The sequence below is a fragment of the Archangium minus genome (assembly GCF_044360475.1).
In the GTDB taxonomy this organism is placed as follows: Bacteria; Myxococcota; Myxococcia; order Myxococcales; family Myxococcaceae; genus Archangium; species Archangium minus.
In genome coordinates this window covers 7,461,323-7,575,927 of the sequence record NZ_CP043494.1, presented here as the reverse complement: position 1 = coordinate 7,575,927, position 114,605 = coordinate 7,461,323, and the positions used below count along the sequence as shown (strand labels likewise).

Sequence of the window (114,605 nt, the reverse complement as noted above, 5' to 3'; positions counted from 1 at the left end):
CAGGCCCGTGAGGCGCGCCGCCACCGCGCTGCCACCGAACTTGCCCAGGCATGCGATGAGGATGATGAGGCCGCACATCAGCCACGTCTCGCCGCTGTTGAGCAGCCCGATCTGCGTGCGCAGGCCGCTGAAGGCGAAGAAGAGCGGCAGCAGCAGCACCACCGCCACGTCCTCCAGCTTCTCCGCCAGCGACTCGGCCAGCCCGCCCTCCTTGGGGATGACCGCTCCCATCATGAAGGCGCCGAAGAGGGCATGGATGCCGATGAGCTCCGTGGCCCACGCGGACGCCAGCAGCATCATCAGCGTGAGGGCCACCACGTTCTGCGTGAGCCCATCCTTGCTCGCCACGCGCGCGCCCAGCCGCGCCAGGAAGGGCCGCACCAGCAACAGCATGAAGGCGATGTAGAGCATCGCCAGGACGGTGGTGAGCCCCGCCTCCATCAGGCTCGTGGCGCGCACAATGGAGACCACGAAGGCGAGCAGGCACCACGCCGTCACGTCGTCCACCGCCGCGCAGGTGATGGCGATGGCACCTACCTTGGACTGCAGCAGCCGCCGCTCCGTGAGGATGCGTGCGAGCACCGGGAAGGCGGTGATGCTCATCGACACGCCCATGAAGAGCACGAAGGAGGAGAACGGCACCGACGGATCGCTCAGCTTCGGATAGAGCCACAGCGCCGCCGCCGCTCCCAGAATGAAGGGCACGATGATGCTGGTGTGGCTGATGACCACCGAGGAGTGGCCCTTGCCCTTGAGCAGCCTCGGGTCCAGCTCCAGCCCGATGAGGAACATGAAGAGGATGAGCCCTACCTGGCTCAGCATCTTCAGCACCGGCATGGAGCTATTGGGGAACAGCCACTCCATGGCACCCGGAGCCACCCACCCGAGCAGGGAGGGGCCCAGCAGGATGCCCGCGAGAACCTCGGCGATGACCAGAGGCTGCCCCAGCCACCGGGCACCTCGCCCGATCAGCCGCGACAACCCCATAATCACCAGGAATTGCACGATGAGCAGGGTTAGCGCGTTATGAGCCAGTGCGTGCATTCAGCCTCCTGGGCGGGGTGGGTGTCGTTAAGCGTTAAGGGGGCACTTATCAATTGACGTGGCGCGGCGTCAACCCGGCGGCTGTGCGACGGAGGCTCGGTCGGCACGAAAATTCTCTCAACGTTTTCAAGAACTTGGAGTTCTCGCGGGTAGTGGAACGGGGCGCGGAAACGTTTCTGGAGGTGGTGCGTAAGTGAGCCAGCGGATGGGGAGTCCCTCGGACGAAGAGCTCATGGAACGGTTCTGCGATGGTGAACACGAGGCGTTTGAGGCCCTCTTCGCCCGGCATTCGGGGCGGGTGCAGGGCTTTCTGACGCGCATGGTGCGGGACGGTCCACTCGCGGAGGACTTGCTGCAGACGACCTTCCTGTCCGTCATCCGGTCCCGGGGCCGGTACGAGCCGGGCACTCGCTTCGCTCCCTGGTTGCTGACGATCGCCGCGAACGCCGCGCGGGATGCCCTGCGCCGCCGCCAGCACGTTGAGGCGTACTCCCAGACGGGTGATGCCACGCCCTCGTCGGTCGCGCCCGGTGTGGGTGACCCCGGAATGCGCAGGCGCCTCCAGGATGCCTTGCAGCAGCTCCCCCCGGACCAGCGCGAGGCCGTCATCCTCAACAAGGTCGAGGGGTGGTCATTCGAGGAGATTGCCTCCATGCGAGGCATCAGCGTGGTGGCGGCGCGCGTCCGTGCCCACCGTGGCTACGAGAAGCTCCGGCTGTTGCTGGGTGAGTTGGAGGAGGCCTGATGCGCTCGCCTCTGGAGACTTTGCTCGCGGAAGAGTTGCGGAGCGACAGCGCCGCCGCCGAGCGGGCCCTGCGGGTCGCTCGCGAGGAGCTGGCCCGGAAGCGCCCGGTGCGGAGCTGGCGCACCCAGGCCGCCTGGATGTTCGCCGCCTCGGCGCTCCTGACGACTGTGGTGGCCGGAGTGATGTGGGGGGTGGGAGCGTCGTCTGGCGCCGTCCTGCTCGGTCGTGCACCCCTGCTGGCGCTGCTGTGGGCCACCAGCGCGGTGTGTGCCTGGGGGGCGCTCTCTCCGCGCAGAGGGCGGCTCCCGCTCTGGGGCATCGGCATGGCGATGGTGAGCGCCACCGTGCTCGTCCTGGCCCGGAGCGGCGTCCATGCGGAATCCACCCTCCCGGAGTGGGTCTGCACAGCCAGCCATGTCGGGCTGGGGCTCATCCCCTTGGTCGTGGCGGTGGTGCTCCTGCGCAGCGCTGCCTTTCGTCCCTTGCGTGCCGTCCTGGCGGGCCTGTCCGTGGGTACGACGGGGGCCTTCGTGGGCGAGCTCGCCTGTGCCCAGGGCTGGCGGCATGTCCTGGGCTACCACTTGTCGGCGTGGGTGCTCATCGCCGTCGCAACGTTCGCTGTCTCTCGCTCCCTTCTCCCCAGGTCATTTGCACCATGATTCAGGATCCTTCACTCATCGTGGTCGAGAACGTGGACGGCGCCCCCGTGCGCATCGGCGAGACGGTGAAGCTCGTGAACGCTTCGTCAGATGGCTCGGTGAATCGGCGGTTCCTGGGCCGCACCGGTGTCGTGGTCGCGCTGGTGTTCGACGAGCCCAGCCGTCAGTACCCGCATGATCCGCTCATCCAGGTCCGAGTCGATGACATTGGAGAGGATCTGTTCTTCCCGGAGGAGCTGGAGCTCATCCCGGAGTGGGCACGGCGCCGGCTGTCTGAGTCGCGGAGAGCTCTGTGACCGTGCGCCCGTTCAACGCACTCGCCATCCCAGCCGCTCCGCGAGTTGCCGCGCGGTGAGGATGCCGAAGGGCAGACCTTGGCGGTCGGCGAGGGACAACAACCGCTTGTCCTTGCTGACCAGCCAGGTGGCTTGTACGCGCGCGGCGAGGACGAGGAACTTCTGGTCGGACCGATCGCGGCAGCGGGGCAGGGGCGGCAGGGGTGTCTCCGGGTTGACCTCGGCCATGCGCACGAGGTTGCGGTAGCGCGCAGAGGCGTCGCGCTGGGCCGCTTCACTCAACTGGAAGGTGGGGTAGGCGAGGACGTACTCCAGCTCTGCCAGCGTCTCCTCATCCGCCCATGCAGTGACCTCGCCCGCCGTGAGGGCCTGGCCCAGGGGGCGCACCGCGGGGTCGTCGAACACCAGCATGTCCAGGACCACGTTGGTGTCGAGGACCAGCGGCAGTGGCGTGGGGTGGGAATCGGAGGGCGCTTGAGACATGGCGGGCGAGTCGACCTCAGGCCCTGGCGGATGATGGCCGAGTCACGCGCCAGAGCCACGCTCCGCCCACGGCGGCCAGGAGGGTGGCGAGCAGGGCACGCAGCCGCACCTGGGGGTGGGGCACGAAGCTGTAGGCATTTGCCAGCGTGAAGGGGCCCTCCCAGGCCAGCATCCGGATGCAGCGGTAGTAGGGCTCGTGGGTGGCCGGCGTGTTGGGCGTCACGCATTCGCCTCGCGAGGTCATGGCGGTGTGGATGATCTCGTTGGAGCGGAAGATGCTCGCCACGTGCGGGAGCGTCACGGCGATGAGCACGAGGGTGAGCACCCCGGCGCGCACACGGGTGGCCACGAGGGGCCGGATGAGGGACTCGGCGGCTTCGGCGTAGGCGTAGAGGGCCACCAGCAGCACGGCCGGCATCCACGGGAGGATGAGCCGCGAGCCCCAGGCCCACCACCCGAAGGGGGCCCACCACCGTGCGAGGAAGACGGTGAGCAGGACGATCATCACGCCCAGCCCCCCGAGAGGCTCCCAGCCCACGGTGGCCCCCTCGCGACGCTGTTTCCAGACGGCCACGGGCAACGCCACCAGCATCAACACCAGAAGCGGCCAGAAGAAGAGCAGGCCCGCGTTGGGCGCCAGCCACAGCGCCACGGAGTTCTCCAGTTGGAACGCGAGCGAAGGGCCCCAGCTCGCCTCCTGGAAATAGGTGATGTTGTAGGGCAACCCGTAGCGGAAGAAGTTGGCGGCCACGAACAGGGCCAGCCCCAACACCGTTCCCAGCGCCGCTCCGAGCAGGCGGTTGCGCTCCGCACGCAAGAGGGCAAGCCAGGACGTCCCCGGAGCGCGGTGCACCGCGGCGCACGTCACGCCGATGAGCCCGATGAAGGGGAAGGCCGTCTCCTTGGTGAGGCTCGTCAGGAAGGCCAGCACCGCCACGAGCCCCGCGCCTCGGCGCCGCAGCCAGGCCGCCGCGAGCGCTGCGGAGAGGAAGGCCGACACCATCTCTCCGAAGGAGCGGTTGGAGTAGTGGATGAACAGTCCGCTGCAGAGCACGAGCTCGGCCATGACCGCCACGGGTCGCGAGCGCGGTGCGAGTGTTCGCCAACTGACGACCAGCAGCGCCACGAAGGCCGCGAGGCTGAAGTAGCTCAGGACGCGACCGATGCCCTCGAGCGACATGCCGAGCCACCGCAGGGGCAAGGCCGGCAGGTATTGGAAGAGGGGCCACTTGCCCGCGTTGGTGCAGTGCACCCACCGTCCCTCGGAGAAGCAACCCAGGATGCCATCGAGGGACCCCAGCAACTGCTCCGTGTCCGCCTCGCGGTAGACGTACCGCGCGAGCGCTCCGAGCATGAGTACCCCACACAACACCCCGAGCCACCCGGGCCACCACGTTCGCTCGTGCTTCTTACCGGGGGGAGACACGGGGGGATTCGGGGTCGAGAGAGGAGGAGATGCCTCGCCCTGAGAGGCGTGGGGGGCAGTCATGGCCGGCGCAGTCTGGAGGAGGCGTCAGTCATCGTCCAGCAAAGGCATTATCCGAATTATCGCAGATGGCCGGACCCGCCGTTGAACGGGACGGATCGCCTGGCGGATGCTTGAGCGCATCATCACTTCGACTGGGGGGAAGACGATGAGCCAGGGCCCACGCGCGCGGTTCGTGGAGCGGTTAGATGGCTTTCTATCGGAGTCTTTGCGCCAGGCCTCTCCCCTGGAGCTCGGCCGAGCGAGGATGCTCGTCGGGGTGTGTTGGGGTCTGCTCGCGTGCGACGCGCTGGTGTTGCTCCAGGCGGTGCTCAATCCCGTTCCACTGAGCATCGTCATGGTGGCTGTGGCGTGCGTGGCGGGGTTTGGCGGCGCGCTGGTGCTGCTGCGCTGGTCTTCCTCGACTCGGCCTCTGGCGCTGCTGCTGTGCTCCCTGGTGACCGCGGGGCTGATCACCAACATCCTCACCATGAAGGAGCTGGCGGTGGCCACGCACGCTTCGATCATGCTTGTCCCCGTGGTGTCGGTCTATCTGCTGGGCTGGCGCCTGGGCCTGCTCTTCTCCGCGCTCATCTGCGTGAGCGTGGGGCTCGTCTTCCCGCTCCACACCTGGGGCTCGCTGGAAGGTCCTGGGCCCGTGCTGTGCAGCTTCGCGGCCGTCTACGTGCTGTGCGCCTGGTCCATGAGCTGGCTGTTCGTCTCCTCTCGGGACGAGACGTACGCCATGGTCGAGCAGATGGTGCGGACGCTTCGCGAGAGCGAGGGCCAGCTCGTCAGCCTCATCGAGAGCACCGATGACCTGGTTCTCTCCCTGGACGCGGAGGGGCGGGTGATCACCGCGAATCACTCGGCCAAGCAGCTCTTCCGGCGGATCGCGGGTCGAGAGCTTCGCAAGGGCGAGCCCGCCTTCGGCGAGTTCCCGTCGGAGGAGCGGGCCCGGTGGAACGGGTTCATGGCCCGTGCGCTGAAAGGGGAGCGAGTGAAGGAGGAGATGCTCCTTCCGCCGAAGGAGCGGTTGATCACGTTGGAGCTGACCGTCAGCCCTGTTCGCGGGGACGGGGGGCGCGTGGTGGGGACAACGCTCTTCGGACGGGACATCACCGCGCGCAAGGAGGCCGAGGCCCGGCTGAGCGAGATGCACCGCAACCTGCTGGACGTGTCGCGGCAGGCGGGCATGGCGGAGATCGCCACGGGTGTGCTCCACAACGTGGGCAACGCGCTCAACAGCGTGAATGTCTCGGCGGGCGTTGTGACGGAGCGCCTGCACGGTCTGCGCGTGCCTGCCATGAGCCGGGCCGCGGAGCTGCTGGAGGAGCACGCGGCGGACCTGGGCTCCTTCGTCACCACGGATCCCCGAGGACGGCAGTTCCCCGTTTATCTCAAGGCGCTGGCTCGGCGGCTCGTGGAAGAGCGCGACGCGGTGTTGGAGGAGATGCGCACGCTCTGCCAGAACCTGGATCACATCAAGGCGGTGGTGAGCATGCAGCAGGCTCATGCGAGCTCCTCGGGGATGGTGGAGCTGCTCCCCATCCCAGAGCTCCTCGATGATGCGCTGCGCCTGCATGCCCTGTCCTTCGAGACGGTGGGGATTCAGGTGCGGCGTGAGTACGCCCAGGTGCCGCCGCTCTGGGTGGACCGGCACAAGCTGCTGCAAATCCTGCTCAACCTGGTGAGCAACGCACGTCACGCACTGCTGGAGACCGGGCGCGAGGACAAGCAGCTCACGCTCCGGGTAGGGCCAGGGACCGGAGGGCGGTTGCGCATCGAGGTGGAGGACAACGGGGTGGGCGTTACCCCGGAGAACCTGCCGCGCCTCTTTACCCAGGGCTTCACCACGAAGCGGGACGGGCATGGGTTTGGGCTGCACATCAGCGCCCTGGCGGCCGAGGAGATGCGGGGCTCGCTCTTCTGCACCAGTGCCGGGCAGAACCGGGGGGCCACCTTCACGCTCGAGTTGCCCACCCGGGACGCGTCACTCGTGGAGCCCGCAAGGTCTCGGCACTCGTCCGGCATGATCGAGGCCGCGGTGGCGCGGTGAACGTTCTCAACACGAGGGGCCCGGTACCCTCACCCTGGCCCTCTCCCGGCGGGAGAGGGGAGGTGGGAACACCGGGCCCCGGTTTGAGTCCTTCGTGCTCGCGGACTACTTGACCACCTTGTCCAGCGGCTTCGCCTCGGTGGTGGCCTGGTCCTTCGTCCAGTCGATCACCGGCGTCTGCCACGACATGCCCGTCTCGCCCGGCTCCGGATCCAGCTTCTCGAACTCGAAGCCGTCACCCCCGAAGTAGAGGTACTCGACCGTCGCGACCTTGTACTGCTTCTTCGGATCCAGCGGCTTGCCCTTGGCGTCCTTGAACTTGCCCTTGCCCGCCGCCGTGAAGCCCGAGAACACCGCCTCCGGGTTCGCCAACTGGCGCGCCAGATCCTCGCCCTTCACCTCCACCACCATCAGCGAGTTCTCGAACGGCATCACCGAGTACACCGAGCCCTTGGTGACCTGGCCCGCCGGCAGGCCCTCGCGGAAGCCCTTGCGGTTGAGCACCACCGCGTCCGTGTTGAGCTGCGCCTGGATGGCGCGCGTCACCCACGTCCCCAGCTCCTTCGAGTCCTTCTCGAAGGCCTTCTTCGTGAAGCCGATCTGCTCGCCCAGGGCCGTGTCCAGCCGGGTCTTGTAGTCGGAGATCAGCTTGGCCAGCTCGGCGTCCGGAGCCGGAGCGCCCTCGCCGCTCGTCACGTCCACCTGCGACGTCTCCACCGCCGTCACCTGCTCACCCTCGGGCTTCGAGGCATCGTAGGTGTAGGCCGTGCGCAGGTACTTGTCGAAGCCCCGGCCCAGGGACACGTAGGTGGTGTTGCCCTCCTTCGTGTTCACCGGCTCCGGGCAGCGGCCACCGGCCACCACCGACACCTTCCACTCGGGGTGCTTGCCCACGATCGGCTGCAGATCGCTGGGGCACTCGTCCGCCAGCACCACCACGGTGTCCGCCCCGGCCTTCTGGGCCTCGGCCACCGCGTTCGTCAGCGCCTGCTCGTCGGGAATCACTTCCAGGCCCTCGGCGCGTCCGGCCATCGCCGTGTTCACCGTCTTGGGCGACGTCAGGCCCACCACGCCAATCTTCAGGCCCTGGCGCTCGAACACCTTGAAGCCCGGCAGATCCCAGCCCTTGGCCAGCGCCGCGTCCTTCACCTGCAGGTTGGCCGCGAGGAAGGGGAAGCCGCCCGCCTGGTGGTTCTTCTGGAACTGCTCCAGCCCATAGTCCAGCTCGTGGTTGCCCAGAGCGGACGCGGCGAAGCCCATGCGGCCCATCACCGCGGCGGTGGGCTCACCGTAGAAGAAGGAGGAGATGGCGGGGCCGTTCCACGCATCGCCGATGGTCAGCGCCAGTGTGGTGGCGTCCTTACAGGCCGCCTGGCCGTCCTTCACCTGGCCGGCACAGTGCTTCTCCTTGGCCGTCCACCAGCCGAGCAGCTCGGCGGCGCCGATCGTCGGCGTCCCACCCTCGGGGGTGGTCGGCAGCAGCTGACCGTTGGCGCTGCCGGTGATGAGCACCGTCACCGTGGTTGGCTTGGGGGCGGGCTTCGCCGCGGGGGCCTGCGCCGGCTGGGCCGTCGCCGCGGGCTTGTTCTCCTGAGAGGAATTCTTGTCGCAGCCGGTGAGCGCGCCCAGGAGGGCGAAGGCCACCACACCGGAAGCGCGGCGCCACGGGGTCTTCTCACCCGTCGCCGGCCTGGATTCGGACTCTTGATGCATGAGGGCTCCGACTTTGTTGGCGGTACGTCTGCGCGAATAGCACACCTCCCCCCCGGGGTCGTCAAAAAGGGGGCCTCCCCGGGGCCTCCCGCCTTGCTCGCTCCCTCGTGCTAGCGTCATGCCCGTGCAGAGTTACCAGAAGGAGACCCTTCCTCCTCCGAGCCGGGAGCAGGGTGGGGGGAACCCTGAGCCCGAGCCCGCCTCCGCCTACGAGCAGAAGTTCCGGCAGGTGTGGGCGGACGTGCGTCAGGGCGCGGAGCACTTCCACCAACGGAGTGTTCCGTTGCCAGTGAACCGGCTGGGACAGTTCATCCACGGCCTGTGCTTGCCGTTCCACCTGGCCCGAGTCCTGCTAGCGGACAGGGAGACCCGGTGGCGTTACCTGAAAGTGACATTCGTCCAGGTGGCGGTCGTCGTGGCGTTGGGGGTGGTGTTCACTCGCCCGGGCGAGGAGGTCGTGGAGTCTGTCGGACTCGAGGAGTGGTCCGAAGAGGTGGAGGAGGCCCAGGGGCAGGCGGAAGCGGTTCGGGTGGAGGTGGAACAGGTAGAGCAGGATGAGGAGCTCGCGCAGGTAGCGCAGGGCGTGGCGACGCTCGCTGCGAAGGCGGGAGCGGACCAGGAGACGGTTCGGGTCGCCGTGCAGAATGCCCTGGATGAGGCGAAGAAGGCCGAGGAGGAACGGCGTGCGGCGCAGGAGCTTGAGCGCCCACGCAAGCGCACCGTGCACCGGCTCGTGTACTGGGCAGCGCTCCTGTCCTCGCTGCACCTCGCCCAGTGGATCGTCATCGCCCTGTCGCGCGACTACCACACGGCGCTCTCGCGCGAGGTGAGCCTGCGCACCGGGCTCGCACCCGAGGACGAGCCACTCACCCCCCGAGTCCGGCTCAACCTGCCATGGATGCGCAACAAGCTGAAGCGCCGCTGGAGGGCCTTCGTGGTGTTCGCCGCCGGGGTGCCCCTGCTGTGGTTCATCTCCAAGTTCCTTCCCTTTGGGAAGGAGTTCCTGACGGTGATGCTGTCCGTGTGGGGCGCCTGGTGGTTCGTGGTCTTCTCCGCGGGCAAGAGCGCCCTGGCCTGGAACGAGTCGGAGCCCCGCGAGCCCTGGTTCCTGCGCGGCTGGAAGCGGCTCACCACCTCTCGCACCGTGTCGAGCGTCGCGCCCCTGCGCGGGGTGATGGGCGCTTACGACTCGAAGTGGACGTCCTTGACGCGCCCGGTGTTCTCCCCGATTGCCAGCGTGGAGCGGCAGCCCTGGAGCCTCGGCGGGCTCGCGGTGGCGCGGGCGTTGGCGACGCTCCCGGTGGTGAAGTGCTTCCTGCGCCCCTTCATCCCCGTGGCCGCCGGCCACCTGCTCGTCGCGGGCGGGGCCGGCCAGGGGGCGGGGACGGCTAGCCCGCGGCCTTCCGCTCCGGAGGCGGGGGCGGCTCCTCCTCCTGCTGCTTCTGCTGGTGATGCCCCATCTCCAGCAGCTCCCCGGCCTGCCGCGTCTCCGAAGCCTGGATGACGGCGCGCAGCTGCTGGCTCACCGCGCGGAAGAAGCCCGTGAGCAGCTCCGGGCGGTCCGCCAGCAGATCGAGGAAGTCGCGCCGGTCGATGACGAGCACCCGCGTGTCCTCCACCGCCACGACATCGTTGGGGCGGGGGGCACCATCCAGCAGGCTCAGGTCGCCGAAGGTCTCCTTGGCCCGCATCCGCAACACGTGCTCGCCGTTGCTGATGGCGTCCACCGCGCCCTCGACGATGACGTAGAGCGCGTCACCCGGATCTCCCTCGCTGTAGACGCGCTCGCCCGCGCGGAAGCGCGCCTCGCGGGCGATGGCCGCCACCGCCGCCACGTCGTCCACGTCGTTCTGCGAGAAGACGTGCACCTCCTCCAGGAGGAACAGCTTCTGAACCGTCGCCTGACTCATATCTCCTTCCTGTGACGGCGGCAGATCCATGCCGATCCGGCCCGCCACGTAGCGCGCGCATCCGCGCAGCACCACATCCTCGCTGCGGCACAGCCACGCGAGGTGCGCCTCCAACCGGCCCGGCGTGCCCGGAGGCAGATCCCGGTGGTGGAGCTCCACCTGCTCGCGCACCAGCTCCCGATCCTGCTCGTCCGTGAGCGTCTCCAGCAGCTCCAGCGCGTACGCCCGCCGCCGCGCGTCCTGTCCCGCCACCTGCTGGTGCACGCGCCGCATCACCTGGGGCGGGTGCAGGAGGCCCAGCAGGAAGAAGGACAGCTCCAGCGCCTGATCCAGCCGATCCCCCACCATGCGCGTGAGCAGCGAGTGGTCTCCCAGCTCCGCGCGCAAGTCGCGGAAGGGCTCCACCAGGGCGCGGTACACGTCGCGTCGTCGCCCCAGGGCCTCGCGCACGCGATCCACGTCCACCGGGTGCTCGGGGTGCTCGTCGCGCAGGCGCGAGAGCTCCGCGCCGATGCGGAAGTGCAGCCGGGCATCATCGCGCACGTTGGAGAAGAGCAGGGCGTGCAGCGCCGCCGGCGTGCCGATGTGGCGCAGCACGCGGGGGATCTGCAGCCGCATGGCCAGCGGCGCGGACAGATCGTTGAGCGTCGCCTCCAGCAGCGGCGTCACCTCGTCACCCAGCGCGGCCAGGGCCTCGCGCGCCTCGCGCCGCTCCTCGCGCCAGGTGAGGAAGGTCAGCAACCGGGGCGCCAGCTTCACGTAGCCGCCCTCGCCCACGGAGCGCACCGCCACGCGCCGCACCGTGCTGTCCGGATCGCCCAGGAAGGACGTCAGCATGGGCGTGTAGCTCGTGTCCTTCAGCCGACCGAACAGCCGAGCCACCTCGCGGCGATCCGCCACCGGGGCCTGTGCACCCCGGGCGGCCAGCGCCCCCAGGGACACGAGCGCCGCCGCGCGCCACTTCGTGGTCAGCAGTGCGCCAATGGCCGCGCAGCGCAGCCCAATGTCCGGGCTCTGGAGCAGCGGCGGCAGCAGCACCTCTGCCCGATCCGGCGCCAGCTTCGCCAACGCCCACACCGCGCTGTCTCTCGCGCGGCGCGGGCCCAGCGTCACCAGCTGCTCTAGCAGCGGCGTTGTCTCGGTGGCCTGGAGCTCCAACGCCAGGGTCACCGCCCGCTCCTGCACCCGCTCGTGCGTGTGGCGCAGCAGCACGGACAGGTGAGGCCGCAGCGGCAACCCCTCCTGCGTCAGCAGCTCCATCGCGTTCAGCACGCGATCCGGCGCGCTCGAGCCCAGCGCTTCCACCAGCAGCCGGCGATCCTCGCGGCCCAGCTCCTCGTCCTCGGGGGTGGCGCCCACCTGCTCGCCCAGCGCCTCCACGTACGCTGGCCTCAGCCGCAGCAGCAGCACGCCGAGCAACCCGCACAGGCCCACCACCGCCAACGCCATGGAGACACCGTTGGCCGCGCGGCCCGCGCCAATCAGCAGCACGCCTGCCAGCACCGTCCCGCCCTTGCGCAGCAGGCCCTCCACCGCGCCGCGCAGTGCCTCGCGCTCCTCATCCGGCACCGCCGAGTACAACAGCTGCACGCCCACCGGCAGCAGCGAGTAGTTCACCGCGTTCTCCAGCAGCCGCAGCAGGTGCACCGGCCACAGGTCCGTCGTCACCAGCGAGGCCACCGCCAGCGGCGCCATCGCCCCGGGCAGCAGCGCCAGGTAGCGCATCAGCCCGAGCCGCTTGAGCAGCCGCTCGGCCACCAGCAGCTGGAAGACGACGCACACCAGGCCGATCCACAGCTGCAGCGAGCCGAAGAGCGCCGCCAGCCCGTCCTCGCTCAGCGTGTTCTCCACGCGCAGGCGGAAGAGGTAGTCGACGAAGGACGACAGCACCGCGAAGCTCACGCCCAGCGCCGCCAGCACCCGGGCATAGCTGCTGGTGGAGAGGTACTCCCAGGCCGCCACGGACGGCGCGAGGTTGCGGGTGCGCGAGGGGTGCTGCGACTCGCCCTTGTGGAAGTGGAAGGCCACTCCCGCGGCGTAGAGCGACAGCGCCCCGCCCACGATGATGGAGGCGGTGCCGAGCCGCTCGGCGAGCCCCTGGACGAGCAAGCCGCCCAGCATGCCTCCCGCCATGCCCACCCCGTTGAGCGCGGTGAAGGCCCGCCGGGCCTCGCGTGCGTCGAAGGTCGACGCCATCTGCCCCCAGAAGCGCAGGGAGATGAACGTGGTGAAGGCATCCACGAAGAGGTACAGCACCAGCGCTGGAATCCTCTGGCCCACGGACACGCCCGCGGCCAGCCCCAGCACCACCAACCCGCCCACGCCGGTGAGCACGCTGAGGGACTCGCTGGGCGCATTTTGCTCCTTGCGCGGCAGCAGCGTCAGTGTCGCCACGAGCAGCGCGCCCACCAGGTACAGGTAGGGCATCGTGTGCGACTCGAAGCGCGACAACACAAGTGCGTTGGCAGCCGTCTTCAGCTGCGTCACGCCAGCGATGAGGGCGAACTGGAATGTCGCCGCGGGCCACAGGCGGTGGCCCCAGGACTGCGACTCTTGGACTGCCACGGGGAGTGCACTCTACCTGTCGAAAACCGGAATTTCCAGAAGGAAGCTCGCTCTCGAATGGAGGGGAGGCGGGCAGACACCGCTCGCGGCTCTCCCTCTCGCGGGGATGTCCGGTGCAGGACCTGTGGTGACAGCGGGTGCACAACGCGTCCCAGGCGCGGAAGGGCGCTGGGGTTTCGTGTTTCTGCCATTGAAAGCGTGTCAGTGCTGGCCACCGTTCATGAGGTGAACTCATGGTGGCCCACCCCCGTGGGTCGGTTTGTGTATGAGGCGCGTTGGTCCTACGCTTGAGGGCACCATGATCACCGCCGTAATTCTTGCCCTTCTTTGTTCGGCTCCGGACGCAGCTGGCACGACCCTGCCCGCCGAAGCGCTGGGTGCACCTCCCCAGGTGAACGAGGCGCCCACGGCTTGGGCGTGCACCGTGGAGACGCTGAGATCGGGCCGTGAGTGTGTTTTCGAGGCTGAAGTGACGTCCTCCACGGACGTGCAGTCGCAGGCGGCGGGCAACATCCGCACGCTCAAGGAGATTGGACACGCGCTGTGCTTGCAGGCCGCGAAGCCGCCCTCGGGCGTCGCCGCGGACAAGAACCTCGTGGCGACGTGCGAGCGCAAGTACGCCGATGCCGCGGAGGATGCGTGTGGCCTGGACGGGAAGGTGCCCGTCATCGACGCGAAGGGCCGCTTCGCGCCGGCCGCTCGCGCCTGCTACCGCCAGCTGTCCACGGTACTGCAGGACACCGCGATGATGGCGACGGTGGCCTCCGCGTGCTGCCAGTGTGCCGAGAAGCGTGGCTGCCCGGGCGCGGGTGCGCGGTGCCACGAGAATGTGTCCCACCAGGAACTGGGCGCCACCGCGCTCGCGTGCCTGTCCAACCAGTGCGGCGAGGCGTGCTCCCTGATGATGCCGGTCTCCCAACCTTCGTCCGGGGACTGGCGGCCGGTGAAGCGGGTGCGCCAGCCGTCCCACGCGACGGGGTCGCTGTAGTGGCAACCGGCGGGATGGAGCGAGGAATCATGTCTGCCTTCCAGAAGATGTCGAAAGGGGTCGCCCGCTCGGGTGCGGCCCTGTTGTGCGCAGTGGCAGTGGTGGGGTGTGGCTCGTCGAGGCACTCCCACTCGGTGGATGCACAGGAGTCCCAGCGGCGCTCGATGGAGGAGCGCTCCGCCCTCGTGGACAGGGGAGAGCCTGCCCCGAGGCCCTCGAGGCCCTCGGAGAAGGCGTTCGGCGCCCGCTACGCAACGCCCGCGCAGTGCGAGGTGGCGGCGCGAAAGCTGCTGCCCACGTCTCAGGACGAGGCCTGGGTCGCGCTGAGGTCGTGCGTGCAGTACTCCCACTTCACGTTGCTGGGCGCGCTGCTGAGCGACGCGTGGGCTGAGGAACTGCGGGTCCGGCCGGACGCCGCGCAGATGATCGCCCAGGTGGTGGCCAAGCGCGGCGGCAGCGTGGATGGCGAGCTGAAGCTGCTGCACGAGCGCAAGGTGCCCATCTTCGGGCTGGCGGCCGCCATCGCGCAGCCGGACATCTACAAGGGCCGCTACGTGCTGCTGCGCGCCCAGGTCGCGGACGTGCGCAGCGAGGGTGACAAGCCCACCGTGTGGCTCGTGGAGCAGGAGCTGGGCTCCGTCGAGAGTGAGCAGCCCGTGGGCTACGCGACACGCAAGGACTCGGTGTCTGTGCACTCCGGCGCGGTCGGTGGGGATGTGGGGCTGCTCGGCCGGTCCAACCTGGGCGGGCAGATCTCCACCAGCGAGCGTGAGCAGAACGCGTCCACCGTGCGTCGCTTCGACAACGTCTCGGGCGAGACGGGGCTCGAGGCCCTCGGCCGCCTGCCGAACGCGGATCCCTTCTTCGCGCCGGGCAAGGACTTCGTCGTGCTCGCGCGCTTCGACGGGCTGCGCACCACCTCGGGTGGCAGCGAGGACGACGACGATGCCCCCAAGCTGCCGGTGCTCACCGTGGTGGGCTACTACGAGCCGCACCCGCTCGTCGTGTACTGAGGAGCAGTCGATAAATCGAGAAGAGAGGCCGGGGGAGGGCGCAGCACGGCCCTCGTCGGCCGACACGGGGACGGGAGAGGAAACATAGTTCTCCAAGCCGTAGTGCTGCTTGAGCTGTGCGTTGACGTTCTCCACCAGACTGGCCCTACCCCGGTACAGCGCCTGGGCTTCTGGTTGCGTGCCCCTGTCTCGTTTGACGGTGCTCTCTCCTGGAGGGGCAGGGGAGGATCAGACTTCCTCGTCGGGCAGGAGCGTGCGAAGCAACTCGTCGTCAGGGCCGAGAGGCCGCCAGCCGGGCGGTGGCGGCGTAGCAAGGAGGGCATCGCTGGCCTTATCGGCACGAGCCCTATGGGTTTCAGGGGTGTCGGCAAACCACGAGCCGAGCGCCTTGGCAACCTTGAAGCGATTGGCGTCATCGAGCATGGCCGGCCAGCCGTCTGGAAGACACTCGGACAGCTCGCGCACGAGCACATCGCGGACGAAGCGCGTGACCTGCTTGCGTTGCTCAGCCTCGGCGAGCAACCCACTCAACACTTGTGCCCCGACGACATCCTCCTCGCCAAGTTCCTCAGCCAGCGCCACCAGCGAGGCGGTGGGGCGGGCGTTCGCGAAGGCAGTGAGCGAATCGTAGCCGCGCTTACGGACCCGCTCGTACAGGCGGACCCGCCAGTTGCCCCGCCAAGCCTGTCCGCCGTTCATTGCCCTCTCCCGCGAGTGAACTCCATCGGGACACCATAGCGCCTCATGCGATACGCGACGATGTCCAGCACCTCGTTTCGCGTCAGCATCCGGCCCACCTTGGCTTCGGCTTGATAGAGCGCATCCATGATCATCCGGTTCCACTCGCCGGCCCATGTGCGCCCCAGCTTCCAGTCGCCACCACCGTGAATGGCCTCGTGGTGAGCCTGCTCCAGCTTGACGCAGAACTGGTCGATGTCCATCTCGCCGGTGAAGCCGCGCTTCTCGAACCACTCGCGGAACTCTTTGGGCATGACGTGGTGCTCCGGGGGCTCGGCCATGCCCGCCCCCGCTTTGCCCGTCACGCGCATGGCTCGCACTTCGGGCCCGTCGCCGAGCGCCTCGCGCACGCCCCTGGGCAGCTCGCCATGCGCCTGCGCCATCAATACCTGGCCGGCCTGAATCCGCACGGCGGCGCTGACGGCTGGCACGGAGAGGACGCCCGCCCGCACCAGCCGGTTCATCATCTCCACCCACTCGGCGGAGACGACACGCCAGCGCCTTCTTGAGGACTTCCGCCCCCTTGCGTATGGCCTCACGGAGTGCGGCGAACTCGCCGGTGAGGTGGCCTACCAGGGCGGGGACGTCTCGCGCCGCTGCCTCCACCTGCGCTGGTTCCAACGAGGAGAGCGCCGTCATGGCGGGCTCCATCATCTTCTGCCAGCGGTCCATGTTCACGAACAGCGTCTCCACGCCATGGAGGTGCCGTGAGAGCGCGGCGTCGGTGAGGTTGAGGAAGTCAACCCATACGGCCAGCAGAATGGAGCCCATCATGGCGGCCTCCAGCCGTGGGCCGGCCAGGCGCAGCAAGGCAAGCTGCATGTCCGGGTCCTCCACCTCCGAGGCGGCGGTGGCCAGCCGAGTGGCGGCGGCGAGCTCGGCGTCAATCCACCGCAACTGACGTTCGCCATATTCGACGTAGCGGACGAAGATGCCGTTGCCCGCGCCAGCGATGCCCACGTAGCTGGCCTTGAGCGTGGAGAGCTCGCTGGAGATGCGGCGCGAGGAGGTGGACACCTCGTCCACGGCACCGAGAAACGCTACCTGGGCCGCGAGGGCGCTCAGCCACGCATTCCCCTCAACCCTGCCAGGGCCCGCCGCCGTCACGGCCTCCCGCGAGTCCCGGCGCCGGTGCAGCCGCTCCGGTGCCTCGGGCTCGGGGGGCGGGGAGGCGCGGGCGAGCGGAGACTCCTCGCCCAGCCGTCCGGCCACCGCGGGCCCCGTGGCCTCGCGCGGCGTGTAGTGCAGGCTCATCCCCTGGCCGGGCGGAGGCCTCAGCGACGCACAGGCGTTGGACAGCAGGGCCAGGACGAGCAACAGCCCTGTCCTCCTGGCCCCTGGCGAGTCAGCGCGCATTGTCCACCCCCAGGCCACTCTATCGGGCGCCTCCGACAAATCAGGACAACCGAGGAAAGCAGAACTGGTAGTCCGGGCCTGTGCAGATCCTGTGGGCATACGACTGCGCAGGGCCATGTCTGCTGAGCGACGAGTTCGGGGGATGTCCGCCTCCCAACGCCAGGCGGGTACGCACGTTCACGGCGCGACGTCCCCCAACACCTTCGCCGGATTCGAGTCGGCCCCCTGTGCTGCAATCCTCCGCGTCTGCTGGAAGGGGAGTGGCCGTGCCCGTGCGCTTCGCCTCGCGGTTGATGCTCGTCCTCGCCCTGGTGGGCGTGGTGCCTGTGTTGCTGCTCGGCGGGCTGGCCTTCCGGGCCAACCGGGATGAGCTGCACCGTCTGGTAGGTGGGCTTCAGACCCAGGCCGCCACGGACCTCGCGCGTGCCTGCAGCCAGCTCGTCCTCGTGGGCGTGGACAACCTGCGCATGGCCGCTGGGTACCTCCCACTCGAGAACCTCGAGGCCCAGGACGCCTCCGCGGTGTTGAGCATCCCCCTGCGCCAGCTGGGCTCTCTCAACCTGCTCGTGCTGGTGGATGCGCAGGGCCGCGCCCTTGCCCCCGCGGTGTTCTCCTCGACGGGCGAGGGCAGCCGGCAGCGCGTCACCGATGACTCCCTGGCCCTCTTCTCGCGTCAGGCCCCCGTGCAGGACGCCTTGTCCACCGGCGCGGCCATTGGTCTTCCGTACCGCACGCCCGGGTCCTCTGGGGGGCGCGTGGCGCTCGCGGTGCGCACGGGCGAGAGCGCCTCTCGCCTCCTGCTGGCGGAGCTGTCGCTCGCGGACATGGGAAAGCGCGTGGAGGAGCTGGCCCTCGATGGTGGGCTGGCCTTCATCGTGGATGCCCAGGGCGTCCCGGTGGCCTCCAACTCCGGGCGCGAGCTGAGCGAGGAGGAGCGCGCGCTGGTGTCCGAGGGGTTGTCGCGGGGCGGGCCTGTGGTGCGTACCGTGCTCGGCGTGGACGGCGTCGAGTACCTTGCCGCCTTCGCTCCCGTGCCCAACCTCGGCTGGGGTGCGGTGGTGGGACGCAAGGCGAGCATGGCCTTCGCTCCGGCCGAGCACGTGCGGCGCTCGACCTTCTTCTGGGCGCTGATGGCGTTGGCGGCCACCGGGGTGCTTGGCGTTGTGCTCGCCCGGGGCGTGAGTCAGCCTGTTGCTCGGCTCTCCGAAGGCGTGGCCGCGCTCGCCGGGGGCCGCTATGACCGGCGCGTTCCCCAGGAGGGCCGCGACGAGCTTGGACTGCTCGCCCGCTCCTTCAACCACATGGCCGATGAGCTGCAACGGCGCGACGCCGAGCTGCGGCGCTGGAGCGAGGAACTCCAGAAGCGCGTGGACGAGCGGACCCGGCAGCTGCGCGAGGTGCAGGATCAGATCGCCCGGACCCGACGGATGGCGGCGCTCGGCTCGCTCAGTGCGGGAATCGCTCATGAGCTCAACAACCCGCTCACGGGGATCATCGGCCTGCTGTCGTTGGCGTGTGATGAGGTTTCCGCGCAGTCCAGCGTGGGTCAGAGTCTGGCGATGGCGCTCGAGCAGGCCCGCCGCATGGCCCGCATCATCCGGGAGCTGAGCCAGATGGCGGAGCAGGAGCGGGCAGGGGCGGGCCGTCCGCTGGATCCAAGCCAGCCGGTACGGGCCGCGCTTCACGAGCTGCGCGACGACTTCCAATCTCGCGGTGTCACGCTGTCCTGTGCGCTGAGCGAGCCGATGCCGCGGGTGCTGGGGCACGCGGATCAGCTCCAGAAGGTCGTGACGAACCTGCTGCGCAACGCGATCACCGCCATGCCGGCGGGAGGCACGCTCTCGGTGGGGCTCGCGGCGGTGGAGGGAGATGCGGTCTGTCTGTCGGTCAAGGACACCGGCAAGGGCATTCCCGAGTCGATGCGCGAGCGCATCTTTGATCCCTTCTTCACCACCAAGGATGAGCCCGATCGGGTGGGGCTGGGGCTGTCCGTGGCGCACCGCATCGTTGAGGCCCACCACGGACGCATCCGGGTGGAGAGCGCCGAAGGACTGGGAACCACCATCACCGTCATCCTTCCCGCGGCCGGAGGAGAGGCGCACCTGACATGAGGAACTCATCACGGGATTCGTTTGGCCGGGTCTTGGTGCTGGGGTTGGCCCTGGTGTCCCTGATCGCGCTGGGTGGCTGGTTCGTCTTCGAGCGCTTCGGGAGCACCGAGCCGCCCCGCGTGGCCGTTGCTGACACGCCCGCGGGCTCTCGAGCCGTTCCGGCCCAGGTGCCAGCGGTGCGTGCCACGGTCGCGGAGGTGGTGGGCCTGGTGGAGTGGACCCATGGTGCGCAGTGGAAGGCGCTGAGCGTGGGGGATGAGCTCGCCCCCGACGACTCCGTCCGTACCAGCCCCGGTGCTCGAGTGGACCTCTGGGTGGGAGACGAGGCGTCGCGGCTGTCCATTTCCGAGCGCTCCGAGGTGCAGGTGGGCGAGGTGACGAGCTCCGTCCACTCCATCCGGTTGGCGCGTGGCCGTGTCGATGTGGACTACCGCGGAAAGGAGGGCCGGGTGCTGCGTGTGCAAAGTGAGAACGGCACGGTGGCCGAGACGCGGGAGGCGCGCTTCACCATGCTCCGCCATGGGGCCGTGGTGGCGGTGGCCATGCGGGGAGGCTCAGTGAACCTGTCCTCCGCGGGAGTCACCGTCCAGGTCGGCGCGGGGCAACAGTCGGTGGTGTTTGATGGCGCGAAGCCACTCGCCCCGGAGCCCATCCCGTTGGAGGTGCTGCTGAAGGTCGCGGCGAAGGCCTCCGCGAATGAAGCCCTGTGCGTGTCCCTCACGGGGAAGGTGCGCGTGGGGACGGAGGTGTTCGTGGAAGGCGAGCCCACGGAGGTCGCCCAGGACGGCTCCTTCCGAAAGGACGTTCCGCGTCTCGAGGGCCTCTCCCAGGTGAAGGTGGTGGCGCGGGAGCCGAGTGGGGAGATCAGCGAGATGATGCTGGCATGCCGTCCCCGTGTGAGCATCCGGCCGCCTCGGACAGAAACGGTGAAGTTCCGCTGGAAAGAGGCTCCCTGACACCATGTGTTTGCGCCCGGTGCCGATGCTGCTCCTCCTCGTGGTGTTGTGGGTGGGGGGGACCGCCCGCGCGGCCGGGCCCATCGCTGCCCGCGGCTCCACGGGAAGAGGCATCCGCATCCGGTGCACGCCCGAGTACGTGCTGCTCGGTGCGGATCGCGAGGCAGAGGTGCGCATCGAGCTGGACCCGGAGGCCTCCGGTGTCGAGCTGTTCGCCAGCCGGGGCGAGCTCGGGCCGCTGTCTCAGGTAGAGCCGGGCGTCTTCCGGGCCACCTACGTGCCTCCGCGGCAGAGCCTTCCCCTGGAGGTCATCCTCGTCGCGCTGGCGCAAGGGCCTCAAGGGCCGCTCGAGGGTTGGTCGGTGCTCCCGCTCTGGGGTCAGGGCCAGGCCGAGGTGCGCACCCGACCCGGAGCGCCTGTCACGCTCCAAGTCGGGGAGCGGACCTTCGGGCCTGTCCAGGCGAGTGCGAAAGGCCTCGCGCGCATCCCCGTGGCGGTGCCGCCTGGGGTGAGCGAGGCCTTCTTCGGGCGCAAGCGCATTGATCTCGGGTTGCCTCCGCGCTCGTTGCTTCACGCCGTGGTGGGGCGCCGGGAGGTGCGTGTCGATCGCGAGGAGGTGGTGGACATCCGCCTCTACGCCTCGAACCGGGAGAGCACACCTCCGGCGCTGGGCACCTTCTCCTTCTCCGTGTCGCGTGGACAGGTGAGCGCGCCGTCCGAGCTGGAGCCCGGCGTGTTCTTCCTGCGGTGGACCGTGCCCCCGGGGCCCGTTGGGGAGGTGGCGCTGAAGGGCTCAGTGCCTAGAGACAAGCGATGGTCCGTGAGCGTGAAGCTGGCCGCGGTGCCCGGTCCAGCGCGGCATTTCGAGATGAAGGTGGACCGGGAGGAGCTCGTGGCCTCCGAGGAGGCTCGGGTGGCGGTGGCGGTCTCCGTCCGGGACGCGGTGGGCAATCCGACGCGTGCCGGGCTGCGGCTCGAGTCTGACTTCGGAGGCGACGGAGGGCTCACCGAGCGCCAATTGGGAGAGTACGCCGGGGAGTTTGGCATCAAGCCCCGCTTCGGGGGTCGAGAGCGGCTGGAGCTGCGGCTGTTGGCGGAGGGGTTCTCCGCTCCGGTGGGGACGAAGACGCTGGTGCTGCGCGCTGCCGCTCCCTCTCGGGTGGAGGTGGTGTCGCGACATTCGATGCTGGTGACGGATGGCCAGACCGAGGCGACGTGGCGCATCTTCGTCGAGGACCGCTTCGGCAACCCGGTACGAGAGCCCCTGCCCGAGGCGACACGCGTGGAAGGCTCGGCAAGCACGCTCGTGCCGAAGGCGCCGGGACGATACGAGCTGCGGTACGTGCCGCACGAGGCGCGCGAGGATCACGTCTCCGCGCTGGAGGTGCAGGTGGGGGAGGTGCGCGGGCGGGGAGAGCTTCCGCTGTTGCGCCGCCGGCCCATGCTGCTGGTGTCGCCGCGCGCGGGCGTGGTGACGAACTTCGCGGAGGTGCTGGCACCGTCCGTGGGGCTCCGGGTGGAGGTGTGGCCAGTGGTTCAGTGGCCCACCGTGGGGTTGCTGCTCGACACCGGTCATCTGCGGTTCTCGTTCGCGGGCGGAGAGAGCGTGCCCGGCTTCATGGGCCGCAACTCGCTGTCCGAAATCACTGTGGCGCTGGGGCTGCGCACCTTGCGAGAGCAGGGGCTCCAAGGTTGGGTGGCGGCGGGTCCTTCGGTGGCCTGGGTGCGCGGACGCGTGTCGTTGGGCGGAGGGCCCGCGCTGGAGCAAGGCGCCTGGGTGCTCGGGGCGCAGGCCCTGGTGGGAGCGGGACTCCAGCTCGGACCGGGACAGCCTTTCCTCGAGGCCCGTTTCAATTGGTTCGACGATCCCTCCCTGCACGTGCTGCGCGGCACGCTGCGAGGAGGCGGTCTGCATGGGGGGTATCGCCTTGCGCTCTTCTGATCATGGCCTTCCTCGGTGGCTCGTGGTGCTCTCACTGTGCGCCTTCGGGGCTGCGTGTGCCTCGTCGGGGTCCGAGCCCGAGCCGCGTCCCCTGCACGTGGTGCCGGGCTGGGGGCTGAACACGGAGCCCGTGTCCGCGGTCATCGAAGGAGAAAACTTCCTGGAGGTTCCCACTCAGCACATCGGCGGCGAGGAGCTGGTGACGGTGGATGCGCGCTTCAAGGCCTTCCTCGGCGTGGTGGCCTTGGAGGACGTCACCCGGGTGGATGATCACTCCCTGAAGGCCAGGATTCCCGAGGGGCTTCTGCCCGGCTGGCACTCACTGGTGGTGGTGGGGCCCCTGGGGCAGCGCGTGGAGCTGCCACGGGCGTATTACTCCTCGGACCTGGTGCTTGCGCGGCTGGACGCGCGGGCCAGGCTGCAGCGGGACAAGGTGTCGGTGGGGGAGCGGATGCAGCTGCTGCTGGATGTGGAGAACACGGGCGGCACGGTGGCGAGTGCCGTCACTCCGGTGCTGCACTTCGTGGGTGAGGGGCAGGTGGAGGTCCTCTCTGCGCCCGAGCCCGTTGACATCGCCCCGGGCGGGAGAGAGACCTTTGCCTGGGAGCTCGAGGCCACCGTACCGGGAGACCTGCGCTTCATGTTGGAGGTGGGGGGACGCGAGTCCAAGGTGGGCCTGGAGCTCCAGGCTCCTGTTGCGGAGGCGGGGCCGCTTCAGATCCGAGACCGTGCGGTGCTCACCTCCACGCTCACGGTCTCGCCACAGGGGGTGACCACGGGCCAGAAGGTGATGCTCTCTCTGCGAGTGACGAATCCGGGGGAGATCGCGGTGCGGGGGGTGAGGCCCAGCGAGCCGAAGGTGTTGTCGGTGGTGTTGGAAAGCCCTGCGGTGCTCGCCTCTGGGCCGGAGCCGGCGAGCGCGGACATCAACGCGGGCGAGAGCCGCGATTTCAAATGGACGTATACCGTTGGCTCCGCGGGCACCCTGGCCTTCCAGGCGGACGCGGTGGGTCGCGATGCCCACAGCGGCGTCGAGGTGCGCACGCTGCAGGCCCGCTCGGAAGATGTCGTCGTGCAGATGCCTCAGGGGCTGGTGGCGCGCTTCTACCCGTTTGCCGCGCCCGTCATCCTGGGGCAGGAGTTCGACGTCCAGCTGGAGGTGTACAACCCGAGGGACTCTCCGGTGCTCCAGGTGGGAGTGAAGAACGCGAGCACCAGTGTCGGGGGGATTGTGTCGCTCATCCTCTGGCCGCCGTCGGAGCAGGTGAAGGACATTCCCGCCAAGGGGCGCGTGGTCTTCACCGCGCGCCTCAGGGCCCTGGCCGAGGGCTCGTGCACCTTCAGCGCGGAAGCCAGCGGGATGGATCAGGCAGATGGCTCCGTGGTGTCAGCTCCGCGCGTCACCTCATCCCTCCTGATCGTGCGGAGACTCCGCGGGCTCTCCACCCCCTCCTCGCCCCCCGCTGGGGACGAGGACTGAGCCGCCTCACGAGGCGGCTGCGGCGCTCACCGGCTCCAGGGGGCTGGCGGCGCGGGAGGCGCTCGCATGCGGGGGCATGGTGAGTCGGAACGTGGTGCCCTCTCCCGGACGGCTCTCCGCGGTGATGGTGCCGCCGAAGGACTCGAGGATGGACTTGCAGATGAAGAGGCCCAGCCCCGTGCCCTCGCCCTCGCTCTTGGTGGTGAAGAAGGGCTCGAAGAGGTTCGCCATGTTCTCCGGCGGGATGCCCAGGCCGGTGTCGCCCACCTCGGCACAGGCCTCGCCATTGGGGCCCGTCCACAGCCGGACGCGGATCTCATGCTCGGCCCCATCCTCGGGGATGGCCTGGGCCGCGTTGACCACCAGGTTGAGGAAGACCTGCGCCAGGCGAGGCTCGTTGGCCATCACCATGGGCACCTCCTGGTAGTCGCGCACCACGCGGGCCCGGTAGCGGATGTGCACCAGCGCCATCTTCAGGGCCGCCTCGAGCACCTCGCGCAGGTCCACCAGCATGCTCGCGTCGCCTGGATCCCTCGCGAAGGCCCTCACGTCGCGCGCGATGTGGCGCACGCGCTCGGCGCCCTCGCGGATGTCGCGCAGGGTGGACTCCACCGCCTCCAGGCGCTCGGCGATGGCGCGCTGCTCTGTGCCCTGACGCTCGAGCCCCTTGCGCAGGGACGGCAGCTCCTCGTCGAGCCAGTCCAGGTTGGAGAGGATATAGGCCAGGGGCGTGTTCACCTCGTGCACCACGCCCGCGGCGAGCAGCCCGAGCGAGGCCAGCCGATCCGCCTGGATGAGCATGGCCTGCATGCGCTCGCGCTCCTGCCGCATGCGGTACTGCTCCAAGGCCAGCTTGATCCGGTGCGCGAGCGCGTCCACCTCGAAGGGCTTGAGCAGGTAGTCGAAGGCGCCCAGGCGCAGGGCCTCCACGGCGCTGTCTACGTTGCCGTAGGCCGTGACGATGAGGGCGTTGCACCCGGGCTGCACCGAGCGCAGCCACTTCAGGAAGTCCAGGCCGTTCTCGCCCGGCAGGTTCTTGTCGATGAGCGCGCAGGCGAAGGTGTGCTTCGCGGCGAGCTGGCGCGCGGTGGTCGCGTCCGGAGCCTGCACGGGAATGGCTCCCGTGCGCTGCACGATGAAGGACATGATGGCGCGCAGGGACGGCTCGTCATCCACGACCAGCACGGACTCGGGAGCGGGGTTGGCACTCGTTCTCATCCGCGTGACCTCCGGTGACAGTCTCCCTCTGTGTGCGCCCGGCCCTGGGGGGAGGGGTGGACGTCACCCGCTCCTTGAGCGTCTTCTCAGAGGGTGCGGGAAAGTGTTGTCGTCCTGCCCTGCGCGCAAGGGAACAGGCGCGATCAAACCTTCACCGCATTCACGGAAAGGCCCGACTCGTTGACTGGTGGATGGATGGGTGCCCCCGAGGGCTGCGTCTATAGGGTCGGCTTATAGGGAGAAACCCACCAGGTGTAGGTCCCCGAGTCCATCATCGAAGCGACGGGCGTACTGGTAGAAAAGGGAGACACCCACTGATTGTCCGAAGGTGGTGTGGAGGAAGACGGCGCCCCCCGCGGCCCGGTGGTTGTCTCGCAGGTCCGTGCGCGCAAAGGAGCCGAAGGCCTCCAGATCCAACTGGCTGATGAAGAAGGAGGGCCCCAGCCAGAGGAAGGACGTCCAACCGTAATCGAAGATGATGCGGTAGCGGTAACGCGCGGAAGCGATGAGGGCGTTGCGCGCGCTGAGGGCGAAGTCCTCGTAGCCGCGGAGGGACTCGGAGAAGGAGGTGCCCGGCTGCAGGCGGAGCGGGAGGGTGCGCGTGTCCTCAGGGCCCTCGCGGCGCAGGACGAAGGGAGAGCCGAAGGCGATGCCGCCCACTTGGAGGAGCCCCTCGGGAGCGTTCGGCAGGTAGCGGGCGGTGGCGGTGAGCTGGAGGTTGTCGCGCTTGAGCAGGGGCAGTCCCGGCAGGTACGCGGTGGCCTCGGCGCGCAGATCCGCGAAGGGCTCGGTGTTGGCGAAGGCGAGCGGGTACACCCCGGCGCCCAGCGACAAGCCCAGGCCGCGTTGCGTGCCACCATAGGAGGTGCCCTCGCTCGCGAGGTAGGAGACGGAGGCCTCCGGTCCGATGAGCGAGGTGTGCACGTTGGGGTGTCTGGAGGTGGAGTACCAGTCGCGGCGCAGCGCCAGCAGGCTGAAGCTCACGGGCGTGTTCCAGAAGACGCGGGACGTGGACAGCGCGGCCTGGAGATCCCTCCGGTCCGCTTGCGCGATGCGCACCGCGGACAGGGACGTGTACCAGGGGGCGGTGAGGGCAGTGCCGTAGCTGAAGGAGAGGCTGGGCTCACGCAGCTTCGTGTCGGCCTCGACGAGCAGCGCGTACTGATGGAAGCCCAGCCGATCCTGTCCCGCGAGGGCCACTCCGGCGTAGCCGACGAGCCTGTTGGTGTCGTCCGCGTCCGGCAGCGCGTAGACGTACGGGGCGCGCAGCTCCGGGAGGAAGAAGCGCTCCAGCGGCGAGTACGGCACGTCGGAGAGGATGTTCAGCTCATGCCCCTGGTACGGCGCGGAGGCCTTCGAGGTGGCCACGGCCGGTGCCGGAGCGGGGGAGGGCGCCTGGGCGACGGCCTCGGGAGCGGCCACAGGGGTGAGGGGGGCGCGATCCAGGGAGAAGTCGAAGCCGTCGCGGTTGAGGAAGACCACGTCCGAGCCGCTGAGCGGGGCCACGTCCATGACGAGGTGCGGGGCGTCGGTGATGCGTGAGAGCTCGCTGCTGGCCAGGTCGAGGAGGTGGGCCTGCCATCGGCCTTCGTGCTCGCGGAGGAAGACGATCCGGCCCGCGTCCAGCCAGCGGGGGGCGTAGTTGTAGTGCACATCCTCGGTGAGCGCGCGGACGGAGCCATCGGTCTCGAGCAGCGCGAGGTTCCAGCCGTGCTCCGTCAGCCGGGAGAAGACGATGCGCCCGTCCGAGGACACCGCGGGCGGGCCGAGCGACAGGCGCCCCTCGAAGTGCGTGAGCGGCGTGCGCTCTCCGGTGGCGAGGTCCAACCGGTGGAGGTTGGAGGTGTCCCCCGCGACGTGGACGAAGACATAGGCGCGACCATCCGGGGTGACGCCGCCGCCCAGGCCCTCGATGCCTTCCCAGGTCTTCACCACCTCGCCGGTGCGCGCGTCCGCCTGCCATACGCGCGAGACGTTGTTGCCCAGGGAGTCGATGTCCGAGACCGTGAGGAACAGGAAGCGCCCGTCGGCGGTGAAGGACAGGCCGCTCATGTTGAGCGGGTGGGTGGAGAGCCACCGGCGCGCGGGGAGGAACTGGGTGAGGGAGCGGCTGAAGCGGAGGGAGCCGTCACGCTCGCGCACGGTGAGGCGGGAGACCTCCTCGCGGCCCACGTCCACGGTGGCGATGGCGCCGTCCGCGGGCGAGGCCGCGAGCCGGGCGAAGTAACCCACCTGGGGGGCGAGTACCTGCTGGGTGCCGGGGCGCTCGCGCCGCTGCTGCTTCGCCGCGAGCTCCTGGCTGAACTGGTCGAAGAGCTGGCCGATGGTGCGGCCGAACACGCTGTTGAAGCGCAGCGTCACCGCCACCGGGGGGATGAGGGTCTCTCCCTGCTTCTCCACCAACCGCCACAGCCTGTCCTCGCCATAGCGCTCCGCGAGCCACGCCACGAAGTAGCTGCCAGTGAGGTAGTTGCCGCCGAACGGATCCATCCGCCGGTGCTCGGGGGAGAGATAGCCGCCGTGGAAGTCACCCCCGAGCGCCGCGTTGGAGGCCTCGAAGAAGCCGCGCCACACGGGGCTGTGCGGCCGTCCCTGGGATTTGCCCAGACGCCCCTCGTAGTAGGTGGCCAGTCCCTCCAGGAACCAGGACTCGGTGAGGGAGTTGGGCTGGAAGAGGCCCCCGGTAATGGTGTTCACCACCCCCCAGAGGCCATCCGTCTGCTGCATCTGCACGTAGTGCACGGCCTCGTGGCAGCCCACCTCGCCGAGCTCCGCCGGGCCGAAGCCCAGCAGGTTGAAGAGCTCCAGCGACATATGCGACGGCAGCACCATCTGCTGGGGGATGCTGGAGTAGTCCGGCGTCACATAGGCGTTGTTGAAGTCCGCGCCCGTCAGGTAGGCGAGCACGCGAGGGCGCTTCCGAGGGCTCTTGGTGAGGAGGCGCAGCCGCTCGACACAGTCCTCCACGCGGGCGGCGATCCGCAGGGCCGAGGGGCGCAGACGGGCCGGGTAGTAGAGCTCCAGCGTGGGCGTGGAGAGCTTGCGCATGTCCTCCCGGGCGAAATCCGCCTGGATGTTCTGGGGGAAACGGGGTGTGACGAAGGCGCACCCGGCGAGGGAGAGCAGGAGCAGCAGGAGGGGGGGTAGGCGGCGCGGCATACGCCCTCATCCTAGGTGTGGTCACAAATCGTGGCGATGAACTTGGTTTTCAGGGTAAGGGGGTCGTCCGTTTCGTCACGGTCGAGTACCCGGAACAGGATCCGTCAATGGCTCATCCCGCCCCTCCGCATGTTCAATCCGCCCAGGCTCAGGTTGCCGCCGCCCTCCAGCAGGTCGAGGGCAAGCCGGTGGATCTTCTCAAGGCCCCCTGGACGGAGGTGGAAGCATCCGTCCCCAAGCTGCTCGGTGGCGCCTTCCAGGTGAACAACCCGAACCACCAGGTGCTGGCGCTGGGTCTGGCCGGTGCCTTCGCCGAGCGTCTGGCCGGTGAGCACAACGCCTTCTGGTTCCTCAACCGGGAGTCTCCGGAGGGAGCCTCGGTGGGCTTCCCGGACGCGCTCATGGTGATCTCGCCGTTCAACGAGGTCATGAACGCGCTGGCCCAGGGCAAGCTGGCGAGGCTGGACGAGATCGCCGCGAGCATCCGCCGCCGGCTGGGCGAGGTGCGCTTTGGCGCCGCGGGTGGCGGGCAGAAGCTGAGCCCCATGGACTACCAGCGGCTGATCGACCCGGGCTTCATGCAGTTCCTGGTGATGGATCCGGCCAAGGTGCAGAAGGCCTTCGATTCGAAGCCGGACGCGCTGATGCGGGAGGTGCGTGACGCGCTGGGCCGTACGCAGCTGCCGGCGGAGGTGCGCCAGCAGTTCGAGGGCCAGGTGCTCTCGGTGCTGCCGCAGATGGATCCGAACAAGTCGATCGCGGATCAGGTGGAGATGGCGCCGCGCATCGTGGAGCTGATGGCCCACCTGTTTGGCACGGTGTCGAGCACGGGGGCGGCGCAGAACGAGTTCTGGGGTCAGCTGATCCTTCCGCTGCTCTTCATCGGCGCGCCGCAGAGCTTCCCGCCGGTGGACGAGGAGGAGCTCGAGGCGTTCAACCAGGGCGCGGCGCCGCTGGAGCTGTTCGTGGACGTGGTGCCGCACTCGGTGCAGGCGCCGGAGGAGGGGCTGCTGGGCGCCTTTGAGCGTTCCGAGGTGAGCCCGATCCACAAGACGTTCGAGCGTTCGCGGGCGCCGCTGCACCTGCTGAAGCTGGACACGACGCGCATCAAGCCGCTGCTGGAGCGCTTCGACGCGAACCAGATGGTGGACTCGGTGCGTCGGTTCACGAAGTACATGGAGGAGAAGGCGGGGAAGGGCGCGCCGCCGAATCCGCAGAACGAGGAGATGCTGAAGGCGGCGTCGGTGCTGCTGACGGATCTCAAGAAGGTGGTGACGGAGGGCAAGGGCGAGCTGTGCCTGCGGCAGATGACCGAGGGCGACGCCATGTCCGAGCAGGTGATGGCGGTGGTGCGTCAGGCGCTGAACGCGCCGCGGATCATCCTGGCCTGAGCCAAAACTCCCTCTCCCTCCGGGAGAGGGTGGGGGTGAGGGTATCCGTATCCGTCCCTCGCCCCCCGTCATTCACGAGCGGTAGCAGTGTCGGCGCCGTGCCTTTCACGGGGTGCCATGAGTCCGGCTCCTCGGGTGGCTGTACTAGACTTCGCGCATGGCGGATCTCGAAGCGGCGCTGGACGCATTCTACGCGGGCGATGCCGAGGGCCTCGAACGGTTGCTGCGCGCCGAACCGGCTCTGGTGCATGCGCGTGTGACCTCGGCCGAGGGTCACTATTGCGGCTACTTCCACGAGGCGACGTTGCTGCACCATGTCGCCGGCAACCCGTTCATCCGGCCGCTGCCGACAGCGACGACGGAGTTGGCCCGGCTCCTCCTCGAGCTCGGCGCCGAGGTTGACGCCGCCACGCGGTCAGGGCCGGCGCAGCCCGACGACATCGGGTGGAGCACGCTCGGCCTGGTGGCAACCAGTAACACCGCCCACCGTGCTGGCCACCAGCAGCCCCTGCTCGAGCTGCTGCTCGCGCGTGGCGCCAACATCGACTTCCGCAACGGCGGGCCACTCGTGGGGGCGCTCTACTACGGCGAAGTCGAGGCGGCGCGCTTCCTTGTCGAGCGCGGCGCGCGGTACGACCTCGTGACTGCGGCGGGGCTCGGCCGCATCGATCTGATGGCCCGGTTCGTGCGCGACGATGGGACGCTCACGCCGGACGCTCATGCCCTGGTCCACTACAGCCTGGTGCGCGAGCGCCCCGCATCGCGCGCCGAAATCCTGGGCCTCGCGCTGGTCTTCGCGAGCATGGGCGGCAACCGCGATGCCGTGGCGTGGCTCCTCGACCGCGGTACCAGTGTGCACGTGCGACCGCCGTTCGATCACGCCGCGACGCCACTCCACTGGGCTGCGCTGCGCGGGCACGCCGAGGTCGCGTCGCTCCTTCTCGAGCGCGGCGCGGACCGCACGGTGCGCGATACGTCGTTCGGTGCCACGCCCCAGGGCTGGGCCGAGCACGCGGGACATCAGTCCGTGGCGGCGCTTCTGGCGCTCTAGTGGAGTGTCCGACACGTTTTTCAACAGTACCCTGCCGAGCGGCGGCCGCACTCGGCAGCCCTGGAGCACCCCATGCTTCGCATCCTCAGCAGCGTACTGGTTGTCCTCACCCTGAGCGGATGTGCGGCGGCGCCTCCTCGCCAACCCGCCACCACCCCGTCCACAGGAGCCGCACCCATGCACCTCGGCAACTTTTCCGTCAGCCTCGCCGTCAAGGACATTGCCGTCTCCCGCGCGTTCTACGAGAAGCTCGGCTTCCGTGTCATCGGCGGTGACCAGGCCCAGAACTGGCTCATCATGCAGAACGAGACCAGCACCATCGGCCTCTTCCAAGGCATGTTCGACAAGAACATTCTGACTTTCAATCCCGGCTGGGACCGGAACGCCAATCCGCTCGCCGACTTCGACGACGTCCGCGAGCTCCAGCGGACCCTTCAGGCTCGCGGCATCACCCCCGTCTCCGCCGCCGACGAGTCCTCCACTGGCCCCGCGAGCCTCATGCTCATCGACCCCGATGGGAACCCCATCCTGATTGATCAGCACGTCCCGAAGCCGAAGCGCTGAGGACGCGCTCACGGCCCATTGCAAAAGAGACACATGAGCACGCGTCCGCCGGGAGGAACGCGGACGGGTAGGGCTTTCCCATGTATGGGTTTGGTTGGGTGGGGGCTGGCCTATCCTCGGGGTCGTTTCACCTGACGGAAAGGCCAGCGTCATGGCGAAGGAGTACCGGAGTCCTGGGGTGGGTGAGGGCGTCGGTCAGCAGGTCGAGGCTCGGAGGGAGAGTACGTGGGGCGCGCCGCGGTGGGCGCCCGTGGGGGCCATTGGGCTCATCCTTCTCTTCCTCCATGCGGCGTGCGTCACGCACGCGCCCATGGGCAGCCAGCTCACAGGAGGAACCCGTGGGCGGCCGCCATCGGCGAAAGAAGCTCGGGCGACGGCGTCCACGCTCGAACCGGTGGTCGTCGTCGACGCGGACCTTCTTGAGGGGCGTGGCAACACCCGGGTGGTGGCCCTCACACAGGCTGAGTACCAGCACGCTGTGCGGCAACTCGGTCACCGCTTCCAGGTGACGGGGACGCCGCAGGAGGCCGCCCAGCGGCTGCTCCAGGCCATGCCGGAGGAGGAGTTGCTTGCAGAGGTGTACCGCGACAGGGCACTCACGCTGGTGCCACTCAACGACAGAGGGCCTCTCGTCCCCGAGGCCGAGGCGGCACTGAAGGAGAAGTACCTACGATGGTGCGAGAGCCGCGGCGGTGGTGACTGCCAGGGCCTCTTCACGGATGGGCCCTACCTGCGCACGGATGACCGGCGCACCCTGGCGCTTGCCCTGGCTTTCGGCACGGTATTGGACGAGACGCGGATGGCCCTGGGGCGGGAGCTGAGTCCGCAGGCGATTCTCTCCTCGCTGGTGTGGGCTGCGGGACTCTATCTGGCGCTTTGGCTGGTGCCCGAGCCATCCACCAAGGGATTGGCCGCGAGCCTATCCGTACTCCTCGTGGCCTGGCTGGGAGTGGATGCGGTGTGGGGCCTGCTGGACGGATGGGCAAGCATGGCGCACCGGGCCCACGAGGCGACCACGTTCGCGGAGTTGCGCGAAGCGGGCGAGGAGTTCGGGCGGCGCATTGGGACGGACGCAGCTCGGGCCCTCGTTCTGGCGGTGGCTACCCTTACTGGGCGGACGCTCGGCGATGTGGCGACGCACCTGCGCTCCCTGCCGAGGTTCAATCAGGTGCAGGCGCAGTGGACGGCTCAGGGCCTCGAGGGCTCGATGGCGGTGGCCATGGAGGAGGTCGTCGCGGTGGAAGTGGTGGTGGAGGAGGAGCGCCGAGCACTCGCGGTCCTCACGTCGACTCTGGCTCCCGTGGCGGTGAACGTTCTGGCGCGGGGCGGAGGTGCTGGAACTGCTGGCGGGCACTCGGGCACCGTCGCGATTCAGCACCGCGGTGGTAACAAGCAAGTGGTCCTCGGAAACGGTCAGCGATGGCACCTCCCACGGGGGAAGAGCTACAGGGACATACCGGCGGAGGACAGGCTGGGCGACGAGCTACAGGCGGCCGCGAAGGATCTGGCGGCGAAGTGGTCTCCGGGAGAACTGTCGGAGCCGGAGCGCGCAGCCATCAACAAGATGCGGGCTCGCGGATTGGAGTATCGCGCGAACTTGCTGGAGCGACAGGCTCGAGGCCGTTGGGTTGAGGTGCGCCTGAAGAGGTTGTTTCCGAAGCTGTCCTGGAACGAGCGAGGCGTCGACATCACTGGCCCATCGGGGCAGATCTTTCACTACGAGATCCTGTCTGGTACGGAGTCCAACTTCGCTCTGCACGGGCGCCGGATGCCGAGCACCTTCTTCCGCATGATTTTCTTCTGAGGTCCGAATGACTCCCAACATCCATTACGAGAATCGAGAGATGGAAGGCGAGCGGCTGGAGCTACCTAAGGGTGCCATCTACTGGCTCGGCCCGAACGTCACGTTTCGCCGCTGTACCCTGGTCATCAGCGTCGCGTCGCGGTGGCTCACACTCATGTCGGGCAACATGATCGACTGCACCATCCAGGCGAAGAGCGCGCTGAACACCTTGCGCTGGGCGACGATGAATTTGAAGGGGTGCCGTTTCAAGGGCCGGTTTACCGGCAACGACTTTGGCTTCCGTGAGGACCCCATCGACAAATGGAAGATCGGTGGGATTGAGGACTGCGACTTCTCCGAGGCTCGGCTCCATGGGTGCCGGTTTTTCAACTGCGACATGAATACGGTGCGGCTGCCGCGCTGGCCGTGCTTCACCTTCATGGACCCGTGCAGGCACGCGACGGAGTTGGGCCGCCGGGAGTGGCCGGGGCTCTTCGGTCAAGTCGTGATACAGGGGCTCGCCAAGGATCTCGATGGCGTAGTGGCCGTGTCATGGTACGCGCCTACCATCGCGGAGCAGTTGGATACGACCGCCGAGGAACTCCGCACGCTCCTGGAAAGGGAGCCGTGCGTCGTCATGTAGAGCGAAGGACCCTCACTTGAGGAGCTTCGCCAGGGCGGCACGGGCCTCGGGCGTGAGCCGCTGCTTCCCCACGAGCTCCAGGCCGCGCCGCGAGAGGGGCCGGTAGACCGCCTTCGCCTCGGGAGGAAGCGCGGCGAGATGTGCCGCCACCACTCCCGAGTCACCTCGGGCAATGGGTCCGGTATACCCAGCCGCCAGTCCCCGTGCCTCCACGCCGCGTAGCGCCGAGCGCGTCAGGGGCAGCAGCGCGGCAAGCGCGTCCTCCTCGGAGATACCGGCGGCGCGGAAGGCCTCCACCGCCGCGGAGAGGGCCGCCACCACACCTCCCGCGCTCAGCACAGCCCCGGCATGGTAGGCGGCGCGCTTCTTCTCCGGCACCTGGAGGGCGCGCAGGCCCACGTCCTTCGCCATCCGCTCCAGCACCTCGCGCAGCCAGCGGGAGCGGGTGCTGATCGCCACCGAGTTCCCCGCCAACGAGTCACGCGGATCCGACACAGCGACCAGCGGATGGAAGGAGCCCAGGACCCGCCCGCGCGCAGGGCCCAGGGCCTCCAGCGAGAGCGCGCCCGCGCAGTGCACCAGGGCCGCACCGCGCGCCAGTCGGGGCTTCAGTTCCTCGGCTACCGGCGACACGGCCTTGTCCGGCACGCACAGCAGGCATACCCGGGCCTGGGCCACATCCGCCTCCGTGGCGGGCTTCAGTCCCAGCTCACGCGCTCGACGCTGGCTCTCCTCGGAGCGCGCCAGCACACGCACGGGCCAACGCTTCGCGACGAGCGCGAGGGCCAGCGCACCGCCCAGCCGGCCCGTACCCACCACCACCACCTTCGGGCGACTGGGACGCGGGGGGCTCACGGGCTCAACGGTTCTCGCGCAGGAACTGTAGCTCTTCGCCCTGGACGGTCACACGCACCCGGTCGCCCGCCATGAACTCGCCCGCGAGGATCCGCTCGGCCAGAGGCGCCTCCACCAGCCGCTGCACCACCTGGCGCATGGGCCGCGCGCCCAGCTTCGGGTCGAACCCGCCCGACTTCATCAGCAGCGCCACCACGTCCGCGTCGGCCACGTACTCGATGCCCTTCTCCGTGGCGAGCCGCCGGCTGCTCGCCTCCAGCAACAGCGTGGCGATGCGCGCCACCTGCTCCTCGGCCAGGGGCCGGAAGGGGAGGCGCTCGTCGATGCGGTTCCACAGCTCGGGTGGCAGGGCCTGGCGCGCGGCGTTGCTGGCCGCGTCCGTGTCGTTCGCGCTCTGGCTCTCCGAGGCTCCAAAGCCCATCGCGCGGCTGGTGCGGTGGAAGGCCTCCGCGCCCAGGTTCGTCGTCAGGATGATGACGGTGTTGGAGAAGTCGATGTGCCGGCCCTTGCCGTCGGTGAGGCGGCCCTCCTCCAGCACCTGGAGCAGGAGCAGCTGCACCTCGCGGTGGGCCTTCTCGATCTCATCCAGCACCACCACGCACGAGGGGCGGCGGCGCACCGGCTCGGTGAGCTGGCCACCATCGCCGTAGCCCACGTAGCCCGCGGGCGAGCCGATGAGGCGGGACACGCCGTGGCTCTCGGACATCTCGCTCATGTCCAGGCGCACCAGCAGGTCCTTGCTGCCGAAGAGCACCTCGGCCAGCGCGCGCGCCATCTCCGTCTTGCCCACGCCCGTGGGGCCCAGGAAAAGAAAGGAGCCCATGGGCCGGCGCGAGGCGAAGCCCGCGTAGTTGCGGCGGATGACGCGGGCAATGCGGCTGATGGCCTCCTCGTGGCCGATGACGCGCTCGCCCAGGTCCGCCTCCAGCCGGAGCAGCCGCGCCGAGTCCGTCATCAGCAGGCGCTCCTCGGGGATGCCGGCGATCTTCGCCACCACGCGCGCCACGTCCGAGGCCTCCACCAGCTCCTTCCCCTCGCGGCGGCTGCGCGAGCCGGCCAGGTCCACCACGGAGATGGCCTTGTCCGGCATGAAGCGGTCCGTCACGTAGCGCGAGGCCAGGGATGCGGCGGCCTCGAGTGCCTCGGGGGCATAGCGCAGGCCGTGGTGGTCCTCGTAGCGGCCGATGATGCCCTGGAGGATCTCCACCGTCTCGGGCACCGACGGCTCGTGCACCACCACCGGGGTGAAGCGTCGCTCCAGCGCGGGGTCCTGCGAGATGAACTTGCGGTACTCGTCGTGCGTGGTGGCGCCGATGCAGGGGAACTCGCCGCGCGCCATGGCCGTCTTCAGCTCGTTGGCGGCGTCCTGGGGCCCCTCGCCGGTGGAGCCCGCGCCCACCAGCGTGTGGATCTCATCGATAAAGACGACCACGCGCCCATCCGCGCGCCGCACCTCGTCCTTGAGGGCGTTGAGCTTCTCGGAGAACGCGCCGCGCAGCTGCGTGCCAGCCACCAGCGTGGCCATGTCCAGCTCGAGGAGAATCTTCTCGGACAGGGAGCCGCGCAGCTCCAGCAGGCGCTGGGCCACGCCCTCCACCACGGCCGTCTTGCCCACGCCCGCCTCGCCTAGCAGGCACGGGTTGTTGGTCCGCCGCTTGCCAAGGACATCGATGACCTCCTCGATCTCCTTGGCGCGGCCCACCACGGGATCCAGCTTTCCCTCCTGAGCGAGCCGGCTCAGGTTGCGGCCCAGCGAGGTGAGCAGGGGGAAGCGCTTCTCGTCGAGCACCAACGAGGGCACGGCACGGGCCGGCGTGGCCGGACGCGGTGCCGGCGTGGGAGCGGGCAGGGCGGGCGAGGGGGCCGGAGCCGCCACGGGCGCGGCCGGGGCCAGTGAGGCGGGGGCGGGCGGCGGGGTGCGCGCCGGCAGCGGAGGCACCGGCTTGGGCTCGGCGGCCGGGGCCACGTCCTCGTGCTCCTCGTCGATGAGGTCGCGAGGGGAGAGCGCGGGGCGGGACGGCGCCCGGGGCGGGGCGGAGGCGGGACGGAGCGCGCTCAGCGCGAGTGCGGACGCGGGTGGAGCCGAGGGTGGGGCACCCAGAGGCCGGCTCGCACGGGGCTTGCTCACGGTCATCGAGGAATCTCGGCCCGGCTGGAGCCTCCGAGGCGTGCTTCCACTGACGCAGTAGGACAAGGCCGTGGTGCCCAGGCTTGTCAGGTGCGGGACCGTCTTGGCCAGCAACTCGTTCGCGGCGCAGCGCACCCGGGTGATGGCCACCAGCAGGTGCATGCAGTCCGTCTCGCGCGCGCCGGTACTCTGGGCGATCTCCCGGGCCCGCATGCACAACTCGCGCACGAGTCCGTCCTGCTCCGAGGGGTGCGAGGTCATCCTCTCCAGGAGGGTGTCCTCGTCGATGCCCTTCTCCTTCAAGAGCAGCTGCGCCCGGTTCTCCACCGTGAAGAGGGCCAACAGCACGTGCGCCGAGGTAGGCTTCTGTGCCACGCTCTGAGCGATGTCATGGGCTTCGTGGAGTACCTGAGCGAGATCCGAGCTGTCGACCATTCGTGCTCCGGCAAGCGGGCAGGCGAGCAAATACACCCTTCGGATCCGCCCGGCAAAATTTCCGCTACAGGGCGCTACACCTCCTACCTTTTTCGAGCGAGAGAACGGGGAATGGGCCGCTTGCCAGCCTGTTGGGCGTCTAGTGTCGCCCGGCTTGCAATAGGGAGCGCTCCTGGGCGTACATCCCGATTGCCCGACACCTCCCATATGAGCTCACTCGTCCAACCCACCCGCGTGCTCGTCGACCCGCTCGACGCGACAGGCGCGGCTATCGAGGCCCGGCGCTGGTTCTGGCCCCTCCTGATCCTCGTCGTGTGCGTGTCCGCTTCCGGGACCGCCTTTTCCCTCCGCTGGGAAGCTGGCCCCGCGGTGGTGCAGCAGCTGCAGATGACCGGCAAGCTCGATCGGATGACGGAGAGTGAGGTCACCGAGGAGATCCAGACCGCCTCGCGCAAGGCGCTGGTGGCGGGGATCGCCAAGGGCGTCTTCGTGATGCCGCTGTTGACGCTGGTGCTGGCGGCGGCGCTGTGGGTGTGCGCGTGGCTGTTCGACAGGACCGCGCCCTTCGGCCGGTTCATGTCGGCGGCGGCGCTGGCGATGCTGCCCATCGCGCTCTACCACGCCATCTTCGCCGTCTGTGCGCTGGCACAGCACTCCCTCACCGAGGCGCGCGTGGAGCACCTGGTGCCCTCGAGCCTGGCCATGCTGGACGGGCTGTCCCCCAAGCTGCAGCGAGTGCTCAAGGGGGTGGACTTCTTCAACCTGTGGAGCGTGGGGCTGATGGGGCTGGGCTTCTCCTCGGCCACGGGGATGAGCAAGGGCCGGGCGGTGCTGCTCTGTGTCGTCCTCTATGTGCTGTTCGTTGGGGTGTTCTTCATCGGCCTGCCCGCGATGGCGGCCGGAGGGCCTGGGGGTCCTCCGCGCGGTCCTCCGGGAGGTGGACGATGAACGCGCTCGTGCTCGCCGCGGTGCTCGCCGCCAACCCCACGCCCATCACCCTGGAGGATGCACGCGTCCGGAGCCGGGAGAACACCCAGGCGCTGACCGCCGTGTTGCAGGCCTCCAGCGCCGAGCAGGATGTGCGCGTGGCCCGCTCGTCGCTGCTGCCCCAGGTCGGGTTCAGGGCGGGCGCCTCCGTCAACTATGTGGGCCCTCAGCGCTCCTACAGCATCGTGCCCGTGCCAGGTGGCGGCTTCGAGCAGTTGCCCATCGACACCCCGGAGGCGACGATCCCCGGCATCAGTCTGGGCGTCTCCGTCTCGCAGCTCATCTATGACCGGGCCGTCTGGGCACGGCTGGAGCAGAGCGGGGCGCAGCTGGAGGCGACACGGGGCCAGGCACTCGAGCAGCGGGACACCTCCGAGTTGGAGGGCATCCAGCGCTTCTTCGCGCTCTTCCGCACCCAGGCCACCATCCAGGTGCTGGAGGCGAACGTGCGGCGCAGCGAGCAGCAGCTCGAGCGCGCCCAGGCGCTCTTTCAGGCGGGACGGGTAGGGAAGGCCGAGGAGCTGTCCGCGCAGGTGAACCTGGGCAATGACCGCATCGCCGTGGTGACGCGCCAGTCGCAGCTGGCGACGGACCAGGTGCGGCTGGTCACGTGGCTGGCCATGCCGGGCGCGGAGGCCGCGGTGGCGGTGGATCCGGGCGTGTTGAACCAGCCGCCTGCACCGGCGCCGTCTTTGGACATGGCACTGCAGGAGGCAAGGTCCCGCCGGCCGCTGCTGCGGGTGCTGCGCCAGCAGCTGCGCGCGGCGGAGTTGCAGGAGAGCATCGCCAGGGCAGGGTACCTGCCGCGCCTCTCCCTCTCGGGCAACTTCCAGCATGCGGGTCCGGATCCGGAGATCTTCTTCACGCGGCCGGACCGGCAGAACTCGGTGTCCGGCGGTATCACGCTGTCGTGGGATCTCTTCAACGGCTTCACCACCCAGGCGCAGACGCGTCGGGCGCAGTACCAGAGCCGAATCTCCGAGCTGAACCTGCAACAGTCAGAGCGCGAGCTGGAGGGCGCGGTGCGTCAGGCGCACGAGGCGCTGATGACGCAGCTGGCCGCCACGGAGCTGGCCGAGGCCAACCGCAAGGCGGCCGCCGATGCGCTGACGCTCGCGGAGGAGCGCTTCAACGCGGGAGTCAGCTCGACGCTGGAGGTGCGCGACGCGCAACTCAAGCTCACGCAGTCCGAGCTGACGCTGCTGGAGAACAGGATTGATGTGGAGATCGCCCGCTTCGCGCTGATGCGGGCCATGGGAACGCTGGCACCGGGAGAAGCGAAATGAAGTGGTGGAAGGCAGTCATCGCAGGGGGGTTGTTCCTCGGAGCCGCGGCCATCACCGTCGGAGGGTTGAAGGATCGCCCCCCGCCCACCGTCGAGGCGCAGGTGACGAAGGCCCGCAAGGGCAGCATCACCCGCACCATCACCGGTGCCGGCAAGGTGCAGGCAGCCACCACGGTGAAGATCTCCTCCAGCCTCTCCGGCGACCTGACGGAGCTGCTGGTGAAGGAGGGGGAGCGGGTCTCGAAGGGGCAGGTGCTGGGCCGCGTCGATCGCAAGCGCTACGAGGCGACGGTGAAGCAGATGCTGGCGGCGCAGAACGCCGCGCGCTCGGACGCACAGGTGACCCAGGTGGAAGCCGATCGCACGGCGGCCGAGTTCGCCCGTGTGGAGGAGCTGGGCAAGAAGGGGCTGGCCTCGGCGGCCGAGGTGGATCAGGCGCGAGCGGCGCGGGACTCGGCGATGGGGCGGTTGGTCGCGGCCCAGCAGCGCCTGGCCCAGGCCTCCGCCGTTTACGAGGAGGCGCAGAACAACCTCGCCAAGACGACGCTGCTCTCGCCCATCGACGGCAACGTCATCGAGCTGTCGCGCGAGGTGGGTGAGCGGGTGCGTGGCTCGGACCTCTCCGAGGACGTGGTGATGACCATCGCCGCGCTCAACCTCATGGAGGTGAAGTTCGAGGTGGGTGAGCACGAGGTGGTGCACCTCAAGCCTGGCCAGCCCGCGGAGATCTCCGTGGACGCGCTGGAGGGCGAGTCCTACCAGGGCTCGGTGGTGGAGATCGCCCAGAAGGCGCTCATCAAGAACCCGGGCACGGAGGCGGAGGTCACCTCCTTCCCGGTGACGGTGGCGCTGAACACGCGGCCGGCGCGGGTGCTGCCGGGCATGAGCGCCGAGGTGCGCATCTCCGCGGAGACGCATGACGACACGGTGCTCGTCCCCATCCAGTCGGTGACGGTGCGTCCGGAGCGGAGCCTGCCGGACTACAAGCCACCGGTGGAGGGCGGGGGCCTCACGGCGGCTCGCCGCGCGGAGACGCTGGCCAAGGTGGTCTTCGTGGTGGACAAGGACAACAAGGCGCAGCTGCGCCGGGTGCGCACGGGCATTGCCTCCGATACGGACCTGGAGATCCTCGAGGGGCTCGAGCCGGACGAGCGGGTGGTGGAGGGCCCCTACCGCACGCTGTCCAAGGAGCTGAAGCCCGGCGACACGGTGCGCGAGCCGCAGCAGGGTGGTCCGGGTGGCGGCCGGGGTGGGCAGAAGTCGTGAGCGAGTCCAACGGCGCCGGGCCCTCCCGGCTCATCGATGTGCAGGACGTCACCCGTGTCTTCCACGTGGGCGGCGAGGAGGTACGCGCGCTGCGCGGCGTCTCCTTTGGTATCAGCCGCGGCGAGTGGGTGGCCATCATCGGCCAGTCCGGCTCGGGCAAGAGCACGCTGATGAACGTGCTGGGGTGCCTGGATACGCCCAGCAGCGGCCGCTACCTGCTCAACCACAAGGACGTGTCGCGCATGACGGACGACGAGCTCGCCGTGGTGCGCAACGAGGAGATCGGCTTCATCTTCCAGACGTTCCAGCTGCTGCCGCGCGAGACGGCGCTGGCCAATGTGGAGCTGCCGCTGGTCTACCGGGGCATTCGAGCCAAGGAGCGGCGCGAGCGGGCCAAGGCCGCACTGGCGAAGGTGCACCTGGAGCACCGCATGCACCACAGGCCCAACGAGCTGTCCGGTGGTCAGCGTCAGCGCGTGGCCATCGCCCGGGCGCTGGTGGCTGAGCCCTCCATGCTGCTCGCGGACGAGCCCACGGGAAACCTGGACTCGGCCACGGGCGAGGAGATCGTCCGGCTGTTCGAGGAGCTGCACCGCGCGGGCAATACGCTGGTGCTCGTCACGCACGAGCCGAAGCTGGCGGCGCGCTGCCCACGGGCCATCCGGCTCAGTGACGGGCAGATTGTCGCGGACGGTCCTGGACGTCAGGTGGCCCTGGGCGACGTGCCCCAGGCACAGGCCGCGGGGGGCGCATGAGCAAGGCGGTGCGCGTGGATGTGCTCGAGGGGGCGCGCATCGCGCTCTTCTCGCTGGGGGCCAACCGGATGCGCACGGTGCTCACCACGGTGGGCATTGGCATCGGCGTGGCCACGCTGCTGGCCATCATCGGCATCATCCAGGGGCTCAACGCCTCTTTCGACAAGCAGCTGGCCTCCATCGGCTCCAACACCCTCTACGTCTCCAAGTTCCCCTGGATGATCAAGGGGGACTGGTGGATGTACCGCAACCGGAAGAACTTCACCCTGTCGCAGGTGGAGCAGATCCGCGCGCAGTCGACGTACATCTCCGCCATCTCGCCCTACGTGAACCGCACTGGAGACGTGGCCTTCGGGGGCGAGCAGCTCTCCATGGTGGACATTGGCGGGGTGAGGCAGGAGTACTTCTCCGTCGGCTCCTTCCAGGTGGTGTCCGGCCGTCCTCTCACGGAGGCGGATGACGCCACCACTCGGCCCGTGGTTGTCATCGGGGCCTCGGTGGCGGAGGGGCTCTTTCCCGGGCTCGATCCCGTGGGCCGCTCCGTTCGCATCGATGGTCGGCCCTTCCAGGTCGTGGGGACGCTGTCGCGCAAGGGCAAGCTCCTGGATCAAGACCAGGACCTGATCGTGCTGATGCCCTTCAGGACGTTCTACTCCACCTTCGGCAAGAGCCGTCCCTTCAGCATTGCCATCGCCGTGGAGCGCGTGGAGGACGTGCGCAAGGCGGAGGATCAGCTCATTGGCATCCTGCGGCGCGTGCGGAGTACGCCCCCGGGGGCCCCGGACGACTTCTCCATCAACCGTCCGGAGCAGCTGGCGCAGACGTACGAGCAGCTCACCGGTGCGCTCTACGGTGTGGCTCTGGGCGTGGGCCTCATCACCATGCTGGTGGGCGGCATCGGCATCATGAACATCATGCTCGTGTCCGTGCGCGAGCGGACGCGGGAGATCGGCATCCGGCGCGCGCTCGGGGCTCGCAAGCGCACCATCGTGGTGCAGTTCCTCATGGAGGCCTCCGCCGTGTCCGGGGTGGGCGGCCTGCTGGGCACGGTGGTGGGGCTGGGGACAGCCAAGCTGGTGTCCCTCATCTCCCCGCTGGCGGCGGACGTGCAGTGGCTCACCATCGTGGGCGGCGTGGGCTTCGCCGCGTTGGTGGGGCTGCTGTTCGGCATCTGGCCGGCGGCGCGGGCCGCGAACCTGGATCCCGTGGAAGCCCTCCGCTACGAGTGAGCACGACATGTACCGACGCATCGAGGCCAACCTGTTGGCGATGGGCGACAACCTGCGGCTGGCCCTGGGGACGTTCCTGGGCAACCCGCTGCGTTCGCTGCTCACGCTGCTGGGCATCGTCATCGGCGTGACGACGGTCATCACCATGATGGCCCTCATCGAGGGCCTGCGCCTCAAGGTGAACAACGACCTGTCGCAGCTGGGCGCCAACAGCTTCCAGGTGAGCAAGTGGCCCTCGGGCTTCGGCCGGGTGAACTGGCGGATGTACGCCAAGCGCAAGGATCTGACGCTGGAGGACGTGCGCGCCATCCAGGAGTTCTGTCCCTCGGTGGGCGTGGTGTCCGCGTCGGACACCGAGGGCGCCCAGAAGATCTCCACCTCGAGCATCGAGACGCGTCCCTCGGTGCGCGTCACGGGCGCGACGGCCGAGTACATCGACACCAGCGGCATCTCCATCGCCGCGGGGCGCTTCTTCGGCCAGGTGGAGGCCGTGGACGGGCGTCAGGTCGCGGTGCTGGGGTTGGATGTGGTGGAGACGCTCTTTCCGGGCATGGAGCCGCTTGGCCAGGAGATCCGCATCAAGGGACGCCCCTTCACCGTCGTGGGGGTGCTTCAGCGGCGCGGCAGCTTCCTGGGCATGATGAGCATGGACAACGTGGTCCTCGTGCCGCTGCGCGCCTATGAGACGCTCTATGGCACGGTGAACTCGGTGGGCCTGGCGGTGCAGGCTCAGTCGCCGGAGCTGCTCACCAAGGCGCAGGAAGAGGTGACGAACCTGCTGCGCCGCCGGCGCGAGGTGGCTCCGCTGGATCCCAACGACTTCGAGGTGCGCACCAACGAGTCGATGACCGAGACCTTCAACAGCCTGTCCCAGGTGATCACCATCGCCAGCTTCGGCGTGTGCCTGCTGTCGCTGGTGGTGGGCGGCATCGGCATCCTCAACATCATGCTGGTGTCGGTGACGGAGCGGACCAAGGAGATTGGTGTCCGCAAGGCGCTGGGGGCGCGCAAGGGGCGCATCCTCGGCCAGTTCGCCACCGAGGCGGTGATGATGTCGCTGATGGGGGGAGCCATCGGCGTGGGGCTCGGCTATGGGCTGGCCTTCCTCGCGCGGTGGATGCTGGGCTTCAACACCGTGGTGCCTGGTTGGGCCGTGGCGCTCTCGCTGGGGATGAGCTCGGGCGTGGGGCTCGTGTTCGGCATCTACCCCGCGGCGCGTGCCGCGAGGCTGGATCCGGTGGAGGCCATGCGCTCGGAGTAGGGCGCAGGGCCCCGGTCGCCGCTACGTCGCGGCGGCCACACCCACGGGGCAGCTCACCCCTGTGCCCCCGAGGCCGCAGTACCCGTTCGGGTTCTTCGCCAGGTACTGCTGGTGGTAGTCCTCGGCGTAATAGAACTCGGGCGCCGGGCGCAGCTCCGTGGTGATGGCGTCGTAGCCCGCGTTCGCGAGCACCTTCTGGTAGGCGTCGCGCGAGGCCTCGGCCGCCTTCCGCTGCGCGTCCGTGTGCCAGTAGATGGCCGAGCGGTACTGGGTGCCCACGTCGTTGCCCTGGCGCATGCCCTGGGTGGGATCGTGGCTCTCCCAGAAGACCTTGAGGAGCGTCTCAAGGGAGACCTGCTTCGGGTCGTACACCACGCGCACCACCTCGGTGTGGCCGGTGCGGCCGGAGCACACCTCTTCATAGGTGGGGTTGGGCGTCAGGCCACCCTGATAGCCCACGGCGGTGGAGTACACGCCGGGCGTCTGCCAGAACTTGCGCTCCGCGCCCCAGAAGCAGCCCAGACCGAGGTCGATCTGCTCCAGGCCCTCTGGGAAGGGCGGCTCCAACGGCGCGCCGTTGACGTAGTGCTTCTTGGGAACCGCCATCCGGGTGGAACGGCCCGGCAGGGCCTCCTCCGGCGTCGGTAGCTTCAGCTTGTTGGGATTGAGGATCCGCCACATGCCGCGAAATTAACGCGGCGTACGGGCTTGCGCCGGAAATGTGAGGGGTCCGTGAGGGAAGGGAGCAGGTTGGCGACCGCTCCCTTGGGGAGGTCGAAACCGATGCTCAACCCACGAACACGATGTGGCGACCCGTCACTTCTTCCATCGCGCGCGAGGACACCAGCTTCGCGGCGGCCTTCGTCTCGCCGGCCACATCCATGGCCGCGGCGATCAAATCACCCAGCGTCACCTGCACCTTGCGCACGGGCCTGGCCGCCGTCGCCACCGCCCGCCCCGCCGTGCCCTTTACCTGCCGCGCCATCCGCTTCATCACCTGTCCACCGCGCTGGGTCTTCGCCATGGTCCGCCCCTCGAGTCCGGGTTGTTCATCCAGTTGCCAACGCCCCACGCCGCCGCCCGCCACGCCCTATTCCTTAAGCAACCCGTGGGCCAATGCATAAGTCCTTGAAAACACGAGTGTCCTACAACCGGGCAAGCAAAAGGCCCCGTGCCTCGGACTGTCATTTTTTCCGAGGGGTGGTTCTCCCACTGGAACAAAAGGACATCGCTCAGCCCGCGTGGGCCAGGTCCCGCTGGCGATCCTCGCGGGTGCTGAGGAGCTGCCGGTAGGGCACCACGCGCAGCAGCTCCGTCAGCGTGGTGTGGCCGGCGGCGATCTTGTCCAGCGCATCCTCGACGAGCGTGCGGAAGCCGTGCGCGCGCGCGTGACGGCGCAGCTGGACGCCATGGGCGCCGCTGGCGATGAGGTCCTGCATCTCCGAGTCCACCACCAGCAACTCGTAGATGCCCACGCGCCCGCGGTAGCCGGTGTGACGGCACTCCTCGCAGCCCTGGCCCACCTGGAGCGGGATGCCGTCCAGCAGCGGACCGAGCAGCTCCCGCTGCTCCTGTGTGGGCGAGGTGGGCGTCGTGCACTTCGCGCAGATGCGGCGCACGAGCCGCTGGGCCAGCACCGCGAGCAGCGAGTCCGCGATGTCGGAGCTCTCCAGCTCCAGGCCTCGGAGCCGGCCCACGGCACCCACGGCGTCGGCGGTGTGGAGCGTCCCGAGCACGACGTGGCCGGTGGCCGCGGCGTTGAGCGCCATGCTGCCCGTCTCCAGGTCGCGGATCTCCCCCACGAGCATCACGTTCGGATCCTGTCGCAGCAGGGCGCGCAGCAGCACCGCGTGCGACATCTGCGGGGAGACCTCCTTCTGATTCACCTTGGGGACGTAGTACTCGATGGGGTCCTCCGCGGTGATGATCTTCTTGCGCCCGTCGTTGAGCTGCGCGAGCGCCCCGTAGAGGGTCGTCGTCTTGCCGCTGCCAGTGGGGCCCGTGACGAGGATGAGGCCCTCGGGGTTGGACAGGAGCTGGAGGAACAGCCGCTCCATCGTCGGGTTCATTCCCAGCTTGCTCACGGGGACGAGCCCCACGCTTGAGTCGAGCACGCGGATGACGACGTCCTCGCCGCCGGGGCTCGGGGCCACGCTCACCCGGTAGTCGATGACCTTCTGCTCTTCGCTCCGAGCGATGACTGCGCGGATGCGGCCGTCCTGGGGCCGGCGCCGCTCGGTGATGTCCATTCCGGCGAGGACCTTGATGCGGCTGACCACCTCCTGCACGGACTCGGGATCCATGTCTGTGTGGGACTGGTGGAGGATGCCGTCGATGCGGTAGCGCAGGTCCACGTCCTCGAGATAGCTCTCGATGTGGATGTCCGAGGCCCTGCGCTCGATGGCGCCTGCGAGGATGTCGTCCACGAGCTCGACAGGAGTGGGCTGGCGGTTGGAGGCGGGGCGCTTGCGGATGACCAGGTCCGCCTTCGTCTGGGCTCCGACGCCGAAGCCTGCCTCCAGGGCCTTCTCAATCTCATAGCGGTTCAGCTTCACCGCGTGGATGGGGCGCTGCAGGTAGTCGGCGAGCTCCAGTCGCAGGGATTGGTCATCGGGATCCAACATGCCGATGGTGACGGGCGCATCAGGCGTCTTCGCGTCGACCCGGCCCAGCACCACCACCACGTTGCGGCGGCAGAACGGCTCCGGGAGCCGTCGGATGGAGTGGCGATCGAGGGTGTACTGAGAGAGCTCGGTAAAGGAATCGGAACCCTGGGCCATGGCTCGGGCATAACACGCTCGCGCGAGGCACCCATAGGGGAGGGGAGCTGTGCTCCGGGGGCTCGTTCCTCCGGAGCACCGAGGCGGGAGCGAGCGCTACGGAACGGGCTGGCAGCCGCAGCCGCAGTCATCGAAGAACGGCTCCTTGCCGGTCTCGCAGACGAAGCGGATGGCCGCGCACTTGTCGGGATCCTTCGAGACGTAGGTCCGGTTCGGATCGTCGCAGTTGGGCTTCTTCTCCTGCTGGCAGATGCCTCCGCAGTCGGCGCCGCTGTTGTTGGGATCGCAGTCATCCGACGGGTCGTCCACACAGGCGAAGCCCTCGGGGCAGGGGACGCCGGCGATGCCACCGCAGAAGGACCCGCCCTCCTTGACCTGCTCCTCTTGGCTGGCGGGCGACCCCTGCGCCTTGGCCGAGCTGCGGCACCCCGTCCCGAGGAGCGCTGCACCGACGATGAGTGCGCCACAAGAAATCAGCCGGATGGACATGAACCCCTCCTTGAGTGGGGATGAAATCGGGTGTGGAACGACATTTCGCTAGCTGAGAAGCAGGGAGGCAGGGCCTCTTATGGCGGCTCGGGCTGCTTGGCGAGGAGATGAAATTTCCTCCTGCGGAACTTCGATGTAGATGTGATGCCTACATGGCCAGTCGGACGATGAAGCTGAAGCAGAGCACCACCGGGAAGTCGAAGCAGGCGACCACGGGCAAGGCGAGCCAGGTGGGGAAGGCGAAGGGGAAGAAGGCCCCCTCGCGTGCGAGCGGTGGACTTCTGGGCCGGTTGCTGCTGGTGGCGTTCCTGGGGCTCGTGGTGTTCGCGTCCTACGAGTACGCGAGCCTTCCGGACGCGGCGCCCCTCCTGAAGCAGAATCCGAAGACGACGGCGCTCATCGAGCAGCGGGCGGAGGAAGCCCGAGAGGAGGGCCACAAGCCTCGGCGCCGGCAGTCCTGGGTGGGGCTGTCGAGCGTGTCGAAGCACGCGATCGACGCGGTGCTGCTCTCGGAGGACGCGAGCTTCTACCTGCACGAGGGCGTGGACACGAAGGAGCTGGAGAACGCGCTGGAAGACGCCATCCGCCAGGGGAAGCTGGGGCGGGGCGCCTCGACGATCACCCAGCAGCTCGCGAAGAACCTGTGGCTGTCGACGGACCGCAGCCTGCTGCGCAAGGGCAAGGAGCTGATCCTGGCGCACCGGCTGGAGGAGTCCCTGCCGAAGAACCGGATCCTCACGATCTACCTGAACGTGGTGGAGTGGGGGAACGGCGTGTACGGCATCGAGGCGGGGGCTCGGGAGCACTTCGGCGTCCCGGCCTCTCAGTTGACGGCGGCGCAGGGAGCGCTCCTCGCGTCGATGCTGCCCGCTCCGCGCAAGCGCTCACTGACCTCGGGCTCGAAGGCGCTGAAGAAGCGGGCGCATTGGATCATCGATCAGATGCAAGCGGTGAGGCGGCTCGATGCCGGACAGGCCCAGGCCGCTCACGCGGAGATTGATCGGATCCTCAGCGGGAAGCCGGCGGAAGAGCCCGAGTACGAAGAACCGGCGGCGGACAGCCCGTCTCCCGTTTGAGTCCTGCTCCCTCTCCCTCTGGGAGAGGGCTGGGGGTGAGGGTCGTCGCCCTTAGGGCCCCTCGACGCCGAAGCACTCGTCCACGCAGTCCTCGTACGTCTCCGAGCACACGCGTGTATTGACGCACTCCGAGCACTCGGCGACCCGATCCTGGTGCTCCCTGCTTGCGTCGGAGGCGTCTACGCACCGCTCCACGCACCGGTCCACGTTGATGTCCGCGTCGATGCACTCGTAGTACCGATCGCAGTAGATGCTGCAGTCACTGGAGCAGCCCGTCAGACCCACCAGGGCCAGGGCCGCCACGAGCACTCCAGAAAACACGTTCTTCATCTCGTTCCTCCGTGCCCGGGATGCGCTCCCTTGGGCGCGGCGTAGATACCCGATCCCTCACCGGGAGTTCCACGAGAAGCACAGCCCGTGTGCGGAGGAGGACTACGGCTCCGCCAGACCCGTGGCGAGCAACGCGAGCCGGGGGACGATCTGCTCTTCCGTGAGCGGGACGAGCGTGCTGATCGAATAGAGCAGGTTGATGCGGACGCCGTTGTTCCGCATCCAGCCGACGAGGTCCTCGACGGAGACGTCATCGTTCTTGATGATGAACTTCTCGTCGATGGGAACCCGAGACAGGTACAGCGCCTGGAGGGATTCCAGGGCGCTCTCGGAGTAGACGGGGTAGATGTATTTGAACCAGGGCTCGAGGTCCTCCAGGAGCCACTGGACCCGAGAGCTCTTGAAGCGCTCGATCTTCAAGAACTCCTCGAGGTGATGGCGCTCCAAGAGGATGCCATCGTCGCCCGCGCGCCACGCCTCCAGGCAGAGATGGTGGGCCAGGATGCGATGCTGGCGTTTGCAATGATCGCGGTAGGGATCAGTGACCATGTCTGCCTCGGGGGGCTACGGTTGTACGGACACCCAGGAGGTGTCGCTCCCGGTCATCATCTGGTTGATCCAGTCGATGAGCACCACACCCTGCGAGTTCTGGGCCGTCGGCTTCGACAGCATCGTGTGACCCGAGCCGGTGGTGACGAAGTACCGGGTGTTCGGCAGGGGCGCGAGCACCGTGGACGTGAGATCCTGAAGGGCGGTCTGGAACGTGGTGCCGTTCATCCCGAGGAAGGAGCGAATCACGAAGTCCTGCTGTGAGGACAGGAGCGCCATCCGGTCATTGGGGTACTTCTTGGCGAGCGCCGGGTAGAGCTGCGCGAAGTCCTCCTTCACGGCCGGATCCAGCGCCTCCATGGGGGCGTCGTAGTTCCAGGCCTTGGCCCAGGCGGCGCGGAGCTCCGCGGACATGGCGCTGCTCTTGAACAGCGGCCCGGAGTCGTCGAGCAGGTAGACCTTCGCGTTGGGGAACTGGGAGCGGATGAGATCGTAGTTGAGCGCCGCGCCGAAGCCGCCCGCGCTCACGCCGGTGACGACCACCTGCTCGGGGTTGGGGACCGTGGCGGCGATGCGGGCCAGGAAGGCCTCCGTGTTCGCCCGTCCCTTGTGGTGGAACGTCTGGGTGGCGGAGTCGGTGGTGTAGACGACCTCCGCGTTGCCGATGTGCAGGTCCCCGGTGCAGTACGGGATGAAGAACAGGTTCCAGTCCTTGAACGGGTTGTTCGCGAGCTCCCGGTCGAGGATGGAGCCCGACAACTTCGAGGCCAGCGTGTCGAACTGGGTCTTGGTGAAGGGCCCGTGCGAGGACTGGTTGTTCACCAGGCAGGTGGTGGCGTCCCAGCAGGCTCCACCGCCGTTGAAGTAGATGAGCAGGTTCTTGTTTTCGCGGAGGTTGACACCCAGGCCCGTGGGAGTCCCCTCGTCACAGGTGGAGTTGGAGAAGTCGATCCAGCTCCAGGTGTTCTCCGGAGTGGTGATGGGCTTTTCATCTGGCGTGTTGTCACACCCAGTCCACATCACCGTTACAGCGGTGAGGACAGCCCACATGCCTCGTGCCACGTTCGGGGTATGCATCGTGCGCTCTATACGTGCGTTCGCGAGGGTTGAGAAGCACGGGCCGTCCTACCTGGCTCCTGGCGCGCTGTGTTATGGAAACGCCGCTGCTTGTCACCGAGTGAGGCTCTTTATGTCCCAGTTCAGACCCCTGGCTTTCATCTTGTTAGGCGTTACCTTGGGGGCGGTCGTACTGGAAGTGCTGGCCTACAAGTTCATTTTCAAACGCGAGTACGGCTGGCGTTCCGCCCTGGCCTCCGTCGCCGTGAGCGTGGGACGCAATGTCACCCGGCTTCTTCCCGTCGCGGTCTCCCTCCCGGGCGCGTACTGGCTCTACGAGCACCGCCTCTTCAGCGTCCCGCAGCAGGGGGTCTGGTACTGGGTGTGCCTGTTCCTCGGGATCGAGTTCTTCTACTACTGGTATCACCGGCTCGGTCACCGGGTGCGCTGGTTCTGGCTGTCGCACGCGGTGCATCACTCGTCGAATGAGATCAACCTGCTCGCCGCGGGTCGGCTCGCCTGGACGTCACAGATCACGGGCGCCTACGTCATCTTCGTTCCGCTGGCCGCGTTCGGCTTTACCCCTGAGTCCATCCTCGCCGGGTACGCCCTGAACCTGAGCTACCAGTTCTGGATTCACGCGGACTGGATGCCGAAGCTCGGGCCGCTCGAGGGAATCCTCAACACGCCGTCCGCACATCGCGTCCACCATGCGGCCAACCTCGACTACCTGGATGCCAACTACGGCGGCGTGATCGTCATCTTCGATCGCCTCTTCGGCACCTATGTCCCCGAGCGCGACGAGCTACCCTGCCGGTATGGGTTGGTACACCCGTTGAAGACAAACAATCCTTTCAAGATTGTCTTCCACCAGTTCGGCCCGTTCCTGCGCGATGTGATGAGCGCACGCAGCCTGCGCGAGGTGGCGGGGTACTTCTTCGCGCCCCCGGGCTGGCGGCCGGATGGCAACAGCGAGACCACCGAGGACATGCGGCGCAAGGCCGCCGCCGAGAAGCAGGCCGCGGCTTCGACCCCGGCCCACGAGGCAGGGCAAGCAGTTGCTGTTTAGGGCTTCGTAGAAGGTTCCCTGATGACGGCGGCCCGGGCCAGGAGTCCGGGCCGCTCTCAGGGCATGAGAGACCCCGCACCGCTTGAAAAATACGAGCCGGGTGCAGCAGGCTGTCGACCGTTCCTTTCTCGACAGGACCCGCCCCGCGATGCTGCCCGTACTCCTGGCCGTGCTGCTGACCCAGGCCCCGACCGCCAATCCCCGCCAGCAGGGTGTCCCCATCGGAAAGGGCAAGACGCTGCCCACCGTGCGCCTCATGGCTCCTTCGGGCGGCTGGACCGTGGACCGGATGCTGCTCGTGGAGGGCACCGTCAGCGACACCACCATTGATCCGGTGGTCCTCTCCATCAACGGCGACCGCTACCTGATGCGCACCTTCAGTGGGCGCTTCAAGCGCAAGTTCCCCGCCGCCAGTGGCAAGAACGTCGTCACCGTGATGGCCACCAACCAGGCCGGCACCGCGCGCACCCAGGCCACCAGCTACGCGCAGATTCCCCCCGTACCGCTCAAGACCATCCTCACCAGCGACACCGAGGGCGTCTACACCGACCTCCACATCTACGAGCCCACCCAGGACAGCGTCTCCGCGGCCAAGGACGGATCGGGCCAGGTGCTCAATGTGAAGAAGATGGCCCACGTCTACTGGGCCAACACCGAGAGCCCCAGCGGCGGCACCTTCTACCTCAACGAGCAGGGCGGCGATTTCGACGACCCCGCCTACGGCCCGTACCTCTACGTCCACCGCGCGCCTCCCAAGGGCGTCTATTTGATCGCCACCAACTACTGGCCCAGCGGCGACAAGGCCCACACCGTGGCTACCCTCAACGTGGTTCTCTACGAGGGCACCCCGCAGGAGGTGCGCCGTATGGTGCGCATCCCGCTCGCCACGCCTGGCACCACGCGCGTGCTCGCGTGGATCAACGTGCTCGGTGATGGCAAGGCCGAGGTGTACGTGCCCTCGCAGGACCCGGCCCCCAAGGACGCCTCGTGGCCCCGCGACCTGGACGCCGCCGTCAAGGCGCTCACCAGCGGCGGCGGCATGGACTCGGACTACTGAGGCGCCCGGTAGGCCATGCGCGTCCTGCTCCTGCTCCTGTCTCTCCAGGCGGCATCGCCCGCTCCTCCCGAGTCCCTCGGGCTCTTGTTGCGGCGTGAGGTCGCCCAGGGCGCGCTCGCCCAGGTGCGCCGGATGGATCCGGCCTGGCACCCGGATCAGCGCGACTGCGCGGGCCTCGTGCGCTTCGTCTTCCGCGGTGCGTACCGGCGCTTCCAGCCCGAGCGGCTCGCCACACCCCTGTGGCGCGATGATCGGGGTCGGCCCGCCGACTTCGCCGACGCCGAGACGCTGCTGACGCACAGCTTCGTCCCGCTCGGCCGCGACGAGGCCACGCGCGAGTCGCTGCGCACCGGAGACCTGGTGGCCTTCCGTCAGGAGCGGGACTCGGGCCCCATCTTCCACCTGATGCTCGTGGTGCGCCCCGAGGACAAGGCGCATGCCCCCACGCGCGTCGTCTACCACCCGGGTGACAAGGGGGCCGCGGTGCGCACCGGCGTCCTCCAGTCGCTCGTCACCGACGCCCCCGTGGAGTGGCGCCCGGTGCCCCAGAACACCGCCTTCCTCGGCTTCTTCCGTTTCAAGGAGTGGATGTGATGAACCCTCCCTCGTCTCCGCCAGGCGCGACTCCGCCGCCGGCACCACCTCCCCGGAGTGGACCTCCCCGGGCCGTCCTCATCGGCGCGGGTGTCGCCGTGCTCGTCGCGGTGGGCGCGGGCGCCTTCTTCCTCGGTCGTCGCTCCTCGGGTCCCTCGGGCCCGGGCGCGTCGGGTCCCTCCTCGGGCCCCGTTGGAACGCCCTCCAACTCCGGCCTCGTCCTCCAGGCCCTGCCTCCCGCGCCCGAGAAGCCGCAGCAGATGGAGGTGCCCTCCGAGCCCGTGCGCCCCGCCATCTGGGCGGATGTCTACTCGCCGGCCAAGGTGCGCGAGGCGCTCGCCGGCAACGCGTGGGTGAAGGAGCAGCTCCAGAAGCCGCTCGGCAAGGGCTTCGTGGGCGGGTGGGCCGCGTTCCTCGACACCCGCGCCGAGGACCTGGGCGCCCAGTTCAAGGGCGCCGTGTTCGACGTGATGGCCGGGCAGTTCCTGGCCGCGCCCTTCCGCGTGGTGTGGTTCTCGGGTGACAACCGCGCGGGCACGCCCGCCATCATCGTCCCCGAGCCGGGCAATGCCGCCATGGCCGCCTTCGACTCGATGAATGGCGTGGTGCGCCGCAACGAGATGGTGGCCCAGTCCTGCCCGGGTGGGGAGGGCGAGGTTCCCTCGGAAGGCTTCAAGCTGGAGCGCTGGCTCGTGGCCGAGCAGGCGCTGTGGGCCGCGCGCACGGACGAGCGGATCGTGTTCGGCCGGCATCCGTTGGTGGTGCTCCAGGGACTGTGCGAGCCCCACCTGGATATCGAGGCCCCGCGGAACGTGGACGTGGAGCTGGGCTTCGCCGCCGAGCCGCTCGGCCGCGAGGCGCAGCTGCTCACGCACGTGATGGGCCTGGGCAATGGCGTCCGGTTGCAGTTCGCCGTCGAGGGCAACCGGCTCGTGGGACGCGGCATCGCTGGACGGCTCGGAGATGAGCCCCGGCTGGACAGCGCGCCCCTCTCGGATGACCTGTTGAGGCTCGTCCCCGAGGAGACGCCGGTGCTGCTCGCGCTCCAGCTCAAGCTGCCCGAGCAGTTGGATCGCGACACCCTCAAGGCCTTCTGGTCCGGCAAGCACTACACGGGCGCCGTGCGCACGCGTCAGGTGGCGATGGTGTGGACGCCCCGGGGCTCGCAGGAGCTGCCCACCGAGGTGGCCCTGCTCTGGGGCCGGCCCGAGGACGCCCAGGCGCTCGGGCAGATCTTCTCCGGGTCCAACAAGATGGAGACCGCAACGCTCTGCGGACACCACGTGATGGCCTCTACTCCGGTCATGCTCGCGCGGCTGCGCAGGGCGTGCGAGGGGAAGACGCCCAACCTGCTCAGCGCCGCGGGCCCTGTGGTCCAGGGGCTCCGCGCGCCGGGCTCGGTGTCGTTCGGCGTCAACACGGGGCGGCTGCTCGGCATGTTGATGGCGGATGGGTATTGGTCGCAGGTGCCGGCGGATCCGAAGAAGTCGCAACAGCGCACGGCCCCGCCGGAGATCGAGGCGGCGCGACGTGACTTGGAGACGCTGCCCTACATCGGCCTGCGTGGCACGGTGGATGGCGGCAGGCTGGTTCCGGGAGGGTTTGGCTCATGAGGTGCTTCGCTCGCATCGCGGTACTGGCCGCGCTGGTGTGTGCTGGCGTGGCTGCGGCCAAGCCGCTCTACGTCACCGTTCCCCGTGCCTACGGCAGCAGTGAGCCGGTGGCCGTGGACGTCGCCTTCGAGAGCAAGGGGCCCGTCGAGCTGCGGGTGCTCAAGCCCGCGGACGTCGGCGCCTTCATCCGCGCGCAGGGGGACATCCGGCGCGCCTACCAGACGCCTCCCACGATGGCGAACCCCGGCCACGCGCTCAGCCGCGGACTCAACGCCACGCGCTCGCCGGGCAGCTTCCTGCTGTTCTCCCTGAACGAGGACTTCCGCAAGGCCGTAGCGCCGGGGCTGCCCTCGCGTCCGCCGCCTCCTCCGGGCCAACCCATGGCCCGCGTGTCCGAGGGGCCAGAGAAGCTCGTGGGCGTGCCTGCCGGTTTCTCCGTGGTGCGCAGCCAGTGGTTGAACATGGACCTCGGTGGCTCCGAGCGCGAGTTCAGCGTCCCGGGCTTCGACACCTCGTCCTACTACGGCGGCTACGAGGAGCGGCGCGTGACGCTCGCGCCGTTGCCGGCCGGCACGTACATCCTCCAGCTCGTCCAGGGGCTCGTGGAGGGGCAGGTGGTGCTCGTCGTCACCGATCTCACCGTGCAACTCAAGCAGACGGATGGACAGGTGCTGGTGCGCGTGGCGGGGAGGGATCAGAAGCCGCGCGCGGGTGCCCAGGTGCAGGTGTATCTGCCCTCGGGCAAGGGACCCGCGGGCATCACGGACGACAAGGGCGAGGTGACCCTGGCCGTCAAGGAACCGCGCATCATCGCCACGGCGACGGTGGGCGGGGACACCGCCATCGTGGACACGGACTTCTACTCGGCGCTGGCGGTGGCGCCGGACGTGTTCATCTACAGCGACAGGCCCATCTACAAGCCGGGTGACGAGGTGAAGTTCCGCGGCCTGGTGCGCCAGCCGGACAGCTTCCTCGCGCGACTCTTCACGCCGCGCCGGCGCGAGGTGGCGGTGAAGCTCGTCTCGGCCGAGGGCCGCGAGGTGCAGACGCGCGCGAAGGTGGACGAGTTCGGCGCCTTCAACGGCACCGTGTCCGTGCCCGCGGATCTGGGCACCGGCGTGCTGCGGGTGACGGCCGAGCTGGACTCGCAGCCGCATCAGGGCGAGGCGCGCGTGCAGGACTACGTGAAGCCCACCTTCTACCTGGAGCTGCAGCCGGAGAAGGAGACGATCGTGCCGGGCCAGACGGTGCGGGCCACGGTGCGGGCACGGCGGTACGCGGGTGGAGTGCCCCCGGGCGCGAAGTACGAGGTGTTCCTCTACCGCACGCTGCTGGATGCACCGGCCTGGGTGGATGACGCGGGCCTGGGCGGGCAGGGGAGCGCGGTGACGTACGGGAGCGCCTCCAGCACGGAGGGCAAGCTGAGCGTCCCCGAGCGCCTGTTCTCCACGGTGGCCCAGCGCGGCGTCGAGGAGGACCCCTGGGCGAGCGCCGCGACGTTCGACGCCGAGGGCAACGCGGAGATCGAGATTCCCGTGCCCGCGCTCAAGCCGGGCGAGGAGCGCCTGCCGTACCGCTACTCGCTCACCGTGCGCGCGCGGGATGATCAGCAGACGTTCGCCAACGCGAGCGCCTCCTTCTTCCTCTCCAAGGTGGAGGTGCTGGGGTCCACGCGCTACTCGGCCGCGGTGGCGCGCAAGGGTTCCGAGGCCACGCTGGGCATCCGTGCCACCACGCTGGGCGGCAAACCCTATGGCGCCACGTCGGGCGAAGTGGAGTTCGTGCTGCGCAAGGCCGATGGGAGCGAGAAGAGCCTGGGGAAGAAGGCCTTCACCACGGCCGCGGATGGCTCGTACCGCGAGAAGGTGCCCACCTCGAACGTGGGCGCGGTGGTGGCCCGCGTCACGGTGAAGGACAAGGGTGGCGAGGCCTGGACGGGCGAGGACCAGATGCTCGTCATCGGTGAGGCCAACGAGCCGGTGGCGCAGGTGCCCAACATGACGCTGGCGTCGCTCTCGGGCACGCTGGAGCCGGGTGACTCGGCGCAGCTCGTGGCGCTGTTGCCGGACGGCTGGGGCCCGGGTGGCTCGGACGAGGGCCCGGTGTGGGTGACGCTCACGGGCGCGGGGGTGTACAGCACGCAGCTCGTGGAGCAGAAGGGCCGCACGCTGGTGCACTCCTTCGACGTGGAGAAGCGCTTCGGCAGCGCGGTGTATGCCTCGGTGGCGTACCCGACGGCCTCGGGCCGCTGGGAGGAGCGCACGGTGGGCTTCCGCATCATCCCCGCCGAGCGCACCCTCAACGTGTCGCTGCAGCCCCGGCGCGCGGAGGCCACGCCCCTCACGGAGCAGGTCATCGACATCCGGGTGACGGACCACGAGGGCCAGGGCGTGGTGGCGCAGCTCTCGGTGGGCGTGGTGGACAAGGCCGTCTACGCCATCCAGAACGAGTTCCGTCCGAAGGTGCTCGACTTCTTCTACCCGGTGGGCCGCAACAACGTGGCCACCTTCTTCTCCGCCGAGTTCCAGGGCTACGGCTATGGCGAGGCGCTCGCGCGGAAGATGGCGGGGCTGCCGGACCATGCCTTCGCCTCCATCAAGCCGCCCACGCGCCAGGCGAAGGATCTGGACAGGGACACGGCGTACTGGAGCCCCACGATCGTCACGGATCGGGACGGGCGCGCCACGGTGCGCTTCAAGCTGCCGTCCAACCAGACGCTGTGGGTGGTGACGGGCGTGGCGGCGGACACCTCGGGTCGCTTCGGCGAGTCCACGTCCGAGTTCGCCACGCGCGGTGGGCTCATCCTGTACGCCGCGCTGCCGCAGTTCCTCCGCCAGGGAGACGAGGCGCTCGCGTCGGTGCGTCTGTCGGCGGGTGAGGCCTCCAAGGGCAGCCAGTTGCTGGACGTGCGGCTCGCGGCGGCCGGGGTGCTCGAGTCCGCCGAGTTGAAGCAGAAGGTGGAGCTGGCGCAGGGGGGCGAGCAGGTGCTGCCCCTGACCCTGAAGGCGAACGGCTCGGGCACGGCCGAGCTGGCGGTGGAGGTGGCGGGCGGCAAGGAGCCGCTGCGTGACCGGCGCACGGTGGCGGTGCGGCCCGCGGTGCTGGACGAGCCGGTGAAGGTGTCGCAGTGGGGCGGCGGTGAGCTGTCCCTGCCCGCGGCCCCCAGCGCGACGGTTTCAGCGGTGGAGCTGGTGCTTCAGCCGTCGCTGGTGGACGCGGCGCTCTCCAACGTGCGCGAGCTGCTCACCTATCCGTATGGGTGCGTGGAGCAGCTCGTGTCCACCACGGTGCCCAACGTGGCGCTGTACCAGACGCTGAAGAAGGCGGGCTCGCTGGAGTCGCTCGACACGGACAGCCAGGCGCTGCTCGCCGAGGCCCGCAGCCGCGCGGTGCAGGGCACGGCCCGCATCCTGGACGCGTCCGTCCGGGGCGGTGGCTTCACCTGGTTCAGTGGCTACAGCGAGGCGGATCTGCCCATGACGCTCATCGCCCTGGACGGGCTGGCGTATGCGGTGGAGGCGGGGCTCGTGGATCGCAATGATCCGCGCATCACCGAGAGCATGCGCTGGCTGGAGACCCAGGAGGGGCTGCCCGTCGAGTGGGATGCCACGCGGGCCTGGGTGTTGGCGCGGCTGGATGGAGAGCGGCAGGCGGCTCGGGTGCGCGCGCTGGTGCAGGCCGCGCAGCCGGGAGACCTGTACCCGCTCGCGCTGGCGGTGCTGGCCGCGGAGAAGGCGGGCGTGATGAAGGAGCCCGAGCTCCAGGGCCGCATCGACGAGCTGGTGGCCGCGAGCACCCAGGGCTTCGTCACGTTGGCCAACATGCCCGCGCCGAGCGAGGCCCTGTGGCGCTACCCGCTGCGCCGGGTGGGCCTCACCGCGGTCCTGGGTCACGCGGCGTCCTTCGGGAAGATGGACGTGAGCAAGGCGCGTCGGCGGCTGCTGGAGGCGCTGTCGGAGCCGGGGCTGTCCACCTTTGATCGGAGCACGGCGCTGCTGCACTCGATGTGGCTCATCGAGCGCGATGCGAAGGAGTTCCGCAAGCTCTCGCCGCCCGAGGTGAAGGGGACGAAGGGCAAGGTGCGCTTCACGCCTCGGGGCATGGGGCTGGTGGCGACGCTCGAGCCGGGGACCCGCGCGGTGGAGGTGGCGGGCTTCGAGGGCGTGGCGACCTTGCGAGGCTCGGCGGCCACGCCGCTGGCGGACGTGAAGCCCGTGGCCGAGGGCATGAGCCTCCAGCGCGCGTACTACGTGCTGCGCGAGGGCGGCAAGGTGCGGCTCGCGCCGGGCGACAGCCTCAGCCAGGGCGAGGAGGTGTACGTGGAGCTGACGCTGGACGCACACGGCGACAACCGCAACCGCTCGGCGTACTACGTGGTGGAGGACGCGGTGCCCGCGGGCTTCGTGCCGCTGGTGGAGGACAAGGAGTTCCGCGGTCCTCCGCACGAGCTGCCGCTGGCGCCCGAGGCCCTCAAGCGGCGCTCGCTCAGCCCCGAGCGCGCCACGTTCTTCTTCGAGGAGCCGGCGTGGTGGAGCGACAGTCCGCGCACGGTGGGGTACGTGATGCGGGCGCAGTTCGCGGGCACCTTCTCCGCGCCGCCGGCCTTCATCGAGGACATGTACGTCACGAGCATCCGTGGGCGCACGGGCTCGGACGTGCTGAAGGTGACGCCGTCCCAGCGCAGCGCGGGCGACGTGAGCCAGGGCGGGTGGTGAGGTCGTGATGGGGTGGGCCGCCGTGACGGTCGCCTTGCTGGCGGCCACCCCTGTCTTCCTGACTCGGGGAGACGTGACGCCCGAAGCGGAGCTGCGCGCGGAGGCCGAGGCCACGTGGAAGGCGCTGGAGGCGCGCTACGTGGCCGAAGCAGGTGGTGCGCCTGGCCGGGCTCCGGGAACCCTCTCCCTGCAACGGGGCGAGGCGCTGTTGCCCTCGCGCAACGGGCAGGGACGGCCGGGCGTGGTGGAGCTGCGGCAGGGCACGCCCGGCGTGCTGGATGCGCGGTTGCGCGTGGCGCTCCGGCACGAGCTGGCCCATCAGCTCCTGTGGTGGGCGTGTCCGGCCTCGGCGGAAGATCGGTTGTTCCATGAGGCCTTCGCGCTGTCGGTGAGCGGGGAGTTGGTCGAGTGGCGGGAGGCTCCCTACCAGTCACTGACGAACGCTTCGGCGGAGCTGGCGCGCAACCCGGACGTGGACACGCCACGCGCTCGGCGGGCCTTGGCGCGCGTGCTGAACGAGGACTCGGGGTTTCCGAAGGCCCTGACGCGCCGGTTGAAGCAGTGCCATGACGGGGCGCGCTGGACGGTGCCGCTGTCCGTGGACGAGCTGGTGGGCGTGGCGGTGCAGGCGGTGGCCAGTGCCACGGTGGTGCTCAGTCGCCACTCGGGTGAGGTGTTGCTGGCCGAGGGCGACATCCGGACGGCGATGCCATACGGCTCGACGCTGAAGCCCTTCGTGGTGGCTGGGAGCTCCGAGCCTCCGCCGGTGCTCGCCGCGCGAGCGGAGGTCACGGAGTGGCTCTGTGGTGAGCGGCTCCCCGCGAAGGTGGACGTGAAGACGGCACTGCTGCGCTCGTGCAACGGGTACTTCCTGGACTGGGAGGCGAGGGGGAGCGCGCCGAGGAACTTTGGCCCGTGGGGGGCGGTGTTGGCTGCGGTGGGTTTGTCCAGCATGCCCCTGGATATGGCGGACGCCATCGGTCTGCGCTCGACGCTGCGCCTCTCGCCGTGGGGGTTGGCCCAGGCGTACCGGTTGCTGGCCGAGGCGAGGCCAGACCTGATGGCGGTGCTGGCTGATAACGCCGCGCGCGGGACGCTATCCGAGTTGCCAGCCTCGAAGGCCTACGCGGGCGTGGCGACGAAGACGGGCACGGTGCGGGACGCGGATAGCCGGCCGAGGCTCGGGTGGATTGTCGCGGTGGACGAGGACCTGGTGGCGGTGGTGGCGAGGCCAGGGGTCATGCCGCGCGCCTTCGCGGACGAGGTACCCGAGGTGCTGGCCAAGGTCCGGAAGAAGCGGAGCGGACTGGAGTCCGCGCGGGTGCAGGTGCTGGGGTTGGTGCCGCCAGGAGAGATTGAGGCGCGGTGCCGGGGCTCGGGCTTCTCCCTGGAAGACGGCTCGCCGCGCGCCATCCCCGAGGAGTTCTCGAAGCTGGAGGCGCTCGTGTCGAAGGGCGCGGCGGTGTGCCTCGGGAGTCCCTGGCAGGTGCGCTTCCCGGACGCGCCCGCCGGCCGTGACTACGCCGGTATCTTCACGGGCTCGCCGCCGCCGCCCTACAAACCGCCCGCGGGAGTCCCCACCAGCCCGAAGGAACTCAAGGCAAGACGGGGCTCGGACTTCCTCTTCCGCACCACGCGCCTGCAATACACGGCGGGGGTGGTGGCGGCGGAGGACTCGGCGTTGAAGGGAGAGGCGAGGGTGGCGCTGGCGCGTGTGGTGGCCCACAACGAACGGCATGCGGGCAGTCGCCACCCGGGCCGACCCATCTGCGACACGACGCACTGTCAGGCCTTCCTCGGAACCGTGCGGGTGCAGCCCGAGGAGGAGCGGGCTCTCAACGCGCCTGCACTCCGTTGGCGCGAGTGGCTGCCGTTCTCACAGGGAGGACAGGCGCCTTGGCGGGAGACACGCCCGCGCGGCCAGGTGGAGTCACTGTTGGGCAGTGGAGCGGTGTCGGTGCGTTTCGCGGACGGGCGCGTGCACTACCTGCGCACGAAGCGCGAGGGCGGTGCTGTGTTCGATGTCTCTGAATCGCGGCCCTGCGAGTGGGTGCGCTCGGCGCTGAAGCTCCCTGCCTGTCCTCGTTCCGTTGTCTTTGAGGACAAGAAGGTGGTCTTCGAGGGGCGAGGCCAGGGCCACGGAGAGGGACTCGATGTGGAGGCGGCGAAGGCGAGCGGCCTCAACGCGGAGCGGATCCTCGAGAGGGCTTACGGTTCCACCTCTGTTCGCATGCCCCCTCTCCCTCTGGGAGAGGGCGGGGGGTGAGGGTAGTCGTCACCGCGTTCGCGGACGGTGCTCCCTTCGAGGAGCCCTCGTGTCCCTCCGTTCCCCTTTCGGGTCACACAGGGAAAACCACACAGGGTGGCATACCCTCACCCTAGCCCTCTCCCAGAGGGAGAGGGGACATCCACGGGTCCTCGTCAGGCGTTGAGGGTCACCTTGAACGTGCCGGGTCGAGACTCCGCGGCCTGACGCACGGACTGCTCGAACTCCTCCCGGTTCCTGAACGTCTGGATGCCGCCCAGCTTGAGGCTGGCCAGCGACACCCCCATCAGCACGACCTTCGAGCCGAACAGCACGCTGAGCGAGTTGATCTTCGGCCCCATCGGGACCGCTCGCTCCGTCATGATGGTCCTCGCCTCGGTCGCGTAGAGCTCCATCTCCTCCCAGTCATGGAAGATGTCCATCTTCGCCTGGGACGAGATGATGCCCTCGATGGTCGTCATCGCGAGGTGCGCCAGGTGGGCGTCGTACATGGCCCCCTGGAAGCGCGTGACGATGACGTGTGGAGCCGGCTGCCACAGCCGCAGCTCCCCGTTCGGGGTGGTCCAGGTCCTGGTTCCATTCACGACCGAATGAGCGAGCATGGCGGGCGAGTTATGGCAGCCGGAAATCGGAAGCAAGAGACAGCTTCCCGGACTGTGCCGTACGCAAGGCAAGGGTGGAGGCGAGAAGCATACGTCATCGGTGCCAGCACGGGGGCTCCGTCGTTCGAGGAAGAGGTCGTCCCGTAGCTGGGAGGGGTTGCGAGCGGGCGAGCCCACCACGTCGGCCATTCAGACTTCCGGCTTCCCGGGGAAATCCTGCTCGAGGCGCGCACCTCCCTCCGCATTCGGATACAGAGAATGTGCCGTGCTCGCTGTAGGGTTGACGCCCCATGAGCCCTTCTGAAGCCTCGGCCTGGACGCTCCCCTGGCGGGGACTGGGCCTCAGCAGCAACCTCGACGCGGCGGATCAACCCCACCCCTACCGGTTGCTCGCCGGATTTCCTGGCCTCTTCGATTTCGTGGAGTACAGCGCGCCGCTGTCGCTCGACGAGACGCGGGAGCACGCCTCGCTCTTCCCCCGGATGTGGGAGCGTCGCCAGGACGTGCCGGTGCTCTTCCACCCCGTGCACCTCAACCTCTACGGGCCCGAGCTCGAGTCCGTGAAGGCGCTCGAGGACCTGGATGCGCACGCGCGCGCCGTGGGCAGCGCCTGGGTGGGCAACGACATTGGCTGGTGGCACTCGGGAGGGCAGCCGTTCCCGGGCTACCTCTACTTCACGCCGCCCTTCACCGAGGCCGGCATCCGGGACTGCGTGGCGCACGCGCTCCATGTCCAGTCGCACCTGTCCGTCCCGCTCGCGCTGGAGAACCCCGCCGCCTTCGCGAAGCGCGGCGAGCTGCACGTGCTCGACTTCATGGCCCGTGTGCACGAGCGCACCGGTCTGCCGATGCTGATCGATCTGGGGCACCTGTTCAGCTACCAGCTCGCCGCCGGGCTCCCGCTGGATGCGGGGCTGGAGGGCTTCCCGTGGGACAAGGTCATCGAGCTCCACATCGCCGGAGGTGTCATCACCCGGCGGAGCGGGCGGGGCTACTACGTGGATGATCACACCCAGCCCGTGCGCGAGGAGCTCTTCGGGCTGTTGGAGTCGCTGCTGCCACGCTGCACCTCGCTGCGCGCCGTCACCTTCGAGGGAGACGGACACCCAGACGAGGTGGCCCTCCTCACGCTGCGCCGTCTGCGCCAGCTGGTGCCCGCGACGCCCCGGCCTCCGCTCACGCTCACTCCCGTGACGCGCGACGCGCCAGCCCTCACCCGCGAGAGCGAGCCCTGGGCCCTCTTCGAGACGGGGTATGGCGCGAAGCAGGAGTCCGGTGGGGACGTGGAGGGCGCCCGAGCGGAGACAGACTTCCGCCTCGCGGTGGTGGCCGAGGCGCTGGATCGGGACTGGCCCATCTCCCGGCTGCTGCTCGCGGGCACGCGGGAGGACCTACGCGCCTTCACGGCCTCGAAGGAGTTTCGTGAGCTCTTCGAGGGCCTGGGCCGCTCTCCGGGGCACGCCTTCGCGGCCTGGACCCGACGCCGTCTGCGCGAGCATCCAGACGAAGGCCTGGCGGCGGCGGTCACGTTCGAGACGTTCCTGCCCAACAGCTTCATGATGCGGCCACCTCCCGCGCCTGGGCCCGGTCAGGTGGGGCTGTCCGAGGACGTGCGTGTGGGCACCTTCCCGGTGGAGCTCACCGAGCTCGTTTTCGCCGCGAAGTCCCTGCGCCGCCACCTCACGGGGCGCGCCTGGGCGTGCGAGGTGCTGGACGTGAGTGGCCTGGAGGCGCTCGCGCAGGTGGCTCGGCGTCCGGCTCCGGGCCCGTGGAACTTCGTCGTGCGGCGCAAGGGTCGGGGGTTGGAGGTCCTGACGGTCTCCCCGTCGGTGCTGGAGCTGCTGCGCTCGCTCGCGAAGGGGCCCCGGGTCGTCGAGGAGGTCCCCGCTCCGGTGCTAGCCGAGGGACGGGCACTCGGCCTGCTCCGGCGAGGCTGAGTCAACGCGAGGAGCAGGTGCCGCAGTCCCTGGCGCAGCTGTCGGCCGTGGTGCCCCTGCCGGGCTTCTCGGTGAACTGGCACACGCCGTCTCCGCAGGTGTAGATGTCCGCGGCGCGCAGCCGCGTGGTGATGACCGGGTACGTGATGCCGTTGTAGGTGCAGGACACGTAGAACGTCCGCGAGGCATCCAGGGTGCAGAACTTCGCGCAGTCCCGTTTGACGCGGACGAGCGGCAGGCACTCCTGGTTCTTCCCGTTCCCGTGGGAGGAGAGGGCGCAGGCGCGCGCGGTGCTCTCCGCGTTGTTGAGCGGGCGCCCATCGTTGCCGACGAAAATGCCCTCGTCGGTGAAGAGGTTGCCGAAGAAGCAGGCCTCCTTCTCCGGGAACTGCTGGAGCTCCTCGGGGGTAACCGGGATGGGGGTTCCCGTGGCGCGCAGTCCCAGCACGGAGAGGGGGATGTGGACGTCGTGGTACTTCGAGGCGTGGGCCCCCAGGCAGGCCGAGACGAGCCGTTGCTCGGTCAGGGTCGCGGGCTCGCCGTTGGTCCAATCCGGCGCGAGGCCCAGGTTGCCCTTCCACACATACGTCACCCCCGTGGAGGAGGACGTATAGGTCCGGCTCACGCCGGAGGGCGCGGCGCAGGCGACGACGTACTTCATGACCATGTCGCCGAGCTCCGGGTCCGTCTGGAACCAGGCGTCGAACTCAGGGCTGGAGAGGCCGTCGAGGGACAGGCCGTTGAGGGACAAGCCGTTGAGGGACAAGCCGTTGAGCGACAGGCCGTTGAGCGACAGGCCATTGAGCGACAGGCCCAGGCGGGCGATGTCGCCGTCCACCACCAACTCCTGAGCCTGGACGAATGCGGCCTCGGACTCGAAGGGGCCTTCCGCCGGACCGCAGGCGCTGGCCGCCACCAGCAGGAGCATGACACCCACATGCCCCACATGGAGAACCTGACGACGAGAGACCTCGATCGAGCCGGTTTTCATGTCTTCCCCCCTGCGAATGAGGTGGCGACCGGGCGCGCATGGGGTGCGCGGCCCCGGGGAGCCTCATGGGTGGGCGGGCGAGGAAGATCTGCTCCAACTGCAGATTAACCGTTTGACTGTAAGTGAAAATGGCAGCTCATACGGTTTGTGCTGAAGTTGTCGGGGGAGCAACACGAGAACCGTGAACTACTCAATGGAGCAGCTGTTCCTCAGGGGCAGGAGCCGCAGTCCGCGCAGTTGTTCGGGGTGGTGCCCGTGCCGCACGACTCGGTGCTCTGACACACGCCGTCGCCACACACGAAGATGTCCTCCCGGCTGATCCGTGTGGTGACAGGTCGGTAGGAGATGCCGTTGTAGGTGCACCGCACGTAGAACGTCCGGGTCGCGTCCTTCTCGCAGAACCGGTCGCACAAGGGGTCGACACGGACGATGGGCAGGCAGGGCTGGCTCTCCTTGTCGAGGGGGCTCGAGAGGGCGCAGGCACGCGTGCTGCTTTCCGTTCTATGGAGAGGCCGCCCATCGCTGCCGACGAAGACGCCCTCGTCGGTGAAGAGGTTGCCGAAGAAGCAGCCCTCCTTCTCGGGGAAGCTCGCGAGCTCCTCAGCGGAGTAGGGAATGTGCGTTCCCGAAGCGGTCGGCCCCAGCACGGAGAGGGGGACATGGAGGCCGTACTTGTTGGTGTGGGCCGCCAGGCACGCGGAGATGAGCTGTTGTTCCTCCAGCGAGGCCGGCGCGCCCTTGGCCCAGCCCGGCGCCAGTCCCAGGTTCCCTGTCCAGGTGTGGGTGAGGCCCGTGTCCGGCTCGGTGTAGCTGCGCGTCTGCCCCGCGGGAACAGCGCACTGCACGAGGTACTTCATGACCATGTCGCCGAGCTCCGGATCCGTCTGGAACCAGGAGGAGAACTCGGCGGAGGTCAGGCCATTGAAGGCCAGGCCGTTGAAGGCGAGCCCGTTGAAGGCCAGGCCATTGAAGGCGAGCCCATTGAAGGCCAGGCCGTTGGGGGACGAGAGGAATGCATCGAGCTCGTGCTGCTGGGCTTGGGCTTGGGCTGCCGGCTTCTGGGCCTCCGAGGGTGACTCCACCGAGCCGCAGGCGCTCGCGAAGGAGAGCAGGAGGAGTGCGCTCAGGAGCGGGGGGGCAGCCTGAAGGCATTTCATGAGAGGGAGTTTGCTGGCCATTCGGTGTTGCATGGATGTTCCTTGTCTAGGGGGGACCAGGTCCGCACTCGCTGGTGGACCCGGGGCTCTAGGTGAATTCAGTTAACCCAGCTGTAACTGGAAGGGTGGAAGAACCGGGAAGCGAATGAGGTGTCTCGGAGTTGACGGAGGAAGCGTGGCTCGGTGGACATTCCGGAGCTGCCACGCCCTCAAGTGGACGCTTTTCTGGGTTGCACCCGGCCCACTGCCCTCGAGGGCTCTTGCGGCCCGGCGGTCGGGGTAGGGAGCAGTTTTCAGGCACTGTCGGGTTTTAGACGGAGCCTTGCGCGCGCCTCACCACTTGCGGTAGTTCGCGCACATGTCGTCACCCCTCGTCGTTGGCATCGCCGGTGGTACCGCCTCCGGCAAGACGACGGTCGCCCGAAAGGTCCGCGATGCGCTCGCCGACTGTCGCGTGGCCTTCGTCGACCAGGACTCCTACTACTCGGACCTGTCGGACCTGCCGCTCGCTGAGCGCCGCGAGGTCAACTTCGATCACCCGGACGCCTTCGACACGGAGCTGCTCATCGAGCACCTGCGTGAGCTGAAGGCGGGCCGGCCCATCCAGAAGCCGGTCTACGACTTCGTCACCTGCACCCGGCAGAAGCACACGGTGCGCGTGGATCCCGGGGACATGATCCTCATCGAGGGCATCCTCGTGCTGCACATGAAGGCCGTGCGTGACGAGATGAACGTGCGCATCTACGTGGACACCGATGACGATCTGCGGATCCTCCGCCGGCTCGAGCGCGACATCCACGAGCGCGGGTTCGACTTCGATCGGGTGGTCAGCCAGTACCTGCGCCACGTGCGCCCCATGCACATGGGCTTCGTTGAGCCCTCCAAGCACCACGCCGACATCATCGTCCCCCACGGCGGCAACAACGACATCGCCATCGGCATGATCGTGGGGGCCCTGCGCGCCAGGTTGCACCCGTCCAACATGCAGCGGTGATTCAGCCCCGGCGGCGCAGGAAGTCCCGCAGGGGGCCGTGCAGCCGCCTTGACTGCGTCAGCAGGCCCGAGTGACCGCAGGAGGGGAGCTCGTGGTAGTGGGTGCGCACGCCCGCCGCGCTGAGCAGGTGATACGTGTCCCGTACCCGCGAAGGCGGCGCCAGCGAGTCATTCGCGCCCGCCACCAGCAACACGGGGGCTCGGATCTTCGACAGGCTCTCGGTGACGTCTCCTCCCACGTAGGCCGTGCACAGCAGCGCCCAGGCGTTCGCGTCGAAGGTCTCCGCGAAGGCGTCGGCCTCGGCCTCCAGCGCCTGCTCGGCGGCGCCGGGTTCCGGGTGCGCGGTGCTCAAGACCTCGGGGCCGTGCACCAGCCGCAGGTACTCCAGGTACTGCTTGCGCAGCGTGCGCCGGGGGCCCTGGCCCGGAGCGTAGTGGCCCTCGCGAAAGTCTGGATCCAACCGCAGCAGGTGCCGCGTGAGGCCCAGCCGCTCGCGCAGGGTCTCTGGCAGGGCCCTCGCCGCGCCCAGCACCGCCACCGCCGACACCTGCTCCGGAAAGAGCGCCGCGAGCTGGAGTGCCACCAGCCCTCCGAGCCCCACGCCCACCAGCGCCCTCGTGTGCTCCACCTTCATCCCGCGCAGCATCGCCGCCACCGCGCGCGCCATGTCCATCACCGTCACCGTGGGCAGCGCCGCGCCGTAGGGCCGCCCCGCCCGCGCATCCATCGTCACCGGTGACGTTGAGCCAAAGGGGCTGCCCAGCAGGTTGGGCACCACCACATGCAGCGTGGTCGTGTCCAACGGCCGGCCCTCGCCGATGAGCTCCGTGCCCCAACCCGAGGGTCGGAAAGCGGACGCCTCTTCGGGCCCTAACGCGTGGTGCGACGACGCGAGGTCGTGCAGCAGCACCGCAACATTGTCGTCTGAGCGCTCACCGTATGCACACCAGGCAACCTGGGCACCGCCCAGAAGGCCGCCCTCCTCCAGAGGGAGTGCAACCGGTAACGTGTGGCTGCCAGTGGTCTGGTACACGCGAAGGAGGTCTCATATCACTACAGCCGTCATTCCTAGAGAGAGGAGCATCTCCGCGTGAAGCGTTATTTCGGACTCATCGTTGTCATCGCCGGCATCTTCTTCGCCGCGGTGACGACCTACCGCGCTGCGAGCGCCCGGGCGCAGGAGGCCCAGCGTGAGGCGGACTTCACGCGCATCCAGAAGGACTACCTGGAGCGCGTGGGGTGGATTCGCACCAACCCTGACGAGGCCGCATACCGGCAGGAGCTCCCCTCCTTCTTCAGGACGTACTTCGAGCAGGTCACCTCGCACCGCAACCGCTACAACCTGGGCAAGGAGTTCGACGAGTACCTGGCCGAGCTGGAGAAGCGCGGCGACAAGGAAGAGCGGGCCCAGGACAAGAAGGCCTTCTACGAGTACACGCGCAAGGTGTTCGACCAGATGCGCGAGGGCACCTACAAGCCGCAGTGGAGCGCCACGGACAAGGGCATGCGCCTGGACGTGCTCTCCTCGGACGTGGTGACGGTGCTCAACAAGCCGCAGGTTCGCCTGCAGCTCGTGCTCTGGGGCGCCCAGCGCGAGGAGCGCTCGGACGGCAAGGTGAAGAAGATGGTCACCAGTGCCTCCTTCAAGACGAAGTGGAAGCTCACCGACGAGCGCGGAAAGCTCATCGGCGAGATGGACGGTGACGATCCGTCCATGAAGGTCGACTTCCCCGAGCGCTTCATCGCCGAGTTCCCCCCGCAGATGGTTCTGGGCCACTACGACATGGACCTGGTGCCCAGCGAGGTGAAGAAGATGGAGATCACCTTCAACGTGAACTCGCGCACGAACTCGGGCAGCGACGTGGCCGCCACCTACGTGTGGAAGCTGGACGTGCCCTCCGAGTGGCGGCTCGGCGAGGGCCAGACGTGGGAGGGCGCCGAGGTCACCGAGCGCTCCGAGGAGGAGATTGATCCCTCGAAGGCGGAGAAGAAGTAGGCGACCGCGGGGTGGGCTCAGCCGCCCACCACCGCGAAGTGGGAGCCGAGCCGGTATGCCGAGAGCGTGCCGAGCTCGTCCAGGAAGTAGAGGTTGAGCTGGGCATCGGCCTGCATCGCCATGAGGCCCGCGCCCGCTCGCACCTCCGCGAGCACGTGGCCGCTGTGGGGATCCACCGCGCGCACGCGCTCGCCCGGCACCAACACCACGCCGCGCGAGATGATGGGCTGAAGGGCTCGGGAGAGCTGCTCGCCCGCCGCGCCCACGCGCCAATCCACCTCGCCGTCCTCGTTCAGCCGCGCGGCCGCGCCCAGCGCTGATGTCACCAGCACCGCGCCGGGCAGTCGCGCCAGTGCGAACGGACCAGGTCCCAGGTGCAGTACGCGCTGCCACCGCGTCTGTCCGCTCGAGTCGATGCACAGCAGCACGCCTTCGCCCTCGAGCTCCCCGGCGATGTACAGCCGCTTCCCGCTCGGCAGAGGGACCGAGGGCAGCGCGAGCGACATCTCGAACGTCCAGGCGGACTCCCCGGTGTGCGCGTCCGACAGCAGCAGCGCGAAGTGCGAGCCTTGGCCCAGCGTGGCCACGAAGCGCCGACCCCAAGGCACCGGAGGACCCAGGAAGGGCAGGGTCGCGCTCACCCGGAAGCGCACCTGTCCGTCTGTCAGGTCCAACCCGTAGAGGTAGCCCGAGTCCGTCGCCAGCAGGGCGCGGTGGGCCTGGAGGGCCAGGTGGCTGCGCCGCGTGCGCGGAGGTGCCAGGCGCCACATCTCCCGGCCCGTCACCTCGTTGAAGGCGAGGGCCGTCCGGTCATCGGACAGGGTGAGCAGGAGGCCGTCTTGCCTCAGCAGCGTCGGGCCGATGCGCAGGCCGTCATGGTCGTGCAGCCAGCGGGCTCCGGCGCCCTTTCCCTGGAAGCCGCAGACGCGCACGGCGCTCGCCGCGAGGCTGTAGCCGTCCACCGAGGCCGCCACCCCATGCGTCGCTGCCCTCCGCCAGAGCTGCTTGCCCGTCTTACGATCGAAGGCGCAGGCCATCTGCGGTGACGAGTACACCAGCGACTGGCGCCCCATCATGAGCCGGCCCTCATCCGCGGCCGCCAGCTTGCGCTGCTCCCACAGGTTCTCGAAGCGCAGGCGCCGCAGACGTCCCGGCACCTTCAACGGGCGCGAGGCTCCAGACGACAGCGCCGTCCTCGCCGGCACCACGGCCGCGCCCTGCTCGGGGGGCTGCACCGCCCCGCGCAGGTGCGAGAGTCCCTCCCGGCAGCGCTCCGTCAGCTCCACCAGGTAGGGGTTGCTCGCCAGGGAGCGCTCGCGCTCAGACAGGGCCACCGCCAGGGCCTGGCCCAGGTGGTACATGGCCGCCACCAGCGCCTCTCCCTGGAGGGGGAGGGTGGTCCCGCCCAGTCGCGCCTCGCCCGCCTTCAGGTCCAGCGACACCTCCGGACGGATCCCTGCGGGCTCGAAGCTGTAGCGCGGCTCGCCCAGCTCCACGGCCCGTGCGAGGTCCGCCGCCTGCCGGGCCAGCTCCAGCGCGGTGAGGAAGGGCGGCCCCGGTGCACGCCAGGCCACAGGGCGCTCCGGCAGCGCCAGCCACACCTCTCCCGGGCACAGCAGCGACGCCAGCGCCGGCCCCTTCTCCCTCGCCGAGCGACGCAGCACGTCGTCCGTGTCGTCCAGCGCGAAGCCGAAGCCGGGCAGGGCAGGGGGCGCCACCCGCCGGGTAAAGGGCTCGGGACGCAGCTCTTCCCGGTAGTGGGCGGGCTCCTCCAGTTGCTCCAGCGCCCGCTCGAGCACCTGCCGGTAGGGCTCAGTCAGCCTGCGAGGGGCCACGCGGGCCACGTCCTCCCGGAAGGCTCGGCCGCACTCCAGGGCCGCCTCCGCGAGCTCCTCGCTGTCCAGCCGAAGCGGTGGGCGCAGCAGTCGGGCCGGCCGAGAGAGGCTCGCGACCTGGAGCTCGATGTCCGCTCCTGAACGTCGCAGCACCAGCTCCAGGTGCGCCTCCGGCAGCGACACCTGGGCCAGGCGCCGTCCGCCCGAGTGCAATGCGGCCACGGCCTCCACCAGCGCCGGCACCGTCTCCACGAGCGATTCTTCCACCGCGCCCGGCAGCAGATTCACCCCGTCCAGTTCCAGTGCGACGGAATCGTGCGGTGGGTCCGCGGGTTCGCGCTTCCACCGATGTCCGATGCGAAAGCGGATCATCCCTTCCCCATTCGTTGACAAGCCAGAATAGCGATGGCTAGCATCCGCCGCCTATACGGACCTACATTTTTGTAACCGTTTGAATTTGTTGGGGAATCGCCGATGACTTTTTATGAGGCCGCTCTCCGTGTGCTGGAGAGCGAAGGTCGTCCCCTCACCTTCCTCGAGATCACCGAGAAGTCGATCGCCCAGAACCTGCTGTCCCACGTGGGTAAGACGCCCGAGCTGACGATGTTGTCGCGGCTCGCGGCGATGGCCCGCCGGACGCGCGATCGCAAGGTGGTTGTCACCGCCAAGGATACCTTCGCTCTCGCCGATTGGGCGTTGCCGGAGGATGCCGAGGCGTTGGCGCTGACGGGGGTGATGGAGGCGCATCCAGAGGAGAGTTTGCCACCCCTGCGGCCGGCCGAGCGTCACCCGGATCCGCGCACGGACAACGTGCGAGTGGCCGGTCGTGGCAGTGAGCGCAAGCGCCGCCGCGAGGACGAGGAGGAGGCAGGCCGTGGAGGTCGCCGTCGCCGCTTCCCGCCCATGCCGGAGGTGGTGTTCGAGATTCTCAGCGAGACCGAGCAGTCGCTGCGTCCGGATCAGATCCTCGAGCATGCGCGCTCCAAGGAGCTGGCGGCCGAGGACACCACGGTGGAGCTGCTGCTCACCGCGCTGCTGGAGGACAACCAGCGCCGCATCGACGCGGGCCGCCGTCCGCAGTTCTCCTTCTCGCGAGAGACGGGGGCGGTGTCGCTGGAGCGCGCCGGTTCGCCGAGCGAGGCGCCGCCGCTGGAGCTGCAGGCCGCGTTCGCCGCCGCGCTGGGGATTCCGCTGGAGGACGGACGTCCGGTGCTGCCGAGGACGGGCGCCGCTGTCGCCGCGACTCCCGAGGCCCAGGCCGATGCCGCGCTGCTGACGACGGCTCGCGCAGCGGTGAAGGACGCGCGCAAGGCCGTGGCGCGGGCGCTGCGCAAGCGCCTGGGCGAGCTGGACGTGGGCACCTTCGAGAAGTCCGTCGTGAAGATGATGCACGCGCTGGGCTTCCGCGAGCTGAAGGTGGCCAAGCGCTCCAAGGAAGGCCCGCTGCTCACCGCCCGCAAGCGCGAGGGCAGCGTGGAGCTGCGCTACGCCATCCGCATGCTCAAGGGCACGCCGTCGTTGGATCGCAAGACGGTGCAGGAGCTGCGCAAGGACCTCGGCCACTACTCGGCCCAGGTGGGCTTGCTGGCGTGCGCCGGGGACGTGCGGGGCGATGCGCGCACCGAAGCCCAGGCGACCGGCTCGCTGGTGATGCTGTGGTGCGGTGACGCGCTCGGCGAGAAGTTCCTCGAGGCCAAGGCCGCGGTGAGCGTCACCACGGTGGAGCTGTACGACGTGGACGAGCGCTTCTTCGAGGTGGCGAAGCTCGAGGCCGAGGAGGCCCAGAAGCGCCGCGAGGAGCGCCAGCGCGAGAAGCAGGCCCGCTCCGAGGAGGGTGAGGAGGCTGGCGAGGAGACGGAGTCTCCGCGTGCCGCCGCGCCCGCCGAGGAGAGTGAAGAGGACGCCCAGAAGCGTCAGCGACGCGAGGAGCGCCGCGAGGAGCGCCAGCGCGAGCGGGAGCAGCGTCGTGAGGAGCGCCGCCGCGAGAGGCAGGAGCGGCAGGCCGCTCAGAGCGCACAGCCGGGTGAGGCCGCCGCCGGGGAGCCCGGAGCGGTCGCCGTCGCGCCCACCGAGGCCATCGCGCCCGCGGCGCTGTCCGAGGACGAGCAGGGCGAGGAGGGTGACGACGAGGGCGAGGACGACGATCTGGAGGCCGCGAGCGCCTTCGTCGGCGGCCAGGCCGAGGGGGGTGCTCCGGGTGAGGGCGCTGCCGCGGGTGAGCGCAAGCGCCGCCGCCGTCGCCGCCGGGGCCGTCGCGGTCGGGGTGGCCGGGGTGCCGAGGGCGCTCCAGGCACGCCAGGTGAGGCCGGTGGGGCTGCCGAGGGGGCCATCACTGCCGCCGCGGTGACGTCCGCCGAGGTGTCCGTCACCACCACAGAGGAGTCTGTGACCCAAGCCGAGGTGACCGTCACCAGCGCCGAGGGGTCTCCTCCGACGGCTGAGGCCACCCCCGCCGGGACCTCCGTGCCCGCCGAGTCCGCTCCGGTTGCCGAGGCTGCGCCCTCCGAGGGGCTCGCCACTCCAGGCGAGACGACCCGGACGGCCGCCGAGTGGCAGACGCCTTTCCCGAGTGTTGAGAGCGCCGCTCCGGCCGAGGCCCAGCGCACCGCCGCGGAGGAGTATGCCCGGGCGGCCGCCCAGCACGCCGAGTCCGCCGCCGAGGGGGCCCGTACTCCCTCGGAGCCGGAGTCGGGAGCCTCCAGTGGGCCTGCTCCCTCAGGGGGCGGCTCGCCGGAAGGCGGGACGACCTGACGTCCTCGCGCTCTCCATGGGTGAGGGGAGCGCGAGACTGGGTTAGGGTAGGCCGGTATGAAGCCCGGCCTGCTCGTGACCCTTGTGGCATTGATGCTCGGCGCCTGCCGCTCGCGGGAGCCGCGCTTCCCGGTGGAGCAGGTCTCGCTGAAGGGCGCGACGGTGGTCGACAACGGCCTGCTCGGCTGGGCTCCGTCGGACGTCCAGGCACTCTTCGCCGACACCCTGCGCGCTCGCCGCCACTTCGACTTGCTCGAGGAGGACGACAAGGCGAAGCGCGTGAAGGGCTCCTGGTCCTTCACGCTCGAGCTGCCCTTTACCCGCGAGGCACTCCGGGACGGCAGCTCGTACTCCTTCGCCGAGGTGGGCGCCACCTTGGCGCTGGAGCGGCGGGGCGCGGAAGGTGACCAGCGCTACCAGGTGGTGGGCCTGGGCGAGGTGCGGGTGGAGGCGAAGGACGCCGAGGCACGGCGCAAGGCCCTGCGCGAGGCCCTGCGGCGGGCGCTCGCCCAGGTGGCTGAGGCCGCCGAGCTCCAGATGATGGCGGCGGACCGGGAGGACGCGGCGCTGCTCCAGGATTTGCAGTCTCAAGATGAGCGGATCCGCGAGTTCGCGCTGCGCGTGCTCGCCGAGCGGCGCAATCCCGCGGCGGCGCCGCTGCTCATCCGCCAGCTCCAGGACGAGGATCCCCAGGTGGTGCGCCAGGCCATGGGGGCGCTGGTGGAGATGAAGGCACGGGGCGCCGTTCCCGCGCTCATCGAGCTGGTGAAGGACCGGGAGATTGGCTTCGTGCAGGAGGTTGTCTTCGCCATCGGGGAGCTCGGTGGGACTGAGGCCGAGGCGTACCTCTTCACCGTGGCGCAGGGGCACGATCAACCCGACGTCCAGGCCGCCGCCCAGCAGGCGCTCGACACGCTCTACGCAGCACACAAGCTCGCCAGTCCGGAGGCGCGCGGCAAGGACCGCGCGGAACACTGAAAACATGAAGCTTTCGTCTGTTGTCGTTCGCGTGGGCCTTGGGGCCGCGCTGGTGATGGAGCTGGCCGCATGTGCGGGTCGGCAGCAGGTGGCCGCCGAGTCCGAGTCTCGCCCCTCCACGTCCCTGGCCGCGTACTACCCGCTGGCGGTGGGCAACCGGTGGACGTACCGAGTCAACGGCCGCGCGGACAAGACCGTGGACGTGGAGGTGCTCAAGGAAGAGGACGGGTACTTCCATGACAACCAGGGAGGCCAGCTGTCTGTAGACGGCTTCGGCATTCGCGATCGCAAGCGCTACCTGCTGCGCGGGCCGCTCGCTGCGGGCAACGAGTGGACGAACGTGGTGTCCGTCTCCTCCACCGAGCGCTACCGCATCCTCCAGTCGGGAGTGCCCTGCGAGGCACCCGCCGGCTCCTTCGCGCACTGCGTGCGGGTGGAGGCGCGCAACCGTGTGGACGCGACCACCACGCTGGTGAACGCGCTCACCTTCGCCGAGGGCGTGGGGCTGGTGCGCGTGGAGGTGTCCGCCGAAAAGAGCAACGGCGAGCGCGTGCCGCAGACGTGGCTGGAGCTGGCATCCTATAAGCTTCAGGACTCGGGCACCTGACGACGGGCAAGGGGACACATGAAGGAGATCGGCATCGCGCTGTTGGGGCTGGGGAACGTGGGGCTGGGGACGTATCGCATCCTCAGCAACCACGCGAAGGACATTGAACGGCGCCTGGGGGCGCGGGTGCGTGTGCGCCACGTGCTGGTGCGCAACGCAGGCAAGTCCCGTCCCGAGGACGTGCCCGCTTCGATCATCACCCACGACATGAAGGCCATCCTCGAGGATCCGGAGGTGTCCGTCGTTGTGGAGGTGATGGGCGGGCTGAGTCCGTCGCGCGAGTACCTCGAGCAGGCCATCGCCTCGGGCCGCCACGTGGTGACGGCGAACAAGGCGCTGCTGTCCACGCATGGCGAGGCGCTGTTCTCGCGGGCGTTGGCGCGTGGGGTGGACGTGCACTTCGAGGGTGCCGTCTGCGGCGGTATCCCCATCATCCGCACGCTGCGCGAGGCGCTCGCCTCGGATCGGGTGGAGTCGCTCACGGGCATCGTCAACGGCACCACCAACTTCATCCTCTCGGCCATGGCGGGCGAGGGGGCCTCATACGCGGACGCGCTCCGGCGGGCGCAGGAGCTCGGCTACGCGGAGGCGGATCCCACGTTGGACGTGAGTGGCATGGACGCGGCGCAGAAGCTGTGTCTGCTGGCCTCGCTGGCCTTCTCCGCGCGCGTGTCTCCCGAGTCCATCCTCGTGGAGGGAATCACGAGCCTCACCCCCACGGACATCTCCCACGGGCGCGAGGCGGGCTATGTCCTCAAGCTGCTCGCCCAGGCGCGCCGGGCCTCCGATGGACTGGATGTGCGTGTGCACCCGGCCTTCATCCCCGCCGCCAGTCCCCTGGCGGACGTGAGCAGCGCCTTCAACGCGGTGCTGCTCCAGTCCGCGGCGCTGGGGGCCTCGCTCTACTCGGGCCGGGGCGCCGGCGACCTGCCCACGGGCAGTGCGGTGGTGTCCGACATCATCGACACCTGCCGCAACCTCCTGGCCGGGGTGTCCGGGCGGCTGCCCCTGCCGGTCGGGCCGAACGTGCAGGACGTGCCCCTGTTGTCCTCTGGGGAGCGTCGCGGGCCTGTCTACCTGCGCTTCTCCGTCAGCGACGAGCCCGGCGTGCTGGGGCGTATTGCCGGCGTGCTGGGTGAGAAGGGGGTGAGCATCAACTCGGTGCTCCAACGTCCTCCTCGCCCCGAGGACACCCACGCCACCATCGTCGTCTTCACCCACGCGACGCGTGAGGCGGACGTCGTCGCCGCGGTCCGGTGGATTGACTCGCTGAGCAGCACACGTGCACCCACCCAGCTCATCCGCATTGAAGAGGGCCCGGGGGTGTTGCTCGCCAGTCGGTAGGAGGGCAGGCGAGCACTCAACCGATAGCCTCTCGCCCGGCGGGGCTGTTGAAAGCCGGGTCGCCGATCCCTACCCTGGGAGCCCTTTTTCCAGGGAGGTTCGCGGAATGGGTGTAACCGAGAACGCCGAGCAGACACAGCAAGAGCTCATCCTCGGCTTCCTGGCGGACGGGCGTGACGAGTACACCTCGGGAGAGGCGCTCTCCGCCAAGCTAGGCCTGTCGCGCACCGCGGTGTGGAAGCACGTGCAGTCGCTGCGCGGCAAGGGCTACCGAATTGATGCCGTGCCTGCTCGGGGCTATCGGCTGGTGGACGTACCGGATCGACTGTCGCCCTTGGAGCTGACGCCGCTGTTGTCCACGCACCACGTTGGGCAGGCCATCCACTTTCACCCGTCGCTGCCGTCCACCAACGAGGCCGCCTTCCGGCTGGCCGCGGACGGCGCAGAGCACGGTGAGGTGGTCATCACCGAGCAGCAGACGGCGGGCAAGGGTCGCCGGGGTCGCACGTGGGTGTCGCCGACCGGGCTCAACCTGTACTTCTCCGTCATCCTTCGGCCGGAGCTGCCGCCCCAGCGAGCCCCTGAGCTGACCTTGGTGGCCGCGGTGGCGCTCGCCGAGGCGCTGCGCGAAACCGACGCCGACGCGCGCATCAAGTGGCCCAACGACGTGCAGCTGGGCGGCCGCAAGGTGGCGGGCATCCTCACCGAGCTGTCCGCGGAGCCGGAGCGGGTGCACTTCGTGGTGCTCGGCATCGGCGTGAACCTCAACGCGGGCCCCGAGGACTTCCCACCCGAGGTGGCCGCCACGGCTACGTCGCTCTCCCAGGTCCTGGGGCGGCGCGTCAACCGGGCCCTCTTTACTGCTACCCTCTGGGGGCGCTTGGAGGAGTGGTTGGACCTGCACCACGAGGTCGGGTTCGATCCGGTGCGCCAGCGCTGGAAGGAGCTCTCTTCCACGCTCGGTCAAGAGGTGCTGGTGCGTACCGACCGGTCGGAATTGCGTGGTGTTGCTGAAGACATCGACGGGTCCGGTGCACTCCTGGTGCGGACGGCGGAGGGCTCGTTGGAAAGGGTGCTCGCAGGGGATGTGGAGCAACTCCGGCCCCGCTAGACTGCGTGGCGAGCCATGCTTCTCGCCATCGACGTCGGCAACACCAACACCGTTCTTGGGGTGTACGACGGCAAGCGCCTCCTGGACCACTGGCGCCTGGAGACGAGCGCCCGCCGCACCTCGGATGAGTACGGCATCCTGCTGCGCCAGCTCTTCCTCTCGAGTGGCATCAACCCAGACCAGGTAGACGCGGTGGCTGTCTCCAGCGTGGTGCCGCCGCTGCAGTCCAACCTGGAGCGGATGAGCGAGCGCTACTTCAAGACGCGCCCCATGTTCGTTGGGCCCGGTGTGAAGACGGGCATGCCCATCCTCTACGACAACCCGCGCGAGGTGGGCGCCGACCGGATCGTCAACGCGGTGGCCGCCTATGACAGGCACCGCAGCGGCCTCATCGTCGTGGACTTCGGTACCGCCACCACCCTGGACGCTGTGACGCCGAAAGGGGAGTACCTCGGCGGCGCCATCTGCCCTGGCATTGGCATCTCCATGGAGGCGCTTTTCCAGAATGCCTCCAAGCTGCCCCGAGTGGAGCTCGCCCGACCTCCGCACGTGGTGGGCCGCAACACCGTCCACTCCATCCAGTCCGGCCTCTTCTACGGCTACGTGGGCATGGTGGACGGCATCTGCGCCCGCATCCAGGCGGAGCTCGGCTTCGAGGTGCGGGTGGTGGCCACGGGCGGCCTGGCGCCCCTGGTGGCCAGCGAGTCGAAGATCATCCACGAAGTCGACGAGTTCCTCACGCTCGAGGGCCTGCGCATCATTTACGGAAGGAATCACGCGTCATGAGCACTGCTCCCCAGACCACTCCCGCGGCCCCCGGTGGCTGTCCCATCTCCGCCGAAATCCTCCCTCCCAACATGCGCAAGCATGTGGATCCGGCCGCGCCTGCGCCGCTGCGGATGATGGCCGCCAAGGCCCTGGTGCCACTGGCGCCCGCGGACATGCTCGGTGCGCTCTTCATGCTTACGTTCGACCCGGACGCAGGCGTGCGAGAGACGGCCGCCAAGACGGCCGCTGCACTCCCGGATCGCTTCTCCGCGGGCCTGCGTGACGAGAACGTCTCGCCTCCCGTGTTGGGCTGGTTCCTGTCGCTGCTGCGCGCCAAGGACGTCTACGCGGAGATGCTCGTGCTCAACCCCTCCACGCCCGACGAGGCCGTGGCCGAGGTGGCGCGCGACTGCAGCGCGAAGATCTGCGAGATCATCGGGCACAACCAGCTGCGCGTGCTGCGCCACGAGAACATCCTGCGCGGGCTCTGCTCCAACCCCAACGCCAGCCCAGCACTGCTCGACAACGTCTGCGACTTCGCGGTGCGCAGCGGCACGGCGATCGCGGACGTGCCCCAGGTGCAGGCTGCTCGCGTCCGCCTGTTCGGGCCCCAGGCCGCTGCGGCTCCGCCGGATCCCGGCCCCACCGCCGAGGAGATCCTCAAGGAGTTTGGGGATGACCTGGTCAAGGAGAAGGAGGAGGCGGAGGAGACCGCCGCCCCCATGCCGGAGGGCAAGAAGCTCAGCCTCACCCAACGCGTCATGAAGATGAGCATCGCCCAGAAGATCAAGCTCGCGACGCTGGGCAACAAGGAGGCGCGTGGCCTCCTCATCCGTGACACCAACAAGCTCGTCTGCACCGCCGTCATCCGCAGCCCCCGCATCACCGATGGCGAGGTCCTCAACTGCGCCACCAACAAGGCCGTCAACGAGGAGGTGCTGCGCATCATCTACAGCAGCCGCGAGTTCACGAAGAACTACAAGATCAAGATGGCGCTGCTGAAGAACCCCAAGCTGCCGCTCTCCGTGGGCATGAAGTTCCTCAGCACCCTGCGCGAGAACGACATCAAGGAGCTCAGCCGGGACAAGAACGTCCCGTCCGCGCTCCAGGGCATGGCCAAGAAGATGATGGAGAAGAAGAACGAGCCCAAGAAGGACGAGAAGTAGGGCTCGTGGAGGGGGAGGGGGGCAGCGGAATCAGGCGACGGCTTCCTCGTCGTCGTCGATCGCCGGCTGCTCCTCCAGGAGCTGCGTGGCGATGGCCAGCGCCTTCTTCGTCTTCTCGCGCAGCTTCTCGTCGGACTTGATGCGCGTGTAGAGCCGCGCCACCCGGTCCTCGTTGCGCGCCACCGACTCTTCCATCTCGGCGATGCGCTTGCGCAGCTCGTCGGCCTCCTGGCCCGACTGCGCCCGCACCGCCTCCATCTCTTCGCGCAGGCTGTCCGCCTCGCTGCGCGCCACCGCCAGCTCCGCGTCGAGCTGATCCGCGCGAGCCCGCAGCTCCTCCAACTCGCCCGCCTGCGCCTGGTACTGCTCCACCTCGGCCTGCAGCGCCGTCAGGCGGGCCGTGGCGCCACGCGCCTCTTCCTTGGCCGCCGTGAGCTGCTGCTCCATCCGCCGGCGCTCCGTCATGAGCTGGTCGGCCTTCGTCTGCAGCGTCTTGAGCTGCGCGTCCCGCCGGGCGATCTCCTCCGAGGAGCCGTTGGCCTGCTGCTCCAGCGCGAGCGTGCGATCCTGCAGCTCGACGATCTCCTGCTCCTTCTGGTTCAGCTCGGTCTTCAGCCGGAGGATCTCCCGATCCTTCCGGTTGGAGGCCTCACGCAGCGCCAGGGTGGCCGAGTCGTTCTTGCCAGCGGAGGCCTTCGCCGTCTCCAGCTCCGTCGTCTTGGTTTCGAGCTCGGACTCCAGCTCCTGCACCCGCGTCTCCGCGGTGCTGGCCTGGCTGCGCGCATCCTCGAGGGCACCTTCCAGCTCGGCCACGCGGGCGCGCAGGTTGCGCAGCTCAGCCGCATCCGCCGCGGACATGGCCGGGGCCGCGGGCGTGCTCACCGCGGGACGGGCAGGAGCCGCCGGGGTGGGGCGGGCCGCCGGCGGAGTGGCCACGGGCACGGACGCGGGCCGGGTCACCGCCGGAGCGGGAGTGGGGGCGGGGCGGGCCACGGGAGCCGGCGTGAGCGCGGGCGCGGGCGTGGGAGCCGGGGGCATGTAGCCCACCACCGTCTTCTCGTTGTCCAGGCCCAGCGCATCCAGCGAGTTGTCGTCCTCGCCGCTGCCGTCCAGGCCATCCAGCCCGGAGAAGTCGTCCTCCGGCGAGCTCAGCTCCGGCGGGGCCTCCACGGGCTCCTCGAGGCTGCCCGTCACGGGCTGATCCAGGCTGTCGCCGAAGGGGTTGTCGAGCAGCGCCAGCTCTTCCCCGTGGCTCTCCAGCGGCTCGCCCTCGATGGCGAGCTCCTCGCCCTGCACCGGCTCATCGCCGAGCCCATCCAGCCCACCCATCGACAGCCCGTCATCGCCGAACTCACCCGAGGGCAGCTCCGGGAAGCCGATCAGTCCACCCACGCGCTCCACCAGCTCGTCGGCGTCCACCGGCTTGGCCACGTAGTCATCCGCGTGCGCCTTCAGCTTGCGGTGCTGCGCGAAGCCATCCGGGTTACCGATGATGATGATGGGGACGGTCTTGAGCTCGTCGTCCTTCTTCAGCTTGCCGCAGATGAGGTAGCCGTTCTGGCCCGCCGACAGATCCACCGCGAGCACCACCAGCTCCGGCCGATCGCGACGGATCTGCTCAACGCTGCCCTTGCCGTCGGTGGTCTCCTGCACCGCGAAGCCCCGGGCCTCCAGGGCCTGGCGCAGCGTCGCGGAGAGGGCGGTGTCACTTTCGACGATCAGGATGTTCTTGGACATGGAGGGGATGCCAGACCGGAAGGGCGTGCGCGTCCCGCGTTGGTACGAGGGAACGGCGGCTCTGGAAAAGTCGCTCGGGGAGGCTATCGGTGCCTACCCGGACCGTCAATCTTCGGTCCAGTCGGATTTCCAGGCAGTCCCGCTCGTGGGCGAGCAGGCAGCCCCGGCGCGCGAGCCGCGCGTCTTCAGGGCTGCAGGGAGACGGGCCGAGCGGCCACGTCCGGGGTCACCGGGCGAGAGGGCGCGGCCTTGGCCTTCGCGGCCCCCTGCTCGGCGAGCATGCGGCGAATGTCCGATTCGTCGAGATCGCTCACCAGCTCGTAGACGATCTCCCCCTCGCGCCACACGGCCACGTTGTAGCCGAGGCTGGAGCCCACCTGCACGGAGGGCAGGGGAGGAGCCTCCACCTCGCGTCGGGCGTCGTCGAAGACGAAGAGGCCAATGCGCTTGGACGGCTTGCCTTCGTTGTCTGGGTGACGCTCGTAGCTGATGTACGCGGCGGGACGATCCGTCACGTTGGAGATACGCGCGCCGGACAGCTTCACATCCGGCAGTCGGGGCACGGAGACGCGGTGATCCAACTTCCCATCGAACCAGGCCTCCACGTTCTCGTGCGAGGCGCCGGAGATCTCCGCGGGTAGCAGCTTGGCGTGCCGCCGCGCGGCGTCCTCCAGGAAGCGCTGGTGCCGCATGGGCTGCAGCGCCATCCACGTACCGCCCACCATCACTACCACCACGGCGGCCGCGGCGCTCGCGCGCAACCACCAGACTCGCGTGACACGGCGCTGCTCCTGGTGGACGCCCAGCTGGATTCGTGAGCGCAGGGCGTCTGGAGCCCGGGTGCTCTCCACGGCGTGCCGCGCGGCCCGGCGCAGCGACTGCCGCAGCCGGGCCTCCTCGTTGACCCGCTGGCGGCACTCGGCACAGCCAGTGAGGTGTGCTTCCACTTCCAACCGCTCCTCGGCTTGGAACTCACCGTCGAGGTACGGGTAGAGGATCGAATCGAGTTCCTGGCAGGTCATAGCGCTCAGGGGAGGGGGCAATGGTGAAGGGCCCTTGAGGAAATATCGTGAAGAAATATTTCCGGGCCCAACAACCTCGATCTACCCCACCTTCTTCCTGCGGCGATATTCATCGAGGCTCGTGGGGGAGTCCACGTTGGCAGCTCCATTGGCACCCGCGCCCTCGACATCGCCCTCTTGACGCAGCACGCCAGTGCCCTCGGCGTACTCGCGCAGCGTCTTCTGCAGCAGCTTGCGTCCGCGGAAGAGCCGGCTCATCACCGTTCCCACGGGGCACTCGAGGATCTCCGCGATCTCCTTGTAGGAGAACTCCTGCAGGTCCGCGAGGATGACCACCAGCCGGAAGTCGATGGGCAGCGCGTCAATGGCGCGCAGCACGTCATCCGACAGGAGGCGATCAAAGAAGTACTGCTCGGGGTTGGCCGCGAAGTCCGTGGCGTCCCGGCTCACGAAGCGCTCGTGCACCGCCTCACGCTCCACACCCTCCACCACACTGCGCTCCTTCACCTTACGCCTGTAGCGGTTGATGAAGGTGTTGGTGAGAATTTTGAAGAGCCAGGCCTTGATGTTGGTGCCGCGCTCGAACTTGTCGAAGAAGCGGTAGGCCCGCATGCAGGTGTCCTGCACCAAGTCCTCGGCATCCCGCTCGTTCTTCGTCAGCCTCAGGGCCGCGGAGTACAGGGGGTCGAGATGGGCCAGTGCCAGCTCCTCGAATTCCGCTTTCGTCCGGTTGTTCTGCCTGAAGTCCAGCATGCTCCCGCCTTCCAGAGGCCCGAAATCACAGGCAATTGAGTCGTTACCTACCCGGCAATGTATGCACGGGAACAGACTGGGCAACAACACAAAGCCCACCGGGCGCCGTTTGCACGGCTGCCCCGGCGGGCGGGAGACGTCTGGCGGAGGGATTTATTCCTCCATTTCCGGAGGATAAGTCCTCCGGCTGCATGTCGCAGTGTTGACTACCGACCACCCTTGGCGCCGATGGCGTCGAAGATGGAGACGTAGTTGTAGCCGAGGTCCTTGGCGACAGCCTCGTAGGTGACCTGGCCGTTGTAGGTGTTGAGACCACGGGCCAGGGCCTTGTCAGCCTTGATGGCCTCGACGAGGCCCATGTCGGCGATCTTCCGGGAGTAGGGCCGGGTGGTGTTGGTGAGAGCGTAGGTGGACGTCTGGGGCACCGCGCCCGGCATGTTGGCCACGCAGTAGTGGACGACGCCGTGCTTCACGAAGGTGGGGTTGTCGTGGGTGGTGGGCACGCACGTCTCGATGCAGCCGCCTTGATCCACCGCCACGTCCACCACCACGGAGCCGGGGCTCATCTCGGCGACGAGCGCCTCGGAGACGAGCTTGGGCGCGGCCGCGCCGGGGATGAGCACGCCGCCGACGACGAGGTCCGCCTCGCGCACGCTCTTGGCGATGCTCTCGGTGTCCGAGGCCAGGGTGGCCACGCGGCCGAGGAACACGTCGTCCAGGTAGGTGAGCCGCTCCAGGTTGATGTCGATGATGGTGACCTCGGCGCCCATGCCCACGGCGACCTTGGCCGCGCAGGTGCCCACCACGCCACCGCCGATGATGGTCACGCGACCGCGGCGCACGCCGGGCACGCCGCCCAGGAGGATGCCCTTGCCCCCGTGCGCCTTCTCCAGGCACGCGGCGCCGACCTGGATGGCCATCTTGCCGGCCACCTCGGACATCGGCTTGAGCAGCGGCAGCGAGCCGTCATCCAGCTGGATCGTCTCGTAAGCCACGGCCGACGCCTTCTTCTTCAGAAGGGTGCGGGTCAGCTCGGGGTCCACGCCGGCCAGGTGGAAGTACGTGTAGATGATCTGCCCGTCCTGGATGCGCTCGTACTCGGGCGCGATGGGCTCCTTCACCTTCACGATCATCTCGGAGCGCTTCCAGACCTCGTCCGCGCTCTGGACGATCTGCGCACCGACGCGCTGGTACTCCGAGTCGGGGATGCCGGAGCCGACGCCGGCGTTCGTCTCGACCAGAACCGTATGGCCCGCGCTGGTCAGGGCACGGACACCCGCCGGAACCATGCCGACACGGTACTCGCGGGTCTTGATCTCCTTGGGAACACCGACAATCACTTGAGGAACCTCCGAAATGTCCGCGATAAGGGACGAAAAAGCGGGCGGACCCTAGGCAGGGGCCTGGGGCGAGTCAAGACGCGCTCCGGCAAGGAGCCATACGGCTCGTGAATGCGCGTTGCGTCGAATGGGCCGCCCGGCAGTGATAGTTAACGAGGTCATGACTTTGGCACCGAAGCTGTTGTTCGCCGACCCCAAGGGGCGGGTGATGGAGCACCCCTACCTGCTGGCAACCCTGCGCAGCGGGGAAGAGCTCGTTCCCCCGCAGGACAAGCCCATTCCGCTGCCGTCCGCTGGCCGGCTCGTCCATCTGCCGGGCCGCCTGCCCGTGGGCATCCACCCCGAGACGGGCGAGCTGGAGCTGGTGCGCGAGATGAAGGTGAGTGGGAAGACCTTCGTGCCCAGCGCGGTGGGTGCGCTGCTCCCGCCGGGCTACACCCGCACCTTCCTCCCCGGCGAGGTGAAGGCGGACGGTCCCGTGCTCCCGCAGTGGGCGTACACCGCCGCGGCGTGGGGCGAGGACGGGCCCGTGGCCTGGGCCATCCACACCGACAAGCGCTCGCACTGGGATCCGGAGAACTACTCCACGCCCGAGCTGAAGAAGATCGTGGACGCGCACCTGGCGCGCTTTCCGGACAACCGCGTCCTCAAGCAGCTCACCACGTGCGCGCTGCTGTACCGGTGCTTCACCTCGCAGAACATCTTCTACGTGCGTGACGAGGGCGCCATCCCCGCCTCGGTGATGTGCAACGCGCGCTGCGTGGGCTGCATCTCGGATCAGCCGGCGGACGGGCCCCCTGCCTCGCACGAGCGCATGAACGACGGGCCCACCGCCGAGGAGATGGGGCAGATTGGCCTGTACCACCTGGAGAACGCCCCCGGCCGCACCATGGTCAGCTTCGGCCAGGGCTGCGAGGGCGAGCCGCTCACCCGGTGGAAGTTCATTGCCGAGGCCATCCGCTACATGCGCGCGCGCACCTCGCGCGGCTCCATCAACATCAACACCAACGCGAGCCTCACGAAGGGACTCGAGGCGCTCTTCGACGCGGGGCTGGATGCCATCCGCGTGTCGCTCAACTCGGCGTCGAAGGAGCTCTACGAGGCCTACTACAAGCCGGTGAAGTACGGCTGGGAGGACGTGGAGGCCTCCATCGCCCTGGCGCGTGAGCGTGGCGCGTACCTCGCGCTCAACCTGCTGCTCTTCCCGGGGGTCACGGACCGCGAGGGCGAGGTGAAGGCGCTGGAGCGGCTGGTGAAGAAGTACAAGGTGGACCAGGTGCAGACGCGCTCGCTGTGCATTGATCCCATCCAGTACCTGGAGGTCGCGCGAGACAAGGGCGCCGGAGGAGAGCCCGTCGGCATCCGCGAGCTGCTGCGTCGGCTCAAGGCCGCTCGGCCAGGGTTGGTCATCGGAAACTTCGCGCGCGGGCTGGAGGAGCGGCAAAACGCAGCCAGCGCCAGGCGGTAAAATGATGGCCTTCTCCTCGGGGGGCCATCATGCAAGAGCTCGTCTTCCTTCCTGCGCACCGGCTGGCAAGGCTGGTGCGTGCACGTGAAGTGTCAGCCATTGAACTGCTGGAGGCCCACCTCGAGCAGGTGGCCCGGCACAACGTGCGGCTCAACGCGCTGGTGACGGTGGACGGCTCACGGGCTCGCGCCCGGGCCCGCGAGGCGGACGCGGCGCTGGCTCGTGGCGAGGTGTGGGGCCCGCTGCATGGCGTCCCTGTGACGGTGAAGGACTCCTTCGAGACGGCGGGGCTGCGCACGACGAGCGGCTTCGACAGACTGGCGCGCTACGTGCCCCGGCAGGACGCGACAGTGGTGGCGCGGCTGAAGGCGGCGGGTGCCGTGCTGGTGGGCAAGACGAACCTGCCGACGCTCGCGCTGGACACGCAGACGCACAACCCCATCTTCGGCCGGACGAACAACCCCTGGGACATGGAGCGCACCTCCGGAGGTAGCACGGGAGGTGGGGCCGCGGCGGTGGCCTCGGGGATGAGCCCGCTCGAGGTGGGCAGTGACATTGGCGGCTCCGTTCGCATCCCCTCGCACTTCTGCGGAGTGTTCGGCCTCAAGCCGAGCGAGGGCCTCATCCCCCTGTCCGGCCACATTCCCGGAATGCCCGGAGCGCCGCGCGGCGTACGCCACCAGGGGGTGGCCGGCCCCGTGGCACGCACGGTGGAGGATCTGCGGCTCGCGCTGCGGCTGCTGATGGGGCCGGATGGCCGGGACTCCGAGGTGACTCCGGTGTCGATGCGAGAAGTGTCCCGGCGGGAGCTGCGCACGTACCGCTTCGCGTGGACGGACAGCTTGGGGGGCTTGCCCGTGTCCGCGGAGACGCGCTCGGCGTTGGATGCCCTCGCGCGCGAGTTGCTCCGGGCGGGCTGCACGGTGGAGCACTGCGCACCGGACCTCGACTTCGAGGAGGTCTGGGATACGTGGGGCCGGCTGTTGGGAGGAGAGATCGGCTCGGAGATGACGACGATGCCTCGCCTGCTGACCGCCTTTCAGTTCGGTTCCATGAAGGGCACCTCCACGCTGAACCGCGCCATCCTCCGCGGTCTGCAGGGAAGGATGGCGGACTACGCGGAGGCGCTCACGACGAGGGATCGGCTGATGGGGAAGCTGGAGTCCTTCCTGTCCGAGTGGGATGCGTGGCTGTGCCCGGTGACGGTGGGCACGGCCTTTACGCACCGCCCCTCCGGCGAGTGGCTGGAGGTGGATGAGCAGCGCGTGCAGTACCTCTCCGGCACGGTCGGCCACACGAGCCTCTTCAACGTGACGGGGCACCCGGTGGTCGTGGTGCCGCTCCCCCGAGCGCGGACAGGGGCCCTGCCGCTCGGCGTCCAGGTGGTGGGCCGGCGCTGGCAGGACGAGGCGCTGCTGTCCGTCGCCGAGGCGCTGACGGACGTGACGGGCCCCTTCCGGCGCCCGCCGGACGTGTGAGCCCCGACGCTACTCGTTGCCGGTGGCGGAGGGGTTGAGCTCCTTCGCCACCAGGTGGCCCAGCACGGCGTCCTTCGGCACGTAGCCGTCGGCACCCGCCTCGCGGCAGATGCGCTGCAGCTCCTCCACGTTCTCACCGGAGCACAGCAGCACCTTGATGCCCTTGAAGAGGCTGTTGCTCTTGATGAACCGGCAGAACTGCTCGCCGTTCACGTTGGGCATCCGCACGTCCAGCAGCACCAGATCCGGACGCGTCTGCTTCTTCAGGATGATCTTCGTCGCCTTGTCCGCGGAGTCGGCGATGTGCACCTCGAAGCCCTTGGTCACCAGGTCCGCTTCGATGATGCGCGCCGTCATCTCGCTGTCATCGACGATGAGGATGCGAGGCTTCCTGCCGGCCGCTGCCGCCATCTTCGCGGCGGACGGGAAGCCACCCGGTGCGGCCGGAGCGGCTGGTGCAGCGGGAGTGGGCGTGGCAGCAGGGGAGGGGGCCGCTGGAGCTGGCGCCTGGGCGGGAGCGGCCGTCGGGCTCTGTGCGGGAGTGGCCGCATGGGCCGTGGCCGCTGGAGCCGGGTGAGCCGCCGGAGCTGTATGGGCGGTTGGTGCAGGGTGTGCCGTCGGAGCCGGGTGAGCCGCTGGAGCCGAGGGATGCGCCGCCGCTGGGGCCACGGGCCGCGTCGGAGTCTGCGCCGCCGGATGAGCGGTATGCGCCGTGGCCGTTGGAGCGGGCGCACGAGGCGCCGCCGGAGTCGTCGCCGGATGAGCGCCCGGTGTTGGCACCTGCGCGGCAGGACGGGGCATGGCCACCTGTCCCGCGACGGGCGCACGAGGCGCCGCCGGAGTCGTCGCCGGATGAGCGCCCGGCGTTGGCGCCTGTGCGGCCGGACGGGGCGTGGCCACCTGTCCCGCGACGGGCGCACGAGGCGCTCCTGGCGCTGGAGGAGCCCCCATCGCCGGAGTCCCCGCGGGACCCTGCGCCACCGGACGCGGCGCGGCCCCTTGTCCTGCAACGGGAACACGAGGGCCGGGAATCGCCTGCGCCTGGGTCGCCGGGGCGACGCGCGGCGGAGCGACATTCGCCTGAGGTGCTCCAGGAGCGACAGGCCGGGGTGCGCCCACCGCAGAGGGCGGACGAGTCGCCGGAGCCACGGCAGGCGGGCGAGGAGCCGCGGCGGTGCCCGTCGGGCGGGCAGTCGGAACAGCAGGAGAAGCCACGGGCCGTGCGGGCGCTGCTCCACTCGCAGTAGGGGCTCCGAGGATCCTCATGATGCCGCCGATGACCGCCTCGAGACCCCCGCCCTTGAGGATGTAGGCATCCGCGCCCGAGTTGCGGGTCTTCGCCGCCAGCTCCTCCTCGGAGATGTCCGAGTAGAGGACCAGCTTGGACGTGACCTTCTTCTGCGTCCGGAGGTACTCGACGACGTCGTCGCCGAACATCTCGGGCATGTTCACGTCCATGAGGATGAGCGCGAACGGCCCCTCGGTGAGCTTCTGGTCGAGGCTCGCCAGGTCGGTGGCCCCGGTTGCCTGGTAGCCAGCCGAGGCCAAGGCCCGGACGGTGAGTTCCACCAGCATTGGGCTATCATCGATGACCAGTACGCGAGACATCTGCCTCCCCAGGAATACGACAGTCACCCTACACCGTTGAGCCGGCCCGGACCATGTGATTCGGTCCACCCTTGACCCACTTCGCTCGCCTCCGGATACTTTGGCGCCTTGACCAATACTCCCCTTCAGCGTGCGCTTCGAATGGCGCCCGACCGAGCCATTGCAGGCCAGGCTCGGCCGGAGCAGGAATTCTTCTGTTTCCGCGCGGGTGAGCTTCGCCTCGCGGTTCCCAGCGAGAACGTCCTCGAGGTTATCCGTACGGGGCTCCTCACGCCCCTACCTCGAACCCCGTCCTTCCTCCTGGGTGTTACCGGCCACCGCGGCGAGGTACTCCCGGTGATGGATCTCCTGCGCTTCCTTGGCAAGGGGGAGGCCCGAGTCGGCCCCAGGACCCGGCTGTTCATCGGCATTAGCGGCAACTACCGCGTCGGCGTGGTGGCGGACGCGGTGCTCGGTCTGCGGCGGATCCCCCTGGCCAACATCCTTCCTCCTCCCCTGGGAGGAGACGCGGCCGTCGAGCACCTGCTCGGTGTGGCCGAGGGTGCCACGAACCAGGAGTCGATCGCGCTGATCAACTTCACCAAGCTGCTGCAGAGCGCCCGGCAGCGGGCGGTGGTGCGATGATCTACGGCGATGATCAGTCGCCCGAGCTCAACGAAGTTGACGTCCTCTTCTTCGAGGTCGGCGACATCGTCTACGGCACGGACGCCTCGCAGGTGGTACGCATCGATCGCTCAGCCCCGGAGGATCTCGAGGTGCCGGAGCTCGGCCCCCTCAAGCGCGGCAACCGCGCGATCGTCTTCGAGACTCCCGAAGGGGAGGGGCACCTCAAGGTGGACGTCATTCGTGGCGTGCGCCCCGTTCCCATCATGGACTTGCGGCGGCTGCCCCAAGTGGCTGGCGCCGCTCCCTACGCAGTGGGTGTGTTCCTGGATCAGGAACGCCCCGTGATGCTCATCGATCTTGTTGAAACCTTGAATGCTCAAGGAAGGCACTGACGGCAATGTCCCCCGCTGACACGAAGAACGAAGTTGTCCCGACGGAGGGCTCTGCCCCTCGTGCGAAGAAGGCCGGCTCCCTCAAGCCCCTCACCGACACCGTGATCGCGGTGCTGGCGGGTAACCTCGAGGCGCGCGTGCCCAAGAACGCCGTCGACGACGATGCCGCCGATCTCGCCAACCTCTTCAACCAGCTGCTGGATCGTCACGCCGCCGCCGAGCGCCGCAAGCAGGTGGCCGCGCAGGAGATCGACCAGGCCATCGACGCGCTCATCACCCTGGTGCGCGAGGGCGACCTGGCCCAGTGGAATACCTCCACCGAAGACCCCCAGCTTGGGCCTCTGCTCGAGGGCTTTGGCAAGGTGATTGAGACGCTGCGCACCTTCGTGCGGGAGATCAACGAGGCGGCCCTGCGCCTGTCCTCGTCCGCCAACCAGGTGCTCGCCGCCTCCACGCAGCACGAGACGAGCTCCACCGAGCAGGCCGCGGCCATCCACGAGACCACGGCCACGATGGAAGAGCTCAAGCACGCCTCGGCGCAGATCGCCGAGAACGCCGGCAGCGTGGCGCGCGTGGCCGAGGAGACCCTGGGTGCCGCTCGCGCGGGCCGGGGCGCCATCGGCGAGTTCATCCAGGCCATGCAGCAGATCCGCAGCGACGGTGTCGCCGTGGCTGACTCCATCGCCAAGCTGTCCAAGCGCGTGGAGCGCATTGGCACCGTGGTTGAGGTGATCGACGAGATCGCCGACCGCTCCGACCTGCTCGCGCTCAACGCGGCTCTCGAGGGCAGCCGCGCCGGTGAGGCGGGCAAGGGCTTCTCCATCGTCGCGGCCGAAATGCGCCGCCTGGCGGAGAACGTCATGGAGTCCACCAAGGAGATCAAGAACCTCATCACCGAGATCCGCGAGGCCACGGCCGCCGCCGGCACCGCCGCGGATGCCTCCAAGGAGGCCACGGAGTCCGGTGAGAAGCTGGGCGCGGTGGCTGCGCAGGCCGTCGAGGGCATCCTCGCCGGTGTTCAGGAGACGAGCGACGCCGCCCGCGTCATCAACCTCGCCACCCAGCAGCAGCGCACCGCCACCGAGCAGGTGGTGGCCTCCATGGCGGAGATCGAGGATGTGACGCGTCAGACCACCCAGGCCTCCAAGCAGGCCACGGGTGCCGCCGCCGAACTCACGCAGCTCGCCGGTCGTCTGGCCGAGCTCATCAAGCGCTTCAAGGCCGACTGACAACAGGAGAGGGAGGGGCTCGGGGCGGTATTCCGTCCTGACGCCCTCCGGGCATGGACACCGAGTCCCTCAAGAGATCCCTCCTGCAGAAGTTCCAGGAGGTCAGCGCAGACCGTCTCCAGAAGATCCAGTTGGGCGTGCTCGATCTCGAGAAGCCCACCGCGGATCAAGCGGCGGACGAGGTCGCGCGCGAGCTGCATACGATGAAGGGCGAGGCCCGTATGTTGGGCCTGGCCGCCATCGGTCAGCTCGCGCACGCGGCTGAGGACGTACTCCGCGCCGAACGCGACGGGAGGGCCGCCACCGAAGTGGCGACGGACCTCCTGTTGCGCGCGTGCGACATCATCTCGGACCTCCTGGAGGACACCGAAGGCGCCCAGACGGGCACCCCGGCCTCACAGGAGATGGTCGAGGCGCTCGCCGCTGCTTCCGGGCATGCGATACCGCCTATCGGGGGCATCAAGTCGCCCTCGCAAACGGCCATTCCGGTGGTGCCTGCCGCGAACGTGATCGTGGAGCACGCCGAGCCTGCTTTCATGCCTCCTCCGGCTCCGCCCCCCGCCGCTGTGGCGCCTCCCGCGCCGCAGCCCCGGGCCGCCAAGGCCGAGCACGGCCACGAGGAGACGCACACCACCAAGGCGCTCGCCGATCGCAGCATCCGCGTGAACGTCGAGGTGCTCGACTCACTCGGCCTGCTCGCCGGTGACCTGTTGGTGGAGAGCGCGCGCGGACGCCTGCGCGCCTCTGAGATCGAGGCCCTGCTCAACCGCTTCTCGCGCCTGGGCGACCGCTTCCTCAAGCTGGCCGAGAAGCTGGACGTCCCCAACGTGCTGCGCAACGACCTCGAGCGCATCGAGGGCGACCTGCACATGCTGCGCGACGACGCGTTCCGCTTCGTCCGCAACAACGGCGACGGCATCGAGACGCTGCACGGCAACCTGGCGATGATGGCGGACCATGTGGCCGAGGCTCGCCTCGTGCCGCTGTCCACCGTCTTTGACGCCTTCCCGAGGGCCGTGCGCGACATCGCGCGCGCTCAGTCCAAGGAAGTGGACTTCATCGTCGAGAACGCCGACCTCGGCGTGGATCGCTCGATGTTGGCCGACGTGCGCGACGCCCTGGTGCACTTGCTGCGCAACGGCGTGGACCACGGCATCGAGTCACCCGACGAGCGCCGCATGCTCGGCAAGCCCGCCGCGGGCCGCCTGCGCATCCGCGTGCGTGCCGACGGTGACATGCTCAGCATCGAGCTGGACGACGATGGCCGCGGCATGGATCCGCAGAAGCTGCGGGCCGTTGCCGTCCGCAAGGGCCTGCTGACCGAGTCCCAGGCCGCCGCCCTCTCCGAGCGAGAGGCCATCGAGCTCGTCTTCCGGGCTGGCTTCTCCACCCGCGAGGAGATCACCGACATCTCCGGTCGCGGCGTGGGCATGGACGTCGTCAAGAAGAAGGTGGAGTCGCTGGGTGGCTCGGTGGGCATTGTCAGCCGCCTGGGCCGTGGCTCCACCATCACCCTGCGCCTGCCTCAGTCGCTGGCGTTGATGAAGGTGCTGCTGGTGCGCCTGGGTGACGATGTCTACGGCATGCCCGCCGCCGACGTGGTGGCGGTGATGCGCGTGAAGCCGGACGACCGCATGGAGGTCTTCGGCACCCTGGCGGTGAAGCACCGGGGCAAGCCCATCGCGCTGGTGGGCCTGGGGCCGCTGCTGGGCGTCAACGGAGGCAATCGCTTCGACAAGCCGCCCGCCGTGGTGGTGCGTCATGGCGACGACCTGGCCGCCCTGGTGGTGGACGGCTTCGTGGACGAGCGCGAGGTGGCGGTGAAGCCTTGCGGCGGCGAGTTCCTCAAGGGCGCCGCCTTCATCGCCGGCACCGCCGCGCTCGAGGACGGCCGCATCGCCGTGCTGCTCCACGTGCCGGACATCATGTCCGAGGTGCGCCGCATGGCGCGGCCCGTCACCCAGAACCAGGCCACCAAGCGCCTGCGGGTGCTGCTGGTGGACGACTCGCCCATCGCGCGCGCCACCGAGTCCGCGCTTGTCAAGGCGCTGGGACACACCGTGGACGAGGCCCAGGACGGCGAGGAGGGCTATCTCAGGGCCCAGTCTCAGCCGTACGATCTCATCCTCACGGACGTGCAGATGCCTCGGCTGGATGGCTTCTCCCTCACACGGCGGCTCAAGACGACCGTGGGGCTTGCCCGCATCCCGGTCATCATCCTCTCCTCGCTCGCGTCGCCGGAAGATCGACGGCGCGGCGCCGAGGCGGGGGCCGATGCGTACCTGGTCAAGGGCGAGCTCGGAGTGGAGAGCCTGGCGCAGACCATCGATCGTCTGACCTGATCTAGGGGGCCGCTTGGACGTTGGCGCGTCCGCATACCGGGTGTTGCTTGTGGGCGAGGTGCTTCGGAGCGCCTCGCGGGGGTTGTTTGACGGGGTGGTGCTCGCCCCGGCCGGCAACGTCTGCGAGTTCTCCGAGGCCCTGGAGGGCGTGCAGCGCTTGCACCCGGACGTGGTCGTGGTGGACCTGTCCGGTCCCGATGCACTCAAGGCCATTCAACGGGTGATGGCGGAGCGGCCTGTGCCGGTGCTCGCGCTTCACCCGGGCGTGCTCTCCGGTGCAGAGGCCTTCCAGGCGCTCGCCTACGGCGCCGTCGACGTGGTGGATCGCCCCAGCGAGCCCGGACTCGACTTCTGGCAGACGGTGGGCCGCAAGCTGATGCTGCTCGCCGAGGTGCGCGTGTCACGCCCCGTGCAGGCTCAGAAGCAGAACGTGCGCCCCCCACCCACCGATGCGCCCTATCCGTTGGTGGCGATCGCCTCGTCGCTGGGTGGGCCCAAGGCGCTCTCCATGGTGCTGAAGACGTTGCCCCGCGACTTCCCCGCGCCCGTGTGCATCTGCCAGCACATCAGCGACGGCTTCACCGAGGGGCTGGCCCAGTGGCTCGGCTCCGAGACGCCGCTGCGCGTGGTGGAGGCAAAGGACGGGGAGGAGATGGCGCCTGGGTCCGTCTACATCGCGCGCTCGGGCACGCACCTGGTGGTGCGCCCCAAGGGGCGACTGGTGCTGGACCCGAGCCCTCCGGTGCGCGGCTTCCGGCCTTCGTGTGATGTGCTGCTGACGTCGGCGGCGGAGTCCTTTGGGACGCGCGTGCTGGGCGTCATCCTCACCGGGATGGGCCGCGACGGCGCCCGGGGCCTCAAGGAAATCCGTGAGCGCGGTGGGCGCACCATCGCCCAGGACAAGGCGAGCTGCGCTGTGTACGGAATGCCCAAGGAGGCCGTGCGGCTCGGCGCCGCCGAGGAAATTCTGCCGCTCGATCAGATAGGACCAATGCTCGTCCAGTGGGTGCAGACATGCTGACGGTGACCTCCAGGGCCCTGCAGCAGCTGGCCTCCCTCCTGCTGGAGCGGGCGGGGTTGAAGATTACGCCGGACGGCTACCACAGCCTCCGGCTGGCGCTGTCCACGCGCATGCCCGCGGTGGGCCTCGCGGACGCCGAGGAGTACGTGCGGCGCCTGCGCACCGCGGAGGACGAGCTGCGCGCCCTGCTGCCGCTCGTCACGGTGGGGCACACGGAGTTCTTCCGCGATCCCAAGCAGTTCAGGGCGCTGGAGAGCCGCATCCTCCCGGAGGCGCTGGCGCGGGCGCGGCGGGAGAATCGCCGGGTGTCCATCTGGTCCGCCGGGTGCGCCACCGGTGAGGAGCCCTACAGCCTGGCCATGGTGCTGTCCGAGCTGGGTGCACTCCCGTTCGAGGTGGACTTGTGGGCCACCGACCTGAATCTCGCCGCGGTGGAGGCCGCGAAGCAGGGACGCTTCTCGGGGCGGCGCGTGTCCGGCATCCCCCATGATCGTCGGGTGCGCTACTTCCGGCCCATGGACGAGGGCTACGAGGTCGTCTCGTCGCTCAAGGACTACGTCCGCTTCGACGGGCAGAACCTCGCCGTCCCCGTCTTCGAGAAGGTCAAGCCGGAGTCGTTGGATCTCATCCTCTGCCGCAACGTCATCATCTACTTCGACCTGCCCACCATCCGCGCGCTGATGGATCGTTTCCTCGCGGCGCTGCGGCCCGGGGCCCTGCTGCTGCTGGGCTACTCGGAGAGCCTCTTCAAGGTCTACGACCGCTTCGAGATGGTGGAGATGGAGGGCTCGTTCGTCTACCGGCGGCCCGTGAAGCCGCTGACGCCGCGCGCTCCGGGCTCCGGTCCGAGGCCGATGACGATCGGCTCGCTGCCCGCCGTGGGCGAGCGCCCGGTGGATGCCGCGAAGCCTCGAGAGTCGCTGTCCATGCTGCCGTCCACCCGGGCCCTGCAGAAGACGCTCGACGTGTCCAAGCCGCCCCCGGCGGCACCCCGCAGGACGATGGAGGTGCCTGCGTCCACGGTCCCCGAGGCGGCGTCCGCGCCGACGAGCCCCTCCGTCCTTGTCTCCGAGCCGCCTCGGAAGTCGCTCGAGATGCGCCCAGCAACGAGCGCCGAGATGCCGCGGACGCGCACGGGCGAGATGCCTGCGTGGTCCCTGATGCTGGCGCCGGGCGAGCGGCTCAACGCGGCCGTGCGGATGATCGAGCGCGGTGATTTCGTGTCCGCCGTGTCAACCGTGGAGCAGCTCCTGGTTGACGAGCCGGGCCACCTGGACGCGCTGCTCACCGTGGGCGACCTCTACTCGCTGACAGGGCGGATCGTCGACGCGCGCGAGGCCTTCGCGCAGGCCATCAACCGCGAGCCCCTGTGCGTGGAGGCACGGGTCTTTGGCGGACTGGCGGCGCTGCAGGCCGGAGAGCTCGCTGAAGCCCGCTCGGAGCTGGGCAAGGCGCTCTTCCTGGAGCCTTCGCTGGCCATCGGGCACTACCTGATGGCGCAGGTGCACGAGCGGCTGAAGGACCACGACGCGGCGCGGCGCAGCTACCGCAACGCCATCGCGCAGTTGCGCTTCCCTCAGCGCCCGTTGGCCGGCCACTACCCGGAGCTACCGGACTCGGCCGAGGCCATCTCCCGCGCGGCACGTTACGCGCTTGCCGCGCTGGAGGAAGGACCGCTGCTGTAGGCCGCTACGCCAGGCCCTTGTCCACCTCGTCAACGCTCTTGCTCGGGTCGAGCACGGTGCTGAACTTCTTCTGCAGGTAGGACTTGGCCTGGCTGCGCAGCAGCATGCCGGGGTCGGTGCCCTCGCCCTGGATGGCTCCGTCGGTGATGGTGAAGCTGGCATCCAGGTTGATGCCCATCACCTTGCCGATCACCTTCGCTCCGTCACCGGACCAGTTGGCCTGCACGCCGTACTTCTCCGTCCAGTACTTGAGGAGCTGCTCGACGCGCTTCTTGGCGTCGTCCTTGGAGAGGGTGTGGGGGACCTCGAACTTCATCGTGCCCATATGGCGCTCCTGGGGTTTCGTGATGTTCCCGCCCGGTCTGTCTATCGATCCCCGGGCGGTAGGGGAACCCGGGTCTCGCCGCCGGGCGCGCGGAAGTCAACAGTGCTGTCACTTTCTGTCCGCTCAACGCTCCCCTGAATCCGCGAGATTCCCGCTGCATCGGTCCCCGATTGGGGTTTGATGCCGCCCGTGTTTGGACAAGGAGTGATTCGAGTGTCCTCGCTGACCCGTTGGCTGTCCCTCGCCGTCGTCCTCCTGCTCGCCGCACCGGGCGCTGCCCGGGCCCAGGAGGGGTATGCCTCCGATGCGCCGGTGCTTCCACCGGACACGGCCTCGCTGCGCACCGAGCCCCAGGCGCCGCTCACCCAGGACGAGCCGCTGCCTCATCCCGCCACCGCGGTTCCTCAGAGCGAGGATGGCGCCATCCTCGATGGCCGGGTGCGTTACGGCGCGTTCCTGTCCGGGCCGGGCAGCCTCACCTTCATCATGCACCACTCCATCATGGGGGCCCTGGGCGGCTTCTTCGTCCAGGGGATCGGCAAGAGCTTCAGCTTCGAGCGCAGCTCGCGCGAGGCCATGCTGGCGGGCACGCTCATTGGCGCGGGGCTCGGCTTCGGCGCGTCCGCGTGGTGGCAGTTCCACAACTGGGTGGACAAGCCGATGAGCTACTTCGGCATCGCCAACTCCGCCATCGGCGGCATGTTCGCCGCCGGCTTCATGGACATGCTCACGCGCGATCAGAGCCTGCTGACCTGGTCCGCCCTGATAGGCGCCGAGCTGGGCGCATGGCTCACCGCGGGGCTCGGCGGCGGCCAGCTGCCGCTGGATGATGGTCTGCTGATCGCCTCGGGTGGCGGGTGGGGCCTCATCTACGGTGCGCTGCTGCTGGCCATCGTCCACTTCTCCGGCTCGAAGATTGAGGGGAAGACGTGGGTGGACTCGCTGCTCATTGCGCCGGGGATTGGCGCGACGGCGCTCGCGCTGGCCACGATGAAATACAACCCCACGCCTTCGCAGATCATGCGGGCGAACCTCTTCGGTGCGGGCGTGGGCGCCGTGGTGCTGGCGCTGTCCGCCCTGGTGCTCGGTGGCTTTGATCAGCCCACCCCCTACGTGCTGTCCTTCCTCGGCTCCGCGGGCGCCATCACCACCGTGAGCCTCCTGTGGGAGGAGGCCGCCGAACGCCCCAACATGGCGCTGAGTGGTTCGAGACGCTCCAAGGCCTACCGCTGCGTCTGGTGGTAGCTCGCCTGCTGGTCGGCCAAGAAGGCTCCGTGGCCAGGGGGAGGGCGCATTCACATTGTTGTGGATATGGCGCGCGTCCTCCCTTTCTCCGCACTCCTTCCCGCCCTCGAATCGCACCTATCGGCCGATGAGGAGGGTTGTCCGTTCAACGCGCCGCCCCGGTCCTCGTTCATCCGCCCGCTGTTGGATCGGGTGGACCCCACGGCCGAGCTGGGGCGGTTGAGGGCCGCGGGCTCGGTCCTCCGCGATACGCGGCCGGCCTTGTACCTGGCCGAGGTGTACAGCCAGGCGGGTGGACTTGGAGGACCGCCGGTGCGCTTCCTCCTGTGTGGCCTGTCGCCCGACTCGGCAGAGCCCCTGGAGACCGAGCCCTACCGACCCCGCTCGGCGCAGGTGGAGCCGGCCGTCACCCTGGCGGCGGACGACCATGGCGTGCTCCGGGCCTTGCTGGCAGAGGCGGCCGAGCGCAGCAGTGTCGTGTGGCAGGGCACCTTTGAGGACGCCCCGGTATCCCTGCGACGCATCGAGCCCTCGCCAGTGGCCCGGCGCATCCAGGCCGTGCTCGATGAGGCGCCGCTGCGCCCCCTGGCCGAGCTGGATGAGCGCAGGCCCAGTTTGGCGGCCATCGTGCCGCTGTCGGATCCGGGGCTGCACTTCGAGCCGGTGCACCGCGCCATCCAGGGGCTGGAGACCTTCGAGGAGGAGACGTTCCTCGCGCTCGTGACGGCATACGCGCGCATCTATGACTTGGAGGAGCCGCTCACGTCGCCTCGAGGCGTGGCGCTGGCGAACGAGCGGCTGGCCACGCTGGTGCGTGGACACCATGCCGTGCTGCTGGTGCTGCCTGGGGGGCGAGGGAAGATCCTCCGCTTCCGTCAGGGGTTGGATCTGGCGCACTTGAAGGGTGCACCTCGTAACCCGACGCTGCGCAGCCTGGACCTGGCGCTGCTGAACGCGCTGGTGCTGCGCACAGTGCTGGGCATCAAGGACCCCGAGGATCCCGGTCACCCGCAGGTCTTCGCGGTGCAGGGACTGGAGTCGTTGGTGCGAGGCGTCCACGGTGGGATGTTCCAGGTGGGCTTCGCGCTCAACCCGCCGCCGCTCTGGGAGGTGCGCGCGGTGATGGAGGCGGCGCAGACGCTGCCGCCCAAGACGCTCCGGGTGGAGCCCGCTCCGCCAGCGGGACTCCTATTCCTGGATCCGGAGGCCTAGTTCCTGAGTGGGCGCCCTGCTGACAGAAGCGCTGGAGTGGCCCCAGCGCATGCCGCTCGAGCTCCGGCCCGGGGCTGGAGAGACACTTGATTCCATCTGTGGCGGTGAGGTGAAGGTGCTCCAGCGTCGTCGCGGCTACCGCTTCACGTTGGATCCGGTGATGCTCGCGCACTTCGCCGTCTACGAGGCCGGGACGATCCGAGGGCGGTTGATGGACCTGGGTACGGGTTGCGGCATCATCCCGCTCATCCTTGCGAGGCGGCTGGGGTGTGAGAGCATCACCGGGCTGGAGTTGCAGCCGCGCCTGTTCTCCCTCGCCGAGCGCAACGTTCACCTCAACCGCTGCGAGCGAGAGGTCTCGCTGGTGCGGGGCGACCTGCGCAGCGTGTCCCGGCTGTTCCCGAAGGCCAGCTTCTCCCACGTGCTGTGCAACCCGCCGTACCGGGCGCGGGAGCAGGGGAGGAGCAGCACGGACATGGAGAAGGCCATCGCGCGGCACGAGATCGCCTGCGAGCTCGAGGACGTGGTGCGCTCGGCGGCGTATCTCCTGCGGTGTCGGGGGAGCTTCTGCGTGGTGTACCCGGCCTCACGGCTGTCCGAGCTGATGGCCGCGCTGCGCGAGGGGAAGTTGGAGCCGAGGACCATGCGCATGGTGCACTCGCGCGCGGGACGCCCCGCGAAGCTCGTGTTGATGCACGCCGTGAAGGGCGCGCCCACCGGGCTGAGCGTGCTGCCCCCGCTCGTCATCCACGCCGATGACGAACAGGCGTTCTCCCACGAAGTCACTGCGATGGTTGAGTAGAATTTTTTACTGCATGTAAACAAAGACACAACGCGTTCACAAGACTCGTGTGCCCTGGAATCAAGACTGTTTCGTATTATACGAAAATGTCATGTTTTGATTCACCGGTCGACAGTTCCATGTGTTAAGGACCTTCCAGCACTTCGCCTTTCACACGAATTCTGAAGATTGCTCCCATGCCGCGAGAGCCAAGTGGCAGAACATGGGTGAACAGGTTTCCGACCAGCACGTCGCTCGACGCGCTCGCGTCTTCCTTTCGGGACAATGCCAGGCGGTTCGTCGAGGCGCTGCGTGCGGCGGGCGCAACGGTGAAGATCGCCGCCACGTACCGCCCGCCGGAGCGGGCGTACCTCATGCATTACTCCTTTCGGATCGCGAAGCAGGGGCTCGACCCTCAGAGGGTGCCGGCTTACCCGGGAGTAGACATCGAGTGGTGCCACCGGAGTGCGGCGGGGGAGGTGGACCTGGAGGCCTCGCGGCGTGCTGCGCGAGAGATGGTTCAGGCTTATGCGATTGTCCGCCTGCCAGCGCTGGCGTCTCGCCACACGGAGGGGCTCGCCGTGGACATGAGCATCCGGTGGCAGGGCTCGTTGAAGATCAAGGCCGCGGATGATGCCGAAATTGTCATCGAGCAGGGGCCGAACACGGGGGACAACGTGAAGCTTCAGGAAGTGGGGGCCACGTACAACCTCTATCACAAAGTGCCCAACGATCCTCCGCACTGGTCGAGTGACGGCAGATAGGTTTGTAGGAAATCCAAGCTGACGACTATCTCCGCGCGAGTTCGAGGCGGAATGCGGGAAAGGCTGGCGACATGGTTGCGCGCTCCCTGCTGTCAGAGGTGTCTTCTCTTTTCTGGTTCGACGTGGAGGGCTTCGAGAAGGAGAGCCTGCGCGTGTTGCGCTTCAACGGCCACGAGGGGCTGTCGAGCCTGTTCGAGTTCCGCGTGGAGCTGGCCTGCGAGAACCCGAACATCGAATTCTCCGAGGTGGTGGGCAAGCCAGCCCTGCTGACGCTGTTGGGGGAGGCAGGTCCGCGGCTGTTCCACGGGATGATTTCGCGCTTCGAGCAGGTCAACGAGCTGCACCGTTATGCCGTGTACGAGGCCACCCTGGTACCGCGTATGTGGCGCCTGCTCCACCGCCAGGACTGCCGCATCTTCCAGTCACTGCCAACGCCAGACATCCTGAAGAAGGTCTTCAAGGACGCGGGCATTCCAGTGGACGCTGTCCGATTCGAGCTGACGGGCACCTACGAGCCGCGTGACTACTGCGTGCAGTACCGGGAGTCGGACTGGGCCTTCGCCAGCCGGTTGATGGAGGAGGATGGCCTCTTCTGTTTCTTCGATCACAGCGAGGGGACGGACGTCCTCGTTGTGGGAGATGGTGTCTCCGCCTGCAAGCCTGTTGCCGGAAGCGAAACGTTGCAGTTCCGCAGGCCCAGCGGGCTCGTCATCACGGGGGAGCACGTCCAGCGCTTTCGCTTCACAGAGGAGGTACAGCCGGGACAAGTCAGCCTGCGCGACTTCAACTTCAAGAAGCCGGACCTGCTCATGCATGTGCAACAGAAGGCGGAGGTGGATGCGGACCTCGAGGTGTATGACTATCCGGGTGAGTACCTGGATCCGAGCCGCGGCTCGTCCGCCAAGGGCGCGACGCTGGCGAAGTTGCGGCTTGAGGCGTGGCAGGCTTCCCGGAAGGTGGGGTACGGTGAGAGTGATTGCGAGCGGCTGTGCCCGGGCTTCCTGTTCTCGCTGAGCGAGCACCCGCGCGTTGACTACAATGCGCGCTACCTCCTCACCCATGTGAGTCACCAGGGGCACCAGCCCCAGGTCCTGGGAGAGGACTCGCCGGAAGGGGAGTTCAGCTACTCCAACCAATTCTCCTGCATCTCGGAGAAGGTTCCGTACCGGCCGGCGCGGGTAACGCCTCGGCCGGTGGTGCGCGGTGTGCAGACCGCCATCGTCGTCGGGCCGAAGGGAGAGGAGATCTTCACCGACGAGCACGGGCGGGTGAAGGTGCAGTTCCACTGGGATCGTCAGGGGAAGCGCGACGAGAAGAGCTCCTGCTGGATTCGCGTCAGCCAGGTCTGGGCGGGTGAGGGGTGGGGGGCCATGTTCATCCCTCGCATCGGCCAAGAGGTCATCGTTGACTTCATCGAGGGGGATCCGGATCGACCCATCATCACCGGGCGCGTGTACAACGGCGCCAACCTGACGCCCTATCCGCTCCCGGACGAGAAGACCAAGAGCACCTTGATGTCGAACACCTCTCAGGGAGGTAACGGCTACAACGAGCTGCGCTTCGAGGATGAAAAGGGCAAGGAGCAGGTCTTCATCCACGCCCAGCGCAACATGGACGTCCATGTGAAGCACGACTCGCTGGAGAACATCCGCCACGATCGGCACCAGACCATCGGCTCACAGGGGAAGGATGGGAAGGTCGGTGATCAGAACGAGCTGGTCTACCGGGACAAGAGCCTCACGGTGCACCGCCATAGCCAGGAACACGTGGGCGGGGACATGAAGCTCCTGGTGGGGGGCATTGATGGCGCGGGCCATCTGGACATCGTCATCAAGGCCGACCGGAAGGAGCTCGTCCTCAAGGATCGCCATCTGCACGTCCTGGGTGTGCGGAACGAGCAGGTCGAGAAAACGCAGTCCCTCACAGTGGGAGAGGATCTGCACGTGAAGGTGGGCAAGCTCCATGCCGTGGAGTCAGGCAAGGAGATCCACCTGAAGTCCACCAAGGTAGTTATCGAAGCGGCGAGCGGCATCACCCTCAAGGGGCCCGGAGGGTTCATCACCATCGACGCCTCGGGGATCTCCATCTCTGGCACGGTGGTGAACATCAACAGTGGAGGCGCGGCGCTGTCCGGCAGTGGGGCGAGTCCCACCGCGCCAACGGATGCAATGCAAGCACAGCCCACCGTGCCCACCCAGGCCGATCAGGGCAGCAAGTAACACGCTACATTGGCGAGCCGGGACGCTCAAATACGCCGGAGGGGCACACTGAGGGCACATGAGGAACCGGGGGCAAAGGAAATGCCCAGCAACCTCTTGAGATTGCTGGGCCCCTAGGTTGTCCCCGACGGGATCCGAACTCGTAGAGTAGGGGTGTCCTAAACCCGCGGCGGCATATGCCTTTCGAGGAATCGCGAGTGAATCCTGGCACTTCGAGTCCACGGGGGAGTCATCAGCAGTTCCTCTTGTCCCCTGGAGTGTCCCCTCCAGTCGTGGAGACATTTTGGAGGCGGGGTCAGGGGCGCACGGTGCGCCACCTGGAACTGCCCGCGATGAAGAGAACCAGGGGAGGGCGACTTGGTCCGAGAAAATGGAAAATGGAAGAGCCCCAAAGTCGGGTTGAGGTACATTGAGACGATACCCTCCGCTCCATGCGAGGTGGAGCGATCTCATGTCAGGGAGAGTTCCTCTCGATGTTGCAACTCCGGAACGACACACCTTTTGAGACCGATCGCGCCATCCTGCTCGACAAGGGCGGTAACCACATCTGGGTCGTCGTGGTGAAGGCGACTTACACCCTCCATCCAGATGGTCACTTGGAACTTGCGAAGGAGCAGGAGCCGGTGTGTAAGAGCCCCGAATACCGGGGAGTTCCCGAGAACTCAAGCCTTCGTCGGGAGTGCGAGGTGGTGGTGGATCATCCGGGCACGGACATCATCGTGAACGGACAGGCGTATGCACCGGCTGGCCGCGCCGTGCGGGAACTCGATGTCGGCATCCGGGTGGGCAGTTTGCGGAAGAACCTCAAGGTCTTCGGGGATCGCTATTGGGAACGAGGTCTGTCTGGAGTTCGGAGTACTCCTCCCTCTCTCTTCAGAACGATCCCCCTCATCTACGAGCGCGCATATGGTGGCTACGCCCCTGGCAATGAAGAGCCGCGGCCCTTCGAGTCTCGCAACCCGGTCGGGAGGGGCTTCACCAACGTGCCGCCGGAAGATGGCCATGCGTTGCCGAATGTGGAGTATCCGCAGCAGTGCATCTCCACCTGGAAGGATCGCCCGCCTCCCGCTGGCTTCGGAGCGATTGCCTCTTGGTGGTCGCCGCGTCAGCAATACGCGGGCACTTACGATCAGGCCTGGCAGGAGCGGCGCATGCCGCTGTGGCCCGAGGACTTGGATCCTCGCCACTTCCTCTCCGTACCTGAGGACCAGGTGAGCCCTTTCCGACTGAGCCTCACCGAGCAGGTCGAACTACGCAATCTTACTCCGGGCTCGCTACTCACCTTCCGGCTTCCCCCTGTCTACGTCGTCGTGGACACAGACATAGGTGGCGACCGGTATCGCCAGCAGGTCAGGCTTGAGCGCGTCATCATCGAACCGGATGAGCACAAGCTCGTGCTCGTGTGGCGCTCCTGGCTGGATTGTGGCCGGAATGCGCGTTGTGTCCGCAAGTCCATTGTCTGGACCAAGAAGGTAGTGCAATGAGCAAGTCCCTCTTCTCTCGGGTCGAGCCTCCTTCTACCGTCCTGTTGGCCTCTTTCGGAGCGACGACCTCCATTGGCTTGGATGCTCCAATGACGGTCGCCTCCGCGCGGTGTGGGCTCACCCGCTTCTGCGAACAGAACGAACTCAGGAACGACACCACCGGCGATCCCATCGTGCTCGCGCTCCTGCCGACGCTGGCCGAGGGCTCCACCGTGACGGAACGGATGGTGGCTCTCGCGGCGGATGCTGGCCGGGAGGCACTGCGCCCCTGGCTTGAAGCGGCCAGAACCGAGAAGCTCCCGCCCCTCCCCATCTTGCTCTCGGTTCCTCCGCCCAGACCCGGCTACCCAGTAGATGTTGCGGTGTCCCTCGCACAGGCCATCATCCAGGCCTTGCCTGTGGAGTTGGATCGCCATCGCTCGGGACTCTTCGCGAGCGGGCATGCCGGTGGACTGTCCGCGCTCGCGCACGCCCTTGAGCTACTCCGAGATCCCCACATCCCCGCGTGCTTGGTGGGCGGCACGGACTCGCCCCGGGTACTGCCATACCTGCGCTGGCTGGATGCTCAGGAGCGGCTCAAGCGCGACGGCCAGCCTTATGGCTTCATTCCGGGTGAGGGCGCCGGATTCCTCTTGGTGTGCCGGAGGGAATTTCTGACGCGGCATCGGTGGGCGCCACTCGCGGGCATTCAGCGGGTGGCCCAGGCCCTGGAGCCTCGCCTGTGGTACCAGGGGGACGCGACGCAGGGCGAGGCGCTGACGGATGCTTTCTGGCAGGTACTTCGTCCTTCGGAGGGAGCCCCCCTCCGCGCGGACGTGACTTGGTGCGACTTCAACGGTGAGCCCTGGCGTTCGGAGGAATGGAGCTTCTCCTACCTGCGGACCGGCAAATATCACGGCGAGCCGCTGGACCTGCGTCACCCTGCGGATTGTTGGGGAGATGTAGGAGCCGCCAGCGCGCCTCTGCTGGTCGGCCTCGCCGCGTCCGAACTGGCGCGAGACTGGGATGGACACCAGACGGCACTCGTCTGGTGTGCGTCCGATGTGCAACCCTGGCGGGCGGCGTGCCTGCTGAACCGAGTTCCACCCAAGGAGGTGGGTCCATGACCCTCACCGTTGGCGTCAATAATCTCTCCCTCGCCCATAAGGGGTCCGGAGGAGTAACCACTGCCTCGGCTCCGGATGTGTGCAAGACGCCGACACCTGGCGGCCCGGTTCCAATTCCCTACCCAAACATCGCCTTCTCCAAGGACCTCGTGGATGGAAGCGTCACGGTGAAGGCTGACGGAGAGCCCATTGCACTCAAGGACTCCGCTTTCTCCACTAGCACCGGCGACGAACCCGGCAGCGTTGGCGGCGTCGTCTCTGGCGTCAACAAGGGCAAGGCTAAGTTCTCCATCTACAGCATGGACGTCAAGGTCGAGGGCAGGAATGTGGCCCGCCTTAGTGACAACATGACCATGAACGGAAACGCGCCCAACACTGTCGGTCCAGAACTGCAACCGCTCGTGCGCGCCGTGGGGTCCGATGTGGTCGAGACCCTCTGCCTCGCCTTCTGCTGGTGCGACAAGGGCAAAAAAGGTGGGGATCTCTTCGTGGAGCCGTATGGCGGCCCCACGGAGGCCTGAAATCATTCTGGGAGCACACCATGGCGAGTGCAAAGGACAAATGTTTCGAGGACGCTGTTAATGCTTACCAGAAGCTGCGGGAGCAGGCTGGCTCGCCCCTGGACATCAAAGTCACTCACCAGACTCCCTGGGTTCGGGACCTGTCCGTACCCAATAGTAGGTGGGGGCCGGTCAAGTATTCCTTCAAGGAGTGGTTTCATATCTACGGATACGCCAAGAACAAGTTTGGTTTCGGAAAGACGCAGGTCCGTTACCCGGACGTGACCGTTGAGATGAAGGATGGCTCCCATCTCGTCCTGGACAACAAATTCACTAATAGAAGTGGGAATCCCGACGGCTGGCGTCGAGGGGTGAACGCGAACAGCAAGACCACCCAGAGGCAGGATTACATGGATATCAACCGGCAGCAAGGTCACAACATTGGCGAGCCCTCGCTGGACAAGAAAAAGTGCAAGTGTGACGAGCGCGAAAAAAAGCAGCAGCTCCAACCGCAGACGGTTCCAGCCTACCAGAACCAGCCCTACTTCATGCCCTATCCCAACGACCCGAGCCAAGCGCTGAGGGCAGGTAAGGGCCTCATAGATGCGGGTAGGGGTCTCGGGTCAAGACTGCCGCCCATCCGGATACCTCCCCTCGTCCCTGCCATTCCATAAAGACCGAGGCCCGTGAATGAGTTCTCCCGACTGGTCGAAGCTCGAATTCAAGGTGGATGACGTCGTTGTGCTCAGCCCGTGTCTATCGCTCTCGCTGCACTTGGAGCGCGTCCACGAGCCAAGCATTCTAGACTTTTATGAGCGCTCCATGGAGGCGCTCGGAAGTCTCCTGGCCTACTCTTCGTTGGGCTCCTCTAGCTGGCGAAAGGTGAGCGCCCGGACGCTCGCGACTGTGCCCTCCTGGAAGGGACGGATGTCCAAGATAGGATCTGGGTTGCAGATCTACTTCTCTTCAATGGAAAAGGGAGTAGGGCCCGCATCGCTGAGCCTGTTCGTGAGTGCTACGCCCTATTCAAGCGACAACCCCGCCGAGGCCACCAAGGGACAGAAGGAACTCAAGACCACCTACGACAAGCATGGGGACGTCAACGTCTTCACCTCGGCCGACCTGTACGTAAGCTTCCCTGTGGAACATCCCCTGGCTCGGGAGCCCGCACAGATGCTTTCCTGGGTACGGCAGCTCCAACTCGTCCGGGAGGGCCGCTTCTCCTCGGGCAGCTGCGGTCTGGCCCTCAATTGCGACATCATCTCGGGAGGCGTACAGTTCGCCATGGAGCCTCGACTCGCAGTTCTCTGTCAGCAGTACCCGGGGCTCGAATTCCATTTGAGTTCTGGCGTCATGCGGCTACTGCGCTACAACGGCCGGACGGGAAGAATTCTTCATAAGGTGCGGCGAGCGAGCTGGCTGACGCTACTCTCTGGCAACTGTGTCGAGCAGCTCGGTGGGTTGGACAAGCTCCGGGCCAAACTGGGTGAGGGTCCAGCGTTGCTTCACACTCTGGAAAACAAAGCAGTGCTGCTCCAGGCTGGACCGGAGCCGAGGCTCGGGGACTTGTCCCAGCGCGACTTTCTCCCCGCCTACAGGCAAGTCGCCCGCGCCATCCGCCCCATCCGGCTCGAACAACTTGAGCGCACCCCAACCGGGGCCTTCGCGGATTGGGTGCAGGACTGGCTGGAAACCTTCGACCGCGAGCCGGCTTGACCATGTCCCCGATCGATTTTCAGCTGCATCTCGTGGACTTGCCCAACCAGGAATTGCTGGTGGAGGTCCATGGACCCGCGTCCCTCAGGATTCATCGGGGGCTCCTGAATGACCCAGCAGCCCTTGAGCAATTGCCTGACCTATCGGACTTGGCGAAGGCTCCGGCGGCCCCCGAGTTGCCCCTTTCGGACGTTGTCGAACTCTTCCTTTATGGGCTCGACGCGGGGCTGTTCCATGCCGCCTCCCCGCGACCCGGGAGTCTCCAGGGTTGGCTTGTCGCGGACGAGCTCGACCAGGGGCGACAAATCAAGCACTGGCGGCTCTGCCTCCGGGACATCCACCCCGGCGCGTTTCTCGTTCTCCGCAACCTCCTGCGCGCCCTTCACGCCGAGCGCGTGGTACTCCGGACGAGTCAGGACATGTCCGGCGGACGCCCCATCGCCAACCTTCCGTCCCAGCCCTACCCTCCGCGCGCCAGGACTCTGCCCTTCCCGGTCTCCCGCTCCGCCGATCTATCCGACGGGGAGTGCAACGCCGTTCGCCTTACCTTTCGAGAGCCGCTGGATGCCCCAGTGGAGGAGAAGGTGATCGCGGGCTTCGAGGCCTGGGCGTACCTGCTCATGCTTGGAGGGTACCTGTCAGATGAGGCCGCAAACAAAGGACGGCTGGGCGCCGCCCCCAATCACCCCACCCTTATTGACCCCCATACTGTCGAGATGACGTTCGACGTCTTCAATAGCGATATGGCGGCGCTCGACGCAGCAGTGAACTTGGCACTCCGTCTTCACCAGACGATGGCGCCCGTCGAATCCCTCCAATTCGAGTAGCTCCACTATGCTTCTGAGCCGTGAACAGTTCGTTGCGAGCATCCACGAGGAGTGTTTCGAGGAGGCGTGTTTCCTCTATCAGCAGCGGCGATTACTGCTGGCCCAGGGACGGCTCACCCAAAAGGCTCTTGGGCGACTGGAGAGGCGTCTCGACGCCTTCGTCGAGGCGGTGGTGGTAGGGGGCGACGCAGCCGTCTCTCTCTGTTTGGAACGGGCGACTCGGGGCGGCATTGGTGAGTCCTACTCCGCCACCCGGGTGCTGTCTCGCCTCGGCATGAGGGAGCAACTCGCGGCGCTCCTTATGGGCCTGCGGGAGGATTCGCGGGAGCAGGCTATCGCCTTCCTCGACGGCCTTTGTCACGAACTACCCGAGGGGCACCTCCCCACTCCGGAACAATTGCCGTCGAAGACCACACCCGAGGTGACCGCCATCCTGGCGACCGCGTTGGGCCACGGGCGGCGGGGCAGGGGTGAATGGGTGTTGGCGCAGTTGCAGCAGGTACTCAGTAGTGGCTCAATGCGAGGCGCCGATGCGTATGTCCAAGCCCTTGGGCGGCTGCGGCCTCACGGCGCGGAAGCCGTCCTTTGGCGTTGCCTAGAGTCCGGGGAAGCCGCGCTTCGTCTGGAAGCAGCAATCGCGCTCCTTCGACTGGGTGACCTTCGCGTGGTGCACTCGCTGCTGGCACCCGGGTCGTTTCCCTCCTGGGCGTGTCTCGCGGTGGGGCTGAGTTGTGGTCCCTCGGCGGTTCCGAGGCTGAAGGCGTTCGTCGCGCGAGAGGAAAACGCATCAGAGGCCTTGCTCGCCTTGGGGCTACTGGGTGATGCGTCCGCTGTCCCGGAACTGCTCACTCATCTTGAGCATCCCTCCTGTGCTGGTGCGGCTGCGGAGTCTCTTGAGCTACTTACGGGCGCCGGGCTCTTGGAGCGCGTCGAACAGTCCGATGCGGTGCCAGGGGACGAGGCGTCGCCTGATCACCCGCGAGTGACGCCTCCTCGGACGCTTGAGTCCGCCTCGGGCACCATCCGGGTGCGCCCTTCCCGGACAGTCTCTGAGTGGCGACGCTGGTGGGAGAAACATCGGTCTCAGCTTCCTCCGGGTCGTCTTCGCTCCGGAGTGCCCTGCTCACCCGGTCAACTCCTGGAGGCGCTTGGTGCTGGAGTCGGGGCGGGCTGCCTTCGTCAGCTCCTCGCTGAGGAACTGGTCATTCGCTACGGCCTAGACGTGGGCTTCGAGCCGACCTCTCTCCTGTTGACGCAAGCACGCCACTTGGCGCGAGGGCATGCCCGGCTCAAGGAGCACCGGAACGGTTTCAGCCAGGGTAGATGGTACCGCGGAGGGGTACTGGCTCCTTGATGCTCCCAAAGGGGTCGGAGCCGGGGCCGGAAGAGGAGAATCCACCACTGGAGACAGCAGCGAGGGAGAAGCCGAAGATGGAGCGGACGAGCAGGTGAATCGGGCCAAGTTGCCGCACATGAGCCCGCCCCGGTTTTGTGGACACACCTCATAAGTCGGCTACATGGGAGGTAGTGTCCATGGAGCGAAGGAATAGGTGGAGTTCCACCCCGGAGTTCAGGGCCGAGGCAGTCCGGTTGGTGCGCGAGGGCAGCAAGAGCCTGCCCCAGGTCGCTCTAAGGATCTGGACCTGACCGAGTCAGCCCTGCGCAACTGACTGAAGGAGGCCGACGGAGGTGAGGACAAGAGCCCAGCAGGAGCGCTCACCACGGCGGAGCGGGATGAGATGGTGCGGCTGCGCAAGGAGAACCGCCAGCTGCTAATGGAGCGCGACTTCCTAAAAAGCAGCGGCCTTCTTCGCGAAGGAGGGCTCGACGTGAAGTTCGAGTTCATTGACGCGCAGAAGGCCCATTTCCCCGTGGACTTCATGTGCCAGCAGTTGGGCGTATCACGTTCGCGCTACTACGCCTGGAAGGATCGCCCGGAGGCCGAGCGACACAAGAAGGACAGCGTCCTGGCCGAGGTGGTGACGCAGGTACAGGTGCACAGCCACCGTCCGGGTCATCGGAGGTCCGGAGACCACGGTCTCCCGGGCGACCTTGGATGTTCTCCAGAGAACGACGAACATGACGGTGAGGACCCTGCCGTGATCAGCAAGAACTTCAGCGCCACGTGGGAGGCCAGATACCAGGCAGAGCGAGAGGGGTATCGTATCCTGCTCGCCCAGGATCCCTTCGAGGACTGGGAGCGCTCTCGCAAGCCGGAATGGGCGGCCGAAGAGCAACTCTTCATGGCACTCGAGATTCTGTACGCGCGGAAGAACGTTCCCGAGGCGAGGAGCTTCCTCCAGAAGGGCCAGCAGATCGCCGAGCGGATACTGGCCGAGCGCAAGCTCGAGTCCGAGGTTTGCCGGGGCGGCTTTCCCCTCAACCTCGCGCGGCTCCTGCGGACCCAGGCATATATCTCCGCCCTCCTGGCGGAGAAGGTTTCCTTCGATGCCGGTCTCCTGCGGCGGGCGGCGGACATGAACGAGGAGTGGTGCCGGGCGTACTCGGGTCGGCAGTGGGATTCGCAGGTACAGGCCTACTACCTGGCGGCCGTGCGCCTGTGCCTCATTGCCGGGGATCTCGGGCGGGCCCGGGAACTGCTCACCACAAAAAAGTCCTTCAAGTGGCACGAGGAGGAGCACCGCTTGTGGAAGCAGTGGGTCGACGGGCCCCGCACTCGGAAGGACGGTTGGGTCGAGTTCGACGCGTACTTCGACCGGCTGAGGGATCCGAATCTCAAGACTGACATCTTCTTGGAGAAGGGCGTGCTCCGGTTGGAACTGGGAGTGCTGCGGCACCGGTTCCTGGAAGGCGACGAGTCGGGGGGCTGGCCCCGGGTATTCGACATGATCGTCGCCTGAGCGAGGCTGGAGTCAGCGGGGCTGCTCCGCGGCCTCCTGCTCGCCGCTCTCTTTCGGCTCCTGTTGCTCGCGGCAGAACGCGAGCTGCTGCTTGATGGCCTCGAGCGGCACCGCCAGCTCCAGCTTGAACTGGTCGCCGTCCGGCCGCACCTTCGCGAAGTCCAGCAGCTGCGCCAACTCATTTTCGCCCTCGGCCTGCGCCCTCATCCGCGCCAGCGACAGCGCTCCGCCCAGTGACTTGCCCAGGTCCGTCACCTTGTCCGCGTTCGGCCCCGTCACATGCGCCGTCATCGCGAAGTCCGAGCTCGCGTCCACGTGCAGCTCCACGTTCTCCGCCACCTCGGCCAACCTCGTCGCCAGCTCGTGCTGATCTGGCGGTAACATTCTCTTGAGCCGCTCCACCGAGATCACCCCGTACATCTCCCCGTACGTGCTGCCCTCGGAGATCACCGGCGGCTCGTCCGGTCCGCGTCCCTCCACCCGGTCGATGACCTCCTTCACGCTGTCCGGCGTCCTTCCGAACACCAGCATCTGGTTGTTCCACAGGCCCACCGGCGGTCCGCTCCTCTTCGCCACGGTGCCGTCCGGCAGCTTGCGCTCGGACTGGAGCTCGAAGAGTCGTGCCCCGTCCCCGTAGTCGTAGTTCGTCGAGCCCCGCCCCGTCAGCATCTCCTTCAGGCGCTCGTTCCCGAAGTTGCCCGAGATGATCACCCCGTCGTCCGTGAGGACCATTCGATCCAGGTCCTGCAACGGATCCACGCCCGTCTCCTGCTTGAACTGCTCCAGGTCCTTGCCGCCCCGGTTCATCAAACACTCGAGCAGCAGCTCCCCAATGGGCGAGTGGCGGATGGCGTTGGCCTCGATGACCATCGCCGTCTTCCCCTTGCCTCGGGGCAGCGCCGCCAACACCGGATCGCTCGGGCGCACTGGCTTCTGCTCCGTCCCCGCGTCCACCACCGGCATCACGTACGTGCGCCGCTTCTCCATGCGCTCGCGCTCCTGCGGCCGGAGCCGGTTCGGGAACGCCACCTTCTGCGGGGCAGGGGCCTCTTCCTCGCCCTGTCCGGACAGCATCAGCCACGCGGCCAGGCCGAACAGCACCACCGCGAACACCAGCCACAGTCCACGACGCCGCTGCATTAGTAGTCCCTCCCCTCGAACCACCAGAAGCCCACGCTTAGCACTGCCAGACCGAACACAAACACGCCCACCAGCAACATCGTCAGTGACTGCACCCCCAGCGGCGTCGAGGCCGCCAGGTCCATGCTCGCCTGCGCCAGTGAAGACAGCCGCGGCAATATCAACGTCACCGACTTGAAGAGGTCTCGGCTCAGTCCCTCCTCAATGAAGGGCGCAATCTTCGTCCGGAAGCCCGCGATGATGCCCGCCACCAGGGTGACTCCCCCCAGCGCCGCGCACAGGGCCGCGCTGCGGATCAGCGTCGCCGTCGTCAGCATCACCGCGTACACCGCCGCGAAGCTCACGCACGCGAGCAGCGCCGCGATCACCGGGCCCGCCGTCCAGTACCCCGTCTTCACCCCGAAGATGAGCACCAGCCCCACCGAGCCGTACAGCGCCCCCATCACCGCCAGCGTCATCACCCCGAGGAACGTCCCGGCCAGGATGTGCCAGCGGCGCAAGGGCAGGGCGAGCAGGTGCTCGATACGGCCCGGCGACAGCAGGCTCGGCGCGAAGTCCGAGCACGAGACGATGCCGAACAGGATGCCCCCGTAGAAGACGATGGCCGACGCCGCCATGAACACCGGCTTGAGCGCTACGTCCACCGCACGGATGTCCGTGCGCATCACCTCGCCGAACAGCCGCGAGGCCGCCAGCGCCCCGTCCACCACCTCGATCTTCAGGCTCAGCGACAGCGTCACCAGCACGCCCGTGACGCCCAACAGGAAGGCCAGGATGAACTTGCGCGAGGCCGCCTCGCGCAACACGTAGGCCGCGATTCCCAGCACGCCCCTCATGCCGCCACCCCCATGGCCGAGGCCAGCACGGCCTCCAGATCCTGTCCGTCCCGCTTGAGCTCCACCAGCAGCGCTCCCGTGGCCCGCGCTTTATCCAGCGCCGCGTTCAGCCCCGCCACGTCCGCTGCCTCCACATGGTACAGCCCCTCGGCGCCTCCCGCCGTGAAGCCCACCCCCGCCAGCGCCCCCGCGTCCGCTCCCGGCGCGAAGCGCACTGCCCACCGCGAGCTGGCTCGCGATAGCTCCTCCAACCGTCCCTCGCGCAGCACCTTGCCTTCCCCGAGGATCGCCACCCGGTCGCACAGCCGCTCGGTCTCCGCCAGCAGGTGAGAGTTGAGGAAGAGGGTGGTGCCCTGCTGTACCTCCTCCTGGAGGATCCGCCGCACCTCGACTCGGCCCAGGGGATCAATGCCGTCCGTGGGCTCGTCGAGGATCAGCAGGGCAGGGTTGCCCAGCAGCGCCGCCGCCAGCCCCAGGCGCTGGCGCATGCCCTTCGAGTAGCCACCGATGCGCCGGCCCAGCGCGTCCGCCAGCCCCACGCGCTCCAACAGGCGCAGGTTCGCGTCCTTGTCCGGCTTCAGTCCCTTGAGCCCCGCCACTGTGGCCAGGAAGGTCGGCGCCATCCACGAGCCCGGCAGGTGCAGGCGCTCGGGCAGGTAGCCGATGCGGGCCCGGATGCGCGGATCCTCCGGCGATCCACCGAGCACCCGCACAGTCCCCCCCGTGGGCTGCACGATGCCCAGGATGCTCTTGATGAACGTCGTCTTCCCCGCGCCGTTCGGTCCAATCAACCCGAACGCACTGCCTTCCGGTACGGAGAGGTCCACACCCCGCAGCGCCTCGTGTCCGGGGCGAAACGCTCGCCGGTAGGTCTTGCGGAGTCCGATGACTTCGATGGCTGGCACGATGGCCACTCTACGACAGGGCCCTCTGTTGATTGCCTCGCACCCCGTGCGAGCCACCAGCCGAGCCCGCGACGCGCCGGTTCGCTACCTTTTTTGCGCACCCCGGGAAGCGCTGTTCGCACCTTTTTTCTGGATCCTTTGGTCTCCCAAGTATTTCGGGTTCTGTCGTTTCGCGCCCTTGCACGGCCTGTCACAGGTGGCCTGAGGTGTGCACTACCTGGGAGTCCAGGAGGAATCACCCATGTCCAACCTTGAGCTGATGGAACAAGAGCTGCGCGAGGCGCGGCGAGAGCTGGTGGAGGCGGAGCGCGGTCTGCCAGAGAACACGGATGCGGCCCGGACGCGCTATGCCCGCGCAGTCCATGAGGCGGAGCTGGCCGAGCGCCGGATCGATCGCCTGCGCAGGCAGCGAGAGCGGCTTAACGAGAGCTGGCGCCTGGCTACTGTCTAAGCAGCCCCGAGGAGAGAATTCCTTCCCGGGGGGCGCCGAGGGTTTATACCGTCGGCCCATGTCCTTTCCGATCCATCGCCCCCGTCGCCTGCGCCGTTCCCCGGCACTCCGAGAGATGGTGCGAGAGACCACGCTCGCCCCCTCGGACTTCATCTATCCGCTCTTCGTCGTCGAGGGCCGGGACATCC

At 68.3% G+C, this 114,605-nt stretch carries 94 protein-coding genes and 3 pseudogenes (2 of these 97 running past the window's edge); 64 read left to right on the top strand and 33 right to left on the bottom strand.

Going from position 1 to position 114,605, the window contains the following annotated elements:
• On the bottom strand, positions 1-1,044 hold the start of the coding sequence (locus F0U60_RS30785) for a cation:proton antiporter (protein ID WP_395805060.1). It extends 1,113 nt beyond the left edge of the window; only the first 1,044 of its 2,157 coding nucleotides appear in the window; it begins with the start codon at positions 1,042-1,044; its stop codon lies beyond the left edge, outside the window.
• A 205-nt stretch (positions 1,045-1,249) separates the two neighbouring features.
• Here F0U60_RS30785 and F0U60_RS30780 point away from each other — a divergent pair, with 205 nt between their 5' ends.
• From F0U60_RS30780 to F0U60_RS30770, 3 genes are read left to right on the top strand one after another with little or no spacing between them, the layout of a single operon-like run.
• Positions 1,250-1,789: an RNA polymerase sigma factor gene (locus F0U60_RS30780; protein ID WP_395825529.1), complete on the top strand. Its 540-nt coding sequence runs from the start codon at positions 1,250-1,252 to the stop codon at positions 1,787-1,789.
• Positions 1,789-2,448, top strand: a complete 660-nt coding sequence (locus F0U60_RS30775; RefSeq protein WP_395805057.1) for a DUF1109 domain-containing protein — start codon at positions 1,789-1,791, stop codon at positions 2,446-2,448. Before F0U60_RS30780 ends, F0U60_RS30775 begins: the two co-directional genes overlap by 1 nt.
• Positions 2,445-2,744, top strand: a complete 300-nt coding sequence (locus F0U60_RS30770; protein WP_395805055.1) for a Carotenogenesis protein CarS — start codon at positions 2,445-2,447, stop codon at positions 2,742-2,744. Before F0U60_RS30775 ends, F0U60_RS30770 begins: the two co-directional genes overlap by 4 nt.
• Positions 2,745-2,756: 12 nt before the next feature.
• Here F0U60_RS30770 and F0U60_RS30765 read toward each other — a convergent pair whose 3' ends face one another.
• Positions 2,757-3,227 (bottom strand): putative toxin-antitoxin system toxin component, PIN family, encoded by a 471-nt coding sequence (locus F0U60_RS30765; protein ID WP_395805053.1) that lies wholly within the window; start codon positions 3,225-3,227, stop codon positions 2,757-2,759.
• Positions 3,228-3,243: 16 nt separating this feature from the next.
• Positions 3,244-4,581, bottom strand: a complete 1,338-nt coding sequence (locus tag F0U60_RS30760; protein WP_395805051.1) for a hypothetical protein — start codon at positions 4,579-4,581, stop codon at positions 3,244-3,246.
• 280 nt (positions 4,582-4,861) lie between these two features.
• Here F0U60_RS30760 and F0U60_RS30755 point away from each other — a divergent pair, with 280 nt between their 5' ends.
• Positions 4,862-6,751 carry a nitrogen regulation protein NR(II) gene (locus F0U60_RS30755; protein ID WP_395805049.1) on the top strand — a complete coding sequence of 630 codons (1,890 nt, stop codon included), beginning with the start codon at positions 4,862-4,864 and terminating at the stop codon, positions 6,749-6,751.
• 105 nt (positions 6,752-6,856) lie between these two features.
• Here F0U60_RS30755 and F0U60_RS30750 read toward each other — a convergent pair whose 3' ends face one another.
• Positions 6,857-8,464, bottom strand: coding sequence for a bifunctional metallophosphatase/5'-nucleotidase (locus F0U60_RS30750; protein ID WP_395805047.1), 1,608 nt, complete (start codon positions 8,462-8,464; stop codon positions 6,857-6,859).
• 118 nt (positions 8,465-8,582) lie between these two features.
• On the opposite strand from F0U60_RS30750, the gene F0U60_RS30745 reads away from it, so the two are divergent.
• Positions 8,583-9,968 (top strand): hypothetical protein, encoded by a 1,386-nt coding sequence (locus F0U60_RS30745; protein ID WP_395805045.1) that lies wholly within the window; start codon positions 8,583-8,585, stop codon positions 9,966-9,968.
• Here the strand turns inward: F0U60_RS30745 and F0U60_RS30740 are convergent.
• Complete coding sequence (locus tag F0U60_RS30740; RefSeq protein ID WP_395805043.1) at positions 9,853-12,939, bottom strand: cyclic nucleotide-binding domain-containing protein; 3,087 nt, start codon at positions 12,937-12,939, stop codon at positions 9,853-9,855. The genes F0U60_RS30745 and F0U60_RS30740 overlap by 116 nt on opposite strands.
• Before the next feature lie 298 nt (positions 12,940-13,237).
• On the opposite strand from F0U60_RS30740, the gene F0U60_RS30735 reads away from it, so the two are divergent.
• Both F0U60_RS30735 and F0U60_RS30730 read left to right on the top strand, forming a co-directional pair.
• Positions 13,238-13,927, top strand: coding sequence for a hypothetical protein (locus tag F0U60_RS30735; RefSeq protein ID WP_395805041.1), 690 nt, complete (start codon positions 13,238-13,240; stop codon positions 13,925-13,927).
• A 29-nt stretch (positions 13,928-13,956) separates the two neighbouring features.
• Positions 13,957-14,940, top strand: a complete 984-nt coding sequence (locus F0U60_RS30730) for a hypothetical protein (RefSeq protein WP_395805039.1) — start codon at positions 13,957-13,959, stop codon at positions 14,938-14,940.
• Between the two features lie 228 nt (positions 14,941-15,168).
• Here F0U60_RS30730 and F0U60_RS30725 read toward each other — a convergent pair whose 3' ends face one another.
• Both F0U60_RS30725 and F0U60_RS30720 read right to left on the bottom strand, forming a co-directional pair.
• A complete protein-coding gene (locus tag F0U60_RS30725) occupies positions 15,169-15,639 on the bottom strand; it encodes an NUDIX hydrolase (protein WP_395805037.1) in 471 nt (156 codons plus the stop codon).
• Positions 15,636-16,145: a DUF2380 domain-containing protein gene (locus F0U60_RS30720; protein WP_395805035.1), complete on the bottom strand. Its 510-nt coding sequence runs from the start codon at positions 16,143-16,145 to the stop codon at positions 15,636-15,638. Before F0U60_RS30720 ends, F0U60_RS30725 begins: the two co-directional genes overlap by 4 nt.
• Positions 16,146-16,450: 305 nt before the next feature.
• Between F0U60_RS30720 and F0U60_RS30715 the strand changes: the two genes are divergently transcribed.
• The 6 genes from F0U60_RS30715 to F0U60_RS30690 all read left to right on the top strand — a co-directional run bounded on the left by F0U60_RS30715 (position 16,451) and on the right by F0U60_RS30690 (position 23,523).
• Complete coding sequence (locus F0U60_RS30715) at positions 16,451-16,579, top strand: hypothetical protein (RefSeq protein ID WP_395805033.1); 129 nt, start codon at positions 16,451-16,453, stop codon at positions 16,577-16,579.
• A 69-nt stretch (positions 16,580-16,648) separates the two neighbouring features.
• Positions 16,649-16,921 (top strand): hypothetical protein, encoded by a 273-nt coding sequence (locus F0U60_RS30710; protein WP_395805031.1) that lies wholly within the window; start codon positions 16,649-16,651, stop codon positions 16,919-16,921.
• Between the two features lie 379 nt (positions 16,922-17,300).
• Positions 17,301-19,145 (top strand): ATP-binding protein, encoded by a 1,845-nt coding sequence (locus F0U60_RS30705; protein WP_395805029.1) that lies wholly within the window; start codon positions 17,301-17,303, stop codon positions 19,143-19,145.
• Positions 19,142-20,101, top strand: coding sequence for a FecR domain-containing protein (locus F0U60_RS30700; protein ID WP_395805027.1), 960 nt, complete (start codon positions 19,142-19,144; stop codon positions 20,099-20,101). Before F0U60_RS30705 ends, F0U60_RS30700 begins: the two co-directional genes overlap by 4 nt.
• Positions 20,102-20,105: 4 nt before the next feature.
• Complete coding sequence (locus tag F0U60_RS30695) at positions 20,106-22,043, top strand: hypothetical protein (RefSeq protein WP_395805025.1); 1,938 nt, start codon at positions 20,106-20,108, stop codon at positions 22,041-22,043.
• Positions 22,015-23,523, top strand: coding sequence for a hypothetical protein (locus F0U60_RS30690; RefSeq protein WP_395805023.1), 1,509 nt, complete (start codon positions 22,015-22,017; stop codon positions 23,521-23,523). The genes F0U60_RS30695 and F0U60_RS30690 overlap by 29 nt, the downstream gene beginning before the upstream one ends.
• Positions 23,524-23,529: 6 nt before the next feature.
• Here F0U60_RS30690 and F0U60_RS30685 read toward each other — a convergent pair whose 3' ends face one another.
• Both F0U60_RS30685 and F0U60_RS30680 read right to left on the bottom strand, forming a co-directional pair.
• The gene (locus F0U60_RS30685; RefSeq protein ID WP_395805021.1) at positions 23,530-24,741 is read right to left on the bottom strand and encodes a sensor histidine kinase; all 1,212 of its coding nucleotides are present in this window, start codon (positions 24,739-24,741) and stop codon (positions 23,530-23,532) included.
• A 231-nt stretch (positions 24,742-24,972) separates the two neighbouring features.
• Entirely contained in the window at positions 24,973-27,900 is a 2,928-nt protein-coding gene (locus F0U60_RS30680) for a hypothetical protein (protein ID WP_395805019.1), read from the bottom strand.
• A gap of 107 nt (positions 27,901-28,007) precedes the next feature.
• Here F0U60_RS30680 and F0U60_RS30675 point away from each other — a divergent pair, with 107 nt between their 5' ends.
• The 5 genes from F0U60_RS30675 to F0U60_RS30655 all read left to right on the top strand — a co-directional run bounded on the left by F0U60_RS30675 (position 28,008) and on the right by F0U60_RS30655 (position 33,332).
• Positions 28,008-29,291 (top strand): hypothetical protein, encoded by a 1,284-nt coding sequence (locus F0U60_RS30675; RefSeq protein ID WP_395805017.1) that lies wholly within the window; start codon positions 28,008-28,010, stop codon positions 29,289-29,291.
• 157 nt (positions 29,292-29,448) lie between these two features.
• The gene (locus F0U60_RS30670) at positions 29,449-30,342 is read left to right on the top strand and encodes an ankyrin repeat domain-containing protein (protein ID WP_395805015.1); all 894 of its coding nucleotides are present in this window, start codon (positions 29,449-29,451) and stop codon (positions 30,340-30,342) included.
• Between the two features lie 177 nt (positions 30,343-30,519).
• Entirely contained in the window at positions 30,520-30,906 is a 387-nt protein-coding gene (locus F0U60_RS30665; protein ID WP_395805013.1) for a VOC family protein, read from the top strand.
• 151 nt (positions 30,907-31,057) lie between these two features.
• Complete coding sequence (locus F0U60_RS30660) at positions 31,058-32,710, top strand: hypothetical protein (RefSeq protein ID WP_395805011.1); 1,653 nt, start codon at positions 31,058-31,060, stop codon at positions 32,708-32,710.
• A gap of 7 nt (positions 32,711-32,717) precedes the next feature.
• Positions 32,718-33,332: a hypothetical protein gene (locus F0U60_RS30655; RefSeq protein ID WP_395805009.1), complete on the top strand. Its 615-nt coding sequence runs from the start codon at positions 32,718-32,720 to the stop codon at positions 33,330-33,332.
• A 12-nt stretch (positions 33,333-33,344) separates the two neighbouring features.
• On the opposite strand, the gene F0U60_RS30650 is transcribed toward F0U60_RS30655, so the two are convergent.
• Both F0U60_RS30650 and F0U60_RS30645 read right to left on the bottom strand, forming a co-directional pair.
• Complete coding sequence (locus F0U60_RS30650) at positions 33,345-34,187, bottom strand: Rossmann-like and DUF2520 domain-containing protein (RefSeq protein ID WP_395805007.1); 843 nt, start codon at positions 34,185-34,187, stop codon at positions 33,345-33,347.
• A gap of 4 nt (positions 34,188-34,191) precedes the next feature.
• On the bottom strand, positions 34,192-36,750 hold the full coding sequence (locus F0U60_RS30645) for an AAA family ATPase (RefSeq protein ID WP_395805005.1): 2,559 nt from the start codon (positions 36,748-36,750) through the stop codon (positions 34,192-34,194).
• A gap of 207 nt (positions 36,751-36,957) precedes the next feature.
• Here F0U60_RS30645 and F0U60_RS30640 point away from each other — a divergent pair, with 207 nt between their 5' ends.
• From F0U60_RS30640 to F0U60_RS30615, 6 genes are read left to right on the top strand one after another with little or no spacing between them, the layout of a single operon-like run.
• Complete coding sequence (locus F0U60_RS30640) at positions 36,958-37,698, top strand: YIP1 family protein (protein WP_395805003.1); 741 nt, start codon at positions 36,958-36,960, stop codon at positions 37,696-37,698.
• Positions 37,695-39,023 (top strand): TolC family protein, encoded by a 1,329-nt coding sequence (locus F0U60_RS30635; protein ID WP_395805001.1) that lies wholly within the window; start codon positions 37,695-37,697, stop codon positions 39,021-39,023. Before F0U60_RS30640 ends, F0U60_RS30635 begins: the two co-directional genes overlap by 4 nt.
• The gene (locus tag F0U60_RS30630; protein ID WP_395804999.1) at positions 39,020-40,288 is read left to right on the top strand and encodes an efflux RND transporter periplasmic adaptor subunit; all 1,269 of its coding nucleotides are present in this window, start codon (positions 39,020-39,022) and stop codon (positions 40,286-40,288) included. Before F0U60_RS30635 ends, F0U60_RS30630 begins: the two co-directional genes overlap by 4 nt.
• The gene (locus tag F0U60_RS30625) at positions 40,285-41,043 is read left to right on the top strand and encodes an ABC transporter ATP-binding protein (RefSeq protein WP_395804997.1); all 759 of its coding nucleotides are present in this window, start codon (positions 40,285-40,287) and stop codon (positions 41,041-41,043) included. The genes F0U60_RS30630 and F0U60_RS30625 overlap by 4 nt, the downstream gene beginning before the upstream one ends.
• Complete coding sequence (locus F0U60_RS30620) at positions 41,040-42,272, top strand: ABC transporter permease (RefSeq protein ID WP_395804995.1); 1,233 nt, start codon at positions 41,040-41,042, stop codon at positions 42,270-42,272. The genes F0U60_RS30625 and F0U60_RS30620 overlap by 4 nt, the downstream gene beginning before the upstream one ends.
• Before the next feature lie 31 nt (positions 42,273-42,303).
• Entirely contained in the window at positions 42,304-43,533 is a 1,230-nt protein-coding gene (locus F0U60_RS30615) for an ABC transporter permease (protein ID WP_395825526.1), read from the top strand.
• Positions 43,534-43,554: 21 nt separating this feature from the next.
• Here the strand turns inward: F0U60_RS30615 and msrA are convergent, their stop codons facing one another.
• From msrA to F0U60_RS30595, 4 genes are all read right to left on the bottom strand, one after another.
• Positions 43,555-44,214: a peptide-methionine (S)-S-oxide reductase MsrA gene (gene msrA / locus F0U60_RS30610; protein ID WP_395804993.1), complete on the bottom strand. Its 660-nt coding sequence runs from the start codon at positions 44,212-44,214 to the stop codon at positions 43,555-43,557.
• A 106-nt stretch (positions 44,215-44,320) separates the two neighbouring features.
• A complete protein-coding gene (locus F0U60_RS30605; protein ID WP_395804991.1) occupies positions 44,321-44,557 on the bottom strand; it encodes a chaperonin in 237 nt (78 codons plus the stop codon).
• A 208-nt stretch (positions 44,558-44,765) separates the two neighbouring features.
• Complete coding sequence (locus tag F0U60_RS30600; RefSeq protein ID WP_395804989.1) at positions 44,766-46,313, bottom strand: GspE/PulE family protein; 1,548 nt, start codon at positions 46,311-46,313, stop codon at positions 44,766-44,768.
• Positions 46,314-46,409: 96 nt separating this feature from the next.
• Positions 46,410-46,802 carry a hypothetical protein gene (locus tag F0U60_RS30595; RefSeq protein WP_395804987.1) on the bottom strand — a complete coding sequence of 131 codons (393 nt, stop codon included), beginning with the start codon at positions 46,800-46,802 and terminating at the stop codon, positions 46,410-46,412.
• Positions 46,803-46,954: 152 nt separating this feature from the next.
• On the opposite strand from F0U60_RS30595, the gene mtgA reads away from it, so the two are divergent.
• Positions 46,955-47,878 carry a monofunctional biosynthetic peptidoglycan transglycosylase gene (gene mtgA, locus F0U60_RS30590; RefSeq protein WP_395804985.1) on the top strand — a complete coding sequence of 308 codons (924 nt, stop codon included), beginning with the start codon at positions 46,955-46,957 and terminating at the stop codon, positions 47,876-47,878.
• Positions 47,879-47,929: 51 nt separating this feature from the next.
• Here mtgA and F0U60_RS30585 read toward each other — a convergent pair whose 3' ends face one another.
• The 3 genes from F0U60_RS30585 to F0U60_RS30575 form a co-directional block, all read right to left on the bottom strand.
• Entirely contained in the window at positions 47,930-48,208 is a 279-nt protein-coding gene (locus F0U60_RS30585) for a hypothetical protein (RefSeq protein WP_395804983.1), read from the bottom strand.
• Positions 48,209-48,310: 102 nt separating this feature from the next.
• Positions 48,311-48,757, bottom strand: coding sequence for a hypothetical protein (locus F0U60_RS30580; protein WP_395804981.1), 447 nt, complete (start codon positions 48,755-48,757; stop codon positions 48,311-48,313).
• A 15-nt stretch (positions 48,758-48,772) separates the two neighbouring features.
• Positions 48,773-49,834, bottom strand: a complete 1,062-nt coding sequence (locus F0U60_RS30575; protein WP_395804979.1) for a pectin acetylesterase-family hydrolase — start codon at positions 49,832-49,834, stop codon at positions 48,773-48,775.
• 112 nt (positions 49,835-49,946) lie between these two features.
• On the opposite strand from F0U60_RS30575, the gene F0U60_RS30570 reads away from it, so the two are divergent.
• The 6 genes from F0U60_RS30570 (at position 49,947) to F0U60_RS30545 (ending at position 61,127) form a co-directional block, all read left to right on the top strand.
• Positions 49,947-50,882 (top strand): sterol desaturase family protein, encoded by a 936-nt coding sequence (locus tag F0U60_RS30570; protein ID WP_395804977.1) that lies wholly within the window; start codon positions 49,947-49,949, stop codon positions 50,880-50,882.
• Between the two features lie 148 nt (positions 50,883-51,030).
• Positions 51,031-51,939: a DUF2135 domain-containing protein gene (locus F0U60_RS30565; protein WP_395804975.1), complete on the top strand. Its 909-nt coding sequence runs from the start codon at positions 51,031-51,033 to the stop codon at positions 51,937-51,939.
• A 15-nt stretch (positions 51,940-51,954) separates the two neighbouring features.
• On the top strand, positions 51,955-52,533 hold the full coding sequence (locus F0U60_RS30560; RefSeq protein ID WP_395804973.1) for a DUF1175 family protein: 579 nt from the start codon (positions 51,955-51,957) through the stop codon (positions 52,531-52,533).
• Positions 52,533-54,146: a hypothetical protein gene (locus F0U60_RS30555; protein WP_395804971.1), complete on the top strand. Its 1,614-nt coding sequence runs from the start codon at positions 52,533-52,535 to the stop codon at positions 54,144-54,146. The genes F0U60_RS30560 and F0U60_RS30555 overlap by 1 nt, the downstream gene beginning before the upstream one ends.
• Positions 54,143-58,861 (top strand): MG2 domain-containing protein, encoded by a 4,719-nt coding sequence (locus tag F0U60_RS30550; RefSeq protein ID WP_395804969.1) that lies wholly within the window; start codon positions 54,143-54,145, stop codon positions 58,859-58,861. Before F0U60_RS30555 ends, F0U60_RS30550 begins: the two co-directional genes overlap by 4 nt.
• A 7-nt stretch (positions 58,862-58,868) precedes the next feature.
• Positions 58,869-61,127 carry a hypothetical protein gene (locus tag F0U60_RS30545; RefSeq protein WP_395804967.1) on the top strand — a complete coding sequence of 753 codons (2,259 nt, stop codon included), beginning with the start codon at positions 58,869-58,871 and terminating at the stop codon, positions 61,125-61,127.
• Between the two features lie 155 nt (positions 61,128-61,282).
• On the opposite strand, the gene F0U60_RS30540 is transcribed toward F0U60_RS30545, so the two are convergent.
• Positions 61,283-61,729, bottom strand: a complete 447-nt coding sequence (locus F0U60_RS30540) for a hypothetical protein (RefSeq protein ID WP_395804965.1) — start codon at positions 61,727-61,729, stop codon at positions 61,283-61,285.
• A 290-nt stretch (positions 61,730-62,019) separates the two neighbouring features.
• Here F0U60_RS30540 and F0U60_RS30535 point away from each other — a divergent pair, with 290 nt between their 5' ends.
• Positions 62,020-63,666, top strand: coding sequence for a DUF692 family multinuclear iron-containing protein (locus tag F0U60_RS30535; protein WP_395804963.1), 1,647 nt, complete (start codon positions 62,020-62,022; stop codon positions 63,664-63,666).
• Position 63,667: 1 nt separating this feature from the next.
• On the opposite strand, the gene F0U60_RS30530 is transcribed toward F0U60_RS30535, so the two are convergent.
• Together F0U60_RS30530 and F0U60_RS30525 are read right to left on the bottom strand one after the other, a co-directional pair.
• Positions 63,668-64,657, bottom strand: a complete 990-nt coding sequence (locus tag F0U60_RS30530; protein WP_395804961.1) for a hypothetical protein — start codon at positions 64,655-64,657, stop codon at positions 63,668-63,670.
• Between the two features lie 209 nt (positions 64,658-64,866).
• Positions 64,867-65,814 (bottom strand): hypothetical protein, encoded by a 948-nt coding sequence (locus F0U60_RS30525; protein WP_395804959.1) that lies wholly within the window; start codon positions 65,812-65,814, stop codon positions 64,867-64,869.
• Between the two features lie 358 nt (positions 65,815-66,172).
• Between F0U60_RS30525 and udk the strand changes: the two genes are divergently transcribed.
• A complete protein-coding gene (gene udk / locus F0U60_RS30520; protein ID WP_395804957.1) occupies positions 66,173-66,808 on the top strand; it encodes a uridine kinase in 636 nt (211 codons plus the stop codon).
• Position 66,809: 1 nt separating this feature from the next.
• On the opposite strand, the gene F0U60_RS30515 is transcribed toward udk, so the two are convergent.
• On the bottom strand, positions 66,810-67,718 hold the full coding sequence (locus F0U60_RS30515; protein ID WP_395804955.1) for an alpha/beta fold hydrolase: 909 nt from the start codon (positions 67,716-67,718) through the stop codon (positions 66,810-66,812).
• 180 nt (positions 67,719-67,898) lie between these two features.
• Here F0U60_RS30515 and F0U60_RS30510 point away from each other — a divergent pair, with 180 nt between their 5' ends.
• The gene (locus F0U60_RS30510) at positions 67,899-68,804 is read left to right on the top strand and encodes a hypothetical protein (protein ID WP_395804953.1); all 906 of its coding nucleotides are present in this window, start codon (positions 67,899-67,901) and stop codon (positions 68,802-68,804) included.
• 17 nt (positions 68,805-68,821) lie between these two features.
• Here the strand turns inward: F0U60_RS30510 and F0U60_RS30505 are convergent, their stop codons facing one another.
• A complete protein-coding gene (locus F0U60_RS30505) occupies positions 68,822-71,011 on the bottom strand; it encodes a PQQ-binding-like beta-propeller repeat protein (RefSeq protein WP_395804951.1) in 2,190 nt (729 codons plus the stop codon).
• A 102-nt stretch (positions 71,012-71,113) separates the two neighbouring features.
• Between F0U60_RS30505 and F0U60_RS30500 the strand changes: the two genes are divergently transcribed.
• The 7 genes from F0U60_RS30500 (at position 71,114) to F0U60_RS30470 (ending at position 79,364) form a co-directional block, all read left to right on the top strand.
• Complete coding sequence (locus F0U60_RS30500) at positions 71,114-73,390, top strand: HTH domain-containing protein (protein ID WP_395804949.1); 2,277 nt, start codon at positions 71,114-71,116, stop codon at positions 73,388-73,390.
• Between the two features lie 57 nt (positions 73,391-73,447).
• Entirely contained in the window at positions 73,448-74,368 is a 921-nt protein-coding gene (locus tag F0U60_RS30495; protein ID WP_395804947.1) for a HEAT repeat domain-containing protein, read from the top strand.
• A 4-nt stretch (positions 74,369-74,372) separates the two neighbouring features.
• Positions 74,373-74,975: a hypothetical protein gene (locus F0U60_RS30490; protein ID WP_395804945.1), complete on the top strand. Its 603-nt coding sequence runs from the start codon at positions 74,373-74,375 to the stop codon at positions 74,973-74,975.
• Between the two features lie 18 nt (positions 74,976-74,993).
• Complete coding sequence (locus F0U60_RS30485; protein WP_395804943.1) at positions 74,994-76,319, top strand: homoserine dehydrogenase; 1,326 nt, start codon at positions 74,994-74,996, stop codon at positions 76,317-76,319.
• 106 nt (positions 76,320-76,425) lie between these two features.
• Positions 76,426-77,430, top strand: coding sequence for a biotin--[acetyl-CoA-carboxylase] ligase (locus tag F0U60_RS30480; protein WP_395804941.1), 1,005 nt, complete (start codon positions 76,426-76,428; stop codon positions 77,428-77,430).
• A 15-nt stretch (positions 77,431-77,445) separates the two neighbouring features.
• Positions 77,446-78,216: a type III pantothenate kinase gene (locus tag F0U60_RS30475; protein WP_395804939.1), complete on the top strand. Its 771-nt coding sequence runs from the start codon at positions 77,446-77,448 to the stop codon at positions 78,214-78,216.
• Positions 78,213-79,364: a hypothetical protein gene (locus tag F0U60_RS30470; protein ID WP_395804937.1), complete on the top strand. Its 1,152-nt coding sequence runs from the start codon at positions 78,213-78,215 to the stop codon at positions 79,362-79,364. Before F0U60_RS30475 ends, F0U60_RS30470 begins: the two co-directional genes overlap by 4 nt.
• Before the next feature lie 30 nt (positions 79,365-79,394).
• On the opposite strand, the gene F0U60_RS30465 is transcribed toward F0U60_RS30470, so the two are convergent.
• From F0U60_RS30465 to ald, 4 genes are all read right to left on the bottom strand, one after another.
• A complete protein-coding gene (locus tag F0U60_RS30465; RefSeq protein WP_395804935.1) occupies positions 79,395-81,101 on the bottom strand; it encodes a response regulator in 1,707 nt (568 codons plus the stop codon).
• Positions 81,102-81,286: 185 nt separating this feature from the next.
• The gene (locus tag F0U60_RS30460) at positions 81,287-82,123 is read right to left on the bottom strand and encodes an anti-sigma factor family protein (RefSeq protein WP_395804933.1); all 837 of its coding nucleotides are present in this window, start codon (positions 82,121-82,123) and stop codon (positions 81,287-81,289) included.
• An 81-nt stretch (positions 82,124-82,204) separates the two neighbouring features.
• Positions 82,205-82,876, bottom strand: a complete 672-nt coding sequence (locus F0U60_RS30455) for a sigma-70 family RNA polymerase sigma factor (protein ID WP_395804931.1) — start codon at positions 82,874-82,876, stop codon at positions 82,205-82,207.
• 206 nt (positions 82,877-83,082) lie between these two features.
• Entirely contained in the window at positions 83,083-84,216 is a 1,134-nt protein-coding gene (ald, locus tag F0U60_RS30450) for an alanine dehydrogenase (RefSeq protein WP_395804929.1), read from the bottom strand.
• A gap of 160 nt (positions 84,217-84,376) precedes the next feature.
• On the opposite strand from ald, the gene F0U60_RS30445 reads away from it, so the two are divergent.
• Entirely contained in the window at positions 84,377-85,684 is a 1,308-nt protein-coding gene (locus tag F0U60_RS30445; RefSeq protein ID WP_395804927.1) for a radical SAM protein, read from the top strand.
• 29 nt (positions 85,685-85,713) lie between these two features.
• Positions 85,714-87,162: an amidase gene (locus tag F0U60_RS30440; protein ID WP_395804925.1), complete on the top strand. Its 1,449-nt coding sequence runs from the start codon at positions 85,714-85,716 to the stop codon at positions 87,160-87,162.
• Positions 87,163-87,171: 9 nt separating this feature from the next.
• On the opposite strand, the pseudogene F0U60_RS30435 reads toward F0U60_RS30440, so the two are convergent.
• Positions 87,172-87,690: pseudogene (locus F0U60_RS30435) on the bottom strand (response regulator); the annotation flags it as partial.
• A 606-nt stretch (positions 87,691-88,296) separates the two neighbouring features.
• A pseudogene (locus tag F0U60_RS30430) lies at positions 88,297-88,770 on the bottom strand (response regulator); the annotation flags it as partial.
• 141 nt (positions 88,771-88,911) lie between these two features.
• Here F0U60_RS30430 and F0U60_RS30425 point away from each other — a divergent pair.
• The 6 genes from F0U60_RS30425 to F0U60_RS30400 are packed head-to-tail and all read left to right on the top strand — an operon-like array spanning position 88,912 to position 96,045.
• On the top strand, positions 88,912-89,394 hold the full coding sequence (locus F0U60_RS30425; RefSeq protein WP_395804922.1) for a chemotaxis protein CheW: 483 nt from the start codon (positions 88,912-88,914) through the stop codon (positions 89,392-89,394).
• Positions 89,391-89,768: a Frizzy aggregation protein FrzB gene (locus tag F0U60_RS30420; RefSeq protein WP_395804919.1), complete on the top strand. Its 378-nt coding sequence runs from the start codon at positions 89,391-89,393 to the stop codon at positions 89,766-89,768. The genes F0U60_RS30425 and F0U60_RS30420 overlap by 4 nt, the downstream gene beginning before the upstream one ends.
• A gap of 5 nt (positions 89,769-89,773) precedes the next feature.
• Positions 89,774-90,997 carry a methyl-accepting chemotaxis protein gene (locus tag F0U60_RS30415; RefSeq protein ID WP_395804917.1) on the top strand — a complete coding sequence of 408 codons (1,224 nt, stop codon included), beginning with the start codon at positions 89,774-89,776 and terminating at the stop codon, positions 90,995-90,997.
• A gap of 53 nt (positions 90,998-91,050) precedes the next feature.
• Complete coding sequence (locus F0U60_RS30410) at positions 91,051-93,339, top strand: hybrid sensor histidine kinase/response regulator (RefSeq protein ID WP_395804915.1); 2,289 nt, start codon at positions 91,051-91,053, stop codon at positions 93,337-93,339.
• A 13-nt stretch (positions 93,340-93,352) separates the two neighbouring features.
• Entirely contained in the window at positions 93,353-94,360 is a 1,008-nt protein-coding gene (locus tag F0U60_RS30405) for a chemotaxis protein CheB (RefSeq protein WP_395804913.1), read from the top strand.
• Positions 94,354-96,045 carry a CheR family methyltransferase gene (locus tag F0U60_RS30400; protein ID WP_395804911.1) on the top strand — a complete coding sequence of 564 codons (1,692 nt, stop codon included), beginning with the start codon at positions 94,354-94,356 and terminating at the stop codon, positions 96,043-96,045. Before F0U60_RS30405 ends, F0U60_RS30400 begins: the two co-directional genes overlap by 7 nt.
• A gap of 4 nt (positions 96,046-96,049) precedes the next feature.
• On the opposite strand, the gene F0U60_RS30395 is transcribed toward F0U60_RS30400, so the two are convergent.
• Complete coding sequence (locus tag F0U60_RS30395; protein ID WP_395804909.1) at positions 96,050-96,370, bottom strand: polyhydroxyalkanoic acid system family protein; 321 nt, start codon at positions 96,368-96,370, stop codon at positions 96,050-96,052.
• Between the two features lie 213 nt (positions 96,371-96,583).
• On the opposite strand from F0U60_RS30395, the gene F0U60_RS30390 reads away from it, so the two are divergent.
• The 13 genes and pseudogenes from F0U60_RS30390 to F0U60_RS30330 all read left to right on the top strand — a co-directional run.
• Positions 96,584-97,615 carry a hypothetical protein gene (locus F0U60_RS30390; protein ID WP_395804907.1) on the top strand — a complete coding sequence of 344 codons (1,032 nt, stop codon included), beginning with the start codon at positions 96,584-96,586 and terminating at the stop codon, positions 97,613-97,615.
• A gap of 66 nt (positions 97,616-97,681) precedes the next feature.
• On the top strand, positions 97,682-98,827 hold the full coding sequence (locus tag F0U60_RS30385) for a DUF1015 family protein (RefSeq protein ID WP_395804905.1): 1,146 nt from the start codon (positions 97,682-97,684) through the stop codon (positions 98,825-98,827).
• Between the two features lie 49 nt (positions 98,828-98,876).
• Positions 98,877-99,629, top strand: a complete 753-nt coding sequence (locus F0U60_RS30380) for a tRNA1(Val) (adenine(37)-N6)-methyltransferase (protein ID WP_395804903.1) — start codon at positions 98,877-98,879, stop codon at positions 99,627-99,629.
• Between the two features lie 206 nt (positions 99,630-99,835).
• A complete protein-coding gene (locus tag F0U60_RS30375) occupies positions 99,836-100,372 on the top strand; it encodes a hypothetical protein (protein ID WP_395804901.1) in 537 nt (178 codons plus the stop codon).
• A gap of 71 nt (positions 100,373-100,443) precedes the next feature.
• Complete coding sequence (locus F0U60_RS30370; RefSeq protein ID WP_395804899.1) at positions 100,444-102,591, top strand: type VI secretion system Vgr family protein; 2,148 nt, start codon at positions 100,444-100,446, stop codon at positions 102,589-102,591.
• A 473-nt stretch (positions 102,592-103,064) separates the two neighbouring features.
• Positions 103,065-104,075: a DUF2169 domain-containing protein gene (locus tag F0U60_RS30365; protein WP_395804897.1), complete on the top strand. Its 1,011-nt coding sequence runs from the start codon at positions 103,065-103,067 to the stop codon at positions 104,073-104,075.
• Positions 104,072-105,181, top strand: coding sequence for a hypothetical protein (locus F0U60_RS30360; RefSeq protein WP_395804895.1), 1,110 nt, complete (start codon positions 104,072-104,074; stop codon positions 105,179-105,181). The genes F0U60_RS30365 and F0U60_RS30360 overlap by 4 nt, the downstream gene beginning before the upstream one ends.
• A complete protein-coding gene (locus F0U60_RS30355) occupies positions 105,178-105,702 on the top strand; it encodes a DUF4150 domain-containing protein (protein ID WP_395804893.1) in 525 nt (174 codons plus the stop codon). Before F0U60_RS30360 ends, F0U60_RS30355 begins: the two co-directional genes overlap by 4 nt.
• A 20-nt stretch (positions 105,703-105,722) precedes the next feature.
• The gene (locus F0U60_RS30350) at positions 105,723-106,355 is read left to right on the top strand and encodes a hypothetical protein (RefSeq protein ID WP_395804891.1); all 633 of its coding nucleotides are present in this window, start codon (positions 105,723-105,725) and stop codon (positions 106,353-106,355) included.
• A gap of 274 nt (positions 106,356-106,629) precedes the next feature.
• On the top strand, positions 106,630-107,397 hold the full coding sequence (locus F0U60_RS30345) for a type VI immunity family protein (RefSeq protein ID WP_395804889.1): 768 nt from the start codon (positions 106,630-106,632) through the stop codon (positions 107,395-107,397).
• Between the two features lie 149 nt (positions 107,398-107,546).
• Positions 107,547-108,224 (top strand): hypothetical protein, encoded by a 678-nt coding sequence (locus F0U60_RS30340; RefSeq protein WP_395804887.1) that lies wholly within the window; start codon positions 107,547-107,549, stop codon positions 108,222-108,224.
• A gap of 7 nt (positions 108,225-108,231) precedes the next feature.
• Entirely contained in the window at positions 108,232-109,578 is a 1,347-nt protein-coding gene (locus tag F0U60_RS30335) for a hypothetical protein (protein ID WP_395804885.1), read from the top strand.
• Between the two features lie 179 nt (positions 109,579-109,757).
• A pseudogene (locus F0U60_RS30330) lies at positions 109,758-110,212 on the top strand (transposase); the annotation flags it as partial.
• Between the two features lie 885 nt (positions 110,213-111,097).
• On the opposite strand, the gene F0U60_RS30325 reads toward F0U60_RS30330, so the two are convergent.
• The 3 genes from F0U60_RS30325 to F0U60_RS30315 are packed head-to-tail and all read right to left on the bottom strand — an operon-like array spanning position 111,098 to position 113,966.
• A complete protein-coding gene (locus F0U60_RS30325; RefSeq protein WP_395804883.1) occupies positions 111,098-112,225 on the bottom strand; it encodes a hypothetical protein in 1,128 nt (375 codons plus the stop codon).
• Positions 112,225-113,061 carry a hypothetical protein gene (locus tag F0U60_RS30320; RefSeq protein WP_395804881.1) on the bottom strand — a complete coding sequence of 279 codons (837 nt, stop codon included), beginning with the start codon at positions 113,059-113,061 and terminating at the stop codon, positions 112,225-112,227. Before F0U60_RS30320 ends, F0U60_RS30325 begins: the two co-directional genes overlap by 1 nt.
• Entirely contained in the window at positions 113,058-113,966 is a 909-nt protein-coding gene (locus F0U60_RS30315; RefSeq protein ID WP_395804879.1) for an ABC transporter ATP-binding protein, read from the bottom strand. Before F0U60_RS30315 ends, F0U60_RS30320 begins: the two co-directional genes overlap by 4 nt.
• Positions 113,967-114,207: 241 nt before the next feature.
• On the opposite strand from F0U60_RS30315, the gene F0U60_RS30310 reads away from it, so the two are divergent.
• Both F0U60_RS30310 and hemB read left to right on the top strand, forming a co-directional pair.
• Positions 114,208-114,417 carry a hypothetical protein gene (locus tag F0U60_RS30310; RefSeq protein ID WP_395804877.1) on the top strand — a complete coding sequence of 70 codons (210 nt, stop codon included), beginning with the start codon at positions 114,208-114,210 and terminating at the stop codon, positions 114,415-114,417.
• Positions 114,418-114,475: 58 nt separating this feature from the next.
• Positions 114,476-114,605: the start of a porphobilinogen synthase gene (gene hemB, locus F0U60_RS30305; RefSeq protein ID WP_395804875.1), read on the top strand. 842 nt of this gene lie beyond the right edge of the window; the window shows 130 of its 972 coding nt (coding positions 1-130); the start codon lies at positions 114,476-114,478; the stop codon falls past the right edge of the window.

Bases quoted from the DNA above. Each gene is read 5' to 3' on its own strand.
- F0U60_RS30715 (WP_395805033.1), top strand. From the start codon at position 16,451: ATGGCGGCCTCCAGCCGTGGGCCGGCCAGGCGCAGCAAGGCAAGCTGC.
- F0U60_RS30730 (WP_395805039.1), top strand. From the start codon at position 13,957: ATGTCTGCCTTCCAGAAGATGTCGAAAGGGGTCGCCCGCTCGGGTGCG.
- F0U60_RS30355 (WP_395804893.1), top strand. From the start codon at position 105,178: ATGACCCTCACCGTTGGCGTCAATAATCTCTCCCTCGCCCATAAGGGG.
- F0U60_RS30505 (WP_395804951.1), bottom strand. From the start codon at position 71,011: ATGATCCGCTTTCGCATCGGACATCGGTGGAAGCGCGAACCCGCGGAC.
- F0U60_RS30635 (WP_395805001.1), top strand. From the start codon at position 37,695: ATGAACGCGCTCGTGCTCGCCGCGGTGCTCGCCGCCAACCCCACGCCC.
- F0U60_RS30365 (WP_395804897.1), top strand. From the start codon at position 103,065: ATGTTGCAACTCCGGAACGACACACCTTTTGAGACCGATCGCGCCATC.
- F0U60_RS30555 (WP_395804971.1), top strand. From the start codon at position 52,533: ATGAACCCTCCCTCGTCTCCGCCAGGCGCGACTCCGCCGCCGGCACCA.
- F0U60_RS30565 (WP_395804975.1), top strand. From the start codon at position 51,031: ATGCTGCCCGTACTCCTGGCCGTGCTGCTGACCCAGGCCCCGACCGCC.
- F0U60_RS30675 (WP_395805017.1), top strand. From the start codon at position 28,008: ATGGCTCATCCCGCCCCTCCGCATGTTCAATCCGCCCAGGCTCAGGTT.
- F0U60_RS30605 (WP_395804991.1), bottom strand. From the start codon at position 44,557: ATGGCGAAGACCCAGCGCGGTGGACAGGTGATGAAGCGGATGGCGCGG.
- udk (WP_395804957.1), top strand. From the start codon at position 66,173: ATGTCGTCACCCCTCGTCGTTGGCATCGCCGGTGGTACCGCCTCCGGC.
- F0U60_RS30495 (WP_395804947.1), top strand. From the start codon at position 73,448: ATGAAGCCCGGCCTGCTCGTGACCCTTGTGGCATTGATGCTCGGCGCC.
- F0U60_RS30595 (WP_395804987.1), bottom strand. From the start codon at position 46,802: ATGTCCATCCGGCTGATTTCTTGTGGCGCACTCATCGTCGGTGCAGCG.
- F0U60_RS30350 (WP_395804891.1), top strand. From the start codon at position 105,723: ATGGCGAGTGCAAAGGACAAATGTTTCGAGGACGCTGTTAATGCTTAC.
- F0U60_RS30335 (WP_395804885.1), top strand. From the start codon at position 108,232: ATGCTTCTGAGCCGTGAACAGTTCGTTGCGAGCATCCACGAGGAGTGT.
- F0U60_RS30680 (WP_395805019.1), bottom strand. From the start codon at position 27,900: ATGCCGCGCCGCCTACCCCCCCTCCTGCTGCTCCTGCTCTCCCTCGCC.
- mtgA (WP_395804985.1), top strand. From the start codon at position 46,955: ATGGCCAGTCGGACGATGAAGCTGAAGCAGAGCACCACCGGGAAGTCG.
- F0U60_RS30700 (WP_395805027.1), top strand. From the start codon at position 19,142: ATGAGGAACTCATCACGGGATTCGTTTGGCCGGGTCTTGGTGCTGGGG.
- F0U60_RS30750 (WP_395805047.1), bottom strand. From the start codon at position 8,464: ATGCATCAAGAGTCCGAATCCAGGCCGGCGACGGGTGAGAAGACCCCG.
- F0U60_RS30415 (WP_395804917.1), top strand. From the start codon at position 89,774: ATGTCCCCCGCTGACACGAAGAACGAAGTTGTCCCGACGGAGGGCTCT.
- F0U60_RS30490 (WP_395804945.1), top strand. From the start codon at position 74,373: ATGAAGCTTTCGTCTGTTGTCGTTCGCGTGGGCCTTGGGGCCGCGCTG.
- F0U60_RS30620 (WP_395804995.1), top strand. From the start codon at position 41,040: ATGAGCAAGGCGGTGCGCGTGGATGTGCTCGAGGGGGCGCGCATCGCG.
- F0U60_RS30585 (WP_395804983.1), bottom strand. From the start codon at position 48,208: ATGAAGAACGTGTTTTCTGGAGTGCTCGTGGCGGCCCTGGCCCTGGTG.
- F0U60_RS30725 (WP_395805037.1), bottom strand. From the start codon at position 15,639: ATGAACGGCGGACAGGCTTGGCGGGGCAACTGGCGGGTCCGCCTGTAC.
- F0U60_RS30575 (WP_395804979.1), bottom strand. From the start codon at position 49,834: ATGCATACCCCGAACGTGGCACGAGGCATGTGGGCTGTCCTCACCGCT.
- F0U60_RS30660 (WP_395805011.1), top strand. From the start codon at position 31,058: ATGGCGAAGGAGTACCGGAGTCCTGGGGTGGGTGAGGGCGTCGGTCAG.
- F0U60_RS30630 (WP_395804999.1), top strand. From the start codon at position 39,020: ATGAAGTGGTGGAAGGCAGTCATCGCAGGGGGGTTGTTCCTCGGAGCC.
- F0U60_RS30640 (WP_395805003.1), top strand. From the start codon at position 36,958: ATGAGCTCACTCGTCCAACCCACCCGCGTGCTCGTCGACCCGCTCGAC.
- F0U60_RS30470 (WP_395804937.1), top strand. From the start codon at position 78,213: ATGAGCACTGCTCCCCAGACCACTCCCGCGGCCCCCGGTGGCTGTCCC.
- F0U60_RS30410 (WP_395804915.1), top strand. From the start codon at position 91,051: ATGGACACCGAGTCCCTCAAGAGATCCCTCCTGCAGAAGTTCCAGGAG.
- F0U60_RS30465 (WP_395804935.1), bottom strand. From the start codon at position 81,101: ATGTCCAAGAACATCCTGATCGTCGAAAGTGACACCGCCCTCTCCGCG.
- F0U60_RS30735 (WP_395805041.1), top strand. From the start codon at position 13,238: ATGATCACCGCCGTAATTCTTGCCCTTCTTTGTTCGGCTCCGGACGCA.
- F0U60_RS30370 (WP_395804899.1), top strand. From the start codon at position 100,444: ATGGTTGCGCGCTCCCTGCTGTCAGAGGTGTCTTCTCTTTTCTGGTTC.
- F0U60_RS30770 (WP_395805055.1), top strand. From the start codon at position 2,445: ATGATTCAGGATCCTTCACTCATCGTGGTCGAGAACGTGGACGGCGCC.
- F0U60_RS30445 (WP_395804927.1), top strand. From the start codon at position 84,377: ATGACTTTGGCACCGAAGCTGTTGTTCGCCGACCCCAAGGGGCGGGTG.
- F0U60_RS30475 (WP_395804939.1), top strand. From the start codon at position 77,446: ATGCTTCTCGCCATCGACGTCGGCAACACCAACACCGTTCTTGGGGTG.
- F0U60_RS30310 (WP_395804877.1), top strand. From the start codon at position 114,208: ATGTCCAACCTTGAGCTGATGGAACAAGAGCTGCGCGAGGCGCGGCGA.
- F0U60_RS30500 (WP_395804949.1), top strand. From the start codon at position 71,114: ATGACTTTTTATGAGGCCGCTCTCCGTGTGCTGGAGAGCGAAGGTCGT.
- F0U60_RS30685 (WP_395805021.1), bottom strand. From the start codon at position 24,741: ATGAGAACGAGTGCCAACCCCGCTCCCGAGTCCGTGCTGGTCGTGGAT.
- F0U60_RS30580 (WP_395804981.1), bottom strand. From the start codon at position 48,757: ATGGTCACTGATCCCTACCGCGATCATTGCAAACGCCAGCATCGCATC.
- F0U60_RS30360 (WP_395804895.1), top strand. From the start codon at position 104,072: ATGAGCAAGTCCCTCTTCTCTCGGGTCGAGCCTCCTTCTACCGTCCTG.
- F0U60_RS30480 (WP_395804941.1), top strand. From the start codon at position 76,426: ATGGGTGTAACCGAGAACGCCGAGCAGACACAGCAAGAGCTCATCCTC.
- F0U60_RS30485 (WP_395804943.1), top strand. From the start codon at position 74,994: ATGAAGGAGATCGGCATCGCGCTGTTGGGGCTGGGGAACGTGGGGCTG.
- F0U60_RS30720 (WP_395805035.1), bottom strand. From the start codon at position 16,145: ATGATGAACCGGCTGGTGCGGGCGGGCGTCCTCTCCGTGCCAGCCGTC.
- F0U60_RS30655 (WP_395805009.1), top strand. From the start codon at position 32,718: ATGACTCCCAACATCCATTACGAGAATCGAGAGATGGAAGGCGAGCGG.
- F0U60_RS30425 (WP_395804922.1), top strand. From the start codon at position 88,912: ATGGCGCCCGACCGAGCCATTGCAGGCCAGGCTCGGCCGGAGCAGGAA.
- F0U60_RS30455 (WP_395804931.1), bottom strand. From the start codon at position 82,876: ATGCTGGACTTCAGGCAGAACAACCGGACGAAAGCGGAATTCGAGGAG.
- F0U60_RS30570 (WP_395804977.1), top strand. From the start codon at position 49,947: ATGTCCCAGTTCAGACCCCTGGCTTTCATCTTGTTAGGCGTTACCTTG.
- F0U60_RS30400 (WP_395804911.1), top strand. From the start codon at position 94,354: ATGCTGACGGTGACCTCCAGGGCCCTGCAGCAGCTGGCCTCCCTCCTG.
- F0U60_RS30550 (WP_395804969.1), top strand. From the start codon at position 54,143: ATGAGGTGCTTCGCTCGCATCGCGGTACTGGCCGCGCTGGTGTGTGCT.
- F0U60_RS30670 (WP_395805015.1), top strand. From the start codon at position 29,449: ATGGCGGATCTCGAAGCGGCGCTGGACGCATTCTACGCGGGCGATGCC.
- F0U60_RS30440 (WP_395804925.1), top strand. From the start codon at position 85,714: ATGCAAGAGCTCGTCTTCCTTCCTGCGCACCGGCTGGCAAGGCTGGTG.
- F0U60_RS30560 (WP_395804973.1), top strand. From the start codon at position 51,955: ATGCGCGTCCTGCTCCTGCTCCTGTCTCTCCAGGCGGCATCGCCCGCT.
- F0U60_RS30695 (WP_395805025.1), top strand. From the start codon at position 20,106: ATGTGTTTGCGCCCGGTGCCGATGCTGCTCCTCCTCGTGGTGTTGTGG.
- F0U60_RS30320 (WP_395804881.1), bottom strand. From the start codon at position 113,061: ATGAGGGGCGTGCTGGGAATCGCGGCCTACGTGTTGCGCGAGGCGGCC.
- F0U60_RS30530 (WP_395804961.1), bottom strand. From the start codon at position 64,657: ATGAAAACCGGCTCGATCGAGGTCTCTCGTCGTCAGGTTCTCCATGTG.
- F0U60_RS30775 (WP_395805057.1), top strand. From the start codon at position 1,789: ATGCGCTCGCCTCTGGAGACTTTGCTCGCGGAAGAGTTGCGGAGCGAC.
- F0U60_RS30780 (WP_395825529.1), top strand. From the start codon at position 1,250: ATGGGGAGTCCCTCGGACGAAGAGCTCATGGAACGGTTCTGCGATGGT.
- F0U60_RS30525 (WP_395804959.1), bottom strand. From the start codon at position 65,814: ATGAAATGCCTTCAGGCTGCCCCCCCGCTCCTGAGCGCACTCCTCCTG.
- F0U60_RS30395 (WP_395804909.1), bottom strand. From the start codon at position 96,370: ATGGGCACGATGAAGTTCGAGGTCCCCCACACCCTCTCCAAGGACGAC.
- F0U60_RS30545 (WP_395804967.1), top strand. From the start codon at position 58,869: ATGGGGTGGGCCGCCGTGACGGTCGCCTTGCTGGCGGCCACCCCTGTC.
- F0U60_RS30760 (WP_395805051.1), bottom strand. From the start codon at position 4,581: ATGCTCGGAGCGCTCGCGCGGTACGTCTACCGCGAGGCGGACACGGAG.
- F0U60_RS30535 (WP_395804963.1), top strand. From the start codon at position 62,020: ATGAGCCCTTCTGAAGCCTCGGCCTGGACGCTCCCCTGGCGGGGACTG.
- F0U60_RS30765 (WP_395805053.1), bottom strand. From the start codon at position 3,227: ATGTCTCAAGCGCCCTCCGATTCCCACCCCACGCCACTGCCGCTGGTC.
- F0U60_RS30380 (WP_395804903.1), top strand. From the start codon at position 98,877: ATGCCGCTCGAGCTCCGGCCCGGGGCTGGAGAGACACTTGATTCCATC.
- F0U60_RS30600 (WP_395804989.1), bottom strand. From the start codon at position 46,313: ATGGCCCAGGGTTCCGATTCCTTTACCGAGCTCTCTCAGTACACCCTC.
- F0U60_RS30385 (WP_395804905.1), top strand. From the start codon at position 97,682: ATGGCGCGCGTCCTCCCTTTCTCCGCACTCCTTCCCGCCCTCGAATCG.
- F0U60_RS30540 (WP_395804965.1), bottom strand. From the start codon at position 61,729: ATGCTCGCTCATTCGGTCGTGAATGGAACCAGGACCTGGACCACCCCG.
- F0U60_RS30460 (WP_395804933.1), bottom strand. From the start codon at position 82,123: ATGACCTGCCAGGAACTCGATTCGATCCTCTACCCGTACCTCGACGGT.
- F0U60_RS30665 (WP_395805013.1), top strand. From the start codon at position 30,520: ATGCACCTCGGCAACTTTTCCGTCAGCCTCGCCGTCAAGGACATTGCC.
- F0U60_RS30645 (WP_395805005.1), bottom strand. From the start codon at position 36,750: ATGGTCGACAGCTCGGATCTCGCTCAGGTACTCCACGAAGCCCATGAC.
- F0U60_RS30755 (WP_395805049.1), top strand. From the start codon at position 4,862: ATGAGCCAGGGCCCACGCGCGCGGTTCGTGGAGCGGTTAGATGGCTTT.
- F0U60_RS30325 (WP_395804883.1), bottom strand. From the start codon at position 112,225: ATGCAGCGGCGTCGTGGACTGTGGCTGGTGTTCGCGGTGGTGCTGTTC.
- F0U60_RS30690 (WP_395805023.1), top strand. From the start codon at position 22,015: ATGGGGGGTATCGCCTTGCGCTCTTCTGATCATGGCCTTCCTCGGTGG.
- msrA (WP_395804993.1), bottom strand. From the start codon at position 44,214: ATGTGGCGGATCCTCAATCCCAACAAGCTGAAGCTACCGACGCCGGAG.
- F0U60_RS30745 (WP_395805045.1), top strand. From the start codon at position 8,583: ATGCCCGTGCAGAGTTACCAGAAGGAGACCCTTCCTCCTCCGAGCCGG.
- F0U60_RS30420 (WP_395804919.1), top strand. From the start codon at position 89,391: ATGATCTACGGCGATGATCAGTCGCCCGAGCTCAACGAAGTTGACGTC.